At 70.9% G+C, this 84,654-nt stretch carries 66 protein-coding genes, 2 tRNA genes and 1 pseudogene; 33 read left to right on the top strand and 36 right to left on the bottom strand.

The window, feature by feature from the left end; genetic code table 11:
• The 12 genes from A3Q37_RS28370 to A3Q37_RS28425 all read right to left on the bottom strand — a co-directional run.
• Positions 1-1,010: hypothetical protein (locus A3Q37_RS28370; protein WP_065488652.1), on the bottom strand; the 1,010-nt coding region annotated here is incomplete at its 3' end.
• 68 nt (positions 1,011-1,078) lie between these two features.
• Positions 1,079-3,007, bottom strand: coding sequence for a TIGR03960 family B12-binding radical SAM protein (locus A3Q37_RS28375; RefSeq protein ID WP_065488654.1), 1,929 nt, complete (start codon positions 3,005-3,007; stop codon positions 1,079-1,081).
• 49 nt (positions 3,008-3,056) lie between these two features.
• Positions 3,057-4,586, bottom strand: coding sequence for a CYTH and CHAD domain-containing protein (locus A3Q37_RS28380; protein WP_065488656.1), 1,530 nt, complete (start codon positions 4,584-4,586; stop codon positions 3,057-3,059).
• Between the two features lie 30 nt (positions 4,587-4,616).
• On the bottom strand, positions 4,617-5,810 hold the full coding sequence (gene rodA / locus A3Q37_RS28385) for a rod shape-determining protein RodA (protein WP_065488658.1): 1,194 nt from the start codon (positions 5,808-5,810) through the stop codon (positions 4,617-4,619).
• A complete protein-coding gene (gene mrdA / locus A3Q37_RS28390; RefSeq protein ID WP_065488663.1) occupies positions 5,810-8,032 on the bottom strand; it encodes a penicillin-binding protein 2 in 2,223 nt (740 codons plus the stop codon). The genes rodA and mrdA overlap by 1 nt, the downstream gene beginning before the upstream one ends.
• Before the next feature lie 61 nt (positions 8,033-8,093).
• Positions 8,094-8,759 carry a rod shape-determining protein MreD gene (mreD, locus tag A3Q37_RS28395; protein ID WP_065488667.1) on the bottom strand — a complete coding sequence of 222 codons (666 nt, stop codon included), beginning with the start codon at positions 8,757-8,759 and terminating at the stop codon, positions 8,094-8,096.
• Between the two features lie 5 nt (positions 8,760-8,764).
• Entirely contained in the window at positions 8,765-9,823 is a 1,059-nt protein-coding gene (mreC, locus tag A3Q37_RS28400; protein WP_065488670.1) for a rod shape-determining protein MreC, read from the bottom strand.
• Positions 9,824-10,006: 183 nt separating this feature from the next.
• Entirely contained in the window at positions 10,007-11,026 is a 1,020-nt protein-coding gene (locus A3Q37_RS28405; RefSeq protein ID WP_065488674.1) for a rod shape-determining protein, read from the bottom strand.
• A 288-nt stretch (positions 11,027-11,314) separates the two neighbouring features.
• The gene (gene ndk, locus A3Q37_RS28410) at positions 11,315-11,728 is read right to left on the bottom strand and encodes a nucleoside-diphosphate kinase (protein ID WP_006124409.1); all 414 of its coding nucleotides are present in this window, start codon (positions 11,726-11,728) and stop codon (positions 11,315-11,317) included.
• A 159-nt stretch (positions 11,729-11,887) separates the two neighbouring features.
• Entirely contained in the window at positions 11,888-12,241 is a 354-nt protein-coding gene (locus A3Q37_RS28415; protein WP_065488677.1) for a DUF4233 domain-containing protein, read from the bottom strand.
• A gap of 8 nt (positions 12,242-12,249) precedes the next feature.
• Positions 12,250-13,770: a folylpolyglutamate synthase/dihydrofolate synthase family protein gene (locus tag A3Q37_RS28420; protein ID WP_065488680.1), complete on the bottom strand. Its 1,521-nt coding sequence runs from the start codon at positions 13,768-13,770 to the stop codon at positions 12,250-12,252.
• 123 nt (positions 13,771-13,893) lie between these two features.
• A complete protein-coding gene (locus tag A3Q37_RS28425) occupies positions 13,894-16,515 on the bottom strand; it encodes a valine--tRNA ligase (protein ID WP_065488682.1) in 2,622 nt (873 codons plus the stop codon).
• A gap of 138 nt (positions 16,516-16,653) precedes the next feature.
• Between A3Q37_RS28425 and A3Q37_RS28430 the strand changes: the two genes are divergently transcribed.
• Positions 16,654-17,649, top strand: a complete 996-nt coding sequence (locus A3Q37_RS28430; RefSeq protein WP_065488684.1) for a hypothetical protein — start codon at positions 16,654-16,656, stop codon at positions 17,647-17,649.
• Between the two features lie 74 nt (positions 17,650-17,723).
• Here A3Q37_RS28430 and clpX read toward each other — a convergent pair whose 3' ends face one another.
• The 5 genes from clpX to A3Q37_RS28455 all read right to left on the bottom strand — a co-directional run bounded on the left by clpX (position 17,724) and on the right by A3Q37_RS28455 (position 22,476).
• On the bottom strand, positions 17,724-19,022 hold the full coding sequence (clpX, locus tag A3Q37_RS28435; RefSeq protein WP_006124414.1) for an ATP-dependent Clp protease ATP-binding subunit ClpX: 1,299 nt from the start codon (positions 19,020-19,022) through the stop codon (positions 17,724-17,726).
• A 157-nt stretch (positions 19,023-19,179) separates the two neighbouring features.
• Positions 19,180-19,863, bottom strand: coding sequence for an ATP-dependent Clp protease proteolytic subunit (locus A3Q37_RS28440; protein ID WP_006124415.1), 684 nt, complete (start codon positions 19,861-19,863; stop codon positions 19,180-19,182).
• Positions 19,864-19,945: 82 nt separating this feature from the next.
• Entirely contained in the window at positions 19,946-20,551 is a 606-nt protein-coding gene (locus A3Q37_RS28445; protein WP_048858618.1) for an ATP-dependent Clp protease proteolytic subunit, read from the bottom strand.
• A 297-nt stretch (positions 20,552-20,848) separates the two neighbouring features.
• Positions 20,849-22,249, bottom strand: a complete 1,401-nt coding sequence (gene tig / locus A3Q37_RS28450) for a trigger factor (protein WP_065488688.1) — start codon at positions 22,247-22,249, stop codon at positions 20,849-20,851.
• Between the two features lie 150 nt (positions 22,250-22,399).
• Positions 22,400-22,476: transfer RNA gene (locus A3Q37_RS28455), tRNA-Pro, on the bottom strand.
• Between the two features lie 190 nt (positions 22,477-22,666).
• Here A3Q37_RS28455 and A3Q37_RS28460 point away from each other — a divergent pair.
• Positions 22,667-22,740 (top strand) — tRNA-Gly (locus A3Q37_RS28460).
• An 80-nt stretch (positions 22,741-22,820) separates the two neighbouring features.
• Here the strand turns inward: A3Q37_RS28460 and A3Q37_RS36065 are convergent.
• Positions 22,821-23,015 carry a hypothetical protein gene (locus A3Q37_RS36065; protein WP_079138025.1) on the bottom strand — a complete coding sequence of 65 codons (195 nt, stop codon included), beginning with the start codon at positions 23,013-23,015 and terminating at the stop codon, positions 22,821-22,823.
• A gap of 500 nt (positions 23,016-23,515) precedes the next feature.
• Between A3Q37_RS36065 and A3Q37_RS28465 the strand changes: the two genes are divergently transcribed.
• Together A3Q37_RS28465 and A3Q37_RS28470 are read left to right on the top strand one after the other, a co-directional pair.
• Positions 23,516-24,682 (top strand): acyltransferase family protein, encoded by a 1,167-nt coding sequence (locus A3Q37_RS28465; RefSeq protein ID WP_065488695.1) that lies wholly within the window; start codon positions 23,516-23,518, stop codon positions 24,680-24,682.
• Between the two features lie 324 nt (positions 24,683-25,006).
• On the top strand, positions 25,007-26,191 hold the full coding sequence (locus A3Q37_RS28470) for a cation:proton antiporter (RefSeq protein ID WP_065488697.1): 1,185 nt from the start codon (positions 25,007-25,009) through the stop codon (positions 26,189-26,191).
• A gap of 117 nt (positions 26,192-26,308) precedes the next feature.
• Here the strand turns inward: A3Q37_RS28470 and A3Q37_RS28475 are convergent, their stop codons facing one another.
• The 3 genes from A3Q37_RS28475 to A3Q37_RS28485 form a co-directional block, all read right to left on the bottom strand.
• The gene (locus tag A3Q37_RS28475) at positions 26,309-27,454 is read right to left on the bottom strand and encodes a PP2C family protein-serine/threonine phosphatase (RefSeq protein ID WP_065488698.1); all 1,146 of its coding nucleotides are present in this window, start codon (positions 27,452-27,454) and stop codon (positions 26,309-26,311) included.
• Positions 27,455-27,562: 108 nt separating this feature from the next.
• Positions 27,563-28,396 (bottom strand): Fpg/Nei family DNA glycosylase, encoded by an 834-nt coding sequence (locus tag A3Q37_RS28480; protein ID WP_065488699.1) that lies wholly within the window; start codon positions 28,394-28,396, stop codon positions 27,563-27,565.
• 100 nt (positions 28,397-28,496) lie between these two features.
• Complete coding sequence (locus tag A3Q37_RS28485; protein WP_010062974.1) at positions 28,497-28,985, bottom strand: ribose-5-phosphate isomerase; 489 nt, start codon at positions 28,983-28,985, stop codon at positions 28,497-28,499.
• Positions 28,986-29,247: 262 nt separating this feature from the next.
• Between A3Q37_RS28485 and A3Q37_RS28490 the strand changes: the two genes are divergently transcribed.
• On the top strand, positions 29,248-30,681 hold the full coding sequence (locus A3Q37_RS28490) for an amino acid permease (protein WP_065488703.1): 1,434 nt from the start codon (positions 29,248-29,250) through the stop codon (positions 30,679-30,681).
• Positions 30,682-30,790: 109 nt separating this feature from the next.
• Positions 30,791-32,068 (top strand): FAD-binding oxidoreductase, encoded by a 1,278-nt coding sequence (locus A3Q37_RS28495; protein ID WP_065488706.1) that lies wholly within the window; start codon positions 30,791-30,793, stop codon positions 32,066-32,068.
• Between the two features lie 7 nt (positions 32,069-32,075).
• Here A3Q37_RS28495 and A3Q37_RS28500 read toward each other — a convergent pair whose 3' ends face one another.
• The gene (locus tag A3Q37_RS28500; protein ID WP_065488710.1) at positions 32,076-32,669 is read right to left on the bottom strand and encodes a biotin transporter BioY; all 594 of its coding nucleotides are present in this window, start codon (positions 32,667-32,669) and stop codon (positions 32,076-32,078) included.
• A gap of 475 nt (positions 32,670-33,144) precedes the next feature.
• On the opposite strand from A3Q37_RS28500, the gene A3Q37_RS28505 reads away from it, so the two are divergent.
• From A3Q37_RS28505 to A3Q37_RS28520, 4 genes are all read left to right on the top strand, one after another.
• The gene (locus A3Q37_RS28505; RefSeq protein ID WP_079138026.1) at positions 33,145-35,232 is read left to right on the top strand and encodes a serine/threonine-protein kinase; all 2,088 of its coding nucleotides are present in this window, start codon (positions 33,145-33,147) and stop codon (positions 35,230-35,232) included.
• Between the two features lie 164 nt (positions 35,233-35,396).
• On the top strand, positions 35,397-36,896 hold the full coding sequence (locus A3Q37_RS28510; protein ID WP_065488715.1) for an amino acid permease: 1,500 nt from the start codon (positions 35,397-35,399) through the stop codon (positions 36,894-36,896).
• Positions 36,897-37,186: 290 nt separating this feature from the next.
• Positions 37,187-38,257, top strand: coding sequence for a glycerophosphodiester phosphodiesterase family protein (locus A3Q37_RS28515; protein WP_065488720.1), 1,071 nt, complete (start codon positions 37,187-37,189; stop codon positions 38,255-38,257).
• A gap of 15 nt (positions 38,258-38,272) precedes the next feature.
• Positions 38,273-38,638 carry a hypothetical protein gene (locus A3Q37_RS28520; protein ID WP_255311974.1) on the top strand — a complete coding sequence of 122 codons (366 nt, stop codon included), beginning with the start codon at positions 38,273-38,275 and terminating at the stop codon, positions 38,636-38,638.
• 86 nt (positions 38,639-38,724) lie between these two features.
• Here the strand turns inward: A3Q37_RS28520 and tkt are convergent, their stop codons facing one another.
• Positions 38,725-40,974 (bottom strand): transketolase, encoded by a 2,250-nt coding sequence (tkt, locus tag A3Q37_RS28525; protein ID WP_065488728.1) that lies wholly within the window; start codon positions 40,972-40,974, stop codon positions 38,725-38,727.
• Positions 40,975-41,164: 190 nt separating this feature from the next.
• On the opposite strand from tkt, the gene A3Q37_RS28530 reads away from it, so the two are divergent.
• The 4 genes and pseudogenes from A3Q37_RS28530 to A3Q37_RS28545 all read left to right on the top strand — a co-directional run bounded on the left by A3Q37_RS28530 (position 41,165) and on the right by A3Q37_RS28545 (position 43,775).
• Complete coding sequence (locus A3Q37_RS28530; protein WP_006124434.1) at positions 41,165-41,806, top strand: superoxide dismutase; 642 nt, start codon at positions 41,165-41,167, stop codon at positions 41,804-41,806.
• Positions 41,807-41,964: 158 nt separating this feature from the next.
• A complete protein-coding gene (locus tag A3Q37_RS28535; RefSeq protein WP_065488729.1) occupies positions 41,965-42,309 on the top strand; it encodes a metalloregulator ArsR/SmtB family transcription factor in 345 nt (114 codons plus the stop codon).
• Positions 42,306-43,048 (top strand): annotated as a pseudogene (locus tag A3Q37_RS28540) (DUF2071 domain-containing protein). The gene A3Q37_RS28535 and the pseudogene A3Q37_RS28540 overlap by 4 nt, the downstream one beginning before the upstream one ends.
• A gap of 70 nt (positions 43,049-43,118) precedes the next feature.
• A complete protein-coding gene (locus A3Q37_RS28545; RefSeq protein WP_079138027.1) occupies positions 43,119-43,775 on the top strand; it encodes a CatB-related O-acetyltransferase in 657 nt (218 codons plus the stop codon).
• Here the strand turns inward: A3Q37_RS28545 and A3Q37_RS28550 are convergent.
• Positions 43,765-44,250: a GNAT family N-acetyltransferase gene (locus tag A3Q37_RS28550; RefSeq protein WP_065488734.1), complete on the bottom strand. Its 486-nt coding sequence runs from the start codon at positions 44,248-44,250 to the stop codon at positions 43,765-43,767. The genes A3Q37_RS28545 and A3Q37_RS28550 overlap by 11 nt on opposite strands.
• 67 nt (positions 44,251-44,317) lie before the next feature.
• The gene (locus tag A3Q37_RS28555) at positions 44,318-44,938 is read right to left on the bottom strand and encodes a transcriptional regulator (RefSeq protein ID WP_065488736.1); all 621 of its coding nucleotides are present in this window, start codon (positions 44,936-44,938) and stop codon (positions 44,318-44,320) included.
• A 339-nt stretch (positions 44,939-45,277) separates the two neighbouring features.
• Here A3Q37_RS28555 and A3Q37_RS28560 point away from each other — a divergent pair, with 339 nt between their 5' ends.
• Positions 45,278-46,729 carry an NCS2 family permease gene (locus tag A3Q37_RS28560; protein ID WP_065488738.1) on the top strand — a complete coding sequence of 484 codons (1,452 nt, stop codon included), beginning with the start codon at positions 45,278-45,280 and terminating at the stop codon, positions 46,727-46,729.
• Between the two features lie 37 nt (positions 46,730-46,766).
• Here A3Q37_RS28560 and A3Q37_RS28565 read toward each other — a convergent pair whose 3' ends face one another.
• Both A3Q37_RS28565 and A3Q37_RS28570 read right to left on the bottom strand, forming a co-directional pair.
• A complete protein-coding gene (locus A3Q37_RS28565) occupies positions 46,767-47,114 on the bottom strand; it encodes a VOC family protein (protein WP_065488748.1) in 348 nt (115 codons plus the stop codon).
• A 166-nt stretch (positions 47,115-47,280) separates the two neighbouring features.
• Positions 47,281-47,931: a DsbA family protein gene (locus A3Q37_RS28570; RefSeq protein ID WP_065488749.1), complete on the bottom strand. Its 651-nt coding sequence runs from the start codon at positions 47,929-47,931 to the stop codon at positions 47,281-47,283.
• A gap of 176 nt (positions 47,932-48,107) precedes the next feature.
• Here A3Q37_RS28570 and pepN (A3Q37_RS28575) point away from each other — a divergent pair, with 176 nt between their 5' ends.
• From pepN (A3Q37_RS28575) to A3Q37_RS28590, 4 genes are all read left to right on the top strand, one after another.
• The gene (gene pepN / locus A3Q37_RS28575; protein ID WP_065488750.1) at positions 48,108-50,699 is read left to right on the top strand and encodes an aminopeptidase N; all 2,592 of its coding nucleotides are present in this window, start codon (positions 48,108-48,110) and stop codon (positions 50,697-50,699) included.
• 229 nt (positions 50,700-50,928) lie between these two features.
• Positions 50,929-52,005 (top strand): hypothetical protein, encoded by a 1,077-nt coding sequence (locus A3Q37_RS28580; protein ID WP_065488751.1) that lies wholly within the window; start codon positions 50,929-50,931, stop codon positions 52,003-52,005.
• A gap of 230 nt (positions 52,006-52,235) precedes the next feature.
• Complete coding sequence (locus A3Q37_RS28585; protein WP_176711529.1) at positions 52,236-55,544, top strand: S8 family serine peptidase; 3,309 nt, start codon at positions 52,236-52,238, stop codon at positions 55,542-55,544.
• 254 nt (positions 55,545-55,798) lie between these two features.
• Positions 55,799-56,827: an aspartate-semialdehyde dehydrogenase gene (locus A3Q37_RS28590; RefSeq protein WP_065488752.1), complete on the top strand. Its 1,029-nt coding sequence runs from the start codon at positions 55,799-55,801 to the stop codon at positions 56,825-56,827.
• A gap of 78 nt (positions 56,828-56,905) precedes the next feature.
• Here the strand turns inward: A3Q37_RS28590 and A3Q37_RS28595 are convergent, their stop codons facing one another.
• The 3 genes from A3Q37_RS28595 to A3Q37_RS28605 are packed head-to-tail and all read right to left on the bottom strand — an operon-like array spanning position 56,906 to position 58,024.
• A complete protein-coding gene (locus A3Q37_RS28595) occupies positions 56,906-57,253 on the bottom strand; it encodes a type II toxin-antitoxin system PemK/MazF family toxin (RefSeq protein ID WP_065488754.1) in 348 nt (115 codons plus the stop codon).
• A complete protein-coding gene (locus A3Q37_RS28600; protein ID WP_029182542.1) occupies positions 57,246-57,470 on the bottom strand; it encodes a ribbon-helix-helix domain-containing protein in 225 nt (74 codons plus the stop codon). The genes A3Q37_RS28595 and A3Q37_RS28600 overlap by 8 nt, the downstream gene beginning before the upstream one ends.
• Positions 57,471-57,523: 53 nt before the next feature.
• A complete protein-coding gene (locus A3Q37_RS28605) occupies positions 57,524-58,024 on the bottom strand; it encodes a DUF1203 domain-containing protein (RefSeq protein WP_065488756.1) in 501 nt (166 codons plus the stop codon).
• A 125-nt stretch (positions 58,025-58,149) separates the two neighbouring features.
• Here A3Q37_RS28605 and pepN (A3Q37_RS28610) point away from each other — a divergent pair, with 125 nt between their 5' ends.
• Both pepN (A3Q37_RS28610) and A3Q37_RS28615 read left to right on the top strand, forming a co-directional pair.
• The gene (gene pepN, locus A3Q37_RS28610; RefSeq protein ID WP_065488758.1) at positions 58,150-60,726 is read left to right on the top strand and encodes an aminopeptidase N; all 2,577 of its coding nucleotides are present in this window, start codon (positions 58,150-58,152) and stop codon (positions 60,724-60,726) included.
• A gap of 160 nt (positions 60,727-60,886) precedes the next feature.
• Positions 60,887-61,423, top strand: coding sequence for a hypothetical protein (locus tag A3Q37_RS28615; protein ID WP_065488763.1), 537 nt, complete (start codon positions 60,887-60,889; stop codon positions 61,421-61,423).
• A 101-nt stretch (positions 61,424-61,524) separates the two neighbouring features.
• Here the strand turns inward: A3Q37_RS28615 and alc are convergent, their stop codons facing one another.
• The 5 genes from alc to A3Q37_RS28640 form a co-directional block, all read right to left on the bottom strand.
• Positions 61,525-62,679: an allantoicase gene (alc, locus tag A3Q37_RS28620; RefSeq protein WP_065488766.1), complete on the bottom strand. Its 1,155-nt coding sequence runs from the start codon at positions 62,677-62,679 to the stop codon at positions 61,525-61,527.
• Between the two features lie 65 nt (positions 62,680-62,744).
• Positions 62,745-63,653, bottom strand: coding sequence for a LysR family transcriptional regulator (locus A3Q37_RS28625; protein ID WP_065488767.1), 909 nt, complete (start codon positions 63,651-63,653; stop codon positions 62,745-62,747).
• Between the two features lie 145 nt (positions 63,654-63,798).
• On the bottom strand, positions 63,799-64,011 hold the full coding sequence (locus A3Q37_RS28630; protein WP_065488771.1) for a hypothetical protein: 213 nt from the start codon (positions 64,009-64,011) through the stop codon (positions 63,799-63,801).
• 38 nt (positions 64,012-64,049) lie between these two features.
• A complete protein-coding gene (gene malQ, locus A3Q37_RS28635; RefSeq protein WP_065488776.1) occupies positions 64,050-66,287 on the bottom strand; it encodes a 4-alpha-glucanotransferase in 2,238 nt (745 codons plus the stop codon).
• A complete protein-coding gene (locus A3Q37_RS28640; RefSeq protein WP_065488780.1) occupies positions 66,288-66,599 on the bottom strand; it encodes a hypothetical protein in 312 nt (103 codons plus the stop codon). It lies immediately after the preceding gene.
• Positions 66,600-66,906: 307 nt separating this feature from the next.
• On the opposite strand from A3Q37_RS28640, the gene A3Q37_RS28645 reads away from it, so the two are divergent.
• Positions 66,907-69,906, top strand: a complete 3,000-nt coding sequence (locus A3Q37_RS28645; RefSeq protein WP_065488782.1) for a beta-N-acetylglucosaminidase domain-containing protein — start codon at positions 66,907-66,909, stop codon at positions 69,904-69,906.
• A 58-nt stretch (positions 69,907-69,964) separates the two neighbouring features.
• On the opposite strand, the gene A3Q37_RS28650 is transcribed toward A3Q37_RS28645, so the two are convergent.
• Positions 69,965-70,501 carry an HNH endonuclease gene (locus A3Q37_RS28650; protein ID WP_006124472.1) on the bottom strand — a complete coding sequence of 179 codons (537 nt, stop codon included), beginning with the start codon at positions 70,499-70,501 and terminating at the stop codon, positions 69,965-69,967.
• Between the two features lie 315 nt (positions 70,502-70,816).
• On the opposite strand from A3Q37_RS28650, the gene A3Q37_RS28655 reads away from it, so the two are divergent.
• From A3Q37_RS28655 to A3Q37_RS28710, 11 genes are all read left to right on the top strand, one after another.
• On the top strand, positions 70,817-71,881 hold the full coding sequence (locus A3Q37_RS28655) for a mechanosensitive ion channel family protein (protein ID WP_065488785.1): 1,065 nt from the start codon (positions 70,817-70,819) through the stop codon (positions 71,879-71,881).
• Between the two features lie 181 nt (positions 71,882-72,062).
• On the top strand, positions 72,063-73,268 hold the full coding sequence (locus A3Q37_RS28660) for an ROK family transcriptional regulator (RefSeq protein ID WP_065488787.1): 1,206 nt from the start codon (positions 72,063-72,065) through the stop codon (positions 73,266-73,268).
• 61 nt (positions 73,269-73,329) lie between these two features.
• Positions 73,330-74,661, top strand: a complete 1,332-nt coding sequence (locus A3Q37_RS28665) for an ABC transporter substrate-binding protein (RefSeq protein WP_065488790.1) — start codon at positions 73,330-73,332, stop codon at positions 74,659-74,661.
• Positions 74,662-74,667: 6 nt separating this feature from the next.
• Positions 74,668-75,609, top strand: coding sequence for a carbohydrate ABC transporter permease (locus A3Q37_RS28670; protein WP_065488791.1), 942 nt, complete (start codon positions 74,668-74,670; stop codon positions 75,607-75,609).
• Positions 75,610-75,612: 3 nt separating this feature from the next.
• Positions 75,613-76,524 carry a carbohydrate ABC transporter permease gene (locus A3Q37_RS28675; RefSeq protein ID WP_065488792.1) on the top strand — a complete coding sequence of 304 codons (912 nt, stop codon included), beginning with the start codon at positions 75,613-75,615 and terminating at the stop codon, positions 76,522-76,524.
• Position 76,525: 1 nt separating this feature from the next.
• On the top strand, positions 76,526-77,791 hold the full coding sequence (locus A3Q37_RS28680) for a 6-phospho-beta-glucosidase (RefSeq protein WP_065488793.1): 1,266 nt from the start codon (positions 76,526-76,528) through the stop codon (positions 77,789-77,791).
• Positions 77,782-78,756 carry an N-acetylglucosamine kinase gene (locus A3Q37_RS28685; RefSeq protein ID WP_065488795.1) on the top strand — a complete coding sequence of 325 codons (975 nt, stop codon included), beginning with the start codon at positions 77,782-77,784 and terminating at the stop codon, positions 78,754-78,756. The genes A3Q37_RS28680 and A3Q37_RS28685 overlap by 10 nt, the downstream gene beginning before the upstream one ends.
• 298 nt (positions 78,757-79,054) lie before the next feature.
• Entirely contained in the window at positions 79,055-80,440 is a 1,386-nt protein-coding gene (locus tag A3Q37_RS28690; protein WP_065488796.1) for a hypothetical protein, read from the top strand.
• Positions 80,441-80,451: 11 nt separating this feature from the next.
• Positions 80,452-81,486, top strand: coding sequence for a glutamate ABC transporter substrate-binding protein (locus tag A3Q37_RS28695; protein ID WP_065488803.1), 1,035 nt, complete (start codon positions 80,452-80,454; stop codon positions 81,484-81,486).
• Positions 81,487-81,625: 139 nt separating this feature from the next.
• A complete protein-coding gene (locus tag A3Q37_RS28700) occupies positions 81,626-82,978 on the top strand; it encodes a hypothetical protein (RefSeq protein WP_065488808.1) in 1,353 nt (450 codons plus the stop codon).
• Positions 82,975-84,654 (top strand): serine/threonine protein kinase (locus A3Q37_RS28710; protein ID WP_255311975.1); only part of this gene is annotated, 1,680 nt, incomplete at its 3' end. The genes A3Q37_RS28700 and A3Q37_RS28710, both read left to right, overlap by 4 nt.

Consider the following 84,654-nt stretch of genomic DNA (forward strand, 5'->3'; position numbering starts at 1 on the left):
GCGAGGGCCGCGCGGGCGGCCCGGCCCGCCTCGGCGGCGGCGCGCCGGGCCGGGGCCCAGACCGCGTCGCGCAGGAAGTGGCCGACGGGGGTGCACACCGTGCGGTACGCCCACGAGACCGGTGCGCCGATCAGGTGCCACGCGAGCCAGGCGAGGGCCCGGCCGACGGCCCGGGAGATGTACCCGGCGATCCGCCAGGCGACCTCGAACGCGGCGGCGATCTCGCGGCCGACCGGGGTGAGGATCCGGCGGTACGTCCAGCCGAGGGGCGCGACCAGCAGCGTCATCACCAGCCAGGCGGCCGCGAGGCCGAGACCGCGTCCGGTGGCCGCGATCCCCCGCCAGATCTGAGCCAGAACCCAGGCGGTGCCCTGCCACAGCTGGCCCAGGACCCAGGCCGTGCCGAGGCCGACCGGCGTGAGCACGTTGGCGTACAGCCACACCACCGGGACGACCAGGCCGTAACGGACCACCGGGACGATCACGTACCGCCACAGGAACTCCAGCGGCACGATCAGCAGCACGGTGATCAGCCACCCGATGCCGTTGCCGAGGCCGTACAGCGCCGGGAGGAGCAGGGCGGTGCCGGTCCACCGCAGGCCGTGGCCCAGCGGGGTGAGGACGGATCCGTACAGCCAGACGGCCGGCGCGGCGATCCCGTAACGGGCGACGGGGACGATCACGTACCGCCACAGCCCGATCCAGGGCCAGATGAGCAGGGCGACGGCCAGCCAGGCGGCGGCCTTGCCGAGCGGGGCGACGACCCAGGTGAACAGCCAGGTCAGCGGGGTCAGGACGAGGGTGTCCAGGAGCCACAGGAGGGCCCGGCCCAGCGGGCGCAGCAGGACGCGGTCGGCGGCGTGCCAGAGCGCGGTGAGCGCGTCCCAGACCATACGGGCGGGCAGGACGAGCACCAGGACGACGATCCGGACCGGGATCCTGATCAGGGCGGTCAGGATCCCTTCGCCGGGCTCGTATCCCTGGGGCGCCTGGTGCTTGCCGTAGTCCATGTCTTCGAGGACGCGTCAGGCCCGGTCCGGGGTTGCCGGACCGGGCCTGATGATCGTTCGGAAACGCGCTACTTGTTCACGACGCTCAGCGGCAGCAGCTTCTTGCCGGTGGGGCCGATCTGGATGTCCAGGTCGAGCTGCGGGCAGACGCCGCAGTCGAAGCAGGGCGTCCAGCGGCAGTCCTCGACCTCGGTCTCGTCGAGCGCGTCCTGCCAGTCCTCCCAGAGCCAGTCCTTGTCCAGACCGGAGTCGAGGTGGTCCCAGGGCAGGACCTCCTCGTAGGTGCGCTCACGGGTCGTGTACCAGGCGACGTCCACACCGAACTCGGGGAGCGTCTTCTCGGCGCAGTTCATCCAGAGGTCGTAGCTGAAGTGCTCGCGCCAGCCGTCGAAGCGGCCGCCGGACTCGTAGACCGCGCGGATGACGGAGCCGACGCGGCGGTCGCCGCGCGAGAGCAGGCCCTCGACCACACCGGGCTTGCCGTCGTGGTAGCGGAAGCCGATGGAGCGGCCGTACTTCTTGTCGCCGCGGATCTTGTCGCGGAGCTTCTTCAGCCGGGCGTCGGTCTCCTCGGCGCTGAGCTGCGGGGCCCACTGGAAGGGGGTGTGCGGCTTGGGCACGAACCCGCCGATGGAGACCGTGCAGCGGATGTCGTTCTGGCCGGAGACCTCGCGGCCCTTGGCGATGACGTTGACCGCCATGTCGCCGATCTGGAGGACGTCCTCGTCGGTCTCGGTGGGCAGGCCGCACATGAAGTACAGCTTCACCTGGCGCCAGCCGTTGCCGTACGCGGTGGCGACGGTCCGGATCAGGTCCTCCTCCGAGACCATCTTGTTGATGACCTTGCGCATCCGCTCGGAGCCGCCCTCGGGGGCGAAGGTGAGACCGGAGCGGCGCCCGTTGCGGGTCAGCTCGTTGGCCAGGTCCACGTTGAACGCGTCGACGCGGGTGGAGGGCAGCGAGAGGCCGATCTTGTCGTCGGTGTAGCGGTCGGCGAGCCCCTTGGCGATGTCACCGATCTCGCTGTGGTCGGCGGAGGAGAGCGAGAGGAGGCCGACCTCCTCGAAGCCGGTCGCCTTGAGACCCTTGTCGACCATTTCGCCGATGCCGGTGATGCTTCGCTCCCGCACGGGGCGCGTGATCATGCCGGCCTGGCAGAAACGGCAGCCGCGGGTGCAGCCGCGGAAGATCTCCACGGACATCCGCTCGTGCACGGTCTCCGCGAGCGGGACGAGGGGCTGCTTGGGGTAGGGCCACTCGTCGAGGTCCATCACCGTGTGCTTGGAGACCCGCCACGGCACGCCGGACCGGTTGGGCACGACGCGGCCGATGCGGCCGTCGGGGAGGTACTCGACGTCGTAGAAGCGCGGGACGTAGACGCCACCGGTCTTGGAGAGCCGGAAGAGCACCTCGTCGCGGCCGCCGGGGCGGCCCTCGGCCTTCCAGGCGCGGATGATGTCGGTGATCTCCAGGACGGCCTGCTCGCCGTCGCCGATGACCGCGCAGTCGATGAAGTCCGCGATCGGCTCGGGGTTGAACGCGGCGTGGCCGCCCGCGACGACGATCGGGTGGTCCACCGTGCGGTCCTCGGACTCCAGCGGGATGCCCGCCAGGTCCAGGGCGGTGAGCATGTTCGTGTAGCCGAGCTCGGTGGAGAAGCTGAGCCCGAAGACGTCGAACGCGCCGACGGGGCGGTGGCTGTCCACGGTGAACTGCGGCACGTCGTGCTCGCGCATCAGCTCTTCGAGGTCCGGCCAGACGCTGTACGTGCGCTCGGCGAGGACGCCCTCGCGCTCGTTCAGTACCTCGTAGAGGATCATGACGCCCTGGTTGGGGAGCCCGACCTCGTAGGCGTCGGGGTACATCAGGGTCCAGCGGACGTCACAGCTGTCCCAGTCCTTGACCGTGGAGTTCAGCTCACCGCCGACGTACTGGATGGGCTTCTGCACATGCGGGAGCAGAGCTTCGAGCTGTGGGAAGACCGATGCGGCAGACATCTCGCGAACCTTCGTGAGCCGGCAGGGGTGACCATCCAGCGTACCCCGGTCACCGGTGCTTCAGATCCGCCCGCAGCACCGGGTCGGAGGCGCACGCCCAGACCCCGGGCAGCTCGCGCTCCCGGGCCTCGGCGGCGGCCTCCTCCCGCCCGTACAGAAGTCCCCAGGTGAACGCGGTCTCCCCCGCCGCGTGCGACTCGATCGCGAGGGTCCGCAGGGCCTCGCGGGCGACGACGCTGTCCTGGTGGTCGCCGAGGACGGTCTGCACGGCCTTCATCCTTTCGGCGAACCGCTTGGCGGGCCTGCCGAGCGCGGGGCGGGCCGACTCGCCCGCGTACCGGGCGCGCTTGGCGGCCTTGCGGGCCTCGTGCATCGCGGTGTCGCGCTCGGGGCCCGGCGGGTGCTCCAGGGCGTGGTCCATGCGGCGCGCGAGCTTCCCGTAGTCCTTGAGCAGCGCCCGGGGCAGGGCCTTCTCCGGTGCCTTGCGGGCGGCGGGGCGCAGGGGCGGGTCGGTGCTCAGGGCGTCGAGTGCGTCCAGGAGGTCCAGATACCGCTTCCCGTCGAGTACGTCGATGATCCTGCGGCGCGATCCGGTGCGGCGGGCGGCCGACCAGGCGCGGAGCCGGCCGCGCACCGGGCCGAGGGCCAGGGCGGCGGGCAGGGCCTCGACACGGGAGCCGATGCGCTCGTCCAGGACCTCCTGGTCGCGGTCGAGACCCAGTTCGGCGGCGAGCCACTTGAGCTCCGCGCCGAGGGGGTCGGTGACCTCGCGGTCGAGGATCCTGCGGTGGGTCTTGAAGGTGCTGCGCAGCCGGCGGGTGGCGACACGCATCTTGTGCACGGAGTCGGGAAGGTCGCGGCGGACGGCGGGGTCGAGGTCGACGATCGCCCGGATCTGCTTGCGTACGTAGGCGAGGACGTGGTCGCCCGCGTTGTACGTCGTGGACTTCGGGCGTCCAGTGTCGTCGCGGTTCAGGTTCGTCTCCGCCAGCGCCCGGGCGAGCTTGGAGGAGGATACGGCGGGGCGTATCCCGGCCTTGCGCAGCCGTTTCTCCACGGCGTCCAGGACGGCCGGGTCGCCGTCGTCGGCCAGCTCGACCTCGATCTCGGTCCAGGCGGCGGTCGTACCGCTCCCCTCCCCCGCGAGCCGTTCGGCGTGCACCCGGTCGACGCTGACCTCGGCGAGGAGGGCGCCGTCGGCGGCCAGCAGGTGGTGTACGTCCCGTGCGGAGCGCAGCCGGACGACGGGGGCGATCTCGGCGTGGCGGACCCGGGAGCGCAGGAGGGCGGCGAGCGGGCGCGGCAGGTCGTCGGAGAGCGGTTCGTGCAGCTCGTCCCGGATACCGGCGGCGACGGGAAACTTCAGGTGCCAGCCCTCGTCGGCCCCGCCGGTCCTGCGGCGCAGTGTGAGGGAGTCGGCGGCGAGGCGGAGGTCGGCGGTGTCCCAGTAGACGGCGTCGAGCTCGGTCCGGCCGCGCGGGGCGACCCGGCCGACCCCGGCCGCCCGCGTCAGGTCGGGCAGCCGGGTGTCTTCGGTGGCTTCGTACTTCCGCTCGATCTCGCGTTTGGTGTCCGCCATGTACGGACACCTACCCGCGAGCGCCCGGGTTCAGGCGGACATGGGCCGTTGCACCCGGATCGACTGGAGCAGTCCGATCGCCACCCAGACGGCGAACATCGAGGACCCTCCGTAGGAGACGAAGGGCAGCGGCAGTCCGGCGACCGGCATGATGCCGAGCGTCATGCCGATGTTCTCGAAGGACTGGAAGGCGAACCAGGCGATGATCCCGGCGGCGACGACCGTGCCGTACAGCTCGGTGGTCTCGCGGGCGATGCGGCAGGCGCGCCACAGGACGACGCCCAGGAGCAGGATGATCAGCCCCGCGCCGAGGAAGCCCAGCTCCTCGCCGGCGACGGTGAAGACGAAGTCGGTCTGCTGCTCGGGCACGAACTGGCCGGTGGTCTGGGTGCCCTGGAAGAGGCCGGTGCCGGTGAGTCCGCCGGAGCCGATCGCGATGCGGGCCTGGTTGGTGTTGTAGCCGACGCCCGCCGGGTCGAGCGCGGGGTTGGCGAAGGCGGCGAACCGGGCGATCTGGTAGTCGTCGAGCAGGCCGAGCTGCCAGATGGCGACGGCGCCGCCCGCGCCCGCTCCGATGAGGCCGAAGACCCAGCGGTTGGAGGCGCCGGAGGCCAGCAGGACGCCGAGGACGATGACGGCCATGACCATCACCGAGCCGAGGTCCGGCATCAGCATGACGATGGCCATCGGGACCGCCGCGAGACCCAGCGCCTTGGCGACGGTCCGGTGGTCGGGGTGGGCCTGGTCGCCCGCGTCGACGCGGGAGGCCAGCAGCATCGCCATCACGAGAATGATGGTGATCTTGGTGAACTCGGAGGGCTGGATCGAGAAGCCCGCGGGCAGCTTGATCCAGGCGTGGGCGCCGTTGACGGTGGTGCCGAGCGGGGTGAGGACCGCGAGGACCAGCAGCACCGAGATGCCGTAGAGGACCGGGACGGCTCCGCGCAGGGTGCGGTGGCCGAGCCAGATCGTGCCGATCATCAGGGCGAGGCCGATGCCGGTGTTGAGGGCGTGCCGCAGCAGGAAGAAGTACGGGTCGCCCTGGGTGAGGTGGTCGCGGTTGCGGGTCGCGGACCACACGAGCAGCGAGCCGAGGGACGAGAGCGCGAGCGCGGCCCCGAGCAGCGGCCAGTCCAGCCGCCGTACGAGGGAGTCGCGGGCCGTCAGCTTGGCCCAGGAGCCCTCGTCGGGGCCGTACCGGGAGACGGAGAATCCACCTGCCATTACGGCTGCCTCCCCGTGGACGCGGGTGATCCGGTGAGTCCGGGCTGGCCTCCGGGCGGCAGGGGCAACTGGGGTTCCTGTCCTCCCGGCTGCTCCTCGGGCGTGGCCGGAGTGGGGTCGTAGGGCTTGATCTTCGGCGCGTTGATCGAGCCGTCGGGCTGGATCTTCGGCAGCGCCTTCTGGGGCTTGGGCAGCAGGGCCCGCTTCAGGTCCTGGTTGCCCTCGCCGTCGAGGCCGTAGAGCGCGTCGTAGATCTTGCGGACGGCGGGTCCGGCGGCGCCGGAGCCGGTGCCGCCCTGGGAGATCGTCATGACGATGGTGTAGTCGTCGGTGTAGGTCGCGAACCAGCCGGTGGTCTGCTTGCCGTACACCTGGGCGGTGCCGGTCTTGGCGCGCATCGGGATCTTGTCCTGCGGCCAGCCGCCGAACCGCCAGGCGGCGGTGCCGCCGGGCTCGACCACCGAGCGCAGCCCCTTGTCGAGGTCCTTGATGGTCTGGGCGTTGACCGGGAGCTTCCCGCTGACCTTGGGCTTGATCTCCTGGACGGTCTTGCCGTCCGGGCTGATCACGGCCTTGCCGACGGTGGGCTCGTGGAGGGTGCCGCCGTTGCTGATGGCGGCGTAGGCGGTCGCCATCTGGATGGGCGTGACGAGGACGTCGCCCTGGCCGATCGAGTAGTTGATGCTGTCGTAGGCCTTGAGCTGGTTGCCTTCGAGGCAGCTCTCGTACGCGATCTGCTGGACGTAGGTGCCGCCCTTCTTGCCCTCCTTGCACCAGGCGTCCTTGTTGGCCTCCCAGAAGTCCTGCTTCCACTTGCGGTCCGGGATGCGGCCCTTGACCTCGTTGGGCAGGTCGATGCCGGTCTCGGCGCCGAGGCCGAAGTCGCGGGCGGTCGTGTAGAACCAGTTCTTGGCGTCCTTCTTGGGCTTTATGCCGCCGTCCTTCACCCACTCCTCGTGGCCGAGGCGGTAGAAGACGGTGTTGCAGGAGTACTTGAGCGCGTCGCCGAGGGTGATGGGGCCGTGGCCCTGGGACTCGAAGTTCGCGAAGGTCTGGTTGCCCAGGCTGTAGGAGCTGCTGCACTCGTAGCGGTCGTTGAAGGCGTGGCCGCCGCGCACGGCGGCGCTCGCCGAGACGACCTTGAAGATCGAGCCGGCCGGGGCCTGGCCCTGGATGGCCCGGTTGAGCAGCGGGTAGTTGGACTTCTTGCTGGTGAGCTTGGCGTACTCCTTGCCGGAGATGCCGCCGACCCAGGCGTTGGGGTCGTAGTCGGGCTGGGAGGCCATCGCCACGACGCGGCCGGTCTTCGACTCCATGACGACGACGGCACCGGAGTCGGCCTCGTACTTCCGGCCGGTGATCTTGTCGGTCTCGCCCCGTACCTGCTTCATCGCGGCGGCGAGTTCGTACTCGGCGACCGCCTGGACGCGGGCGTCGAGGCTGGTGACGAGGGTGGAGCCGGCCACCGCCGGGTCGCTCTCCGCCTCGCCCATGACGCGGCCGAGGTTGTCGACCTCGTAGCGGGTGACGCCCGCCTTGCCGCGCAGCTCCTTGTCGTAGGTGCGCTCGATCCCCGACCGGCCGACCTGGTCGGAGCGCAGGTAGGGCGACGGGCCGTCCAGCGCCTTCTGGATCTCGTCGTCGGTGACGGGCGAGAGATAGCCGAGCACCTGCGCGGTCTTCGCCTTGCCGGGTGCGGCGTAGCGGCGTACGGCGGTGGGTTCGGCGGTGATGCCGGGGAAGTCCTCGGCGCGCTCACGGATCTGGAGGGCCTGCTGGGTGGTGGCCTCGTCGGTGACCGGGATCGGCTGGTAGGGCGAGCCGTTCCAGCAGGGCTGGGGGGTCTTGGAGTCGCAGAGGCGGACCTTGTCGCGCACGTCCTGCGGCTTCATGTCGAGGACGTCCGCGAGGCGGGTGAGGACCCCGACGCCGTCGTCCTTCATCTTCAGCAGCTCGGTGCGGCTGGCGGAGACGACGAGGCGGGTCTCGTTGTCGGCGAGCGGTACACCGCGGGCGTCGAGGATCGAGCCGCGCACGGCGGGCTGGACGACCTGCTGGACGCCGTTGCCCGCCGCCTTGGTGGTGTACTCCTCGCCGTTGCGGATCTGGAGGTACCAGAGGCGTCCGCCGAGGGTGAGCAGCAGCGAGAAGACGAGGACCTGGATGACGATGAGCCGGATCTGGACCCGCTGGGTCCGTCCGGTCTCGGGGATGTTGCTCACGGGGCGCCCCCGGTGGTGGTCGAGCTGGGGGTACGGGGGTCGTCCCCCGGGAAATACCGCCTCACAGGCGCTTGACCCCCTTGATCCGGCCCGCGCGGGCGGCCCGGTTGCGGGCCGCCTTGGCCCGCAGGCCGCCGCGCTGGTTGCCGATCCGCAGGCCGGTGCCCGAGGCGAGCCAGCCGGCGGCGACGTCGTTGGAGCCGGAGGAGGCCTCGGCGATCGGGTCGTTCTCGGTACGTCTGGCGAGCGCCATGATGAGCGGCACCGTGAAGGGCGCCAGCAGCAGGTCGTAGACCGCGGCCGTGAACAGGAGGCTGCCCAGGCCCACATGGCGGGCGGCGGTGTCGCCGACGAGCGCGCCGACGCCCGCGTACAGGAGGGTCGAGCCGATCGCGGCGGCGACGACCACGGCCATCGGGGCGAAGGCCGACTTCAGCTGCCCGTTCTCCGGCCGGACCAGGCCCGCGAGGTAGCCGATGACGCAGAGCACCAGGGCATAGCGTCCGGCGGCGTGGTCGGCGGGCGGCGCGAGGTCGGCGAGGAGGCCCGCGCCGAAGCCGATGAGGGAGCCGCTGACCGGCCCGTACACGAAGGCGAGTCCGAGGACGGTGAGGAGCAGCAGGTCCGGGACGGCGCCGGGGAGCTGGAGACGGGCGAGGACGGAGACCTGGATGACCAGGGCGACCACGACCAGGGCCGTGGAGAGCAGAGTCCGGTTGATGCGCATGGGGATCAGCCCTGCCCCTGGTCGTCGGCCGCGTTGTCGGGTTGCTGGGCGTTGCCCTGCTGGTTGCCTGCCGCGTCGCCGGCGTCGCCGCCGCCCGGCTGCTCGTTGATGTTGCCGACGACCTTGCCGGAGCCGTCCACCAGATCGCCGTTGGGCTGGACCGTGACGGTGACCGTGGGGGTCGGCTTGGGCTTCGACTTGGCGGGCCGCTTGGGCAGGACCGTGTCGCGCGGGTCCTGGCGGGGGGCCTGGACGACGACGCCGACGATGTCGAGCTTGGTGAACCCGACGTACGGCTTCACATAGACCGTCCGGGTCAGCGCGCCGCCGGAGGGGTCGACGCGGACGACCTCGCCGACCGGGACGCCGGGCACGAAGGGCTTGTCCTTGCTGGAGCCGAAGGTGACCAGCCGGTCGCCGGCCTTCACCTTGGCCTTGCCGTTGAGGAACTGCACCGACAGCGGGCGCGAGCCCTGGCCGGTGGCGAAGCCGAGCTCGTCGGTCTTCTCCATCCGGGTGCCGACGGTGAAGTCGGGGTCGTTGGCGAGGAGGACCGTCGAGGTGCTCGGGCCGACGGTGGTGACCCGGCCGACCAGCCCTTCCCCGTTGAGGACGGTCATGTCGCGGCGGATGCCGTCGTTCGCCCCGGCGTCGATGGTGACCGTCCAGGAGAAGCCCTGGGCCGCTCCTATGGCGATGACCTCGGCGCCCTTGATGCCGTACTGTCCGGCGCCCGCGTTCTTCAGCATGGCGTCGAGCTGGCGGACCCGGCTGTTGGTGCGGTCGTCGCTGCCGAGCCTGGCCTTCAGCGCCGCGTTCTCCTTCTCCAGGGTGGAGATCCGGTCGTGCCGGTTGCCGGAGTCCCTGACCGCGCCTATGGCGTTGCCCACCGGGTCGACCGCCGCCGCGACGCCGTTCTCGACCGGCCCGAAGACGGTGGCCGCGGCCTGCCGCGCTCCGTCGACCGGTGACCCCTCGCCGCCTCGGATATCCACCGTGATCAGGGCGAATGCGATGGCGATCAAGAGCACCAGGAGCAGCCGGCTCTCTCGTGTGTCCCTCACGTGCGGCGGCCGTGCCTTCCTCGTCGGAAACTTCGTGCCTGTGTACGTCTCCGTACGGGGTACCGGTCGGAGGTGTCCCCGCTCCAGTACGTGTACAGCAACGATCTATATCAACGATCCGGCGACCGGAGCGGGTGCGTCCGCTCGCCGGATCGGGTGTGTCCCGCGGAAACCGCGCTGTGGCTAACGACGGGGCTGGGCGTCCAGCACCTGCTGGAGCGCCTCGAACTCCTCGACGCACTTGCCGGAGCCGAGCGCCACCGAGTCCAGCGGGTCCTCGGCGATATGGATCGGCATGCCCGTCTCGTGGCGCAGCCGTTCGTCCAGACCGCGCAGCAGCGCGCCGCCGCCGGTGAGGACGATGCCGCGGTCCATGACGTCGCCGGACAGCTCGGGCGGGCACTTGTCGAGCGTCGTCTTCACGGCGTCGACGATCGCGTTGACCGGTTCCTCGATGGCCTTGCGGACCTCGGCGGCCGAGATGACGACCGTCTTGGGCAGCCCGGAGACCAGGTCGCGGCCGCGGATCTCGGTGTGCTCGTCCTTGTCCAGGTCGTACGCCGAACCGATGGTGATCTTGATCTGTTCGGCGGTCCGCTCACCGAGGAGGAGCGAGTACTCCTTCTTGATGTGCTGGATGATCGCGTTGTCCAGTTCGTCACCGGCGGTCCGGATCGACTGGGCAGTGACGATTCCGCCGAGCGAGATCACGGCGACCTCGGTGGTGCCGCCGCCGATGTCCACGACCATGTTGCCGGTGGCCTCGTGGACCGGCAGACCGGAGCCGATGGCCGCGGCCATGGGCTCCTCGATGATGTGCACCTGGCGCGCGCCGGCCTGCGTGGACGCCTCGATGACGGCGCGGCGCTCGACCCCGGTGATACCGGAGGGCACGCAGACCACGACCCGGGGGCGGGCCAGATAGCGACGCTTGTGGATCTTGAGAATGAAGTAGCGGAGCATCCGCTCGGTGATCTCGAAGTCGGCGATCACGCCGTCCTTCAGCGGGCGCACGGCAACGATGTTGCCCGGCGTGCGCCCGATCATCTTCTTGGCCTCGGCGCCGACCGCCAGAATTCCGCCGGTGTTGGTGTTGATGGCCACGACGGACGGCTCGTTCAGAACGATGCCGCGCCCCCTGACGTACACCAGCGTGTTGGCAGTCCCGAGGTCGATAGCCATGTCACGGCCGATGAACGACATTGAGTTCCCCTTGTTCCCCATGAGGATGCGTCGGGCCTTCCCAGGTAGCGGAGATGGCTTGTTCTGGTAGGCGAGGTTGGCGCTGCGGGCGTGGAAGCTTCCATCGTAGTGCCGTATGCACGGACACAGCGCGAGGGTCCTTCGCCATTGTGAGCGGAACGGGTGGCCGTTCTACCCAAGGTGACGTTACGTCGGAGGGATGCGTTCCCGCGATCCCAAACCCTATGCCGAGGGGCGACCGAATTACTTCGGTCGCCCCTCGCTCACAGCGCTGTTTGGCCGATCGGGTCAGGAAAGTCCCGGAAAGAAAAGCTTCAGTTCTCGCTCCGCGGACTCCTCCGAGTCCGAGGCGTGGATGAGGTTCTCCCGGGTGATCGTGCCGAAGTCACCACGGATGGACCCGGGCGCGGCGGCGATCGGGTCGGTGGGGCCAGCCAGGGCGCGGACGCCCTCGATGACGCGCTCGCCCTCGGCCACCAGGGCGACGACGGGGCCGGAGGCCATGAACTCCATGAGCGGCTCGTAGAACGGGCGGCCCTTGTGCTCCCCGTAGTGCTGCTCCAGCGTCTCGTGGTCCAGGGTGCGCAGCTCCAGGGCGGTGATCCGCCAGTTCGCCTTGCGCTCGATGCGGCCGACGATCTCGCCGATCAGGCCACGGCGGACCGCGTCGGGCTTGAGCAGGACGAGAGTGCGCTGAGTCATGTACGGCTCCTTGCAAGGCCAGGCATACGGGTGCGGTGAGGCGAGATTACAGGGGTACGGGAACGGATCCACGCCCGGGTTCACCCTGGGTCACCTTCGGGCCCCGAATCCGCCGGAACCCGGGACGAAGGCGGGCGTGTCGGACGCCACCGGGGATGCTCAGGCCGTGGCCTCTTCGGCTTCCTGCTGGGCGGCCCAGCGGGCCTTGGCCTCGTCGATCTTGCGGCCGTAGTGGATGGAGGCCCACCACAGCCCGCCGAAGGCCAGTCCCAGGATGAACATCATCGGGACCACGAAACCGCTGAGGACCAGCGCGACCTGGAGCGCCCAGCCGAGCTGGACGCCGCCGGGCCGGGTGATCATTCCGCACAGCAGCACCGACAGGGCCATGCCGATGCCGCACACCGTCCAGACCACGGTCATGGAGGCGTCGTCCAGCTTCATCGCGACCAGACCGGCGAAGCCGATCACGAAGAACTCACCGATCAGCGTCGAGGCGCAGAGCGTCCGCATCCCGCTTCTCAGCCCCTTCCCAGCAGCAGCCGGGCTTCGCCGACCGTGATCACGGACCCGGTCACCAGCACTCCGGCGCCCGCGTACTCGTCCTCCTCCTCGGCCAGCGTGATCGCCGCCTCCAGGGCGTCGTCGAGGCGCGGCTCGACCTGGACCCGTTCGTCGCCGAAGACCTCGACGGCGATCGCGGCCAGCGCGTCCGCGTCCATCGCGCGCGGGGTGGAGTTCTGCGTGACGACGATCTCGGCGAAGATCGGCTCGAAGGCCTCCAGGAGGCCCCGGACGTCCTTGTCGTCGCTCGTGCCGACCACGCCGATCAGCCGGGAGAAGCTGAACGCCTCGGAGATGCCGTCCGCCGCCGCCTTGGCCCCGGCGGGGTTGTGCGCGGCGTCCAGGACGACGGTCGGGCTGGAGCGCACGACCTCCAGGCGGCCCGGCGAGAGCACCGAGGCGAACGCCTTGCGGATGGCGTCGATGTCCAGGGAGCGGGCCTGCTCGGCGCCGATGCCGAAGAACGCCTCCACGGCGGCGAGCGCGACGGCCGCGTTGTGCGCCTGGTGGGCGCCGTACAGCGGGAGGAAGATCTCCTCGTACTCCCCGCCCAGGCCCCGCAGGGTGACGAGCTGACCGCCGACCGCGATCTCGCGGGAGGCCACGCCGAACTCCATGCCCTCGCGGGCCACGGTGGCGTCCACCTCGACGGCCTTCTTCAGCATCACCTGCGCGGCGTCCACCGGCTGCTGCGCCAGGATGACCGTGGCGCCCGGCTTGATGACGCCGGCCTTCTCGCCGGCGATCTCGGCGGGCGTGGTGCCGAGCCGGTCGGTGTGGTCGAGCGAGATCGGGGTGACGACGGCGACCGTGGAGTCGATGACGTTCGTCGCGTCCCAGGTGCCGCCCATGCCGACCTCGACGACCGCGACGTCGACGGGGGCGTCGGCGAAGGCCGCGTACGCCATGCCGGTGAGGACCTCGAAGAAGGAGAGCCGGTAGGGCTGCTGGGCGTCGACCATCTCGACGTACGGCTTGATGTCGCCGTACGTCTCGATGAACCGCTCGGCCGCGATCGGCGAGCCGTCCAGGCTGATCCGCTCGGTGATCGACTGGACGTGCGGGGAGGTGTAGCGGCCGGTGCGCAGCTCGAAGGCGTTGAGCAGGGCCTCGATCATGCGGGCCGTGGAGGTCTTGCCGTTGGTGCCCGTGATGTGGATCGAGGGGTAGGCGCGCTGCGGCTCGCCGAGGACGTCCATCAGGGCGGCGATGCGCGTGACGGAGGGCTCCAGCTTGGTCTCGCCCCAGCGTCCGGCGAGCTCCTGCTCCACCGCGCGCAGCGCCTTGTCGGTCTCGGGGTCGGCCGGGCGGGCCGGGACCGCTTCGCCCTGCGGCTGGCCGGAGTGGGCGCGCAGCGTGCGGCTCCCGGCCTCGATCACCGCCAGGTCGGGGTCGCGCTGGGTCGCCTCGTCGACGATCTCCTCGAAGGTGTCGTCGGGATCGGACGCGTCGTGCCGGTCTGGGCGGGGCTCACTCACGGGCCCAGTCTACGGATGGGCACCGACATCGCGCGCAGCGCCCGGCGAACTGTCGGCGAGCGGTGCGGCGAAGCCCCCGCGTCCCGGTCGGTCGGGTGCGCGGGGGCTTCGTGTCGCAGAAGATCAGCTCTGCGGGAGGCCCGCCAGCTGGGCGCCGATGCGCTCGATGTCGGCCTCGGCCTTGGTGAGCCGGCCGCGGATCTTGTCGACCACGTTGTCCGGGGCCTTGGCGAGGAAGGCCTCGTTGCCGAGCTTGCCCTCCGCCTGGGCCTTCTCCTTGCGCGCGGCCTCCAGGTCCTTCGTGAGGCGCTTGCGCTCGGCCGCCACGTCGATCGTGCCGGAGAGGTCCAGGGCGACGGTGGCCCCGGCGACCGGGAGGGACGCGGTGGCGTGGAAGCCGTCGCCGGCGGGCTGGAGCCGCAGGAGCTGGCGCATGGCCGCCTCGTGCGGGGCGAGCGCCGTGCCGGTCAGGGTCAGCTCGGCCGGGACCTTCTGGCCGGGCTGGAGGCCCTGGTCGTTGCGGAAGCGGCGGACCTCGGTGACGACCTGCTGGACGAGCTCGATCTCCTTCTCGGCCGCGTCGTCACGGAAGCCGGAGTCGGCCGGCCACTCGGCGATGACGATCGACTCGCGTCCGGTGAGCGCGGTCCACAGCGCCTCCGTGACGAACGGGACGACCGGGTGGAGGAGGCGCAGCATCACGTCGATGACCTCGCCGAGGACCCGGCCCGAGACCTCGGCCGGGCGGCCGCCCGCGAAGAACGTGGTCTTGGAGAGCTCGACGTACCAGTCGAAGACCTCGTCCCAGGCGAAGTGGCGCAGCGCCTCGCTGAGCTTGGCGAACTGGAAGTCGTCGTAGAACGCGTCGACGTCCGCGACCGTCTTGTTGAGGCGCGAGAGGATCCAGCGGTCGGTGACCGACATCTCCTCGGCCGGGGGCAGTTCGCCCTCGATCGTGGCGCCGTTCATCAGGGCGAACCGGGTGGCGTTCCAGATCTTGTTGGAGAACTTCGCCGAGCCCTGGACCCAGTCCTCGCCGATCGGCACGTCGGTGCCCGGGTTGGCGCCGCGCGCGAGGGTGAAGCGCAGGGCGTCGGAGCCGTACTTGTCCATCCAGTCCAGCGGGTTGACGACGTTCCCGAAGGACTTCGACATCTTCTTGCCGTGCTCGTCGCGGACCATGCCGTGCAGGACGATGGTGCCGAACGGCGGGGTGCCGTCGTTGACGTACAGGCCGAACATCATCATCCGGGCGACCCAGAAGAAGAGGATGTCGTAGCCGGTGACCAGGACGGAGTTCGGGTAGAACTTCGCGAGGCTGTCGGTGCGTTCGGGCCAGCCGAGGGTGGAGAAGGGCCACAGGCCGGAGGAGAACCAGGTGTCCAGGACATCGCTGTCCTGGGTCCAGCCCTCGCCGGTGGGCGCCTCGTCGTCCGGTCCGACGCAGACGACCTCGCCGTTCGGGCCGTAGAAGACGGGGATGCGGTGGCCCCACCAGAGCTGGCGCGAGATGCACCAGTCGTGGAGGTTGTCGACCCAGTCGAAGTACCGCTTCTCCATCTCCTGCGGGTGGATCTTGACCTTGCCGTCGCGGACCGCGTCACCGGCGGCCTCGGCGAGCGGGGCGACCTTGACCCACCACTGGAGCGAGAGGCGCGGCTCGATGGTGGTCTTGCAGCGCGAGCAGTGCCCGACGGAGTGGACGTAGGGGCGCTTCTCGGCGACGATCCGGCCCTCGGCGCGCAGGGCGGCGACGATGGCGGAGCGGGCCTCCAGCCGGTCGAGACCCTCGAAGGGGCCGGGGACGGTGATGACCGCGCGCTCGTCGAGGACGGTGATGAACGGCAGGTTGTGACGGGTGCCGATCTCGAAGTCGTTCGGGTCGTGGGCGGGGGTCACCTTGACCGCGCCGGTGCCGAACTCCGGGTCGACGTGGTGGTCGGCGACGACCGGGATGGTGCGGTCGGTGAGCGGCAGCTTGATCTGCTTGCCGACCAGGTGCCGGTAGCGCTCGTCGTCGGGGTGGACGGCGACGGCGGTGTCGCCGAGCATCGTCTCGGCGCGGGTGGTGGCGACGACGATGGTCTCGTCACCCTCCCCGTACGTCATGGAGACGAGCTCGCCGTCGTCCTCCTGGTACTCGACCTCGATGTCGGAGATCGCGGTGAGGCAGCGGGGGCACCAGTTGATGATGCGTTCGGCGCGGTAGATCAGCCCGTCGTCGTACATCTGCTTGAAGACGGTCTGGACGGCCTTGGAGAGGCCCTCGTCCATGGTGAAGCGCTCACGGGACCAGGCGACGCCCTCGCCGAGGCGGCGCATCTGGCCGGAGATCTGGCCGCCGGACTCGTTCTTCCACTGCCAGACGCGCTCGACGAACGCCTCGCGGCCCAGGTCGTGGCGGGACTTGCCCTCCTTGCCGAGCTCGCGCTCGACGACGTTCTGGGTGGCGATGCCGGCGTGGTCCATGCCCGGCTGGTACAGCGCCTCGAAGCCCTGCATCCGCTTCCGCCGGACGAGGGCGTCGATCAGGGTGTGCTCGAAGGCGTGGCCCAGGTGCAGGGAGCCGGTGACGTTCGGCGGCGGGATGACGATGCTGTAGGGCGGCTTGTCGCTGTGCTCGTCCGCTTCGAAGTAACCACGCTCTACCCAGCGCTCGTACAGCTTCCCCTCTACATCGGCCGGCGCGTACGTGGTCGGCAGTTCGGGGTTGCTGGCTGGCTGCTGCGATGAGTTCTCGGTCACGGGAGACAGTTTAGGGCCGTCACAGGACTGCACTGAAACGGATTGGTTCAGTAACGGTGTCCGGGCCGATCCCCCGTGCCGGGGCGGCTTCCGTCAGGATGTTCGCAACGCACAAGGATTCTTGAGGGGATACCGCGAATGAGCTACAACCAGCCGGGCCCGTACGGTGGGCAGCCGCCGCAGGGCCAGCCCGGACCGTACGGACAGCAGCCGGGCCCGTACGGCGCCCCGCCGCCGCAGGGCCAGCCCGGCTACGGCTACCCGCAGCAGGCCCCGCAGGGCGTCCCCCCGCAGCAGCCGAACCCGTACGGTCAGCAGCCCCCGGGACCGCAGCAGGGTTACGGCTACCCGCAGCCGCAGCAGCCGGGCCCGTACGGTCAGCAGCCGCCCCAGCCGCCGTACGGCGGGCAGCCCGGGTACGGCCAGCAGCCGCCGCAGCCGAAGAAGAAGACCGGGCTGATCATCGGTGTCGCCGTGGTGGCCCTGGCGGTCATCGCGGGCGGGGTGTACTTCCTCACCTCGGGCGACAAGGTCAGCAACTCGGATGTCTCCGAGGCGACCAAGGGCTACAAGATCACGCCTCCGGACGCGGTCGACGCCTACAAGCGGGACACCACGCGGCCGGTTCTCAGCGCCCCGCTGACCGGCTCCAAGAAGACGGAGATCGAGGCGCTGGGCATCAAGAACGCCAGTGCGACCAAGGCCGACTACTCGGTGGGCACCGGGAAGGCCGCCACCAAGGTGCTCAACTTCGAGGGCTTCTGGGGCGAGATCGCCGACCCGGCGAAGGTGGTCAACGACGCCTTCGTGGACGTCGAGAAGGACGCCAAGTCGACCGGCGGCGAGGTCTCGATCGAACTCGTCGGTTCGGCCGAGGCCTTCGACCCGGAGGGGTTCGACGGCGCGGTGATGAAGTGCCAGGACCTCAAGGTGACCAACAAGGACGGCGACGGCTCGGTCGAGAAGGGGCCGCAGCACTTCATCCTCACGGTCTGCGTCTGGGCCGACTACAGCACCGCCGGCATCACGACGACCGCCGACAAGGTGCTGGCGCTGACCGGGAAGTCCGTGCCCAAGGACGAGGCCGCGGCCCTCACCGCCAAGCTCTACAACACGGGCCGCACCAAGATCTGACCGCTCGACGCCGAAGGGGCGCCCACCGGTTCATCCGGTGGGCGCCCCTTCGGCGCAGGACAAGTCGAAAGGCCCTAGGCCGACTTCTCGTGGCGGCCGCCGTCGTTCTTGCCGATCGTGCGCGGCTCACGCGGGACCAGCGTCGGGTTGACGTTGTCGCGGACGACGTCGGGCGTGATGACGACGCGGGCGACGTCCTTGCGGGACGGGACCTCGTACATCACGGACTGGAGGACTTCCTCCATGATCGCCCGCAGACCGCGCGCGCCGGTCTGGCGCAGGATCGCCTGGTCGGCGATGGCCTCCAGCGCCTCGCGCTCGAAGTCCAGCTCCACACCGTCGAGTTCGAAGAGCCGCTGGTACTGCTTGACCAGGGCGTTGCGCGGCTCGATGAGGATCTGGAGCAGGGCCTCGCGGTCCAGGTTGTGGACCGAGGTCAGCACGGGGAGGCGGCCGATGAACTCCGGGATCATCCCGAACTTCACCAGGTCCTCCGGCATGACCTCCTGGAACTGGTCGCTCGCCTGGATCTCCAGCTTGGAGCGGATCGTGGCGCCGAAGCCGATGCCCTTGGCGCCGGCCCGGGACTCGATGATCTTCTCCAGGCCGGAGAACGCGCCGCCCACGATGAACAGCACGTTCGTCGTGTCGATCTGGATGAACTCCTGGTGGGGGTGCTTGCGTCCGCCCTGCGGCGGGACGGAGGCGGTGGTGCCCTCCAGGATCTTCAGCAGGGCCTGCTGCACGCCCTCGCCGGAGACATCGCGGGTGATCGAGGGGTTCTCGCTCTTGCGGGCGACCTTGTCGATCTCGTCGATGTAGATGATCCCGGTCTCGGCCTTCTTGACGTCGTAGTCGGCCGCCTGGATCAGCTTGAGCAGGATGTTCTCGACGTCCTCGCCGACATAGCCGGCCTCCGTCAGCGCCGTCGCGTCCGCGATCGCGAACGGGACGTTGAGCATGCGGGCCAGCGTCTGCGCGAGGAGCGTCTTGCCGGAACCCGTGGGGCCCAGCAGAAGGATGTTCGACTTGGCGAGCTCGATCGCGTCCTCACGACCGGCGCCGCCGCCGTTCTCCCCGGCCTGGACCCGCTTGTAGTGGTTGTACACCGCGACCGAGAGGGCCTTCTTCGCGGGCTCCTGCCCGACGACGTACCCCTCCAGGAACTCGTAGATCTCGCGGGGCTTGGGAAGCTCTTCCCAGCGCACCTCGCTCGTCTCCGCGAGCTCCTCCTCGATGATCTCGTTGCAGAGATCGATGCACTCGTCGCAGATGTACACACCGGGTCCCGCGATGAGCTTCTTCACCTGCTTCTGGCTCTTTCCGCAGAACGAGCACTTGAGCAGGTCGCCGCCATCACCGATGCGTGCCACGAGGTGCTTCCCCTTCGCCTGGGAGGCCGCCTGGTTCAGCGGCTCCTGGTGCCTCTATCCGACGGTACCTTGCCTGGGCCCCCGTTCGGGCCCCCCTTGGCACGGTTCACACGGCCGTGGTCGTGCAAACGGAATGTGCCAAGGGGAAAGACCGACGTCAGAGCGATGCGCCCGCGGTGGTCTTGCGGGTGGAAACGATCTGGTCGACCAGACCGTACGCGAGGGCGTCCTCGGCCGTGAGGATCTTGTCGCGCTCGATGTCCTCGCTGATCTTCTCCAGCGGGGTCGTCGAGTGGCGGGCCAGCATCTCCTCCAGCTGCGTACGCATCCGGAGGATCTCGTTGGCCGCGATCTCCAGGTCGGAGAGCTGCTCACGGCCCGTCTGCGAGGACGGCTGGTGGATGAGGACCCGGGCGTGCGGGAGCGCCATGCGCTTGCCCGGGGTGCCCGCGGCGAGCAGGACGGCGGCGGCGGAGGCCGCCTGGCCCATGCAGACCGTCTGGATGTCCGGCTTCACGAACTGCATCGTGTCGTAGATCGCGGTGAGCGCGGTGAACGAGCCGCCGGGGCTGTTGATGTAGATCGAGATGTCGCGGTCGGGGTCCATCGACTCCAGGCACAGCAGCTGCGCCATGACGTCGTTGGCCGAGGCGTCGTCGATCTGGACGCCGAGGAAGATCACGCGCTCCTCGAAGAGCTTCGCGTACGGGTCGTACTCGCGCACGCCCTGCGAGGTGCGCTCCACGAAGCGCGGGACGACGTAGCGGTTGTCCACCTGCGGGCCGGTGTAGAGGCCGCTCGCGGAGGCGCCGGAGAAGTTGTTCATGTGGGTGTTCACCATCCTGGTGGCGTTCTGGGGCTGGAGGTCTCGGCGTACGAGACGGTGGTGCGGGAGTGGTGCCGACGGTCCGGTGGTTACCGGATCAGGCACCGGTGCCGCCGCCGCCCGGGATGCCCGACGCGAACGTGATGATCTCGTCGATGAGGCCGTACTCCTTGGCCTCCTCCGCCGTGTACCAGCGGTCGCGGTCGCCGTCGCGGATGATCGTCTCGACGGTCTGGCCGGAGTGGTGGGCGGTGATCTCCGCCATCCGCGTCTTGGTGCGGAGCAGGTACTCGGCCTGGATCTTGATGTCCGAGGCCGTGCCACCGATACCGGCCGAACCCTGGTGCATGAGGATGTCGGTGTTCGGGAGCGCGAAGCGCTTGCCCGAGGCGCCGCCGGTGAGCAGGAACTGGCCCATGGAGGCGGCCATGCCCATGCCGATGGTGACGACGTCGTTGGGGATGTACTGCATGGTGTCGTAGACCGCCATGCCGGCCGTCACCGAACCACCGGGGCTGTTGATGTAGAGGTAGATGTCCTTGTCCGGGTCGGCGGCAAGGAGGAGAAGCTGTGCGGTGATCTTGTTGGCGATGTCATCGTCCACCTGCTGACCGAGGAAGATGATGCGCTCGCCGAGCAGTCGGCTGTAGACCTGGTCGCCGAGGCCACCACCGAGGGACGGCTCACCGGCGGCGTAGGGCATCAGATTCGTCACGTATCCACCTGCTCGTCTCTGACGGCTCCGGCCGTCTCAGCGTCTTCGTACCGGGCGGGTGAAGTCACTGCTCCACCCTTCCTCTTCATGGACCCTAACGCGCAGGTGGGACAACGCCATCCCGCTTCCGCAACTGTTCGCTGGGAGCGCAAGGTCCGCAGTGCGCACAAGGGTTCCGGGGGCGCGCGGCGATCCGGCGCGCTACGCCGACGGGCCCCGAACACATGATGCGTTCGGGGCCCGTCGTGACGGTCAGCGCGAGGCTGTCGCGGAGCGGAGCGAGGCTCAGGCCTCGTTCTTCTCCTCGGCCTTGTCGTCCGCCTTGTCCTCGGTGGCGGCCTCGGCCGTCTCCGTGGCCTCGGCGACCTCGTCCTCGTCGTCCTCCAGGTCGACGATCTCACCGTTGGTGTCGACGACCTTGGCGGCCTCGACGACGACGGCGAGCGCCTTGCCGCGGGCGACCTCGCCGACGAGCATCGGCACCTGGCCGCCCTCGACGACGGCCTGGGCGAACTGGTCGGGGCTCATGCCGGAGGAGGCGGCACGCCGCATGAGGTGCTCGGTGAGCTCCTCCTGGTTGACGTTCAGCTTCTCCTTGTTGACGAGCTCGTCCAGGATGAACTGGGTCTTGATGCCCTTGATGGCCTGCTCGGAGGTCTCGTTCTCGAACTCCTCCAGGGTCTTGCCCTGGATCTCGAGGTACTTCTCGAGGTCGAGGCCCATCTGACCGAGCTGGTGGTGCTCCAGGTTGTGCTTGCGGGTCTGGACCTCGTCCGCGAGCAGCTTCTCCGGGATCGGGACCTCGGCGAGCTTCAGCAGCTCCTCCAGGACGCGCTCCTGGGCCTGGGTGGCCTGGTCGTACTGCTTGGTGGTCTCCAGGCGCTTGCGGCTGTCGGCCTTCAGCTCCTCCAGCGTGTCGAACTCGCTGGCCATCTGGGCGAAGTCGTCGTCCAGCTCGGGGAGCTCACGGGCGGCGACGGCGGTGACCTTGACGGTGACCTCCGCGTCCTTGCCCTCGGCGGAGCCGCCCTTCAGCTGCGAGGTGAAGGTGGCCTCGCCACCGGCCTCCAGGCCGGTCACGGCCTCGTCGATGCCGTCGAGGAGCTCGCCGGAACCGATGGTGTACGAGACACCGTCGGCCACGCCGTCCTCCAGGACCTCGCCGTCGACCTTGGCCTGAAGGTCGATCGTGACGACGTCGCCGTCGGCGGCGGCGCGCTCGACCGGGTTGGTGGAGGCGAAGCGCTCGCGGAGCTGCTCCACGGCCTTCTCGACCTCTTCGTCGGTGACCTCGAGGGCGTCGACGGTGACCTCGATGCCGGAGTAGTCCGGGATCTCGATCTCGGGGCGTACGTCAACCTCGGCGGTGAAGGCCAGCAGCTCGCCGTCCTTCAGCTCGGTGATGTCGACCTCGGGCTGGCCGAGGACGTTCAGCTCACCCTCGTTGACCGCCTCGGTGTAGAACTTCGGGAGGGCGTCGTTGACGGCCTCCTCCAGCACCGCACCGCGGCCGAACCGCTGGTCGATGACCCGGGCGGGGATCTTGCCCTTGCGGAAGCCCTTCACCGTGACCTGCTGGTTGATCTTCTTGTACGCCGCGTCGAGGCTGTCCTTGAGCTCCTCGAAGGGCACCTCGATGCTGAGCCGAACCCGAGTCGGGTTCAGGGTCTCCACGGCGCTCTTCACGGTTCGGTCTCCTTGGTGGCTGACTTCTTGGGGTTCTGCTCGACCGCCGATCGGCGGCTTCGCGGACCGAGCCCGGTACATCAGACACACGGGCACGCATTTTGCATAGTAACGGCAAGGGGGAGGACTCCCACAATGCGATCTTGCCGGTGGTCGGGGTGGCCGGATTCGAACCGACGACCTTCCGCTCCCAAAGCGGACGCGCTACCAAGCTGCGCCACACCCCGTCGGTGCGACACGTAGGGTACATGCACGGCGACCGTGGGATCCGCCGCTTTACGGAGCGGCTCCACCGGGCCGGGGACGGTCACGGCACGGGTCCGGTCCGGCGGCCGGCACAACGGGTGTGCGGGCACCGCCGCCGACCCGCTACGATGCTCTTCGTGCCGCGGTCCACGGACCTGCGGTGCGACGCTTGCGGGCGTAGCTCAATGGTAGAGCCCTAGTCTTCCAAACTAGCTACGCGGGTTCGATTCCCGTCGCCCGCTCCACGCAGTCGAGGGCCGGGCCGGAGGATGATCCTCCGGCCCGGCCCTCGCGTTTGTCCGGGCTCCGCTGTACGGGCTCCGCGTCAGAAGCTGATCTGGTTGATGGTGTCGGCCAGCGAGTCCATGAACCTGTTGATCGACGGGGCCATGCCCGTCGATGCCAGGAAGAAGCCGAAGAGCACGGCGACGATCGCGGGACCGGTCTTGATGGAGCCGCCACGGATCATTACCACCAGGATGACCGCGAACAGCAGCACCATAGACAGTGATATAGCCACGTCTGATCACACCCTCGGTCGGTCCGCCTTGCCGGCCCGGAAGCGTGCACCACCGCGCGCCCCGTCGCCTCCATCGTGCCACCAACTCCCCCGTGGTTGCTGCCGGGTGACGGAACGGGGTGACGGGATCCCGCCATCCTTGACGGCCGACGCCGTCGCGGCGACGGGTGCGGGCGCGGGGCGACGGCCGCGCCGGGCCCGGGAAGCGGTCGGGAGCGGGGCCGCGCAGCCGCTCCCTGTGCGCCGGCTGTGAAAACGCGGCGGCCGAATATCCGTCACCGTGACCGTTTCCGCATCCCCACACTTCATTCACAGCCAATTGGCGGCGCGGATGCGACGTAATTCACGTCGGCCAACTCCCTGGCGGTATGCCCTGTTTAAGCGGGATCAATGGTGTCATAGCGGGCAGTGTTCGACGGTTTCACATTCGAGCGGAGGGGAACACGCGATATCTCCCCGCAGTTTTACGCGAGGCAATCGACCGGTCTAAGGTGCCTTAGATGTTCCAAGCTCCGAGCGCATTTCAGAGGGCCCCGCTCCCCCCGGCGACCCGGGAGTCGGAGCCCAGACACGAGCGGACGCTCACCGCCACCGCGCCCCGGGCCGCCGCCGGGACCAGCGCTCCGGGTGCCGCCGCTCCGGCACCCGCGGCGGCGAGGAAGCGTGACCCCTACTTCGACAATGTGAAGTATCTGGCCATCGTCCTCGTCGCGGTGGCGCACGCCTGGGAACCCGTGATGGACGGCAGCCGGGCCACCCGGGCGCTGTACATGATCGTCTACATGTTCCATATGCCGGCGTTCATCCTCATCTCCGGCTATTTCTCCCGGTCGTTCGACATGACGGCGCCCAAGGTGAAGCGGCTGATCACCTCGGTCGCGGTGCCGTACGTGCTGTTCGAGACGGCCTATTCGCTCTTCAAGCGGTACGCGGACGACTCGCCCGACATGGCGATCAGCCTGGTGGACCCGTTCTTCCTGACCTGGTTCCTGATCGCCCTGTTCATCTGGCGGGTGACCACGCCGATCTGGCAGGCGATCCGCCATCCGCTGCCGGTGGCGCTCGCCATCGCCGTGCTCGCCTCCGTCTCCCCCGACATCGGCGACGACCTCGATCTCCAGCGGGTGCTCCAGTTCCTGCCGTTCTTCGTGCTCGGCCTGCTGCTGAAGCCCGAGCACTTCCAGCTGGTCAGGCGGCGCGAGGTGCGGCTGCTGTCCCTGCCGCTGTTCGCCGGTGCGCTGCTCTTCGCGTACTGGGTCGCCCCGCGGATGCAGCTCGGCTGGTTCTACCGCGCCAACAGCGCCCAGGAGATGGGCGCTCCGTGGTGGTCGGGCGCGGTGATGACGCTCGCGATGTTCGGCTGCGCGCTGGTGCTGACGGTCGGCTTCCTGGCCTGGGTGCCCGGCAGCGCCCGGTGGTTCACGGTGCTCGGCGCCGGCACGATCTGCGGCTATCTGCTGCACGGCTTCCTGATCAAGGGGGCCGAGTACGCGGGCCTGTTCGGCCGCTACACCTGGCTCTCGGACCCGGCCGGGCTGGTCGTCGTCTCGCTCGTGGCGGCGGTGGCCGTGACGCTGATGTGCGCCCCGCTGGTGGGCCGCGCGCTGAAATGGGCCACCGAGCCGGAGATGAACTGGGCGTTCCGGAAGGCCACCGCGAAGCGCTGAGCCCCGGAGGTCCGGCGCTTTCACCGCCCCTCCCCGCCACTCCCCCTGATCCACCCGTCGGCCCCGCCGCGGGTGGATCAGTGCGTTTCCGGGTTGGCCGGATTCTTTCGGTCCGCCCGGTCTCAACCCGCCTCCCCCCGCAGTGGAGTTGACGAGACACCTTCAGGAACGAACCAGACAAAAGCTGACAATGCGACAGATCCATAGTTGCAGCGTCAATCGTTCGGTAAACTAATTACTGATGGATCCTTGATGGCCCCTTGACCAGCTCTTGACCGAACCCGAAGGAACAGGCTCATCGGACACGCAGACACCCTCCTCGCCATGGGCGGCGCCTTCCTGGCCGCTGCCGTCCTCGCCCGCCTCGGCGGCCGTATCGGGCTGCCGACGATCCCCCTGTTCATCCTGGCCGGGATCCTCCTCGGCCCGCACACCCCCGGATACACCCTCCTCTCGAACCCGCACGACCTGGAGATGCTCTCCGCGCTGGGACTCGTCCTCCTGCTCTTCTACCTGGGGCTCGAGTTCCACATGGACGACCTCAAGACGGGTGGCCGGAAGATGGCCATCGCGGGCGGGACGTATCTCTTCCTGAACGTCGGCGCCGGACTCATATTCGGCTTCGCGCTGGGCTGGGGCACCTCGGAGGCGCTGGTCCTCGCCGGTGTCCTCGGTATCTCCTCGTCCGCGATCGTCACGAAGATCCTGGTGGACCTCGGGCGCATCGGTAATCCGGAGACCCGCCCGATCCTCGGCATCATCGTCGTCGAGGACATCTTCCTCGCCCTGTATCTCGCCGCGCTCCAGCCGATCCTGTCCGGTGCGGACAGCCTGTCGGCCGCGCTCGTCGACGGCGGCAAGGCCTTCGGCTTCCTGCTGCTGCTCGCGCTGGCCGCCCGGTTCGGCACGAAGCTCATCGGCAAGCTCATGAACACCAAGGACGACGAGCTCCTCGTCATCTCGTTCCTGGGTGTGGCCGTCTTCGTCGCCGGTGTCTCCGAGATGTTCGGCGTCGCCGACGCGATCGGCGCGTTCATGGTCGGCCTGATGCTCGGCTCCACCGCGTCGGGCGACCGCATCCTCAAGCTCGTCCACCCGCTGCGGGACGCCTTCGGCGCGATCTTCTTCTTCGCCTTCGGCCTCTCCATCGACCCGGGTGACCTGCCGAGCGTGCTGTGGCCGGTGGTGGCGGCCGTCGTGCTGACGCTCGCCATGAACATCGCGGCCGGACTCGCGGCGGCGAAGGTGTACGCCTTCGGCGCGCAGGCCACGTCCAACATCGCCACCACGCTGGTGGCCCGCGGTGAGTTCGCGCTCATCCTGGCCACGATGGCGGCGGCCGCCGGACTGGACCAGCGGCTCTCGCCGTTCATCGCCGGTTATGTCCTCCTGCTCGCCGTCCTCGCGCCGCTGGCCGCCGGACGTTCGCACTGGCTGGCCCGCATCCTGCCGGGCGGCCGCAAGAAGGACGACAACCAGGATCAGGAGCAGGTCCCGGTGTCGGTCTGACCCGGCATCTGCTGAGCACCACCGAACGGCGGAGAGGCGCCCCGATACCCGGCCTCCGGGTGACGGGCGCCTCTCCGCCGTTCGGCGTCCGCCCGTCCCTCTGCGGTGCGGGCCGCCTCAGGCCCGGCGGGAGAGCAGCAGCAGCGCCCGGTCGTCGTTGACGTCCTTGGCGCAGGCCTCGATCAGATGCCAGGCGGCGCCCTCGAAGCCGGTGGAGACATAGCGGTCGGCCTCGCCCGTCAGCCGGTCGATGCCCTCGGCGATGTCCCGGTCGGAGGCCTCCACCAGTCCGTCGGTGAAGAGCATCAGGACGTCACCGGGTGCGAGCGAGCCCTTCACCGCGTCGAACTCGGCCCCGTCGTAGACGCCGAGCAGGGGCCCCTCCCCCGACTTCTCCTCCCACTGGCCGCTGCCCGCGTGCAGCTGGAGGGCGGGCGGATGGCCCGCGGAGTAGATCTCGTAGTCGCCCGACTCCAGGTCCAGCACCAGGTGGATGGAGGTGGCGAACCCCTCGTCCCAGTCCTGGCGCAGCAGATAGCCGTTGGCGGCGGGCAGGAAGGCGTGCGGGGGCAGCGAGCCGAGCAGCCCGCCGAAGGCGCCGGACAGCAGCAGGGCCCGGGAGCCCGCGTCCATGCCCTTGCCGGAGACGTCGGTGAGGACGGCCTCCAGGGTGCGGCCCCCGTGGGTGCGGGCCGCGACGACGAAGTCCCCGGAGAACGACTGGCCGCCGGCCGGGCGCAGGGCCATCTCGCGGTGCCAGCCCTGGGGCAGCCGGGGCAGGGAGCTCTGGACCCGGATGCGTTCGCGCAGGTCGAAGAGCATCGTGCCGCCGCGCCGCCAGGGCACGCCGACCCGGGCCCGGAACTGGGCGAGGATCAGCCCGAAGAACCCGCAGGCGGCGACCACGAGCACGGTGCCCGGGGTGACCCGGGCGGGGCCGTCCAGATACGGGCCGAGGGTGAGCGCCTCGATGATCAGGGCGCCGGCGGCCGTCGCGTACAGGCCCAGCAGGCTGGAGGGGCGCAGCAGGAGGCCGCCCGCCACGATGGGCAGGGCGAGGGCGGCCGGGTCGATCCAGACCGGGCTGACGACGGTGGCGAGGGTGATGGCCGGGATCGTCAGCAGCAGACCGGCCAGGGCGATCCAGTCGGAGCCGTCGCCGCGGAAGTAGTCGACCCCGGATTTGCGCAGCCCGATGCGGGCCCGGTGCATCTTTCTGCGCCACCGGGCCCAGAAGTCGTCTGTTCCTCCGGTACGGGCCACTGCGGGGACCCTATCCACCCGAACGCCTCCGGTGCAGGGGGACCCCGGTGACAATGCGCTCGAAATGGGGTCGACCGCGCGTTCCCGTCGGCCTTCTTCGGACGGGTTTCAGCCTTTTCCGCCGTCGGAGGGGCCGGTGGGCTGGCACCGGGGGCACCAGAAGAGGTTGCGGGAGACCAGGTCCGCGGTGCGGATCTCCGTACCGCAGATGTGGCAGGGCAGGTTGGCGCGCCGGTAGACGTAGACCTCGCCGCCGTGGTCGTCCTTGCGGGGCGGGCGGCCCATGGCCTCGGGGAGGTGTTCGGGGCGGACGGTGTCGATGCGGTTGTGGCGTACGCCTTCGCGCATCAGCTCCACCAGGTCCGCCCAGACCGTGTCCCACTCGGCGCGGGTGAGGTCACGGCCCGCGTGGTACGGGTCGATGCCGTGGCGGAAGAGGACCTCGGCGCGGTAGACGTTGCCGACGCCCGCGATGACCTTCTGGTCCATCAGCAGGGCGGCGATGGTGGTCCGGCTGCGGGAGATCCGCTGCCAGGCGCGCTCCCCGTCCTCGTCGCCGCGCAGCGGGTCCGGGCCCAGGCGCTCGTGTATCGCGCGCTTCTCGGGCTCGGTGATCAGGGCGCAGGTGGTGGGGCCGCGCAGATCCGCGTAGTGGTCCGCGTCGGCCAGGCGGAGGCGGACCGTGTCGGTGGGCGGCGGCGCCGGGGCCGTACCGAAGCCGAGCTTGCCGAAGAGGCCGAGGTGGATGTGGACCCAGCCGGTGTCGCCGAAGCCGAGGAAGAGGTGTTTGCCGTGGGCGTCGGTGGCGGTGAGGGTGTGCCCGTCGAGCAGGGCGGCGCTGTCGGAGAACTTCCCCTGCGGACTGCTCACCCGGACCGGTGCGCCCACGAACCGTTCGGCGTGGTCGTCGGCGAGGCGGCGGATGGTGTGGCCCTCGGGCACGGCGGGGCTCCTGCGATAGGCGACAGCGGGTGGCGGTGACGGTGACATGACCGTGCCGCCGGGTCCGGGACCCGGCGGCACACAAGGAGTGGGAGCGGGGTCAGCCCTGCTGGGGGTGGTGGGCCGGGATCGGGGGGAGCTCGCCGGTGTTCTCGTACGCCGAGAGCATCTCGATGCGGCGCGTGTGGCGCTCCTCGTTCGAGTACGGCGTGGAGAGGAAGATCTCGACGAACTTCGTGGACTCCTCGACCGTGTGCATCCGGCCGCCGATCGCGACGACGTTGGCGTTGTTGTGCTCGCGGCCGAGGGCGGCGGTCTGCTCGCTCCAGGCCAGTGCGGCGCGGACGCCCTTGACCTTGTTGGCGGCGATCTGCTCGCCGTTGCCGGAGCCGCCGATCACGATGCCGAGGCTGTCCGGGTCGGCGGCCGTCTTCTCGGCGGCCCGCAGGCAGAACGGCGGGTAGTCGTCCTGGGCGTCGTAGATGTGGGGGCCGCAGTCGACGGCCTCGTGGCCGTGGGCGCCGAGCCACTCCACGAGGTGGTTCTTGAGTTCGTAGCCGGCATGGTCGGATCCGAGGTACACGCGCATGGAGCGAAGTGTGGCACGAACTCCGCGGGGCAGCCGTCAGCGGGGTCGAAAGGCCCGATTCGATGAATCGTAGGCCGGAGCCCGGTTTTGTGTGGCGAACACCACTCGGACAACGATCAGGCAAACGATCCGAAAGAGGGGGTTCCCCTTCCGCCTTGTATCGGGCTTGAATGCGTGGCCTTGTCTTCGCACACCCCACGGGCACCAACCCCACGGCGGAGCAGGGCGCACCCTCATGCTCGAAAAGGTAAGGAATCCCCCCATGACGTCGCAGACGACGCTGGCGAAGCCGGGCCAGGAGCCCGGCGAGCCGGACCGGCCGGACTCGTCGGACGGGCTTCAGGCAGGCCTGAAGAACCGCCACCTCTCGATGATCGCGATCGGTGGCGTGATCGGCGCCGGGCTCTTCGTCGGATCGAGCGCGGGCATCGCGGCCGCGGGTCCGGCGATTCTGATCTCGTACGCGATGGTCGGCCTGATGGTCGTCCTCGTGATGCGGATGCTCGGTGAGATGGCGGCCGCCCGGCCGAGCTCCGGCTCCTTCTCCGCCTACGCCGACCAGGCGCTGGGCCGTTGGGCCGGCTTCTCCATCGGCTGGCTGTACTGGTTCTTCTGGGTCGTGGTGCTCGCCGTCGAGGCCACGGCGGGCGCGAAGATCCTGGAGAGCTGGATCCCGGGTGTGCCCCAGTGGGCCTGGGCGCTGATCGTGATGGTCGTGCTGACCGCCACCAACCTGGTGTCGGTGGGAAGTTACGGCGAGTTCGAGTTCTGGTTCGCCGGGATCAAGGTCGTGGCGATCGCCGCGTTCGTGGTCGTCGGCTTCCTCGCCGTCTTCGGGATGCTGCCCGGTTCGGACAACCCGGGGTCGGGTCTGGCCCATCTGACGGACAGCGGCGGGTTCTTCCCCGAGGGGCCGGGCGCGATCCTGACCGGTGTGCTGATGGTCGTGTTCTCGTTCATGGGCAGTGAGATCGTGACGCTGGCCGCCGGTGAGTCGGCGGACCCGCAGCGGGCGGTGTCGAAGGCCACCAACAGCGTGATCTGGCGTATCGCCGTCTTCTACCTCGGCTCGATCTTCGTCGTGCTGACGCTGCTGCCGTGGAACGACCCGTCGATCCTGGAGAAAGGCAGCTATGTCGCCGCCCTCGACTCGATCGGGATCCCGCAGGCCGGCAACGTCATGGACTTCATCGTGCTGACGGCCGTGCTGTCCTGTCTCAACTCCGGCCTGTACACGGCCTCCCGGATGGCGTTCTCGCTCGGCGAGCGGGGCGACGCGCCGAAGTCCTTCGCCAAGGTCAACCGGCGCGGGGTGCCGCAGGCGGCGATCCTGTCCTCGGTGGTCTTCGGCTTCGTGGCGGTGTTCTTCAACTACCAGTGGCCGGACACGGTGTTCCAGTTCCTGCTGAACTCCTCCGGCGCGGTCGCGCTCTTCGTGTGGCTGGTCATCTGCTTCACCCAGCTGCGGATGCGCGGGATCATCCTGCGCGAGACCCCGGGCAAGCTGGTCGTACGGATGTGGCTCTTCCCGTACCTCACCTGGGCGACGATCGCGATGATCTCCTTCGTCCTGGTCTACATGCTGACCGACGACGCCGCCCGCGAGCAGGTCGTGCTGTCGCTGCTGGTAGCGGCTCTGGTGGTGGGCATCTCGCTGTTCCGGGAGATGCGGGACCGCAAGGCCGTCGCGAAGTAGCACCCGAGATCCGTACCCGCATGATCGATACCTGACGAAGGGTGTCAGGTTTCCCGGGGAGGCTCTTCTTCGTACCGCGCAGAACGCGAGCGAAGGAGAGCCTCCCCTCATGGTTTCCGCACCCGCCACTTTCCAGACCGGCTTCCCGATCCGGCCCGACCGGCTGATCGAGGCCCGTACCCCCGACGACGTACGGGAGGCCGTGGCGTACGCCGCCGGGCACGGGCTCCGGGTGATCGCGCACGCCACCGGGCACGGGCTGCCCGGGGCGGTCGAGGGCGGCGTCCTCGTGGTCACCAGCGGCCTGGACTCCGTCACCGTCGACCCGGTCGCCCGCACCGCCACGATCGGCGCGGGCGCGACCTGGGGCGCGGTGACCGCGGCGGCGGCCCCGCACGGTCTCGCCCCGCTCAACGGCTCGTCGCCCTCCGTGGGCGCGGTCTCGTACACGCTGGGCGGCGGACTGGGCATCCTGGCCCGGCGGTTCGGGTACGCCGCCGACCGTGTGCGGGCGCTGGAGGTGGTGACCGCCGACGGGGTCTCGCGCCGGGTCACGCCGGAGCGTGAGGCGGAGCTGTTCTGGGGGTTGCGCGGCGGTGGGCGGCGGCTGGGGGTGGTGACCTCGCTGGAGATCGGTCTGGTGGCGGTGGAGCGGCTGTACGGGGGTGCGATCGCCTTCGACGGGGAACGGGCGGCCGGGGTGATGGCCCGCTACCTGGAGTGGACCCGGACCGTGCCGGACACCCTGACGTCGTCCCTGTGCGCGCTCCCCTACCCGGACCTGCCGCAGGTGCCGGAGGAGATGCGTGGGCGGTACGTGGTCTCGGTGCGGGTGGCGTTCACGGGGGACGCGGCCGAGGGCGAGCGGCTGGTGGCCCCGCTGCGGGCGATCGGGCCGGCCCTGGCGGACTCGCTGCGGGAGATGCCGTACGCGCAGAGCCCGACGATCCACAACGACCCGCCGTTCCCGCACGCGTACTACGGGGAGGGGCTGATGCTCCAGGAGCTGGACGCGGGGCGGGCCGCGCGGGTGCTGGAGCTGACCGGGCCGGGGGCGCCGATGATGAACGTGGTGCAGCTCAATCACCTGGGCGGGGCGTTGGCCGGGCGGCCGGAGCCGGCGAGCGCGGTGCCCTACCGGGACGCGGGCTTCCTGCTGCGGCTGCTGTCGCCGCTGGACGGTACGGACGTGCCCTCGGTGCGCGCGCTGTACGGGGAGGTGTCCGGGGTGCTGGGGCCGCGTGTGCTCGGGCGGTCGCTGAACTTCTGCTTCGGCGGCGGGGACCGTACGGCCGGTTTCCATGAGCCGGAAACGGCGAAGAGGCTCGCCGGTCTGGTCTCCCAGTACGATCCGGCGGGCCTCTTCGGGGGGCCTTACGAGGGCTGAGCAGGGGTCAGCCGCGGTGGCCCAGCAACTTCCAGGTGGTCGGCAGGACGCCCATGGCCAGCGCCGCCTTGAGGGCGTCACCGATCAGGAACGGGGTGAGGCCGGCCGCGACGGCGGCGCTCATCGACATCCCGGTGGACAGCGCCAGGTAGGGCACGCCGATGGCGTAGATGATCGCGGATCCGAGGACCATCGTGCCGGCGGTCCGCAGCATCGAGCGGTCGCCGCCGCGGCGGGCCAGGGCGCCGACGACGGTGGCGGCCAGGAGCATGCCGAAGACATAGCCGAGGGACGGCATGCTCCAGCCCGAGCTGGCCTCCGCGAACCACGGCATTCCGGCCATGCCGACGAGGGCGTACAGCGCGAGGGAGAGGAAGCCGCGGCGGGCGCCCAGCGCGGTGCCGATGAGGAGCGCGGCGAAGGTCTGGCCGGTGACCGGGACCGGGGAGCCGGGCACCGGGACGGCTATCTGGGCCGCGATGCCGGTCAGGGCCGCGCCGCCGAGGACGAGGGCCGCGTCCACGGCGTAGCGGTGCCGGGCTGCGGGCAGCAGGTCGGCGAGGACCGCTCCGGAGCGGACGGGGGCGGCAGCAGTGCTCATCGGGACTCCGCGGGTGAGGGCAGGTGGGCCGGGGTGGCCCCCGGCGGTCGGGGTGGGGTCGGGCTCCCGCCGACGTTAGTCCACGGGTCAACGCCCGTTCACCATCAGCCGCCCACAAAGCGGTGGTTGATGGGTTGGTGGGATTCACACAAAGCCTGCGGCGCAATCGCGTTCCTCCGTGACACGCGTCACTGAGGTGAGGCCGTTGTCGGCGCGTTTCGGCGGGGCGGGCCCGAGGAGGCAGGGCTGTAGCTTCCCCATAAACAATCAGCTTCCGTCGGTATCGATCGATCAGGTTCCCCGGCGGCTCCGCGCACGGCTCGGGAGCGAAGGCCGTCCGCCCGGCGGAGTCCGGCGGCGGTCACCGATACCCTGTCCCGGGCTGCCTGGCCGGACAGCTCACGTGCGTGCGCGCCGACGGGGACCGCCGGGGGGCGGCGCGCAGTACGGGCGGAGCACAGGGGGGACGACGAACATGACGTTGCTTGGCGAGGACCCGCGCTCTCTGGGCTCCTACACTCTGGAGAGCAGGCTCGGAGCCGGCGGGATGGGTGTGGTGTACCTCGCCCGGACGCTGTCGGGCCGGAAGGTCGCCGTGAAGGTGATCAGACCCGAGCTGGCACAGGACCCGGGGTTCCGGGACCGCTTCCGCCGGGAGGTCGCGGCCGCGCGCCGGGTCAGCGGGGCGTTCACGGCTCCCGTGGTGGACGCCGATCCCGAGAGCGACACCCCGTGGCTGGCGACCTTGTACGTGCCCGGTCCGTCGCTGGCCGAACGGGTCCTCTCCCAAGGGCCGCTCACCGTGCCCGAGGTACGGCGGCTGGCGGCCGGGCTCGCCGAGGCGCTGCGGGACATCCACCGTGCCGGCCTGGTGCACCGGGACCTGAAGCCCGGCAATGTGCTGCTGGCCCAGGACGGCCCGCGCGTCATCGACTTCGGCATCTCCCGGGCCGCCGACGCCACCCAGCTCACGCACGCCGGGACGGTGGTGGGCACGCCTCCGTTCATGGCGCCCGAGCAGTTCCGGAGCGCGGACGTCGGACCGGCGGCCGACGTCTTCTCTCTCGGTTCGGTGCTGGTGTACGCGGCCACCGGGCACGGTCCCTTCGACGGGGACACCTCTCATGCGATCGGGTTCCGCGTCGTCTACGAACAGGCGGATCTGGCGGGCCTCTCCGAGGAGTTGTGCCGCCTGGTCGTTCCCTGCCTGGCGAAGGATCCCGCGCTGCGACCGACCGTCGAGCAACTGCTCGACGGGCTCACGCAGGCGGACCGGGAGGCCGGTGGGCATCCGGCCCCCACGCTCGCGTTCACCCGGCCCGCCCCGAAACCGGCCACCGCGCCCGCCCTTCCCTACGGCCCGCCGAGCAGCGCCCCGAACGGCGTCCGGTCGGCGCCCGCTCCCGCGGGCCGCCGTGTGAAGCGGGTATGGCTCGCCGCGGCCGCAGCCTGTGCGGTGCTGGCGGCAGCCGTTCCGCTTGTCGTCAAGGGGCTCCCGGGCGGTGACAGCGACAAGGCCGGCCCGAGCACCAGCCCGTCGGCGTCTGCCACCCATGCCCGGCCCACCGTGGATCCCTCGTGCGGCGCCGCGGGAAGTCTGCTGCGCGGAGCCGGGTCCAGCATGCAGCAGCGGGCCATGAGCAGTTGGACCGCCGGCTACACCCGCGACTGCTCGGGCGCCCAGGTCTCCTACGAGGGGAGCGGCGCCGGAGTCGGCTTCCTCGACTTCCAGACCGAGAAGAGCGACTTCGCGCTCCTCGACGACGTCATGACCCCGGCACAGGCGAAGTGGGCCGGGCGGCGATGTGGCCCGGGCGGCGCCCTCCAGATCCCCGTGACCACCCTGCCGATCGCGGTCGTGGTCAACCTGCGGGGCGTCGACGAGGTGACCGTCGACGCACGCACCTTGTCCATGATCTTCCAGGGCTCCGTCACCCGGTGGAACGACCCCATGCTCGCAGCCCTCAACCGGGGCAGGACACTGCCCGACCGGAAGATCAACACCATTCACCAACTGGGCACTTCCACCACGACGCTCGCCTTCACCCACTATCTGTCCGAGGCCGCGCCCGACATCTGGAAGTACCGGCCCTCGGGAGGCATGCCCGAGCAGACCGGCCAAGGCGCGCCGGGCCCGCAGGAGGTCGCCGAACTGGTGGCGAAGACCGAGGGATCGATCTCCTACGTGGCGATGCAGTACATGAAGTCGATGGAGCTGACGCCCGCCTACCTGGACACGGGCGGCAGCCGGCCGGTCGGCCCGACGCCGGAATCGGTGACCGCGGGAGCCGCCACGGCACAGCGCGTGACCTCCAGCGGCACCGACATGGCGATGGACATCGATCACGCCATGCGCGGCAAGGACGCGTACCCGATCGTCCGGTTCGGGTACGCCGTCCTGTGCGGTAAGGGCGACGCGGCCGGCAAGGCGGCCGGCGCGCGCGGTTTCTTCACCCACATCGTGAGCGAGGACGGCCAGCGGTCGGCCGCCGAGCTGGGCTACGGGCGGCTTCCGGACGAGCTGATCGGTCAGGTACGGGACGTGCTGCGCGCCGCGGGCTGAGACCGGTGCCGGGAGCCGCCCCGCGTCGGGCGCATGCCCCCGGTAGGCGCGTGTGCACCTTGTGTGAGTCCGGTGACCGTATAGCGGACAGTTATTCCGTGTGAGCGGTACGGATGCTTCAGACTGTGGGTTCGTCCCCTTCCGCTACCGAACAGAGTTCTTCCATGCCCCGGACCTCCGCGTCTCCCCCCACCGCAGAACCCGCGGCCCCCGCAGGGCCCTCGGCGGACTCCGCGCTCACCCACGGCCTCAAGCAGCGCCACCTGTCGATGATCGCCCTCGGCGGGGTGATCGGCGCCGGGCTCTTCGTCGGCTCGGGCGCCGGGATCGCCGCCGCCGGACCCTCGATCATCGTCGCGTACGCCATATCCGGGCTGCTCGTCATGATGGTGATGCGCATGCTCGGCGAGATGTCGGCCGCCAACCCGGCGTCCGGCTCCTTCTCCGTGCACGCCGAGCGGGCGATCGGCCCGTGGGCCGGGTTCACCGCGGGCTGGTCCTTCTGGTTCCTGCTCTGCGTCGCCGTGGGCCTGGAGGGCATCGGCGCCGCGCAGATCGTCAGCGGCTGGCTGCCGGGGACGCCGGAGTGGGCGTGGGTCGCCCTGTTCATGGTGATCTTCCTGGGCACGAACCTGGCCGCCGTGAAGAACTTCGGCGAGTTCGAGTTCTGGTTCGCCGCGCTGAAGGTCATCGCGATCACGCTGTTCCTGGTGCTCGGCCTGCTGGCGATCTTCGGCGTGCTGCCCGACACGGACGCGCCCGGCCTCGGCAACCTCACGGGTGATGGCGGCTTCCTGCCGAAGGGCACGGACGGCTTCATCATCGGACTCCTCGCCTCCGTCTTCGCGTACGGCGGTCTGGAGACCGTCACCATCGCGGCGGCCGAGTCCGAGAACCCGGTGCGGGGCGTCGCGAAGGCGGTCCGTACGGCGATGTGGCGCATCGCGGTCTTCTACATCGGCTCGATGGCGGTCATCGTCACGCTGGTCCCCTGGGACGACCCGAAGGTCGCCGAGGTCGGCCCGTTCTACGCGATGCTCGACCACCTGGGCGTCGGCAGCGCCGCGCAGATCATGAACGTGGTCATCCTCATCGCGCTGCTCTCCGCGATGAACGCCAACATCTACGGCGCGTCCCGCATGGCCCGCTCCCTGGTCGCCCGCGGCCAGGGCCCCTCCGTGCTCGGCAGGATCTCCTCCGGGGTGCCGCGCAACGCGGTGATGTTCTCCTCGGTCTTCGGGTTCCTGTGCGTGCTGCTCAGCTACTGGCGGCCGGACGACGTCTTCCCCTGGCTGCTGAACATGATCGGCGCGGCGATCCTGGTGGTGTGGATCTTCATCGCGGTCTCGCAGCTGATCCTGCGCCGGCGCACCGAGCGGGAGGCGCCGGAGACCCTGGTCGTCCGGATGTGGTTCTTCCCCATCGGCACGATCGTCGCCCTCGCGGCCATGGTGGGCATCTTCCTGCTGATGCTGCGCCAGCCGGACACCCGTGACCAGCTGCTGGCCACGGGCGGGCTGACGGTGGTGCTGATCGGCCTCGGCCTGCTGCGTCAGCGGAAGCGGGGCGACGAGGGAGCCGACGACGGTACGGGTACGGGTACGGGGTCCGGCACCGACTCGGGCTCCGGCACCGCGGCCGGGATCCCGGCGCAGCGGCGGTAGTTACGGCACGGCTGCCGCGGAGGTTGCCGTACGGCTCTCGCACGGCGGCGGGTGCGGCTCCCGCGCGGCGGCTTGTGCGGCTCCCGCTCGGCCTCTACGAACGCCGGGCTCCTCCTCGTACGATCGGGGCGGAGTCCGGCGTTTCGGCGTTACGGCCTCTCGCGCTCCGCTGCCCGCTCCCGGCGCGGCGCGCATCCGTGGCCGACAGGACATCGCAGGGCCGGGCGCCGTACCCCGGGCCGTCACCGCCGCTCGCTTCCGTGATGGCTCACCCCACCCGAGGAGCCGTCATGTCCGTTGCCCCCAGGCGCCGTTCGATCCTCCTGGCCACCGCCGCCGTCACCGCCGCGGCCACCGCCCCGGCCGTCGCCGCCCCGGTCGGCGACCGTCACCCCCACCGCCCGTCGGGCCCCCTGGTCATCGGCCATCGCGGGGCGGCGGGCTGGCGGCCCGAGCACACCGCCGACGCGTACACCTACGCCGTACGGGCCGGGGCCGACTGGATCGAGCCGGACCTCGTACCGACGAAGGACCATGTCCTGGTCGTGCGGCACGAGAACGAGATCGGCGGGACGACGGACGTCGCGGACCGCCCGGAGTTCGCGGACCGCCGCACCACGAAGACGGTCGACGGCAAGGCGGTGACCGGCTGGTTCACCGAGGACTTCACGCTGCGCGAGCTGCGGACACTGCGCACGGTGGAGCGGCTGCCGCTGGTCCGCGACCGCAACACGGTGTTCGACGGGCGGGGCAGGGTGCTGACGTTCCAGGAGGTCGTGGACCTGGCCCGGCGGCTGTCGCGGGAGTCGGGCCGGCGGATCGCGGTGTTCCCGGAGACGAAGCACCCGACGTACTTCCGCTCGATCGGACTGCCGCTGGAGGAGGAGCTGATCCGGGTGATCCGCCGCAACCGGCTGACCGCCCGGGACTGTGTCGTCCAGTCCTTCGAGCCCGGCAGCCTGCGCCGGGTGGCCGCCGCCCGCCTCGGCCTCCCGCTGTGGCAGGCGCTGGGCACGAGCGGCGGCCCGTACGGGCACGGGATCACCTACCAGGACATGATGACCCCGGCCGGGCTGCGCGAGATCGCCTCGTACGCGCAGTGGATCGGCCCGGACAAGTCCTCCCTGGTCCCGCCGAACACCCTGCTGGCGGACGCCCACGCGGCGGGCCTGAAGGTCGGCGCGTACACCTTCCGGGCGGAGAACCAGTACCTCCCGGCCGCGTACCGCCGGGGCACCGACCCGAACGCCTTCGGCGACGCGTTCGCGGAGTACGCCTTCCACTACGGGCAGGGCGTGGACGCGGTGGTGACGGACTTCCCGGACATCGCGGTGCAGGCGAGGGAGGACCTGCGGGGGTAGTGGGGGGGGGCAGTGATGAGTCGTCAAGAACACGAGAAAAGGGACATGGCCTGCCTGGCGCTCGCGCTGGTCCTTCTGCCCTTTCTCCTGGGCATCGGGTACGTGGTGGTAGTGGGGGCCTGGCGTCTCGGGCGCTTCCTCTGGACCGACGGCGGCCCCCTGCTCGCCGAGGGCGATCCGAAGGCGTGGGTCCTCCTCGGCATGGTCCTGTTCTTCGTCGCGGTGGTGGCCTTCATCACGTGGGACGCGGGCCGGAACGGCGGCCCGAACCCCCGGCCGGGCCGGAAGGTCTACCGGGGAGACGACTGGTACTGGGAGGCCGATCCGATCGAGTACCCGCGGAAGCCGAAGGACGATCCCCGGCGCCCGCCTTTCCCGTGACCTGCCGCCACCGGTCCCCCGGGCCTGAGCCTGGGCTCGGGCTCAGGCCCGGGGGACCGGACTCAGGGCCTGGCCGGCGACCTTGATCAGCCGGACGAGTCCTGGCCGACGTCTCCCGTACCGCCCCCCGTCGGCGTCGCGCCGGGCCGCTCCCCGCCGGGGCGGACGGGGCCGGCCGCCGCGCGGATGCTCTCCCGGGCGGCTTCCGCGACCGCGCCGGGCGTGATGCCGAACTCCTCGTACAGGCGCTGGTAGGCAGCGGACGCGCCGAAGTGCTCCAGGCTGACCATGCGGCCCGCGTCGCCCACGATGTCCCGCCACCCCTGGGCGACCGCCGCCTCGACGCTCACCCGGGCCCGTACGTCGGGCGGCAGCACCTCGTCCTGGTACGCGTACGGCTGGTCGGCGAACCACTCGCGGCAGGGCATCGAGACCACCCGCGCGTCGACCCCGTCGGCGGCCAGCAACTCCCGTGCCTCCAAGGCGATGTGCACCTCGGACCCGGTGCCGATGAGGATGACGTCCGGGGTGTCGCCGCGGCTGTCGGCGAGGACGTACCCGCCACGGGCGGCGCCGGACGCGGGGGCGTACGCGCCTTCGCCCGCTCCTCGCTCCAGGACGGGCAGCGGCTGCCGGGTGAGGGCGAGTCCGGCGGGCCGGTCGTGGTGCTCCAGGACGGTGCGCCAGCAGACGGAGGTCTCGTTGGCGTCGGCGGGCCGTACGACGTCGAGGCCGGGGATCGCCCGGAGTGCGGCCAGTTGCTCGACGGGCTGGTGGGTGGGGCCGTCCTCGCCGAGGCCGATGGAGTCGTGGGTCCAGACGTAGGTGACCGGCAGCTTCATCAGGGCGGCGAGGCGGACGGCCGGGCGCATGTAGTCGCTGAAGATCAGGAACGTACCGCCGTAGGGCCGGGTGAGGCTCTGGAGCGCGATGCCGTTGAGGATCGCGCCCATGGCGTGCTCGCGGATGCCGAAGTGGAGCGTACGGCCGTAGGGATTGCCCGGGAACTCGCCCGTCTGCTTCCCCTCCGGCACGAAGGACGGCTCGCCCTCCATGGTGGTGTTGTTGCTCCCCGCGAGGTCGGCCGAACCGCCCCACAGCTCGGGCAGCACGGGGGCCAGCGCGGTGAGCACATCGCCGGAGGCCTTGCGGGTGGCGATGCCCTTGGGGTCGGCGTCGAAGACGGGCAGGCTGTCGGTCCAGCCTTCGGGGAGCCGCTGTTCCCGCAGCCGGTCGAGGAGTGCGGCGCGCTCGGGGTGGGCGGCGCGCCACACCTGGTAGCGGGGCTCCCAGGCACGGTGGGCGGAGGCTCCGCGCTCGACGACCGCGCGGGCGTGCTCCAGTACGTCGTCCTCGACGGTGAAGTCGGCGTCCGGGTCGAAGCCGAGCAGCTTCTTGGTGGCGGCGACCTCGTCGTCGCCGAGCGCGGAGCCGTGGGCCTTGCCGGTGTTCTGCTTGGTGGGCGCGGGCCAGCCGATGATCGTACGCAGCAGGATCAGGGACGGCCGCCCGGTCTCGCTCTTCGCGGCCTCGACGGCGGCGAGCAGCGCGTCCACGTCCTCGACGTAGTCACCGGTGCGGGTGAAGTCGACCGTCTGGACGTGCCAGCCGTACGCGGCGTAGCGGGCGGTGACGTCCTCGCTGAAGGAGATGTCGGTGTCGTCCTCGATGGAGATGTGGTTGGAGTCGTAGAAGACGATCAGGTTGCCGAGCTCCTGGTGTCCGGCGAGCGAACTGGCCTCGGACGTCACGCCTTCCATCAGGTCGCCGTCGGAGGCGACGACGTACACATGGTGGTCGAAGGGGCTGGTGCCGGCGGGCGCGTCGGGGTCGAGGAGCCCGCGCTCCCGGCGGCCCGCCATGGCCATGCCGACGGCGGAGGCGAGCCCCTGGCCGAGCGGTCCGGTGGTGATCTCGACGCCCCGGGTGTGGCGGTACTCGGGGTGGCCGGGGGTGGTGGACCCCCAGGTGCGCAGCGCCTTCAGGTCGTCCAGCTCCATCCCGTACCCGCTCAGATAGAGCTGGATGTAGAGGGTGAGGCTGGAGTGGCCGCAGGAGAGCACGAAGCGGTCCCGGCCGATCCACTGGTCGTCGGCCGGGTCGTGCCGCATCACCTGCTGGAACAGCAGGTACGCGAGCGGGGCCAGGCTCATCGCGGTGCCCGGGTGGCCGTGGCCCGCCTTCTGCACGGCGTCGGCGGCCAGCGCCCGCACGGTGTCGACGGCGCGGACGTCGAGCGGCCCCCAGCCCGCCGCCCGAGCCAGGGGCGGGGCCAGGCGTGGATCGCGGCCACGGTCCGGGCCGTCCGTCGCTTCGGGGGCGTTGGGGGGTGCCATCGAGTCCTCCTGATCGTGGGGCCGTCGAAGGAGCAAATCACCTTTGCGGGACAAATCGGAGGAGGAGCGGCGTCCCAGGTCCTAGGCCGAAGGGCTGATCACTTCGGAACCCTCCTGCTGTTAGCCTGCTTCTGCACATAGATTGCAATAACAACTGGACGGCATTCCCAGCAGTCGGAGGGTTCGAACCATGGCCACGTACACGCTCCCGGAACTCCCGTACGACTACGCGGCGCTCGAACCGGTCATCAATCCGCAGATCATCGAGCTGCACCACGACAAGCACCACGCCGCGTACGTCAAGGGCGCGAACGACACCCTGGAGCAGCTGGAAGAGGCCCGCGACAAGGAGGCCTGGGGCGCGATCAACGGCCTCCAGAAGAACCTCGCGTTTCATCTCTCCGGCCACATCCTGCACTCGATCTACTGGCACAACATGACCGGCGACGGCGGCGGCGAGCCCCTCGCGGCGGACGGCGTGGGCGACCTCGCCGACGCGATCACCGAGTCCTTCGGCTCGTACGCGGGCTTCAAGTCCCAGCTGACGAAGGCCGCGGCCACCACGCAGGGTTCGGGCTGGGGCGTGCTCGCGTACGAGCCCGTCAGCGGCAAGCTGATCGTCGAGCAGGTCTACGACCACCAGGGCAACGTCGGCCAGGGCTCGGTCCCGATCCTGGTCTTCGACGCCTGGGAGCACGCCTTCTACCTTCAGTACAAGAACCAGAAGGTGGACTTCATCGAGGCGATGTGGCAGGTCGTCAACTGGCAGGACGTGGCCAAGCGTTACGCCGCGGCCAAGGAGCGGGTGGACGTGCTGCTGCTCGCTCCCTGAGCGCCGCCGGTCCACCGGATACGTCCTGCCTCGTGATCGTCTTCTCAACCTTCACTTCGGCAGGCGGATGAACGGAGAGCCCTCGCGAGGACGTGACTCGCGGGGGCTTTCCCATGCCGAGCATTTAGCCATTTAGCTCATGTGCTAAAAATACAAGCATGAACTCCCCCGCCGTTCCAGCCGATGACGAGGCGAGCGCCTTCCGCGCGCTGGCCGATCCCACCCGCCGCCAGATCCTGGAGGACCTGCGGGGCGGCGAGCTGGCCGCCGGGGAGATCGCGCGCCGGTTCTCGATCAGCGCCCCGTCGATCTCGCGCCATCTGGGCGTGCTCAAGGGAGCGGGGCTCGTCACCGAGCGCCGGGACGCCAATCGCATCCTCTACTCGCTCGCCGAGGAACGGCTCGCCCTGTGCGTGGGCCGTTTCCTCAGCACGGTCTGCCCCGAGCAGATCGTGCTCCGCAACACGAAGTGGCGCTCCGCGCCGGAAGGCGACGCCTCATGATCAGACCCCGGCTGTCCAGCGTCATCGAACGCCGCCTGCTGGTGAACTACCGGGTGGACCCGTACGTGGCGGCGGCGCTGCTGCCCGCGCCACTGCGGCCCCAGTTGATACGCGGCCGGGCAGTGGCCGGAATCTGCCTCCTCCGCATCGGCGGGGTCCGCCCCGGCTGGGCCCCGGCCGCGACCGGGCTGACGAGCGAGAACGCGGCGCACCGGATCTCCGTGGAGTGGGACGGCCCGGACGGCGTCGAGCGGGGCGTGTACATCCCGCGCCGCGACACCGCCTCCCGCCTGAACGCCTTCGCGGGCGGCCGGATCTACCCGGGCGAGCACGGCCGCGCGGACTTCACGGTGCGGGAGGACCCTGACGCCGTACGGGTGGCCTTCGCGACCCGGGACGGCGAGGTGGAGGTGGACGCCACGGTGGAGCCGGCCGAAGAACTGCACGGCAGCGGCCTGTTCACGGACCTGGCGGAGGCGTCGGAGTTCTTCCGCCGGGGCAGCCGGGGCCTCTCCCCAACGCGGCCGGCACCCACCTGGACGTCCTCGAACTGTCCACGCCCGCCTGGAAGGTGACTGCGGGCCGCCTCCGCCACGTACGCTCCACGTTCTTCGAGGACCTGGACCGCTTCCCGCCGGGCAGCGCGGTGCTGGACAGCGCGCTGGTGATGCGGGGCGTGGCAGCGGACTGGACCCAGGGGGAGCCGTTCCGGGTGGGGTGCGGGGCGGGGGTGGCATAGGTCGGGCTACGGGAGGCGGCCGGGCGGAAATTGTCGGCGGATCAGTGGGCCCGGATGCCACGATGACGCCATGAGTTCTGCCCCCACCCCCGTCCCGGCGGACCCCACCGTCCTGCACCCGATGCCCGGCCAGCCGCGCGTGGTGCAGCTGAAGCCGCTGGTGACCTCGGAGCTGGTGGAGGTCGGCGACTACTCGTACTACGACGACCCCGAGCACGCCACGGAGTTCGAGACGCGGAACGTGCTCTACCACTACGGCCCGGAGCGCCTGGTGATCGGCAAGTTCTGCGCGGTGGCGACGGGGGTGCGGTTCATCATGAACGGCTCCAACCACCGTATGGACGGCCCGTCCACGTTCCCGTTCCCGACCCTCGGCGGCTCCTGGACCGACCATTTCGACCTGCTGACGGGCCTGCCCAACCGGGGCGACACCGTGATCGGCAACGACGTCTGGATCGGCTACGAGGCGGTGATCATGCCGGGCGTCCGCATCGGGCACGGCGCGATCGTCAGCGCCCGGTCCGTGGTGGTCTCGGACGTCCCGGACTACGGCATCGTCGGCGGCAACCCGGCCCGTCTGATCCGTACCCGGTACGAGGAGGAGGACATCGCGCGCCTGCTGGCGGTGGCCTGGTGGGACTGGCCGGCGGAGCACCTGACGCGCCATATCCGTACGGTGATGTCGGGCACGGTGGCGGAGCTGGAAGCGGCAGCGCCTAGAACCTGAGCTTGAACCCGTCGTGGCTGCGGGTGAAGCCGAGCCCGGCGTAGAAGCGGTGCGCCTGCTCGCGCTGCTTGTTGCTCGTCAGCTGGACCAGCCCGCAGCCCCGCGCACGGACCCGCGCGATCGCCCGCTCCATCAGGATCCGGCCCAGCCCACCACCCCGCCGGTCCGCACGAATCCGTACGGCCTCGATCAGGGCCCGTTCGGCACCCCCCTGACCGAGCCCGGGGATGTACGTCACCTGAAGACATCCGACAACCGCCCCGCCAACCCGCTCGTCGGCGTCCTCGACCAGGACCAGCATCTCGTTGCGCGGATCCGCGTCGATCGCCGCGAAGGCGCGCTCGTACGCCTCCGTGACCGCGACGGCCGCCGGATCCACGACCCGCTCCTCATCGGCGAGCAGAGCGAGCACCGCGGGCAGGTCGGCACGGGTCGCGGGACGCAAGGCGAGTACGAGGGCGGGTTCAGCAGGCATATCGCCGACCCTAACCGGTCGGGTCCGGAGCTCCGCCGGAGGCTGACGGGCTCCGCCGGGGCAACGGCTAGGACGACCCCGGCAATCGGGACCAGAAGTGGTCGACGATGTTGTCGATGTAGCGGCGGCCGTCCTCGCCCGATGCTGTCGTGCCGCCCGCCCGGCTCAGGGTGGCCGTCATCAGGGCCTGGTAGTCCTGTTGCATGGCCTGCAAGGGGGCCTTCAGGTCGCGGCGGTCCATGGAGACCAGCTTGGCTATGTCGCGGACGTGGGCCTGCCAGCGGGTGGAGACCGCCTCGGTGAGGAGTCGGGCCAGTTCCTCTTCCAGTCTGGTGATCGCGATGAAGTCGCGGGGAGGCAGGCGGAGGACCTCGCCGAGCTTGGTCGACTGCCGTTTGTCGCCGGTCCATTGACCGGCCTCCTCCATGTACAGGTACGCGTCCAGGGTCAGGCCCGTGGCGCGTGCGACGTCCTCGGCCGAGACGCCTCTCGCGATGCGGTGTTCGAGCAGGGTGCTCGGGTGACCCATCAGTTCACCCGGTTGGCACCACAACGCGCCTGCCAGGGCTGTGAGTTCACCCGCGTCCGGGACGTGCGTGCCGCGTTCCCACGCGATCACGTGCTCGGGGGTGATGTGCGAGGTACCGAAGGACGCGCGCATGCCGTAGGCGACATGACCGGGGGCCATTCCGAGCTTCTCGCGCAAGGCGCGCGCTGCCCGCGCGTTGAAGGGGAGTGGTGGGTGCACACACGGAGAGTAGGGGAGTTGTCACCGGCACTTCCATGCCCTCTGTCGGCTGACTGCCGGTTTGGCGGCAAAGGTCGCCGTCGATTCCGTAGGAAAGCACAGGAGCGAAAGGGTGCCAACTAGACGCTCTACGCGGGTAGTTGCGCTCCCGTCAGTGCCGCGTATGATCCGCTCGCAAGGTGCCGCATGTGCGTTCGCACAGTGCCTGCCACGCGCTTCGGGCAGCCGTCGGCGCCCACCCGTCCCCCTCATTCGTTCGCATGCCCAGGAGACTCCGTCATGCACGCCAGCCCGACCAGCCCACCGCCGCCCGACGCGAAGCCCGCCGCATCGGGGGGCGCCGTCGACCGGTTCTTCCGCATCAGCGAACGCGGCTCGTCCTACATACGGGAGATACGCGGTGGATTCGCCACGTTCTTCACGATGGCGTACATCCTCGTGCTCAACCCGATCATCCTCGGCGGGGCCGAGGACAAGTTCGGTGAGCAGCTGGACAGCGTGCAGTTGGTGACCGCCACCGCTCTGGTCGCCGCGGTGATGACGCTGATCATGGGTGTGGGCGGCAACCTGCCGCTGGCCCTGGCGGCGGGGCTTGGCATCAACGCCGTCGTGGCCTTCCAGATCGCGCCCCTGATGAGCTGGGAAGACGCGATGGGTCTCATCGTGCTCGAGGGGCTGCTGATCTGTGTTCTGGTGATGACCGGGCTGCGCGAGGCGATCATGCACGCCATTCCGCAGCCCCTGAAGCAGGCGATCAGCGTCGGCATCGGTCTGTTCATCGCCTTCATCGGTTTCGTGGACGCCGGGTTCGTCACCCGTATCCCCGATGCCGCGAACTCCACCGTGCCCGTCCAGCTCGGCACCGGCACGCTCACCGGCTGGCCGATGCTCGTCTTCTGCCTCGGCGTGCTCCTGACGATCGTCCTGGTCACCCGGAAGGTGAAGGGCGCGATCCTCATCAGCATCGTCCTGATGACCGCAATCGCCATCGTCATCAACGAGATCGCCGACATCAAGGCCTGGGGCCTGACCTCGCCCTCGATCCCCGGCAACCCCGTCGCCGCGCCCGACTTCGGGCTGCTGTGGCATTTCGATCTGCTCGGGTCGTTCGGTCAGGTCAGCGTGCTGACGGTCGTCCTGCTCATCTTCACCCTGATCCTGTCCGACTTCTTCGACACGATGGGCACCGTCGTGGGTGTCACGGCGGAGGCCGGTCTCCTCGACGAGCGGGGCCAGGTGCCCGGTCTCGGCCGCGTCCTGCTGATCGACGGTGCTGCCGCCGTCGTCGGTGGCGCCACGTCCTCGTCGTCGGCCACCACCTACATCGAGTCGGCGGCGGGTGTCGGCGAAGGGGCCCGCACCGGCTTCGCCAACCTGATCACCGGCGGGCTGTTCGCGCTCGCCCTCTTCCTCACGCCCGTCCTCACCATCGTGCCGATGCAGGCGGCAGCGCCCGCCCTCGTCGTGGTCGGGTTCCTCATGATGACCCAGGTCAAGCACATCGACTGGGACCGCTACGACGTGGCCATCCCGGCCTTCCTCACCATCGTCGTCATGCCGTTCACCTACTCCATCACCAACGGCATCGGCGCCGGCTTCGTCGCCTACGTGATCATCAAGTCGTGCCTGGGCAAGGCGCGCGAGGTGCACTGGCTGCTGTGGGGCACCGCGGTGCTCTTCCTCATCTACTTCCTCATCGATCCGTTGGAGCAGGTGCTGGGCATGAAGTAGCGGGAGACCGGGGAGGACCGGCGGGCGCCGGCGGCAGTCAGTGGCCGCCCGCGTCCGCCAGGCAGAACTCGTTGCCCTCGGGGTCCTTCAGGACCGTCCAGGTCATCCCCTGCATCGACTGCTCGCCGACGACGGTCGCGCCCAGCTTCGCCAGGCGCTCCACGTCGGCCGGGCGGTCGGGCGAGGCGAAGTCGATGTGCACCCGGTTCTTGCCGGGCCTGGGCTCGGGCACCCGCTGGAAGCCGAGGACCAGCGGGGTGGCCGCGAGCACGACGAACGCGTCGTAGTCCTGGGTGTCCTCGACACCGAGCGCCTCGGCCCACCAGGCGGCCAGGGCCTGGGGGTCGGCGCAGTCGATCGTGATCATCTCCGGTGAGATTCGCATGCTCCTCACCGTACGGCGCACCACTGACAACGCCCTGCGGCCCGGGGCCCCGTGGGGCCGCTCAGACCAGGGCCGGCTCCGTCAGTGCGGCGGCCCCGGCCGCCTCGCCCGCGCGTATCCGCATGGGGGCAGTGTCCCCCATGCGGATATCCCCCGGCGGCCGGTGTCAGTCGAAGATCGGGCCCTGCGTCCGGGTGCGCTTGATCTCGTAGAAACCGGGGATGGAGGCGACCAGCAGCGTGCCGTCCCAGAGCTTCGCCGCGTCCTCGCCCTTGGGGGCGGGGGTGACGACCGGGCCGAAGAAGGCGACCTGCTCGCCGTCCGCTCCGGGGACCGCGATGACCGGGGTGCCGACCTCCTGGCCGACCTTCTCGATGCCCTCCTGGTGGGAGGCGCGCAGCTCGGTGTCGTACGTGTCCTTGTCGGCGTACTCCGCGAGATCCTCCGGCAGGCCGGCGTCCTTCAGCGCGGCGGCCACGGCCTCGCGGGTGGGGCCTTCGCCGTTGTTGTGGAAGCGGGTGCCGAGCGCGGTGTAGAGGGGGCCGAGCACATCGTCGCCGTGGAGCTGCTGGGCGGCGATGGCGACCCGGACCGGGCCCCACGCCTGGTTCGCCAGCATGTCCCGGTACTCCTCGGGCAGCTCGTCCAGCTTGTCCTCGTTCAGGACGGCCAGGCTCATCACGTGCCAGCGGACCTCGACGTCACGGACCTTCTCGACCTCCAGCATCCAGCGCGAGGTCATCCACGCCCAGGGACAGAGCGGGTCGAACCAGAAGTCGACCGGGGTCTTGCCGTTCGCCGGGGTGTTCTCGGACATGTCTCTCCTCTGAAGGGCGTGTTCACAGCAGGGCGTGACGCACGGAGGGCGTGTTCACCTTCGAACGAGAACGCCTCCCGGGGGCGACCCATTCCCTGCCTGCCACCGCGCGAGGACGCATGCAAGGATCAATGGGTTCGAACACGACACAAGACGCGCGTCACGAAGGAGTGCCCGTGCCCGGTGAAAACCTGTCCCGCGACGAGGCCCAGAAGAGGGCCGAGCTGCTGACCGTCGACGGTTACGAGGTCGCTCTCGACCTGCGGTCCGCCGTCGGTGAGCCCGAGGGGGCCGACGGGGACGGCGGTCCGCTGACGTTCCGGTCACTCACCACGATCCGGTTCCGCTCCGCCCGGGCCGGCGCCTCGACCTTCGCCGACCTGGTCGCGCCGGGTGTGGACGCCGTGACGCTGAACGGGAAGCCCCTGGACCCTGCTCTCGTGTTCGACGGTGCCCGGGTGGCCCTGGACGGGCTCCTGGAGGGCGAGAACGTCCTCGTGGTCGACGCCCGCTGCGCGTACAGCAGGACCGGCGAGGGCATGCACCGCTTCGTCGACCCGGAGGACGGCGAGGTCTACCTGTACACGCAGTACGAGCCGGCCGACGCCCGCCGCGTCTTCGCCAACTTCGAACAGCCCGACCTGAAGGCCCCCTACCGCTTCCAGGTCACCGCTCCCGAGAGCTGGCGGGTCTGGTCCAACGGGGCCGAGGAGTCGCGGGAGGGCGGGGTGTGGACCTTCGCCGAGACCAAGCCGATCTCCACCTACATCACGGCCGTCGTCGCCGGTCCGTACCACTACGTGAGCGACCACTACAGCCGTACGTTCGACGACGGCACCACGCTGGACATCCCGCTCGGCGCGATGTGCCGCAAGGGGCTCGCCAAGCACTTCGACGCGGACGACATCTTCCTGGTCACCAAGCAGGGCCTGGACTTCTTCCACGACAACTTCGACTTCCCCTACCCCTTCGGGAAGTACGACCAGGCGTTCGTGCCCGAGTACAACCTCGGGGCCATGGAGAACCCGGGCATGGTCACCTTCCGCGAGGAGTACATCTACCGCGGCAAGGTCACATCCGCGGCCTACGAGCGGCGGGCCAACGTCATCCTGCACGAGATGGCGCACATGTGGTTCGGCGACCTGGTCACCATGGAGTGGTGGGACGACCTGTGGCTGAAGGAGTCCTTCGCGGACTTCATGGGCTCCTTCTCGATGGTCGAGTCGACCCGTTTCACCAACGGCTGGATCACCTTCGCCAACAACCGCAAGGCCTGGGCCTACCGCGCCGACCAGCTGCCCTCCACGCACCCGATCACGGCCGACATCCGTGACCTGGAGGACGCCAAGCTGAACTTCGACGGGATCACGTACGCCAAGGGCGCCTCCGTGCTCAAGCAGCTGGTGGCGTACGTGGGGCGGGACGCGTTCCTCGAAGGCGCGCGGCGCTACTTCAAGAGCCACGCGTACGGCAACACCCGGCTCGGGGACCTGCTGTCGGTACTCGCCGAGACCTCCGGCCGTGACATGACCGCCTGGTCGCGTTCCTGGCTCCAGACGGCGGGCGTCAACGTGCTCACCCCGGTGCCGGTGTACGACGCGGCGGGCGTCCTCACCGAGCTGGCCGTCGTCCAGGAGGCCGCCGCCTCGCACCCCGAGCTGCGCCCGCACCGCGTCGCGGTCGGCCTGTACCGGCGTACGCCCGAGGGCGAGCTGACGCGGTACGCGCGCGCCGAGGTGGACGTGGCCGGCGAGCGGACCGTGGTGGCGGAGCTGGCCGGCTCCGAGCGGCCCGATCTGATCCTGGTCAACGACGACGACCTCACGTACTGCAAGGTCCGCTTCGACGAGGGGTCGCTGGCCACGCTCCGCGACCACCTGGGCGGGATCGCGGACCCGCTGGCCCGTGCCCTGTGCTGGTCGGCCCTGTGGGGTCTGACCCGGGACGCGGTTCTGCCGGCCCGCGACTTCGTCGCGCTGGTGCTGGCGCACGCCGGGCGCGAGAGCGACATCGGCGTGCTCCAGATGCTGCACACCTGGGCGCAGTCGGCGCTGGTCGACTACGTGGCCCCCGACTGGCGCGAGGAGGGCGGCCGGGCGCTGGCCGAGGGCGCGCTGCGCGAGCTGCGGGCCGCCGAGCCGGGCAGCCAGCACCAGCTGGCCTGGGCTCGCTTCTTCGCGGCGGTCGCCTCGTCCGATGAGGACTTCCGGCTGCTGGGCGGGCTGCTGGACGGCACGGCCCGGATCGACGGTCTCGACGTCGAGCAGGAGCTGCGCTGGGCCTTCCTCTCCCCGCTCGCCTCGCACGGGGTGGCGAACGAGGCGGCGATCGACGCCGAACTGGCCCGCGACGACACGGCGTCCGGCAAGCGTCACCACGTACGGTGCCTGGCCTCGCGGCCGTCGGAGGCGGTGAAGGCGCAGGCGTGGGCGGCGGTCGTGGAGTCGGACAAGCTGTCCAACGCGCTGGTCGAGGCGACGATCGCGGGCTTCGGGCAGTCCTCGCAGCGGGAGCTGCTGGCCCCGTACGCCCGGCGCTACTTCGAGGTGATCGAGCGGATCTGGGCGGAGCGGTCCATCCAGATCGGCATGCATGTGGTGCGGGGGATGTTCCCGGCTCTCCAGGACAGCCCCGCGACCCTCGCGGCGACCGACGCCTGGCTCAACGAGCACGAGGACGCGGCCCCGGCGCTACGACGGCTGGTGCTGGAGTCCCGGGACGATCTCGCGCGGTCGCTGCGCGCGCAGGAGTGCGACCGGGCCGCGTGACCACGGGGGCGTGACCGGAGGGGCGTGATCGAGGGGCGCTCGGGTGCGGCGTGCGTGCGGCGCGAAAGCGGCGCTCGTACATCTGCCCGGGACGCCCCTCCCCCGATTCCCGGCGCGACGGCCCTTTTCGGTTGTCGAACGTCCGTACTTTAGGACGGCGTTGTCCGGGAATGTCGACGGGCGTGTAACAGGGGTTAGGACCCCCTTCGCGGGCGGGAAACCCCGGGACATGACCCAGAACACCCCGCTCTCCGCCCGTCTCCCGCGCCTCCCCCTCCACCCCGACGATGTGACGCAACGTGTCCTGTCCACCGCCCAGTTGAGGGCGCGGGGCGTGTCCGCCGCGCAGACGTCGGCCCAGTGCCTGCCGGGCGGCCCCTGGCAGCACCTGCTGCCGGGGGTCTATCTGCTGCACCCCGGCCCGCCCACCGGCCGGGAGCGGCTGCACGGGGCGCTGCTGTACGCGGGGCGGCCGCCGGTCTCCGCGCGGCGCGCCGCGGCGGGCCCGTCGGACGCGGGGTACGGGGAGGCGGTGGTCACCGGGGTCGCCGCGCTCGCGCTGCACGGCTTCGCCTCGGCCGGGGAGCTGGGCGCGCTGCACCGGATCGACGTACTGGTCCCCCGTACCCGGCGGCTGCGGTCCACCCGGTTCGTGGAGGTGCTGCGGACCGCCTCGATGCCGGGCCCGGTACGGGTGGGCGAGGTGCCCGTCGCCCCGGTGGAGCGGGCGCTCGCGGATGCGGTGGCGGCCACGGCCGACGCGGCGGACGTCCGGCGGCTGCTGACCGAGGCGGTCCGCGACGGGCACTGCGAACCGGCCGCAGTGGTACGGGAGTTGAGCGAGGCGAAGCTGCTGGGGCGGCCCGCCGTGGTGGCCGCGGTGGACACGCTGCTGGCCGAGGGGCGGGCGGTGGCGGAGGCGCGGCTGTACGCGATGGTGCGCGAGCACGGGCTGCCGGAGCCGGTGTGGAACGTGGAGCTGCGGCTGCCGGGCGGGCCGGGCCTCGGCGGGGTCGACGCCTACTGGCCCGATCACGCGGTGGCGGTGGAGCTGGACTCCCGGGCGCCCCGGCACGCCGTGCACGGCGTGTCCGGCCGGAGGGGCGGCCGGGCCCAGGAGGACCCGCAGTGGTCCGCGTACGCCGCGAAGCGGGAGCATCTGGAGCGGCTCGGGATCACGGTCGTCCACCTCACGCCGAGGAAGCTGCGCGAGGCGCTGGACCAGCAGGCGACGGTCGTACGGACGGCGCTGATGGCGGCGGCGGACCGGGAGCCGGCGGCGTACGTGATGGTGCTGCCGCGCTGAGCGGGGAGGGGCGGCGGCGGTCCTCCGCTGGTCCGGACCACGGGTCCCGAACTCGCGCCCCCGGCGGACGCTTTCACCTCATTCATCCCTGGTGGCGCATTGCCCCCAGTGGCGGATCTGTGCCATGTCACCAACTCGTCTCCGTCAACTCTCCACAAACCTCTGTCATTTACGACAGGGTGAGCGGTCATCCGGTACCGAATTCCGGACTCTCTCTTTCACTTACAGGGATGCTGATGACCAAGGAATCCCCCAGTTCCATACCGGGCGCGAGACGAGCGGCCCGCATAGCGGCCGCGGCGGGCCTTGCGGCCGCTCTCACCGCCACCGGTGCCGCTCCGGTGTTCGCCGTCGGCGACCCGGCTCCGGCCCCCGTCAAACCGGCCGCCACGAGCGACCGGGGCGACAAGCTCGGCAAGGCCGACGCCGATGTCCTGGCGAAGGCCGAGGCCAAGGGCGAGAAGAACATCACCATGATGGTCGCCACCACCCCCGGTGCGACCGAGCAGGTCAGCAAGCAGCTGGACGCCGTCGAGGGCTCCGTGCTCGGCAAGACCTACGACAAGCTCGGCTACGTCCGGGCGACGGTCCCGACGAAGAGCGCCGAGTCCACCATCAAGGCGGCCTCCAAGCTCTCCTCCGTCCTCGGCATCGATCTCAAGCAGGAGATCAAGCTGGACGACCCGACGCCCAAGGGCGACCGGGCCGCCGGTGCCAAGCAGACGAAGGCCACGGGCAGTTACGGGGCGCCGAACAAGAAGACCCCGGCGAAGAACCCGTACAACCCGTCGTTCGAGACGGGCGCGGTCGACTTCGTCGCGAAGAACCCGAAGGCCGACGGCCGCGGGATCACGATCGGCATCCTGGACTCCGGCGTCGACCTCGGTCACCCGGCCCTGAAGAAGACCACCACCGGCGAGCGCAAGATCGTCGACTGGGTGACCGCGACCGACCCGGTGAGCGACGGCGACGGCACCTGGCTGCGGATGACCGAGTCCGTCACCGGCCCGACGTTCACGGCCGGCGGCAAGACGTACTCGGCCCCGGCGGGCAGCTACAAGTTCGCCACGTTCGCCGAGGCGGCCACCACCGGCGGCGACATGGCGGGCGACCTCAACCGCGACGGTGACACCACCGACGTCTGGGGCGTGCTGTACGACCCGGTCACCGGCACCACGCGGGTCGACCTGAACAACAACGCGGACTTCTCCGACGACAAGGTCCTCAAGCCGTACAAGGAGAAGTTCCAGGTCTCCTACTTCGGTGAGGACGACCCGCGGACCCCCGTCGTCGAGCGCATCCCGTTCGTCGTCGAGACCCGCAAGGGCGTCACCTACAACGCGGCCGGCGCCAAGGCCGACTTCGTCAACATCGGTGTCATCGAGGGCTCGCACGGTACGCACGTCGCGGGCATCACCGCGGCCAACGGGCTGTTCGGCGGCGAGATGAACGGTGCCGCCCCCGGCGCCAAGATCGTCTCCTCGCGCGCCTGCACCTGGTCCGGCGGCTGCACCAACATCGCGCTGACCGAGGGCATGATCGACCTCGTCGTCAACCGCGGCGTCGACATCGTCAACATGTCGATCGGCGGCCTGCCGCCGCTGAACGACGGCAACAACGCGCGCGCCGAGCTGTACAAGCGGCTCATCGACATCTACGGCGTGCAGCTGGTCATCTCGGCCGGCAACAGCGGCCCGGGCCTCAACACGATCGGCGACCCGTCGCTCGCCGACCACGTGATCTCGGTCGGCGCGTCGATCTCCAAGGAGACGTGGGCGGCCAACTACGGCTCCAACGTCACCAAGAAGTACGACATGCTGCCCTTCTCCTCGCGCGGTCCGCGTGAGGACGGCGGCTTCACGCCGATCATCTCGGCGCCGGGTGCGGCCATCAACACCACCCAGACCTGGGCGCCGGGCGGTCCGGTCAAGGAGGCGGGTTACGACCTGCCGGCCGGCTACTCCATGCTCCAGGGCACCTCGATGGCCTCCCCGCAGGCCGCGGGCGCGGCCGCGCTGCTGCTGTCGAAGGCGAAGCAGCAGGGCATCGAGCTTCCCCCGGCGGACCTGCGCGTGGCGCTGACCAGCACCGCGGGCCACATCGCGGACGTGCCCGCGCACGTCCAGGGCTCCGGTCTGATCGACATCGTCAAGGCCTGGAAGCAGATCGCCAAGCAGGGCAAGCCCGCGCACGAGTTCTCGGTGAAGGCCCCGGTCGACACCGCGATCGACTTCGCGCTCAAGGACCCGGGCTTCGGCACCGGCCTCTACGACCGCGAGGGCGGCCTGAGGGTCGGCGAGACCAAGGTCTACGACGTCGTCGTCACCCGCACCACGGGCCCGGACCGCGATGTCCAGCACAAGCTGACGTGGAAGAACAACGACGGCACCTTCTCGCTCAGCAGCCCCGAGTACGTCTCGCTGCCGCTCGACACGCCGGTCAAGCTGAAGGTCAAGGCCAAGGCGAAGACCGCCGGGGTGCACAGCGCCATCCTCCAGGTCGACGACAAGAAGACCTCCGGCGTCGACCACCAGATCATGACCACGGTCGTCATCGCCCACGAGCTCCAGCAGCCCGGTTACGCCTTCAAGACGTCCGGCTCGGTGCAGCGCAACGGCACGACGTCGTACTTCTTCAACGTGCCGGAGGGCGCGAAGACCCTTGAGGTCGCCCTCAGCGCGCTGCGCTCGGGCAGCCAGACCCGGTTCATCGCCCTGCACCCGTACGGGACGCCGGTCGACCCGACCTCCACGGTCAACTGCTACCCGAACTACGAGAACCCGGCCAACACCTGCCGCCCGGACACGCGTTCCTACAAGGACCCGCAGCCCGGCGTCTGGGAGATCGAGGTCGAGTCGCGCCGTACGTCGCCGCTGCTGGACAACCCGTACAAGCTGGACGTCGCGCTGCTCGGCGCGGTCTTCGACCCGGCGGTGCGCACCATCGCCGAGGCGAAGATCGGCGCTCCGGCCGCGGTGGACTGGAAGGTCACCAACACCGCCGCCGCCCTCCAGGGCAAGCTCCAGGGCGGTTCGCTGGGCTCGGCCAAGGTGGACAAGCCGTCGATCTCCACGGGTCAGACCCGTGAGACCACGGTGACCATCGGTGCGGGCGTCGAGAAGCTCGACTTCGCCATCGGCGGTACGTCGGACGCCAACGCCGACCTCGACCTGTACGTCTTCCGGGGCGCCACGCAGGTCGGCAGCGGCACCACCGCCGGCTCCGAGGAGACGGTCAGCCTGCTGAAGCCCGCCGCGGGCACGTACACCGTGATCGTCGACGGTTACTCGGTCCCGTCCGGCTCGACGACGTACGACTACCGCGATGTGTACTACGCGGCGTCGCTCGGCACGATCAAGGTCGACTCCACCAAGGCGGTGAACCTGGCCAACGGCGCGTCCGCCCAGGTCGGCGCCGAGGTCGTGGTCGCCGGGGCGGCCCCCGAGGGCCGTCAGTTCTTCGGTGAGGTCCAGCTGGTGAACGCGCGCGGCACCGCCGCGGGCACCGGCAGCGTCGTGATCGAGAAGGTCACGCCGTAACGACCCCTGCGACACCACGGCGGGGCGGGCGCTCTCACGAGCACCCGCCCCGCTGTGCGTGTTCCTCGTCACAGTCCGCGCACACCGCCGCAGATGTTTCCCCGCGCGGGCCCGGGCCTTGCAGAATCTGCGGTCCTCGCGGGAAGAGTCCGCAGGTCGGACAATGGATTGGACAAGGCGGGCCGGGACATACGCATCATGGAGCGGCATACGGACCGCACAGACGCACAGGTGTACAGAACAGAGGAGTCCTCGTGAAGGTCGGAATCGTCGGCGCCACCGGTCAGGTCGGCACAGTCATGCTCAGGATCCTGGCCGAGCGCTCCTTCCCGGTCGACGAGCTGCGGCTGTTCGCCTCCGCCCGGTCCGCGGGCTCCACGATCGACTTCCAGGGCTCCCCCGTCACCGTCGAGGACGCGTCCACGGCCGACTACACGGGCCTGGACATCGTGCTGTTCTCCGCCGGCGGCGCGACCTCGAAGGCGCTGGCCGAGAAGGTCGCCGCCCAGGGCGCCGTGGTGATCGACAACTCCTCCGCCTGGCGCAAGGACCCCGAGGTGCCCCTCGTCGTCTCCGAGGTCAACCCGCACGCGGCGAAGGTCCGCCCCAAGGGGATCATCGCCAACCCGAACTGCACCACGATGGCCGCGATGCCGGTGCTGCGCCCGCTGCACGACGAGGCCGGCCTCGAAGCGCTGACCGTCGCCACCTACCAGGCCGTCTCCGGCTCCGGGATCGCCGGGGTCTCCGAGCTGCACGGCCAGGCCTCCAAGGTCGTCGCCGACGCGGAGAAGCTGGTCCACGACGGCGAGGCCGTGGACTTCCCCGAGCCGGGCGTCTACAAGCGTCCGATCGCCTTCAACGTGCTGCCGCTGGCCGGCTCGATCGTGGACGACGGCTCGTTCGAGACGGACGAGGAGCAGAAGCTCCGCAACGAGTCCCGCAAGATCCTGGAGATCCCGGAGCTGAAGGTCTCCGGCACCTGCGTCCGGGTCCCGGTCTTCTCCGGCCACTCGCTCCAGATCAACGCCCGCTTCGCCCGCCCGATCGGCGTCGAGCGCGCCTACGAGCTGCTGAAGGACGCCGAGGGCGTCGAGCTCTCCGAGATCCCGACCCCGCTCCAGGCGGCGGGCAAGGACGCCTCCTACGTCGGCCGCATCCGGGTCGACGAGACGGTGGACAACGGCCTCGCGCTGTTCGTCTCCAACGACAACCTCCGCAAGGGCGCGGCGCTGAACGCCGTGCAGATCGCGGAGCTGGTGGCGGCCGAGCTGAAGGGCTGACGCGCGGCGTCAGGCGTACCACCGAAGGGGCGGCCACCGGAGTGCACCGGTGGCCGCCCCTTCGCGTGCGCCGAGGGTTCAGAGCGCGAGGTGGCGGCGGAGGGCCCTGTCGATCTCCGCCATACGCTGGCGGGGCACCTCACCGATGCGCTTCAGGATCCGTTCGGGGGAGACCGCCCGGATCTGTTCGCACTGGGCCTTGGAGTTCTGCGGGAGGTGGCTCTCCTCCGCGGCGAGAAGGACCTGGAAGCTGAGGATCCGCGACGTGTTCGAGGTCAGGGGCACCACGGCGACGACGCCCCTGCCGGACACCTCGGCCGACCGGTTGGCGGCGTTGTTGGAGACGATCACCGCCGGACGCACCTTGTTGGCTTCGCTCCCCCGCGCGGGCTCCAGGTCCACGAGGTGGATGTCGCCCCTACGCATCCGTGAGCCCGTCGGCCACCGTGCGGTCCCACAGAGCGGCATCCTCACTCGCGTCCCACTCCTGGAACGCCTCCGTGTACTCCGCCTCCAGTCCCGCAGTGCGCAGCAAGTCGATGGCAGCGTGTATGACGGCGGACCGGGAATCCGCGTCGGTCTTCGCCGCGTACTCGTCGACGAAGGCGACATCCTCCTGGGGCAGACTCACACTAATCTTCATACCGTCGATGCTACCAAGGGTGGCACTTCACTGCTACCCGTGAACGGGGGCCTTCAGGGCCGCCGCACCTCGAAGTGGAGGCACCCGTACTCCACCGCCCGTACGTGCACCAGCGCCACCTCCGGGTCCGCGAACGCCTCGTCGAAGGCCGCGTCGAACCCCTTCGCCTCCTCGGCCGGGATCTCCAGGAGCCGGCCGCCGACGATATGGCCGCGTGCGTCGTAGCGGCGGACCGTGCGCAGGGCGCCGGGGCGCGAGAAGGGGTAGCCCTCGCGCCGCGGGTCCGGGCCCGCGCACGCCTCGGCGTGGATGAAGACCGGGCCCTGCTCGTCGTACGCCCCCGGGCTCGCCCCGGTCGCGGCGGCCCAGCGGCGCAGCGGGGCGTAGGAGACGAGGGCGATGAGCTCTCCGGGCTCGCTGCCGCGCAGGCAGCAGCGGAGGGGCGCGCCGGTCCCCGTCTCCCGGAAGGGGGCGCAGGGGCGGCCCGCGTCGTCGGTGGCGCGGAGTTCGGCGAGGGCGGCGGGGTCGATGGGGCGGGGCTGGTATTCGGTCATGGTCCGAGCCTGTCCCCCGGGGCCTTCCGCGTCCGGCGGAAAACGGACATCGCGCTGGGGACGCGGTACGTGGAAGGATGGCCGGAAACGCCGCATATCAAGTCGCACACCTAGGAGATGACCGCGTGCCTGGCACGAATCTGACCCGCGAAGAGGCACAGGAGCGGGCGCGCCTGCTGACCGTGGACGCGTACGAGATCGATCTCGACCTCTCCGGAGCGCAGGAGGGCGGCACCTACCGGTCCGTGACCACCGTGCGCTTCGACTCCGCGGAGGCCGGTGCGGAGACCTTCATCGACCTGGTCGCCCCGGCCGTCCACGAGGCCGTGCTCAACGGTGAGGCGCTGGACGTCGCCGCCGTGTTCCGCGACTCCCGGATCGCCCTGGCCGGGCTGCGCGAGGGCACCAACGAGCTGAAGGTCGTCGCCGACTGCTCGTACACCAACACCGGCGAGGGCCTGCACCGCTTCGTCGACCCGGTCGACGAGCAGGCCTATCTGTACACGCAGTTCGAGGTCCCGGACGCCCGCCGCGTCTTCGCCTCGTTCGAGCAGCCGGACCTGAAAGCGACCTTCCAGTTCACCGTGAAGGCCCCCGCCGGCTGGACGGTCATCTCGAACTCGCCGACGCCGGAGCCGAAGGACGACGTCTGGACGTTCGAGCCGACGCCGCGCATCTCCACGTACATCACGGCCCTCATCGTCGGCCCGTACCACTCGGTGCACAGCACGTACGAGAAGGACGGCCAGACCGTCCCGCTCGGCATCTACTGCCGCCCATCCCTGGCGGAGTACCTGGACGCGGACGACATCTTCGCCGTGACCCGGCAGGGCTTCGACTGGTTCCAGGAGAAGTTCGACTACGCGTACCCGTTCGCCAAGTACGACCAGCTCTTCGTCCCGGAGTTCAACGCGGGCGCCATGGAGAACGCGGGCGCGGTCACCATCCGCGACCAGTACGTCTTCCGCTCCAAGGTGACGGACGCGGCGTACGAGGTGCGGGCCGAGACGATCCTGCACGAGCTGGCCCACATGTGGTTCGGCGACCTCGTGACGATGGAGTGGTGGAACGACCTCTGGCTCAACGAGTCGTTCGCCACCTACACCTCCATCGCCTGCCAGGCGGACGCGGCGGGCTCGAAGTGGCCGCACTCCTGGACCACGTTCGCCAACTCCATGAAGACCTGGGCGTACCGGCAGGACCAGCTGCCCTCCACGCACCCGATCATGGCGGACATCAGCGACCTGGACGACGTCCTCGTCAACTTCGACGGGATCACGTACGCCAAGGGCGCCTCCGTCCTCAAGCAGCTCGTGGCGTACGTCGGCCAGGACGCGTTCTTCCAGGGCGTGCAGGCGTACTTCAAGGCGCACGCCTTCGGCAACACCCGCCTCTCCGACCTGCTGGGCGCGCTGGAGAAGACCTCCGGCCGCGACCTGAAGACCTGGTCGAAGGCGTGGCTGGAGACGGCCGGGATCAACATCCTGCGCCCGGAGATCGCGACCGACGAGAACGGCGTCATCACCTCCTTCACCGTGCTCCAGGAGGCCCCCGCGCTGCCCGCCGGCGCCAAGGGCGAGCCGACGCTGCGCCCGCACCGGATCGCGATCGGCGCCTACGACCTGGATGCGGACGGCAAGCTCGTGCGCACCGACCGGATCGAGCTGGACGTCGAGGGCGAGCGCACGGACGTACCGGCCCTGGTGGGCAAGGCCCGTCCGGCGGTCGTCCTGCTCAACGACGACGACCTGTCGTACGCGAAGGTCCGCCTGGACGCCGAGTCGCTGCGGGTCGTCACCGAGCACCTGGGCGACTTCGCCGAGTCGCTGCCGCGCGCCCTGAGCTGGGCCTCGGCGTGGGACATGACGCGCGACGGCGAGCTGGCGACCCGCGACTACCTGGCGCTGGTGCTCTCGGGCATCGGCAAGGAGTCGGACATCGGTGTCGTCCAGTCGCTGCACCGTCAGGTGAAGCTGGCGCTGGACCTGTACGCGGCCCCGGAGACCCGTGAGGGCGCGCTCAACCGGTGGACCGACGCGACGCTGGCGCATCTGCGCGCCTCGGAGCCGGGCAGCGACCACCAGCTGGCGTGGGCCCGCGCCTTCGCGGCCACGGCCCGCAACCCGCAGCAGCTGGACCTGCTCCAGTCGCTGCTGGACGGCACCGAGTCGATCGAGGGCCTGGCCGTCGACACCGAGCTGCGGTGGGCGTTCGTGCAGCGGCTGGCCGCGGCCGGGCTGCTGGACGAGGAGGAGATCGCCGCCGAGTACGAGCGGGACAAGACGGCGGCGGGCGAGCGCCACGCGGCCTCCGCGCGGGCGGCCCAGCCGTCCGAGGAGGCCAAGGCCCAGGCGTGGGCGGCGGTCGTGGACTCCGGCGAGCTGCCCAACTCGCTCCAGGAGGCGGTCATCTCCGGCTTCGTCCAGCCGGACCAGCGTGAGCTGCTGGCCCCGTACACGGAGAAGTACTTCGCCTCGGTGAAGGAGGTCTCGGACTCGCGCAGCCACGAGATGGCCCAGCAGATCATCGTGGGCCTCTACCCGGCCCTCCAGGTCTCCCAGGAGACCCTGGACGCCACCGACGCCTGGCTGGCCTCGGCCGAGCCGGGCGCGGCCCTGCGCCGGCTGATGTCGGAGTCGCGGTCCGGCGTGGAGCGCGCCCTGAAGGCCCAGGCGGCGGACGCGGCGACGGCCACGGCCTGACACGCGAGACCCGGAGGGGCGTCTTCTTCGCTGCGGCGGATGCGTTGCGGCGGAGGGGGCGCCCCTTCGGCGTACGCCCGCGCGCGGGTGGGTCTCCCGTGGCCTACGGTCCGAAGGGTCGTCGCATGATGCTCCGGCCGCAGGCCACGGGAGGGTTCGGATGCCCGGCTTCGCCGCCGCCGTGCCGGTCGCGCTGGCCCTGTGCGCGGGGCTGCTGGCGGGCCCCGCCGCACCGGTGACGGACCGTCCGGACTGCCGGGCCGGTCCGGCGGGCTGCTACGACCTCTACACGTACGGCTACACCCTGGGGCTGCACCCGTTCACCGGGCCGGACGCCGTACGGAGGCAGCTGACCGACCACTTCTGGCTCTTCCCGGTCAGCGGTGGGTGCGCGGGGCGGATCCGGGCCGGGGCGCGGTGCGAGCTGCTGGGCGGCAACCCGGTCGAGGTCGAGTACATCGGGGACGACTTCTTCCAGATCAACACGTTGCCGGGCCATCAGCTGGGCCGGGGCATGCACATCCGCTTCGCGTTCTCGCGGACCCTCGGCTTCCACACGATGACGGTCCGGGCCTGGCAGGACCGGCCCACCGACTGCACGGGCGAGGCCTTCTGCAACGGGGTCAACAGGGCGTTCGCCTGGGTGACCTGGCGGGTGCTGGCCAAGACGCTGCGCTTCACGGCGTACGCGGCCTGAGCCGCCGGGCCGCCGGGTCCGTTGGAAACCGCCCGGCGGGCGGGCGCTGATGCGCAACCGTCCGCCGGGCGGAGACTGGGGGCCGGGGAGGCCTTACGGGGTTACGCGCCCGACTCCTCGTAGCGGCGGGTCAGCTCGGCCGCGCCGGACTCCGTGAGGGTGCCGTGCAGCCGCATCCGGGCCACACCGCCGTCGGGGAAGGCGTCGAGGCGGACGTGGGTGACGACGGCCTGGGCGCGGAGCACGAAGCGGTGGAGGGTGTCGGGCTGGAGGCGGGTGCGCGGGAGGATCTCGAACCACTCGCCGGTGTCGCCGTTGCGGCCCTGGAGGGCGATCCAGCCGGCGGAGTTGCCCTTGAGGTAGGCGGTGTCGATCTCGATCGCGCGGACCGCGCCCTGGGCGGGGAGGCGGAAGCGGACCCAGTCGTTGGTGTCGCGGACCCGGCGGCGGCGGTTCTCCCAGCCGTCGTCCATCTTGCGGGAGGTGCCCGGCAGGATGATCTGGGTGGGCGAGGAGTAGAAGCGGTCGGACGCGTCCTCGTACGTACCGCCGTTGAGTACGGAGATCAGGTCGACGGTGCCGAGCGCGGCGAGCCAGGCCGGGTCGGGGACGACCTCGCCGTGCACGCGGAGGCGGGCGATGCCGCCGTCGGGGTGCTGGCAGAGGCGGATGTGGGTGTAGCGGCGGCCGCTCGTGATCTCGAAGGCGTTGGCTGCGTGGCCGCGTACGGGGGTGGGCGGAAGGATCTCCTCCCACTTCACGTCGTCGGCGAGCAGCTGCTCGGGGCCCGGGGCGCCCTCGACGGAGGTGGCCTGCACGGATACGCGCTGCGGGTAGTTGCCGCGGAAGTGGGCGGTGTCCACGACCAGGCCGCGGATGATCCCGGGCGCGCCGAGGCGGACGATCGCCCAGTCGTGGTCCTCGGGGGCCGGGAACGGGTGGTCGGCGTCCGCGCCGCGGCGGCGGCGGGTCTCCCAGCCGTCCATGATCTTGCCCTTGTGCCCGAAGTGCTCGGGGTCGAAGACGGCGCGCTCGCGGATCAGCAGGTTCTCGCGCTCGGCGAAGAACTCGTCGTTGGCGGCGATCACGCCCGCGCCCAGGCGGCGGTCGGCGAGGTCGACCAGCTCGGTGAAGGGGAGGTCCCCGGCCTCGCGGTAGTCGGCGTACGGGTCGCCGCCGCCGTAGGGCGCGGCGTCATTGGCGTGGGGGTCGGTGTCGGAGTTCTGGAATGTGGTCTCGCTCGCGTCGAAGGTCATGTCCCTTACCTTCGCGCCACCGGACCCATCAGGTCCATCGAAAGTTTTCGCAGATATCTTTCAGTTCAGCTGAAAGATCGGGCGGTTTCGGTGAGTGCCGCGAGAACGCGCGCCACCGCCGGCCCGCTCTCCGCCCCGTGCCGGAGCGCCGCCACCACATGGCGGCGCGGCCGGTCCGCCTCCAGGACCCGCATCACCACGCCCTCGCGGCGCTCCCGGGCGGCCATCCGGGGGACCAGCGCCACGCCCATGTCCGCCTCGACCAGGGCGAGGATGGCGGTCCAGCCGGCGGCGCTGTGGGCCTGCTCGGGGACGAAACCGGCCGCCTCGCAAGCGGCGGTGGTGATCTCGGACCAGGGTCCGGAGCCGCCGAAGATCCAGCGGTCGGCGGCCAGGTCCGCGAGGCGCAGTCCGGGCGCGTCGGCCAGCGGGTGGCCGGCGGGGAGCGCCACGTCGAGCGGGTCGGCGAGCAGCGGGAAGAGGGAGAAGCGGGGGTCGCGGGCGGTGGGCGCGTGGGCGGCCAGCGAGAGGGCCAGGTCCACCTCGCCCGCGGTGAGCAGTTCGTACGCCTGGGCGGCCTCGGCCTCCCGTACGCGTACGTCGGGTCCCGGGCGGTCCTCGGCGCGCAGCAGCCGGACGGCGGGGACGACGAGGGCGGGCACGGCGGTGGAGAACGCGGCGACCCTGACCTCTCCGGCCTCGCCCCGCAGATAGCCGGTCAGTTCGGCCTCCGCCCGCTCCAACTGGGCGAAGACCGCCTCGGCGTGGCGCAGGACGAGGTGGGCGGCGTCGGTGAGGCGGACCCGACGGCCCTGGGCCTCCAGGAGGTCCACGCCGAGCTGCCTGGCCAGATTGGTGAGCTGCTGGGAGACCGCGGAGGGGGTCATCAGGAGCGCCTCGGCGGTCGCCGTGACCGTGCCCCGGTCGCGCAGAGTGCGCAGGATGCGGAGCTTCTTGACGTCCCACTCGGTCATGGGCGCAACCTACCGGCCCGGCGCGGGCGGTCCGGCACACAGCCGGGGCGGGCCCGTCCCGGTCCGCACGCACGGATGCGCCGCGCGGTGGTTCTCACCGGCGGCGCACCCGTCGAGCGTGCTGTACGTGTCGTACGTGTGCGGGTCAGGCCTGCTTCTTGGACTTGTCCAGGACCATCACCAGGACCGTGATCACCACGAACAGGGCGATGGGCGCGACCACGTAGAGACCGATGGTCTCGATCGCGCTCAGGCGCGGAGCCGGGTCGTCACCGTCGTCGGGCGTGAGCGCGAGCGCCGGGGCCGACATGAGCAGCATCATCAGCGTCGTCCCGGCCGCAACGACGCCGGCGCGCATAGCGTTCTTCTTGTCCACGGTGCCAACGTAGCGAACGCCTACGGACGGCGCTCGCCCGGGGGTGCCGTACGAGGCTTCCGGGGCCTGAGGACCTCCATCAGCGTGTGCAGCCGGGGCGAGGCGGTGATCTCCTCCAGGGTGACCGGATGACCCTCGGGGTCGGCGATCGGGAGCCGCCAGTTGGGGTACTGGTCCCAGGTGCCGGGGAGGTTCTGCGGGCGGCGGTCGCCGACGGTGTCGGGGAGCCAGACGCCGGTCATCAGGGCGGGGGTGCGGCGCAGGAAGCGGTGGACGGCCCGGACGGCGGCCTCCTCGTCGCCGTCGCCCTCGGGAAGCATCCGCAGCCGGGCCAGGAGGGCCAGCCACTCGGCGGTGTCGGTGGCGTCCTCGGTCAGCTCCTCCTCCAGGGAGCGGGTGAGCAGGCCGAGGCGGTGGCGCAGCGTCACATGATCGCCGGTCAGCCGGGCGGCGGTGGACGGCAGATCGTGGGTGGTGGCGGTGGCCAGGCAGTCCCGGCGCCACGCCTCCGGGGCGAGCGGGCGGCCGTCGCCCTCCCAGTCGCGCTCGAACCAGAGCACCGAGGTGCCGAGCACCCCGCGCCGGGCGAGCGCTTCCCGTACGCCGGGGGCGACGGTGCCGAGGTCCTCGCCGACGACGGCGGCCCGGGCCCGGTGGGCCTCCAGGACGAGGACGGCGAGCATCGCCTCGGCGTCGTACGCGACGTACGTGCCGTCGGTGGGCGGGCGGCCCTCGGGGACCCACCAGAGCCGGAAGAGGCCCATCACATGGTCGATGCGCAGGGCCCCGGCGTGGGCCAGCAGCCCGCGCAGCAGGCCCCGGTAGGCGGCGTAACCGGTGGCGGCGAGGACGTCGGGGCGCCAGGGCGGCAGGCCCCAGTCCTGGCCGCGCGCGTTGAACGCGTCGGGCGGCGCGCCGACGGACATGCCGTGGGCGAAGGCCTCCTGCTGGGACCAGGTGTCGGCGCCGGCCGGATGCACGCCGACGGCGAGGTCGTGGACGATCCCGACGCCCATCCCGGCGTCCTCGGCGGCCCGCTGGGCGGCGGCGAGCTGGCCGGCGGTCAGCCAGGCGAGGCGGCAGTGGAAGTCGACCCGGTCGAGCAGTTCGGAGCGGGCGCGGGCGGTTCCGGGCGAGCGGGGGTCGCGCAGGGCCTCGGGCCAGGTGTGCCAGTCGGGGCCGTGGACCTCGGCGAGGGCGCACCACAGGGCGTGGTCCTCCAGGGCCTGCCCCTGCTCGGCCAGGAAGTCGCAGTAGTCGGCGCGGCGGCCGGGGGTGAGGGGCACCTGGACGACCAGCTCCAGGGCCTGGCGCTTCAGCTCCCAGACGGCGTCCCGGTCGATCAGGGCGCCCTTGTTCAGCACGGCCTCGCTGAGGGCGGCGGCGTCCTGCCGGAGGTCGTCCAGGGTGGCCCGGTCGCGCACGTGCCCGTATTCGGGGATCGACTCGACGTGCAGGTGCACCGGGTCGGGGAAGCGGCGCGAGGAGGGGCGGTACGGGGAGGGGTCGGTGGGCTTCCCGGGAACGGCCGCGTGCAACGGGTTGACCTGCACGAACCCGGACCCGATGCTGCGCCCGGCCCAGCCGGCGAGATCGGCCAGGTCCCCGAGGTCGCCCATGCCCCAGGAGCGGGCGGAGAGCAGGGAGTAGAGCTGCACCAGAAAGCCGTGGGTGCGCTCGGCGGGCTGCGGCACACGGGCCGGGGCGGCGACGAGGGTGGCGGTGGCCCGGCGGTTGTCGGGCGTACGCACGTGCATGCGGTGAACGCCGTGGGGCGGCGGAATCCACCAGGCGGGGGTGGAGCCCTCGGCCCCCTCGCCCGAAGCCGGAGCGGCCTCACCCGGGACCGGAACGGCCCCCTCACCCCGAGCCGGAGCGGGCTCACCCGGAGACGTCACCGGCGCGGCCGGCACCCCGGCACGGGCCCGCATGCTCAGCGGGGCGGGCGGGCGGGTCGCAGGGTGTCCCGGGGGTCCGGGCGGCTCCGGCTCGACCGTGATGGTCGAGCCGGGGGGAAGGCCGGCGAGAGCGGGCGGCAGGGGCTCGCCGGCCCAGACCACCACGGTCGGCGGCAGCAGGCGCGAGCGGGACTCCGCGGCGGCGAGGCACTTCCGTACATCCGCCGGAGTGCCGGCGTCGACGCCCAGCGCGGCGAGCACGGCGATGACCGTGTCGTCGGGGACGGACACCGTGACATCCGGCGACGGGGAGTAGGAGGTGGCGACACCGTGCAGTGCGGCGAGCCGGGACAAGCCCATTCAGACTCCTGGGAACTCCAAGCCCCCCGCGGTGCCGGGTGCGGTCGGCTCGCTGGTCAGGGGCGCGACGGCGGCGAGCGGCGGCTCGCTCGTGAGAGGGGTGGCATCGGCGAGCGGCGGCTCGCTGGTCAGCGGCGCGGAATCGGCGAACGAGGATTCGCCGAGCAGCAGGGAGACATCGGCGAGCGGCGGCCCGCTGATCAGGTGGGCGACATTGGACAGGGGAAGTTCGCTGGTCAGCGGCCCGGACGTGGGCTGGGCGGGTACCTGTTTGGAGAGGGCGGAGAGCAGAAGCTGCGCAGCTGCGGGCATGGTGGCCTCCTGGCCGTGGAGAACAGGACACAGCAGACCTACCCAGGCCTCGCCCCGGCAGACGTGGACGTGATGCAGGCGTTATGACAACGAGCACAACGTGCCCTGGGTCACATTCCGTTCCCCCGCACGGCAGGTATGAGCCGTTTTCAGCCACTCCCGTCCGTCACACCAGCCCCACAGGGCCCGAGGTGTCGCGTTTCCCGGCAATTCCGGCAGAACGGCCAAGCACATTGACACCCTTGCCCCCGGGTGGTGGGCTCGGAGCCCGCCGGGGGCAGTGGGTACGTACGGAAGGGGACGCGACGTGCGGATCGGGCGCAGAAGGCAGGCGACGGCCGTGGCCGCAGCCGTGATCGGCGGACTCCTCGGATCCGTCTCCGTCGCTCCCTCGGCGGTGGCCGCCCCCGCCGCCCCCACCGATCCGAGCAGGCCCGTCGCCGGCACCGCCGACCGCGCCGACGGCGCGCGGACGCCGTCCGTGTGGCCCCGCCCGCAGAGCATGCGGGCCACCGGGCCCGCCGTGCCGCTCGGCTCCGAGGCCACGCTCGTCGCCGCGCCGGACGCCGATCCGTACGCCGTCGAACAGACGCGCTCGCTGCTGCGCTCGGCGGGCGTCCGGACCCTGCACGAGAGCCTGCCGGGCCGCGGTCCGGTGATCCGGCTCGGCGGCACCGGCGCGGGCGAGGCGCTGCGGGCGCTGCGCGCTCCCGACCGGGCCGATCTGCCGTCGGGCGGCTACCGGCTCGCGGTCGGCGAGGCCGCCGGACGGGCCACCGTCGCGCTGGAAGGGCTCGGCGGGGACGGCCTCTTCCACGCCGTGCAGACCCTGCGTCAACTGGTCGCCGACGGATCGGTGGCCGGGGTGACCGTACGGGACTGGCCGGGAACCGCCGTACGCGGCATGGCCGAGGGGTTCTACGGACAGCCGTGGACCCGCGAGGAGCGGCTCGCCCAGATCGACTTCATGGGCCGCACCAAGCAGAACCGCTATCTCTACGCGGCGGGCGACGACCCCTACCGGCTGGCGCGCTGGCGTGAGCCCTACCCCGCGGACCAGCGGGCCGACTTCCGGGCGCTGGCCGAGCGGGCGCGCGCCGAGCACGTCACGCTCGGCTGGGCCGTCTCCCCCGGTCAGGCCATGTGCATGGCGTCCGACCAGGACGTCAGGGCGCTGACCAGGAAGGTCGACGCGATGTGGGCGCTGGGCATCCGGGTCTTCCAGCTCCAGTTCCAGGACGTCAGCTACAGCGAGTGGCACTGCGATCTGGACGCGGAGACCTTCGGCAGCGGTCCGAAGGCGGCGGCCCGCGCCCAGGCCCGGGTGGCGGGCGCCCTCGACCGGCATCTGGCGGCGCGGTATCCGGACGCGGCCCCGCTGTCCGTGCTGCCGACGGAGTTCTACCAGGACGGGGCCACCGACTACCGCACCGCGCTGGCGGCCGAGCTGGACGACCGGGTGCAGGTGGCCTGGACGGGTGTCGGGGTGGTCCCGAAGAAGATCACCGGGGGTGAACTGGCCGGTGCCCGCGCCGCGTTCCGCCACCCGCTGGTGACGATGGACAACTACCCGGTCAACGACTACGCCCAGGACCGCATCTTCCTCGGCCCGTACACCGGCCGGGACCCGGCGGTGGCGAGCGGTTCGGCGGCACTGCTGGCCAACGCCATGGAGCAGCCGTCCGCCTCCCGGATCCCGCTGTTCACCGCCGCCGACTTCGCCTGGAACCCGAAGGGGTACGACCCCGCCGCGTCCTGGCGGGCGGCGATCGACGACTTGGCGGGCGGGGACGCGTCCGCCCGGGAGGCACTGCTGGCCCTGGCCGGGAACAGCGCGGGCTCGGTGCTCGGCGCGCAGGAGTCCGCCTACCTCCAGCCCCTGTTCGACGCCTTCTGGAACACCCGCGCCGACGCCTCCCGCCGCGACCGGGCGGCGGACACGCTGCGGACGGCGTTCTCCGTGATGCGGCAGGCCCCCGAGCGGCTGAAGACCCCCGCGGAGGGCCGGCTGACGGACGAGGTGCGCCCCTGGACCGAGCAGCTGGCCCGCTACGGCCGCGCCGGGGAGCTGGCGGTGGATCTGCTCCAGGCCCAGGCCGCCGGGGACGGCGCCGCCGCCTGGCGTATCCAGCTTGCCCTGGAGCCGCTGCGCGAGGAGATCAGGGCGAGCCGGGCCACGGTCGGCAAGGGGGTGCTGGACCCGTTCCTGGACAAGGCGGCGAAGGTGGCCGCCGGGTGGAACGGCACCGACCGCGCCTCGGGCCGGGTCACCAAGGACGCGCACAGCTATACGGTCCGGCTGGACGCGGCCCGTCCGGTGGAGGCCGTCACGGCGCTTTCCGAGCCCGGGCACGCCCTCGCCGACGCGGTCGTGGAGGCCCATGTGCCCGGCGAGGGGTGGCGTCCGCTCGGGCGGCTCTCGCCGAGCGGCTTCACCCAGACCGAGGCGAAGGGGCTGCGCGCCGACGCCGTACGGGTCACCGTGCCGGAGTCCGCCCGGAGCGCCCGCCCGCCGTATCTGAGCCCGACCCTGCCCGCCGCGCCCGCCGTCGTGACGGGGACCCCGCAGGTGCGGGCCCTGGTGCCGTGGTTCGGCGACGAGCCCGCCGCCACGCTCGACCTGAAGCACGGCGAGACGGACGCGGAGATCGGCGGCGAACCCCGGCGGGTCGCGGCGCGGCTGGCGGGCCGGCGCCCGGTCGAGGTCAAGGGCAGGCTCACCGCGAAGGCCCCGAAGGGCATCGAGGTGCGGGTCCCGAAGCAGACGACCGTGCCGCGCGGATCGCGTACGGAGGTGCCCGTGGACATCACCGTCCCGAAGGACACCCCGGCGGGCGAGTACGAGGTGCCGCTGACCTTCGGCGGCCAGGAGTCGACGCTGACCGTGCGGGCCTTCCCGCGTACGGGCGGCCCTGATCTGGCGCGTACGGCGAAGGCCTCCTCGTCCGGCGACGAGACCCCGGACTTCCCCGCGTCGGCGGCCACCGACGGCGATCCGGAGACCCGGTGGTCCTCGCCGGTGGAGGACGGGGCCTGGTGGCAGACCGAGCTGGAGAAGCCGGTGCGGCTGGGCCAGGTGGTGCTGAGCTGGCAGGACGCGTACGCCTCCCGCTACCGCATACAGGTCTCCGCCGACGGCCGCGTCTGGCGCACCGCCGCGACCGTGGCGGAGGGCCGGGGCGGGCGCGAGTCGGTCCGGATGGACGCGAAGGACACCCGGTTCATCCGCGTGCAGGGCGAGAGCCGGGCCACCCAGTACGGCTACTCGCTCTGGTCGGTGGAGGCGTACGCGGTCGCGGACGACTGAGCCGTACGGGGGAGCCGAAGGACAACAAGGCAGCCCGGGGGACGACGAAGGCCCGGTCTCAGGCGGACACGCCGTCGATCCGGGCCATCACGTCGTCCGCGCCGAACGGTTGCAAATACGGCAGCCAGCGCGGGTCGCGGTGTCCGGTCCCGATGATCCGCCAGGCCAGTCCGGTCGGCGGGGCGGGCTGATGACGCAGCCGCCAGCCCAGCTCGGGGAGGTGGCGGTCGGCCTTGACGTGGTTGCAGCGGCGGCAGGCCGCCACCACGTTGTCCCAGGCGTGCTGTCCGCCGCGGCTGCGCGGGATGACGTGGTCGACGCTGGTGGCGGCGGCCCCGCAGTACATGCAGCGCCCGCCGTCCCGGGCGAACAGCGCCCGGCGGGTGAGCGGGACGGGACCCCGGTAGGGCACCCGGACGAAACGCTTGAGCCGGACCACACTGGGTGCGGGCACGGCACGGGTGGCACTGTGCAGAAAGGCGCCGGACTCCTCAAGACAGATGGCCTTGTTCTCGAGGACGAGGACGAGCGCGCGGCGGAGCGGTACGACGCCGAGCGGCTCGTACGACGCGTTGAGAACCAGGACGTGCGGCACGGTGGATGCCTCCTTGTACGCCGGCGGCGCGTGGCTCGCGCCGGGACGATCCGATCTCAGTCTCTCCTCATGCCTGGTCAAAGCGCCACCACGTACGGGTAACGGGCCGGGAGGATTTTTCTCACCCCGGGGCCCCGCGCACCGTTCCGCGGTGTCCGGCAGCGGCCTCACCAGGGCGGCCGTCCGCGCTGTGCGATCGGCCACAGCCGAGGTGTTCCCGGTGAGACCCGTCTCTCCTCCCGCGACGGCAACGATCCACTCCCCCGGCTTCGTTAGTGTTGTCGACCAGCCGTCGTCCCCCTGGAGGTCCCCGTCGTGTCCCTGTCCGTCCTCTTGGCCGCAGCCCCGTCTCCCGAGCCGGTCGGCTCGCTGGGCGAAGCCGCCGAACAGGCCGGGAACGCCGCGGGCTGGGTCGAGGAGAACTGGTCCACCTGGCTGAGCACCGGGCTGCGCATCCTGCTGATCGTCGCCGTGGCGATCACGCTGCGTTATCTGGTCCGGCGTGCCCTGACCAACCTGATAGACCGGATGAACCGCAGCGCCCAGGCCGTGGAGGGCACGGCGCTGGGCGGGCTGCTGGTGAACGCGGAGCGCAGACGCCAGCGCTCGGAGGCGATCGGCTCGGTCCTGCGCTCGGTGGCCTCGTTCCTGATCATGGGCACGGCCGCCCTGATGATCCTGGGCGCCTTCAAGATCAACCTGGCGCCGCTGCTGGCCTCCGCGGGTGTCGCGGGTGTGGCGCTCGGCTTCGGCGCCCGCAACCTGGTCACGGACTTCCTCTCCGGTGTCTTCATGATCCTGGAGGACCAGTACGGGGTCGGCGACTCGATCGACGCGGGGGTGGCCTCCGGCGAGGTCATCGAGGTGGGGCTGCGCGTCACCAAGCTGCGCGGCGACAACGGCGAGATCTGGTACGTCCGCAACGGCGAGGTGAAGCGGATCGGCAACCTCAGCCAGGGCTGGTCCACGGCCGGGGTCGATGTCACGGTGCGCCCGACCGAGGACCTGGAGCAGGTCCGTAAGGCGATCACCGCGGCCGCCGACACGATGGCCAAGGAAGAGCCCTGGTCGGAACGGCTGTGGGGCCCGGTCGAGGTGCTCGGCCTGGACGCGGTGCTGCTGGACTCGATGACGGTCCGGGTGACCGCGAAGACGATGCCGGGCAAGTCGGTCGGCATGGAGCGCGAGCTGCGCTGGCGTATCAAGCAGGCGCTGGACGACGCGGGCATCCGCATGATCGGCACGGTCCCGCCCCAGCAGGACGAGTCGGCGGCGGACCCGGCGGCGGGGGTGGCGGCTCCCTCCGCGTACGCCTCGGCGACCTCCCCGCAGTCGATGGCGACCACGCCGATACCCCCGGCGAACCTGAACAAGCACTAGAAGCCGAACCGGCACCCGTAAAGCCACGCGTCAGCCCGTCAAGAGGCGCTCCACCGGATCGGTGGGGCGCCTCTTGACGCGTCGGTGACCCGCGCCTTACGGTCCTCCCTGAATAGGAAAGTTTCCTAACAGAGTCCGCGCGGATCCGGCGCAGCTCCTCACAGAGGCGGGTGCATCCTCGATGACGGGAACGACCCCGGGCACCCCCCGGGTACTGCGGGCCATGAACGACCGGGCCGCCCTCGATCTGCTGCTGGAGCACGGGCCGCTCTCCCGGACCCGGATCGGCAAGCTGACCGGGCTCTCCAAGCCCACGGCCTCCCAGCTGCTGGCCCGGCTGGAGGCGGCCGGGCTCGTCGTCGCCACCGGGACCAGCGAGGGGCGCCCCGGACCCAACGCGCAGCTCTACACCGTGAACCCGCGCGCCGCCCATGTCGCCGGGCTCGACGTGAACGGGCAGCGCATCGTCGCCGCCGTCGCGGACGTGACCGGGGCGACCGTCGGGCAGTTCGAGCTGGCCACCCCGGGGCGGCGCGCCGACAGCGTGGTGCGGCAGGTCGCCGACGCGCTGGACGGGGCGGTGAAGGACGCGGGGCTGACCCGCGCGGACGTGCACCGGATCGTCATCGGCACCCCGGGCGCGTTCGACCCGGGCACCGGGCGGCTGCGGTACGCCTCCCATCTGCCCGGCTGGCACTCCCCCACCCTGCTGGACGAGCTGGCCGCGTTCCTGCCGATGCCGGTGGAGTACGAGAACGACGTCAACCTCGTCGCCGTCGCCGAGCAGCGTCTCGGTGCGGCCCGCGGCCACGAGGACTTCGTGCTCCTGTGGAACGAGGAGGGCCTCGGCGCCGCCCTCGTCATCAACGGCCGGCTGCACCGCGGCTTCACCGGCGGCGCGGGCGAGGTCGGCTTCCTGCCGGTGCCCGGCACCCCGCTGGTCCGCCAGGTCGTCAAGGCCAACAGCGGCGGCTTCCAGGAGCTGGCGGGCGCCCAGGCGGTGCCCCGGCTCGCGAAGGCGCTGGGCATCGACACCCCGCAGCAGCCGTACGCGAAGGTCGCCGGCGAACTGCTGGCGCGGGCGGCCGAGGCGTACGAGCGGGACGAGGCGCTCACCGAGCTGCTGCGTCAGTACGCCCAGCGGCTCGCCACCGGTCTCGCCTCCGTCACCGCCGTCCTGGACCCCGGGCTGATCGTGCTCTCCGGCGGGGCGGTCGCGGCGGGCGGCGAGATCCTGCGCTCCCTGATCCAGTCCGAGCTGGCCGAGCTGGCCGCCTCCCGGCCGCGTCTGGTGGTCGGCGAGATCGACCGTACCCCCGTCCTGCGCGGCGCCCTGGAGCGGGCGCTCGCCGACACCCGCGACGAAGTGTTCGACACCTCGCGCTGAACCACGCTCCTCCCCCCGTCCCCCCGTCGTCTGCCTCTTCCCCGTCCCAGGGAGTTCTGTCATGCGCACCAGCCGTCTCACCACCGCCGCAGTCGCCGTCGCCGCGATATCGGTGCTCGCCACCGCGTGTACCGGCCAGTCCGAGGCCGGCGCCTCCGACGACCCGAACGCGAAGACCACGATCAACTTCTGGCACGGCTGGAGCGCGCCCGCCGAGGTGAAGGCGGTCCAGGACAACATCGACCGGTTCGAGAAGGCCCACCCGAACATCACGGTGAAGGTCTCCGGCAACATCAACGACGACAAGCTCAACCAGGCGCTGCGCGCGGGCGGTTCGAACGGGCCCGACGTGGTCTCCTCCTTCACCACCGCCAACGTCGGCAAGTTCTGCTCCTCCGGCGCCTTCGCCGATCTGAAGCCGTTCATCGAGAAGTCGAAGCTGGACCTGGAGAAGACCTTCCCGAAGGTCCTCCTGGACTACACCCAGTTCGAGGGCAAGCGCTGCTCCCTGCCGCTGCTCACCGACGCCTACGGCCTCTACTACAACAAGGACGCCTTCAAGAAGGCCGGGATCACCGCGCCGCCGAAGACGATGTCCGAGCTGGCGAGCGTCGCCAAGAAGCTCACGGTGGAGAAGGGCGGCGGCTACGAGCAGCTCGGCTTCATGCCGACCTTCCACGGTTACGAGACCGTCGCCGACCACTATCTGTCCTCCTGGGACCACACGTACTTCGACGAGAACGGCAAGTCCAACATCGCCAAGGACCCGGCGTTCGCGGAAATGTTCACGTACCAGAAGAAGCTCGTCGAGGATCTCGGCGGCTACGACAAGCTGGAGAAGTACCGGGGCACCTTCGGTGACGAGTGGGGCGCCAAGCACCCGTTCCACACCGGTCAGGTCGCGATGCAGCTGGACGGCGAGTGGCGGCTCGGGATGGCCGAGGACGCCGGGGCGGACTTCGAGATCGGCGTCGCGCCGATGCCCGTCGCCGACGACGAGGCCGACAGCTACGGCAAGGGCTTCCTCTCCGGCACCATCGTGGGCATCGCCCCGGCCAGCAAGAAGCAGAACGCGGCCTGGGAGCTGGTCAAGTTCATGACCAGCGACACCAAGGCGGTCGTGGAGTTCGCCAACGGCATCCGGAACGTCCCCTCCACCTTCGAGGCGCTGAAGTCGCCGGACCTGACGTTCGACCCGCGCTTCAAGACGTTCCTGGAGATCGCCCAGCACCCGAAGTCCAACACCCCCGACGGGGCCGTCAACGGCTCGACGTACCAGCAGACGATCCAGGACTTCGGCTACCAGTACGAGAAGGGGGCGGTGAAGGACCTCCAGGCCGGCCTGGAGAAGACCGCGCAGCAGATCGACACCGACATCGCCAAGGCCAAGTAGCCCCCGATGACGACACACACCCTCCGCTCCAAGCGCCGCAGGTCGGCGCTGCGGAACGCGGCCTTCATGTCGCCGTGGCTGATCGGGTTCTCGGTCTTCTTCGCCTACCCGATGGTCTCGACCGTCTACTTCTCCTTCACGGACTACGACGGTTTCGGGGCGCCGGTCTTCAACGGGCTGACCAACTGGACGTATGTGTTCGGCGACTACCCGATGTTCTGGCCGTCGCTGCGCAACACGCTGTGGCTGGTGGTCGTGATGGTCACCTGCCGGGTCGTCTTCGGGCTCGGCGTGGGCCTGCTGATCACGAAGATCAAGATGGGGGCGGGGGTCTTCCGGACCCTGTTCTACCTCCCCTATCTGGCCCCGCCGGTCGCGGCGACGCTCGCCTTCGTCTTCCTCCTCAACCCCGGCACCGGCCCGGTCAACGCGATCCTCGGGGACTTCGGGCTGCCGACGCCCGGCTGGTTCAACGACGCCTCCTGGTCCAAGCCGGCGCTCACCATGCTCGCGGTGTGGGGCATCGGGGACCTGATGGTGATCTTCATGGCCTCGCTGCTGGACGTGCCGGGCGAGCAGTACGAGGCGGCGGAGCTGGACGGCGCGTCCGCCTGGCAGAAGTTCCGCTTCGTGACCCTGCCGAACATCTCGCCCATCGTGCTGTTCGCGGTGGTGACGGGCGTCATCCAGGCGATGCAGTACTACACCCAGCCGCTGGTCGCCGGAAAGGTCGCCTCTGGGGTCATCGGCGGCTCCGGCCAGTCCTTCGAACCCGGCTATCCCGACAAGTCGACACTGACGCTTCCGCAGCTCGTCTACAACCTGGGCTTCCAGCGCTTCGACTACGGCGCCGCCTGTGTCGTCGCCCTCGTGCTGTTCGCCCTGGCCATGGCCTTCACGGCGCTGCTGATGCGGGGCCGCAACAACCTGATCTCGGCGGGTGACTGAGCCATGACCCACCTCCTCGACCCTGTCCGTGAAGCCGCTGCCGCGTCCCCCGAGCGCCCTGCGCGGACGCCCGCCGCCCGCACAGCGCGCCGCAAGGCGCTGCTGCACTGGATCGCCGTGCACTCCCTCGGGATCGCCGCCGCGCTCTTCTTCGTGCTGCCGTTCGTCTTCGTGGTGCTGACCTCGCTGATGAGCGACCAGCAGGCGCTGACCCGCGATCTCACCCCGAACACCTGGGAGTGGGGCAACTACGAGCGGGTCTTCAACACCCCCGGGTTTCTGACCTGGTGGCGCAACACCCTGCTGTACGCGGGCGTCGGCACCGTCCTCACCGTGGTGTCGTCGATCCCGGTGGCGTACGCGCTGGCGAAGTTCCGCTTCCGGGGCCGCAAGCTGTCGCTGATGCTCGTCATCTCGATGATGATGCTGCCGCCGCAGGTCGTCATCATCCCGATGTACCTGTTCTGGGCGAAGCAGATGGACCTGTCCGGCACCCTGTGGCCGCTGATCATCCCGATGGCCTTCGGCGACGCGTTCTCCATCTTCCTGCTGCGGCAGTTCCTGCTGACCATCCCGAACGAGTACCTGGACGCCGCGAAGGTCGACGGCTGCGGTGAGTTCCGTACGCTGTTGAAGGTCGTCCTGCCGATGGCCAAACCCGGGATCGCGGCCATCGCCCTCTTCCAGTTCTTCGCCGCCTGGAACGACTACTTCGGACCACAGATCTACGCCTCGGAGAACCCGGCCGCCTGGACGCTCAGTTACGGCCTCGAATCCTTCAAGGGCGCACACCATACCGACTGGAACCTGACCATGGCCGCGACCGTTCTGGTCATGGCCCCCGTGATCGCCGTCTTCTTCTTCGCCCAGAAGGCATTCGTCGAGGGCGTCACACTGACCGGAGTAAAGGGCTGACATGAAGCTCGCAGTAGTGGGTGGCGGGTCCACCTACACCCCTGAACTGATCGACGGATTCGCCCGGCTGCGGGACACGCTGCCGATCGAGGAGCTGGTGCTCGTCGATCCGGCGGCCGACCGCCTGGAGCTGGTCTCCGGCCTCGCCCGGCGGATCTTCGCCAAGCAGGACCACGCGGGGAAGATCACGACGACCACCGACCTCGACGCGGGTGTCGCCGACGCCGACGCGGTCCTGCTCCAGCTGCGCGTCGGCGGACAGGCCGCCCGCAACCAGGACGAGACCTGGCCGCTGGAGTGCGGCTGCGTCGGCCAGGAGACCACCGGCGCCGGCGGCCTCGCCAAGGCGCTGCGCACCGTGCCGGTCGTCCTCGACATCGCCGAGCGGGTCCGCCGCACCAACCCGGACGCCTGGATCATCGACTTCACCAACCCGGTCGGCATCGTCACCCGCGCCCTCCTCCAGGCCGGGCACAAGGCGGTCGGCCTGTGCAACGTGGCGATCGGCTTCCAGCGGAAGTTCGCCCGGCTGCTGGAGGTGGAGCCGGGCCAGGTGCATCTCGACCACGTCGGGCTCAACCATCTGAGCTGGGAGCTGGGGGTGCGCCTCGGCGGCCCGGACGGCGAGAACGTCCTGCCGAAGCTGCTCGCGGAGCACGGCGACGCCATCGCGGACGACCTCCGCATGCCGCGGAAGCTGGTGGACCGGCTCGGCGTCGTCCCCTCCTACTATCTGCGCTACTTCTACGCCCACGACGAGGTCGTACGGGAGCTGGGCACCAAGCCGTCGCGGGCCGCCGAGGTCGCGGCGATGGAGAAGGAGCTGCTGGAGATGTACGGCGACCCGGCGCTGGACGAGAAGCCCGAGCTGCTCGCCAAGCGCGGCGGCGCGTTCTACTCCGAGGCGGCCGTGGATCTGGCGGCCTCGCTGCTGGGCGACGGCGGCTCACCGGTCCAGGTGGTCAACACGTACAACAACGGGACCCTGCCGTTCCTCCCGGACGACGCGGTGATCGAGGTGCAGGCCCGGGTCGGGCGCGACGGCGCCACACCGCTGGCCGTCCCGGCGCTGGACCCGCTGTACGCCGGTCTCATCGCGAATGTGACGGCGTACGAGGACCTCGCCCTGGAAGCCGCGCTGCGCGGCGGCCGGGACCGGGTCTTCAAGGCGCTGCTGGCCCACCCGCTGATCGGCCAGTTCGACTACGCCGAGGGCCTCACCGACCGGCTGATCGCGCACAACCGGGAGCACCTGGCGTGGGCGTGAACGTGTCGGTCGTCGCCATCGACGCGGGCAACAGCAAGACCGATGTGGCACTGATCGGCGCGGACGGCACGGTGCTGGCCACGGCGCGCGGCGGCGGCTTCCAGCCGCCGGCGATCGGGGTGGAGGCCGCGATCGACGTGCTGGCCGGGGTGCTGGAGCGGGCGGTCGCGGAGCTGCCGGCTCCGCCCGTCCTCTCCGGGCATGTCTCCGCGTGTCTGGCCAACGCCGATCTGCCGGTCGAGGAGGCCGAGTTGGCGGCCGCTCTGGAGTCCCGTAGCTGGGGCTCCTCGGTGGAGGTGCGCAACGACACCTTCGCGATCCTGCGTGCCGGGGTGGACGAGCCCCGGGGCGTCGCGGTGGTGTGCGGGGCCGGGATCAACTGCGTGGGCATGACCCCGGACGGGCGGACCGCCCGCTTCCCCGCGATCGGGCGGATCTCCGGTGACTGGGGCGGCGGTTCGGGGCTCGCGGAGGAGGCGCTGTGGTTCGCCGCGCGCGCCGAGGACGGGCGCGGCGAGGCATCGGAGCTGGCCCGCACGCTGCCGGGCCACTTCGGGCTCGACTCGATGTACGCGCTGATCGAGGCGCTGCACCGGGGCACGATCCCGCTGGGGCGGCGGCACGAGCTGACGCCGGTGCTGTTCGCCACGGCGGAGGCCGGGGATCCGGTGGCGGCCGCGCTGGTGAAGCGGCAGGCGCACGAGGTCGTGGCGATGGCCTCGGTCGCGCTGGACCGCCTCGATCTGCTGGAGGAGGAGGTTCCGGTGCTGCTGGGCGGCAGTGTGCTGGCCGCGCGGCACCCGCAGCTCAACGACCGGATCGCGGCGCTGCTGGCGGCCCGCGCCCCGAAGGCCGAGGTGCGCGTCGTGTCCGAGCCACCGGTGCTGGGCGCTGCGCTGCTGGGCCTGGACCGGACGGGCGCGGGCCCGGAGGTCCATCGGAAGCTGCGGGCGCGGTACGCCTGAGGGGTCCGGTCCGGGAACGGTCGGGATCCGGCGGGGCGTCCCCTCACGCGATGCGCGTGGGGGGGGACGCTTCTCGTGCGTTCCTCGTACGGGTGAACGGCTGGCGTACGAGGGGCGCGAGGGAACCGATCGGGCTTCTGGAACGTGTACCTGATGGGAAGTCCGTTCGCTTATGGGGATGTATCCGGGCACGTTGTGCTGCTTGCCTTGATCGGCCGCGTCCGCCCTGATCGAATGCGGGGACTGATGACGGGGACGGGACGGGGACCCAACTGTCAGTGACCGAGGGGGAGGTCGAGTGACACACCCGCCGAGCGGCGGCTCGCAGACGCTGCGCACTCCGGACCCGGTGTCCGGGCACGCCGCCGTGCCCGCACAGCGCACCACGTGGACCGCGCAGGCGCGGCGCCTGCGGGCCGTGGCGACCACCGAGCCCGGCCGGCTCCAGATCATCGGGGCCGTCCTGGCCCTGCTGGTCGTCGCGTTCGGCGCGGTGACGACGCTGGAGATATCGCAGCGGGCCTCCTCGGCCGACGACGTGGTCAGCCGCAGTCAGCCGCTCAGCGCCGACGCGGCGGACATCTACCGCTTCCTGGCGGACGCGGACACGACGGCGGCCAGTGGGTTCCTCGCGGGGGCGCAGGAGCCCGAGGCGGTGCAGGAGCAGTATCGGAAGGACATCGAGGAGGCGGCCCGGCTGCTGGTGAAGGCGTCGGGGTCCACCGACTCCGCCAGTGCGTCCAGCCGTGAGATAGCCACGCTCAACAAGCTGCTCCCGGTCTACACAGGCCTGATCGAGCGCGCCCGCGCCAACAACCGCCAGGGCCTGCCGCTGGGCGGCGCCTATCTGCGGTACGCGAACCAGAAGATGGCCGGCGAGATGCTCCCGGCCGCCGAGCGGCTGTACGCGGCGGAGACGGGCCGGCTGGAGAGCGACTCCGCCGACGCCCGGCAGTGGCCGCTGTGGTCGATCGGCGCCGGGATCGTCGTGCTGGGCGCGCTGGGATGGATGCAGCGGCGGACCTACCGCCGGACGAACCGGGTGCTGAACCACGGGCTGCTGGCGGCGACGGCCGCCGCGTCGGTGGTGGTGCTCTGGCTGGCCGTGGGGCATACGGTGGCCCGCGCGGAGCTGCGGTCGGCGATGGTGCACGGCCAGGAGTCGCTGGATGTGCTCAACGACGCCCGGATCAACTCCCTGAAGGCGCGCGCCAACGAGAACCTCACCCTGGTGGCGCGTGGCGCGGTGCTGACGCCCGACGGCTCCGCCGACCAGTACGAGGCGGACTACAGCTCGGGGATGAAGGCACTGAAGGCTCAGTTGGAGAAGGCCGGGCGGCTCGCGGACGACGAGAGCGGGAGCGCGCCGGTGGCGAGGGCGGCGGACGGTGTGGCGCAGTGGCAGGTGCGGCACCGCGAGGCCCGGGCGACGGACGACCGGGGCGACTACGACGGGGCGCTGGAGCAGATCATCGGGACGGAGAAGTCCACCGGGCAGTCCTTCCAGCAGGTGGACGCCGCGCTGGAGAAGGCGCTCGCCCATGAGCAGGGCGAGTTCACCTCGGCGGCGAAGGACGGGCGCGGGGCCCTGCGGGGTCTGCCGACCGGGGCCGCGGCCCTGGCGGTGCTGGGGGCCGTCGCCGTGATCGTCGGGGTCAACCGCAGGCTCTCGGAGTACCGGTGAGAGGGGCAGCGATGAGCAGGTCCGAGGACCGGCCCGGGCGCGGCGGCCTGCGCGGCTGGGGCGGTGTGACGGGGATGGCGGTGGCGTGCGCGGTGACGGCCGCGGTCACCCTGCTGCCGCTGGCCCACCACAGCGGCGGGCCGGCCGGAACGGGCACGTCGGGCGGGGTGGTGACGACCGAACGGGCCCGGGCCGAGGCGTGCACCGAGCCGGAGGCGAGCCTGCCCGCGTCCGGCGACGACGGGCCGAACATCGACAGGATCAAGGAGCGCGGCAAGCTGATAGCGGGCGTCGACCAGAACAGCTTCCGCTGGGGCTACCGCAACCCGGAGAGCGGGAATCTGGAAGGGTTCGACATCGATCTGGTGCGGGCCATCGCCGACGACCTGCTGGGCGACCCGGACGCGGTGATCTTCCGGGCCATCCCCACCAACCAGCGCATCGCCGCCCTGGAGAACGACCGGGTCGACGTCGTCGTGCGGACGATGACGATCAACTGCAAGCGACTGGAGCAGGTCTCCTTCTCCACCGCCTACTTCCGGGCCGGACAGCAGGTGCTCGCCCCGAAGAAGTCGCCGATCACCGGCTACGACTCCTCGCTGAAGGGCAAGCGGGTCTGCTCGGCCGAGGGCTCGACGGCGTACGAGGCGCTGGAGAAGAAGTCCTTCGGGGCGCTCTACAAGGACGATTTCGACGGCACCGAGCGCGACCCGGACCGGCTGACCGTGCCCAACCAGCTGGACTGCCTGGTGCGGCTCCAGCTCGGCGAGGTCGACGCGGTCGTCACGGACAACGCCCTGGCGGCCGGGCAGGCGGCGCAGGACCCGGCGGTGGAGCTCAAGGGGAAGGACCCGTTCACCACGGAGTACTACGGCGTCGCCACGAAGAAGGGCTCCGACGATCTGGTGGCCCGGGTCAACAAGGTCCTCGTCGACTACCGGGCGGGCGGCAAGAACAGCGCCTGGATGCGGTCCTACGAGAAGTGGCTGGCGACCGGCCTGCCCGGGATCACCGCACCGCCCGCCCCCAAGTACCGCACCGACTGACCCCTTGCCTCCGGGCGACCGCCCCGCGGCACCGTGCACCACAGCGGCGTACGGACCGGAACGGGCGGGCCGGAGCAGACCGAAGCAGAACGATCCCGTCGGGCCCACCGGCCCGGCGGGGAGAGCGGAGAGGTGATCGATGGGCGTCGCGGGATCCTTTCCCGGCTACACGGGGAGGTCCTCCGGACCGGTCATGGACCGGGAGGAGGCGGACCGTGCGCTGGCCCGGCTCGGGGCGGAGCACGAGGCCATCGAGACCTCGCTCCTCGCGCTCCAGGACCATGCCGGGCGCCGGCTCCTGGAGGGCGCCGAGCTGACCGGCGTCACCCGGGAGCGCTGGGCCGCCACCGAGCAGTCCATCACCCTCCTGTGGGGGTATTTCGACGCGTACGCGGGGGCCCTGTCCGAGGCCCGCGCGATCCGTGCGCGCCGCCGCCACCCGAACCGGGACGACCTCACGGCGCTGACCGAACTGCTGCGCGGCGAATCGGTCACGGTCGCCAACCCGGGCGCGGTGCCCCCGCCCTCGGCCGCGGGACCGGCCCGGCTCTCCGAGCGGTTCTCGCTCCAGGAGCTGGTCGCCCGGATGAACGAGCTGTACGCCAGGTCCCTGGACATGGTCGTCGCCTCCGACTCCGTCTGGTCGGCGCTGCCCGCCCGGATCGACCTGCTCGCGGCCGAGCTGCACCGGACGCGTTCGCTGGCGCACTCGGTGGGCGTGCGGCCCGGTGAGCATCCGGCCGGCGACGACCTGGCCGAGATCACCGAGGAGCTGACGACACTGCGGGTGCAGGTGATCTCGGACCCGCTGGCGTTCTGGCTGCCGGGTCCCGGCAGCGCCGCGCCCGGCGGCGGCCGCCCCGACACCTCGCGCTACGACCGGGCCGCCCGCGCCCTGGAGGACGTACGGCGCGAGATCGAGGCGGTGCTCGCGGTCCGGCAGGACGCGGAGGCGCGCCTGGTGCGGCTGCGGGACGTCCTCTCGCGGGCGGACCGCACGCTGACGGAGGCGCGGGCGGCGCGCGGCGAGGTGCTGGCGAAGATCGCCGCCTCCGAGGTGCCCGCGGTCAGCGGTCCGCCGACCGCCCTCCAGGAGCGGCTGGCGGCCGCGTCGGAGCACCGCAGGCACGCCCAGTGGCACCGCCTGTCGCCGCTGCTGGAGTCCCTGGAGCAGGAGGCCGAGGACGAACTGCTGCGCGCCCGTGAGTCGTTGACCTCGGTGACCGCGCCGCTGGCGGTCCGCGCGGAGCTGCGCGGCCGGCTCGACGCGTACCGGGCGAAGGCGTCCCGGCACGGTCTGGCGGAGGACCCACTGCTGATCGAGCGGTACGACGCGGCACGCCGCATGCTGTGGAGCGCGCCGTGCGATCTGCGGGTCGCCGAGCAGGCCGTCCTGCGCTACCAGCACGCGGTCGCGGAGTCGCTGCCGCCGCGCCGGCCCGACGGACCGCAGGACGGGCCCGGCGCGGGCGAACAGGGGGAATCACGATGAGTACGCAGTGCCAGCGCCCCGCGTGCGAGGGCGACTACGAGGACATGGGCGGCGGTGAGCTGTACTGCGACACCTGCGGTCTGGCTCCGGTCGTCTCGCCGACGGGCATGGTCTCCTCGCCGCCGACCGGGGTCGCCGGGGGCGGCCGGGCGAGCGGCCGGAACAGCTCATCGCAGCGTTCGAGCTCCCGTGCCTCCGCCCGGTCCTCCTCCCGTTCGTCGACCTCGCGCCGTTCGGTCTCCGGCCGGCTGTCGCGTTCGCTGTCCGGGGCGGCCGCCTCCCGTTCGGTCTCGGTGCGCTCCTCCGGCTCGACGTCGGCGACCTCGGCCCGGGGGCGGCTCGGCGTCGGTCTGGTGGAGGTCCCGGACGTCCCCCGGCCCGATCCGCGTACGGCGGTGATGGAGCGGGCGGAGGTGCCCGAGCGCAAGCGGTTCTGCTCCCGTTCGGACTGCGGGGCCCCGGTGGGCCGTTCGCGCGGTGACCGGGAGGGCCGTACGGAAGGGTTCTGCACCAAGTGCGGCCACCCGTACTCCTTCGTGCCGAAGCTGACCGGCGGCGACATCGTGCACGGCCAGTACGAGGTCGTGGGCTGCCTGGCGCACGGCGGTCTCGGCTGGGTGTATCTCGCGGTGGACCGGGCCGTCTCCGACCGCTGGGTGGTCCTCAAAGGTCTGCTGGACACCGGCGACCAGGACGCGATGGCCGCCGCGATCTCCGAGCGCCGCTTCCTCGCCGAGATCGAGCACTCCAACATCGTGCGGATCTACAACTTCGTCGAGCACCTGGACCAGCGCACCGGCTCCCTCGACGGCTACATCGTCATGGAGTACGTCGGCGGCAAGGCCCTCAAGGAGATCGCCAACGAGCGCCGCACCCCGGCCGGGAAGCGCGATCCGCTGCCGGTGGAGCAGGCCTGCGCGTACGGGATCGAGGCGCTGGAGGCGCTCGGTCATCTGCACAGCCGCAATCTGCTCTACTGCGACTTCAAGGTCGACAACGCGATCCAGACCGAGGACCAGCTCAAGCTGATCGACATGGGCGCGGTCCGCCGGATGGACGACGACGAGTCCGCGATCTACGGCACCGTCGGCTACCAGGCCCCCGAGGTCGCGGAGCTGGGCCCGTCGGTCGCCTCCGACCTGTACACGGTGGCGCGGACGCTGGCGGTCCTCACCTTCGACTTCCAGGGGTACACGAACGTCTTCGTGGACTCGCTGCCGGACCCGGACACCATCGAGGTGTTCCGCACCTACGAGTCGTTCTACCGGCTGCTGGTGCGGGCCACCGACCCGGACCCGGCCCGGCGGTTCGCCTCCGCCGCGGAGATGGCCGAGCAGCTGACGGGGGTGCTGCGGGAGGTCGTGGCATTGCAGACAGGCCGGCCGCGCCCGGCCCTGTCGACGCTGTTCGGCGCGGAACTGCGCGTGGTCGACACGGAGTTGTTCGCCCCGCAGACGGACGACGTCTCGCAGCTGGGCGGCCGGGACACCGGCTCCGCGCGGGGCGGACTGCTCGGCCGCCGCAAGGGCCGCGGCGGCGGTAAGGCCGCTGTTCCGGCGCAGGGCGGCGCCTGGCAGTCCCACGGCGGGCAGGGCCACGGCGGTACGGCTCCGGTCGCGCCGGGGGCCGTGACGTCCGCGGTGGCCGAGGCGCTGCCGGTGGGCGCGCAGCCGTCC

It is taken from the genome of Streptomyces sp. PTY087I2 (assembly GCF_001687325.1).
Classification (GTDB): Bacteria; Actinomycetota; Actinomycetes; order Streptomycetales; family Streptomycetaceae; genus Streptomyces.

What these genes read in the sequence shown, in the direction of transcription:
- A3Q37_RS28375 (WP_065488654.1), bottom strand. Translation starts at nt 3,007, where the DNA reads ATGTCTGCCGCATCGGTCTTCCCACAGCTCGAAGCTCTGCTCCCGCAT.
- A3Q37_RS28380 (WP_065488656.1), bottom strand. Translation starts at nt 4,586, where the DNA reads ATGGCGGACACCAAACGCGAGATCGAGCGGAAGTACGAAGCCACCGAA.
- rodA (WP_065488658.1), bottom strand. Translation starts at nt 5,810, where the DNA reads ATGGCAGGTGGATTCTCCGTCTCCCGGTACGGCCCCGACGAGGGCTCC.
- mreD (WP_065488667.1), bottom strand. Translation starts at nt 8,759, where the DNA reads ATGCGCATCAACCGGACTCTGCTCTCCACGGCCCTGGTCGTGGTCGCC.
- A3Q37_RS28405 (WP_065488674.1), bottom strand. Translation starts at nt 11,026, where the DNA reads ATGTCGTTCATCGGCCGTGACATGGCTATCGACCTCGGGACTGCCAAC.
- ndk (WP_006124409.1), bottom strand. Translation starts at nt 11,728, where the DNA reads ATGACTCAGCGCACTCTCGTCCTGCTCAAGCCCGACGCGGTCCGCCGT.
- A3Q37_RS28415 (WP_065488677.1), bottom strand. Translation starts at nt 12,241, where the DNA reads ATGCGGACGCTCTGCGCCTCGACGCTGATCGGTGAGTTCTTCGTGATC.
- A3Q37_RS28430 (WP_065488684.1), top strand. Translation starts at nt 16,654, where the DNA reads ATGAGCTACAACCAGCCGGGCCCGTACGGTGGGCAGCCGCCGCAGGGC.
- A3Q37_RS28440 (WP_006124415.1), bottom strand. Translation starts at nt 19,863, where the DNA reads ATGGTGAACACCCACATGAACAACTTCTCCGGCGCCTCCGCGAGCGGC.
- A3Q37_RS28445 (WP_048858618.1), bottom strand. Translation starts at nt 20,551, where the DNA reads ATGCCCTACGCCGCCGGTGAGCCGTCCCTCGGTGGTGGCCTCGGCGAC.
- A3Q37_RS28465 (WP_065488695.1), top strand. Translation starts at nt 23,516, where the DNA reads ATGTTCCAAGCTCCGAGCGCATTTCAGAGGGCCCCGCTCCCCCCGGCG.
- A3Q37_RS28470 (WP_065488697.1), top strand. Translation starts at nt 25,007, where the DNA reads ATGGGCGGCGCCTTCCTGGCCGCTGCCGTCCTCGCCCGCCTCGGCGGC.
- A3Q37_RS28485 (WP_010062974.1), bottom strand. Translation starts at nt 28,985, where the DNA reads ATGCGCGTGTACCTCGGATCCGACCATGCCGGCTACGAACTCAAGAAC.
- A3Q37_RS28490 (WP_065488703.1), top strand. Translation starts at nt 29,248, where the DNA reads ATGACGTCGCAGACGACGCTGGCGAAGCCGGGCCAGGAGCCCGGCGAG.
- A3Q37_RS28495 (WP_065488706.1), top strand. Translation starts at nt 30,791, where the DNA reads ATGGTTTCCGCACCCGCCACTTTCCAGACCGGCTTCCCGATCCGGCCC.
- A3Q37_RS28500 (WP_065488710.1), bottom strand. Translation starts at nt 32,669, where the DNA reads ATGAGCACTGCTGCCGCCCCCGTCCGCTCCGGAGCGGTCCTCGCCGAC.
- A3Q37_RS28505 (WP_079138026.1), top strand. Translation starts at nt 33,145, where the DNA reads ATGACGTTGCTTGGCGAGGACCCGCGCTCTCTGGGCTCCTACACTCTG.
- A3Q37_RS28510 (WP_065488715.1), top strand. Translation starts at nt 35,397, where the DNA reads ATGCCCCGGACCTCCGCGTCTCCCCCCACCGCAGAACCCGCGGCCCCC.
- A3Q37_RS28515 (WP_065488720.1), top strand. Translation starts at nt 37,187, where the DNA reads ATGTCCGTTGCCCCCAGGCGCCGTTCGATCCTCCTGGCCACCGCCGCC.
- A3Q37_RS28520 (WP_255311974.1), top strand. Translation starts at nt 38,273, where the DNA reads ATGAGTCGTCAAGAACACGAGAAAAGGGACATGGCCTGCCTGGCGCTC.
- tkt (WP_065488728.1), bottom strand. Translation starts at nt 40,974, where the DNA reads ATGGCACCCCCCAACGCCCCCGAAGCGACGGACGGCCCGGACCGTGGC.
- A3Q37_RS28530 (WP_006124434.1), top strand. Translation starts at nt 41,165, where the DNA reads ATGGCCACGTACACGCTCCCGGAACTCCCGTACGACTACGCGGCGCTC.
- A3Q37_RS28535 (WP_065488729.1), top strand. Translation starts at nt 41,965, where the DNA reads ATGAACTCCCCCGCCGTTCCAGCCGATGACGAGGCGAGCGCCTTCCGC.
- A3Q37_RS28545 (WP_079138027.1), top strand. Translation starts at nt 43,119, where the DNA reads ATGAGTTCTGCCCCCACCCCCGTCCCGGCGGACCCCACCGTCCTGCAC.
- A3Q37_RS28550 (WP_065488734.1), bottom strand. Translation starts at nt 44,250, where the DNA reads ATGCCTGCTGAACCCGCCCTCGTACTCGCCTTGCGTCCCGCGACCCGT.
- A3Q37_RS28555 (WP_065488736.1), bottom strand. Translation starts at nt 44,938, where the DNA reads ATGGCCCCCGGTCATGTCGCCTACGGCATGCGCGCGTCCTTCGGTACC.
- A3Q37_RS28560 (WP_065488738.1), top strand. Translation starts at nt 45,278, where the DNA reads ATGCACGCCAGCCCGACCAGCCCACCGCCGCCCGACGCGAAGCCCGCC.
- A3Q37_RS28565 (WP_065488748.1), bottom strand. Translation starts at nt 47,114, where the DNA reads ATGCGAATCTCACCGGAGATGATCACGATCGACTGCGCCGACCCCCAG.
- A3Q37_RS28570 (WP_065488749.1), bottom strand. Translation starts at nt 47,931, where the DNA reads ATGTCCGAGAACACCCCGGCGAACGGCAAGACCCCGGTCGACTTCTGG.
- A3Q37_RS28580 (WP_065488751.1), top strand. Translation starts at nt 50,929, where the DNA reads ATGACCCAGAACACCCCGCTCTCCGCCCGTCTCCCGCGCCTCCCCCTC.
- A3Q37_RS28585 (WP_176711529.1), top strand. Translation starts at nt 52,236, where the DNA reads ATGCTGATGACCAAGGAATCCCCCAGTTCCATACCGGGCGCGAGACGA.
- A3Q37_RS28595 (WP_065488754.1), bottom strand. Translation starts at nt 57,253, where the DNA reads ATGCGTAGGGGCGACATCCACCTCGTGGACCTGGAGCCCGCGCGGGGG.
- A3Q37_RS28600 (WP_029182542.1), bottom strand. Translation starts at nt 57,470, where the DNA reads ATGAAGATTAGTGTGAGTCTGCCCCAGGAGGATGTCGCCTTCGTCGAC.
- A3Q37_RS28605 (WP_065488756.1), bottom strand. Translation starts at nt 58,024, where the DNA reads ATGACCGAATACCAGCCCCGCCCCATCGACCCCGCCGCCCTCGCCGAA.
- A3Q37_RS28615 (WP_065488763.1), top strand. Translation starts at nt 60,887, where the DNA reads ATGCCCGGCTTCGCCGCCGCCGTGCCGGTCGCGCTGGCCCTGTGCGCG.
- alc (WP_065488766.1), bottom strand. Translation starts at nt 62,679, where the DNA reads ATGACCTTCGACGCGAGCGAGACCACATTCCAGAACTCCGACACCGAC.
- A3Q37_RS28625 (WP_065488767.1), bottom strand. Translation starts at nt 63,653, where the DNA reads ATGACCGAGTGGGACGTCAAGAAGCTCCGCATCCTGCGCACTCTGCGC.
- A3Q37_RS28630 (WP_065488771.1), bottom strand. Translation starts at nt 64,011, where the DNA reads ATGCGCGCCGGCGTCGTTGCGGCCGGGACGACGCTGATGATGCTGCTC.
- malQ (WP_065488776.1), bottom strand. Translation starts at nt 66,287, where the DNA reads ATGGGCTTGTCCCGGCTCGCCGCACTGCACGGTGTCGCCACCTCCTAC.
- A3Q37_RS28640 (WP_065488780.1), bottom strand. Translation starts at nt 66,599, where the DNA reads ATGCCCGCAGCTGCGCAGCTTCTGCTCTCCGCCCTCTCCAAACAGGTA.
- A3Q37_RS28660 (WP_065488787.1), top strand. Translation starts at nt 72,063, where the DNA reads ATGACGGGAACGACCCCGGGCACCCCCCGGGTACTGCGGGCCATGAAC.
- A3Q37_RS28665 (WP_065488790.1), top strand. Translation starts at nt 73,330, where the DNA reads ATGCGCACCAGCCGTCTCACCACCGCCGCAGTCGCCGTCGCCGCGATA.
- A3Q37_RS28670 (WP_065488791.1), top strand. Translation starts at nt 74,668, where the DNA reads ATGACGACACACACCCTCCGCTCCAAGCGCCGCAGGTCGGCGCTGCGG.
- A3Q37_RS28675 (WP_065488792.1), top strand. Translation starts at nt 75,613, where the DNA reads ATGACCCACCTCCTCGACCCTGTCCGTGAAGCCGCTGCCGCGTCCCCC.
- A3Q37_RS28680 (WP_065488793.1), top strand. Translation starts at nt 76,526, where the DNA reads ATGAAGCTCGCAGTAGTGGGTGGCGGGTCCACCTACACCCCTGAACTG.
- A3Q37_RS28695 (WP_065488803.1), top strand. Translation starts at nt 80,452, where the DNA reads ATGAGCAGGTCCGAGGACCGGCCCGGGCGCGGCGGCCTGCGCGGCTGG.
- A3Q37_RS28700 (WP_065488808.1), top strand. Translation starts at nt 81,626, where the DNA reads ATGGGCGTCGCGGGATCCTTTCCCGGCTACACGGGGAGGTCCTCCGGA.